Below are 105,004 nucleotides of genomic sequence, written 5' to 3'. Positions count from 1 at the left end.
AGAACCGACGGGCTTTTCTGCCTCCTCTGCCAGAATGCGCTAAACAGAAGCTCGCGACGCAAATTATTTTCTTGCGAGGCGTATTAAATTATTTTCCAATTAAGGATCACATTAAAAAAGTAAGCAAAAATAACGGTTTGAAATTGGCCATCCGAAACATTTAATTATTGGAAAATATTAGGTGATTTAGGCCGCAGTTTTATAGACACTGCACCGATTTCAAAAGAAGGCGCGGAACCTGAAGTTGGGCCGTTATTATCGTTTTTTCCTGAATTATTGAGAGGTTATGCTGAAAAATTTAGTTAATAACACGATTCTTGACAAATTATTATGGAGTGAATATACTAAAAATTAGTGAATGCTACCAAAACGAAGCTTTGCGAAATTTTTGTCCTATCTGAGCAGTATCTGGAGAAGCGGTAAAGTCATAGAATAATAAAGGAGGGGAAATGTAACATTATGGGCAACGTACAGTTTCTATTAAAGCAGCATGTCGGCGGGCCATGTAAGCCAGCGGTTAACGCTGGCGATTATGTAAAAAAGGGTACGCTGATTGCGGAACCGGCCGGGCTTGGCGCAAATATTTTTTCTAGTGTTTACGGGACAGTGGAATCTGTGGACGATCAGATGATCGTAGTTGTTCCCGACAAAGAGCAGCCCGAGGAATATGTGAAACTGGAAAAGATGAGCAGCAAACTCGACATGGTAAAAGCAGCAGGTCTTGTCGGTATGGGCGGCGCAGGCTTTCCAACCGGCGTAAAGCTGGGAACAGATCTTCAGGGCGGTTATATTTTGGTGAATGCCGCGGAATGCGAACCGGGCCTGCGTCATAATATGGTGCAGCTTGAGACGAAAGAGCTGTGTGAGAAGACAGTGCGCGGCGTGGAATACTGCATGGAGATTTCCAACGCCGCCAAAGCTATTTTTGCCATCAAGGCAAAGAATGAGGCTGCCGTAAAATCGTTGAAAGAAGCGATCAAGGACAAGCCCGCTATGTCCATTCATCTGCTGCCGGATATTTACCCGATGGGCGAAGAGCGCGCGGTTGTCCGCGAGTGTCTGGATATCCTTCTGGAGCCGGACAAGCTGCCCTCTGCGGCCCACGCCAACGTCTGCAATGTGGAGAGCGTACTGCGTGTGGCGGAGGCCGTTGAGGACTGCAAGCCGTGCTTCTCCAAAAACATGACGGTCATCGGCAAGCTGAACGGCGGAAACGCCCCGCATGTATTTATGGACGTGCCTATCGGCACCAGCGTCGGGGATCTGATTGAAAAGGCGGGCGGCATTGAAGGCGAGTACGGTGAGATCATTATGGGCGGCGCGTTCACCGGCCAGCCGACCACTCTGGAGTCTCCCGTCACCAAGACCACCGGCGGCATCATTGTAACAGTTCCTTTCCCCGATCTGCACGGCGCACCTGTCGGCCTTCTGGTTTGTGCCTGCGGCGGCTCTGAAGTGCGGATGCGCGATTTGGTCGCCAAGATGAACGGCAAAGTCGTTTCCGTTACGTTCTGCAAGCAAGCCGTGGAAGTCAAGCCCGGCGCTCCCCGCAAATGCGAAAATCCCGGCAATTGCCCCGGTCAGGCGGAGCGCTGCCTGACCATGAAGAAGGAAGGTTCCGAATATATCCTCATCGGCAACTGCTCCGACTGCTCCAACACCGTTATGGGCTCGGCGCCCAAGCTGGGACTCAAGGTGATGCATCAGACCGACCATGTCTGCCGCACGATTGGGCATAAACTGTATCGCCATTTGACCGTTTCAAAAACAGTGGAGCAGACTATCTGAGTGGACGCGGCATGCTCCCTATCGTACGGGGACTTTTGCACCCGCGCCGGGAGTCATTCATGTATGCTTCATCCGAGAGGATGTTGCAAATAAAGATGGCCGTCGAAGCATGGCCATAAAAATTAAAAAGGAGGTAAAAACGTGTCTATTTCTCTTGATTATGCGATGGAACACAAAAATGATCCTGCTGTTTTGTGTTGCCGCACAGAGGCTGGTGTCGTACTGAGCGAACACAACCTGGAAGATCCCGCAATTTTTGACGATCTTGTGGATTCCAATTTGCTGAAGCTGGATGGTGCCCTGACAATCGGCCAGGTTATCGGAGCAAAAATGACAAAGACCTGCGATTCCCTGACCCCGCTTACCCCTGATAGTGTGGAGGGCTTTAAAGCAGCGCCTGCCGCTGAGAAAGCTCCTGCGGTGCCTGCCGCCGCCGAAGAGGCTGCTCCCGCGCCCGCTGCTGTGGCCGTTCCTATGGCCGTTCCTATGGCCACAATGGCAGGCGGCATCCTGAAGCTGCACATTGACGAAGGAAAGGGCATCGACATTGAGCTTCCCCTTGGTATGGGTTCCGCCGTTGCCACGGCAGGCGCACCCGTCGCCATGGAGGTAGGGCCAGCTGAATTGCCAGCTAAGGGGGCCGACGAGGAAAAAATCGTCCGCTCCCTGATTCGCAAGCACTACAAGATCACCGAGGTTAAAAGAGGTCCCGAGACCAAGATTGAGGGCACGACGCTGTTCATCCGCGAGGGCATTGAAAAAGAGGCGATCGACTCTCAGGAATTGGTGCACAATCTGAAGATTGACATCATCACTCCCGATCTGTATCACAACTATTCCGATACCATTATGGATGTTCAGCCAATCGCAACCAAGGAAGGCGAGGACATTCTGGGCACCGGTACGACGCGTGTTCTGGACGGCGTCGTGATGATGGTCTCCGGAACGGACGACGACGGCGTTCAAATTGGCGAATTTGGTTCTTCCGAAGGCTTCATGGATGAAAACATCTGCTGGGGCCGTCCCGGCTGCCCGGATAAAGGCGAGATTTTCATCAAGACCGAGGTAACCATTGCGGAAAAGACCAACATGGAACGCCCGGGCCCGCTGGCCGCTCACAGAGCAACCGACCTGATTACCCAGGAGATTCGTATGGCGCTCAAGACGCTGGAGGATGATCTGGTTGTCAACACTGAGACCTTTAACCAGGTTCGCCGCCCGGGCAAGAAGAAGGTTGTGATTGTCAAGGAGATCATGGGACAGGGCGCAATGCACGATAATCTGCTGTTGCCCCAGGAGCCTGTCGGGACCCTTGGCGCAAAGCCGAATGTCGACATGGGCAATGTCCCCATCGTCGTCAATCCGTTGGAAGTTTTGGACGGCTGCATCCATGCCCTGACCTGCATTGGCCCGGCTTCCAAGGAAATGTCCCGTCATTACTGGAGAGAACCCCTGGTTCTGGAAGCCCTGCATGATCACGATGTTGACCTGTGCGGCGTTGTATTTGTCGGATCTCCCCAGATCAACAGTGAGAAGTTCTATGTTTCCCGCCGCGTGGGCCAGACCGTTGAAAGCATGGATGTTGACGGCGCATTTGTGACCACGGAAGGCTTCGGCAATAACCACATCGACTTTGCCTCCCATATTGAACAGATCGGTATGCGGGGAATTCCTGTGGTTGGAATGTCCTTCTGCGCCGTTCAGGGCGCGCTGGTTGTCGGTAACAAGTATATGACGCATATGATCGACAATAATAAGTCTGAAAAGGGCATTGAGAACGAAGTCTTGGGCAATAACACGCTGTGCCCCGAAGACGCAGTCCGCGCTCTTGACATGCTGAAGTCATTTATGACCGGCGAGGAAGTCGAGAAGGCCGAGAAGAAGTGGAATCCCAATGTAAAGTCCAATAACATTGAACTGATTGAGAGTGCCACCGGTAAGAAATTCGATCGGGCTGAGAACGAGTGGTCTTTGCCGTTGAGTGAGAAACGCCAGAAAAAGTACGGCGATGAACCCCGGTAAAATGAAGTACGGTGATAAAATCATCTACATGGAGGGCGTCATCGTCGAAATTCATGACGGCAGCGTTGGGATTGATCTCAAAGGCCGGCTTGGATTTCTGAGTATTCCTGTGCGGATGCTGATTAGTGACTCCGAGCTTAAGATTGGACAGGAAGTCGGCTGGAATATGAGCTTTCCTGAACAGCTTTCACCTGAAGTCAATGAGAGCTATTTCAGCAATTTGGATGCGTATAAGAAGCGGCAAGCCGAGATGACTGCTGCAAAAAATGCTAAAAAGGAGGATCCAAAGTGAGTTACACTGTTATCAAGGGCTTACAATCTGAAATTTTTGTGCCCATTACCCCGCCATCCGTTTGGGCTCCGGTGACGAAGCCAATTAACGAGTGGGTTGTTGCCATAGCCACTGCGGCTGGCGTCCATCAGAAGGATCAGGAGCGCTTTAACCTTTCCGGTGATTTTACCTGGAGAGAGGTTCGTGACACGACGCCTCCCGACCAGCTGATGGTTTCTCACGGTGGTTACGATAACTCCGATGTGAACAAGGACATCAACTGCATGTTCCCCTATGAGCGCCTGCATGAGCTGGCAGAGGCCGGTTTCATCAAGGCTACCGCTCCGATCCACTGCACCTTCATGGGCGGCGGCGGAGACCAGGAGAAATTCAAAAATGAGACGGGACCCGCAATTGCAAGGCGCCTGAAAGAGGAAGGCGTCGATGTGGTCCTGATGACCGCTGGGTGAGGTACCTGCCACCGCTCTGCAGTTCTGGTGCAGAGAGCAATTGAAGAGGCCGGTATTCCTACCGTCATTATCGCTGCGCTTCCTCCCGTTGTTCGTCAGACCGGTACGCCCCGTGCCACCGCTCCGCGGGTGCCGATGGGCGCGAACGCCGGCCAGCCGCACAACATTGCGATGCAGACCGGCATCGTCAAGGATAGCCTGCAGTTCCTGCATGATTGCCAGACTCCAGGCAAGATTTTGGATTTGCCCTACGAGTATGTTGCGAAGGTCTAAAAGTTAACCCTGAAATAGGGCTGTCGCTGCGCGGCAGCCCTATTTCCCACTGAAAGATGGAGCGATTCTGTTTGCTCTTGTGTACGCGGCTGATTTTTTGCCGTGATATCATTCGTCAGGAGATGAGACTTATGGACGAAGAGATTAAACTGCGCCGCTTGGTCATTAAGGCGTACCATATGGACAAGGTGGAATGGGGCAACTGCAATAAGATTTCCACTGATGGTGTCATGACCGTCAGCAAGGAGATGCTGGATGGCCTTGTGTCTAAGTATTCTCAGATTCACAGCATCGACGTTCAGCTGATCCGCCCCGGCGATCTTGACCGCTGGACCAATACCATTATGGATATCATTCCAATATCCGCCAAGGTACTCGGTTCGATTGGCGAAGGCATTACGCATACCGTTACAGGCGTATATGTGCTGCTGACCGGCGTGGATGTGCAAGGCGAACAGGCCCATGAATTTGGCTCTTCGGAGGGAAATCTACGTGATGTGCTGTTTCTCGGGCGTGCCGGCACCCCGGGCGAAAACGATTATATGATTTCTTTCGACATCACCTTCAATGCCGAAATGGGACAGGAACGCGTCGGGGTCACAGCCGCCCATGCCGCTTGTGATGAATTTATCCAATCTTTCCGTGATCCGCTCAAGCGCTTCAATGGAGACGCCTGCACCGAACGCCACACGTATTACGACACCATCCGGCCCGGAAAGAAAAAAGTCGTCATTATGAAGCAAACCGCCGGTCAGGGAGCTATGTATGATACCCATTTATTTGGCAGGGAGCCTTCCGGCGCATTAGGCAGTCACTCCATCATTGAAATGGGTAATATGCCTGTCTTGGTGACTCCCAATGAGTATCGTGACGGAATTATCCATTCCATGCAGTAAGTCCCCAAACAGGGTCAAGGGCATGGCGGCGGCGGAATTGCCGCAATCTGCAGACCTTTGGATATTTTCTGCCGACTGCACATCTCTGCCGCTGCGCAGATGGAACGTATTACCTATTATAAGAGGAGGAAACAGAATATGGGTATCGGTCCTTCTACTAAGGAAACATCCTTGCATCATTTTCGTGATCCCCTTTTAAGTGTGGTATCAGCCGATGACGATCTGGATTTAATGGGCATCATTCTTGTGGGGACTCCGGATGTCAGTGAGGATAAGCTACGGGTTAGTACGCGTGCCGCTGTTATGGCGGCGGCGATGCGTCCGGATGGAGTCATCACTTCGACTGACGGCTGGGGAAACAGTGATGTCGATTACTGCAATATGGTGGAGCAGGTGGGGCGGCAGGGAATCCCTGTCACAGGCCTTCATTTTACCGGGACCTGCGGCCGCTTTGTGGTCTCCAACGACTTCCTGGGTAACATTCTGGACATGAACAAAGGCGTTGGAACAGAGACCAGCCGGGTGGGGGAAAATGCCGTCAACGAAATAGATGCCCGTAAGGCGGTTGCACGATTAAAACTTATGATGCGTAAGGCCGAGCAAAAGAAATAACCGAATGCGTTCCAGATATTCGAGCATTTGCTGATGGCGGCAGTGAAAATCGAACCGCTTATCCTATGTGATCCGTTCAAACTCTGCAAAAAAGCGGAATATATACAGCTTGCCCCATCATACGGTTATGCATATAGTTTGGCCTTCGTGTGCGTATGTTGTCGAACATCCGGACATGAAAAGGTATTCTCTGCAATTTTCCTTAATTTTTTTCCAATTTAACCAAAGTATTGCGGCAACTTTAAAAAAATATTAGTAAAAACATAAAAAAATCCATTGACACGCATAGAAAATCCTGCTATTCTTTGAATGGAGTTTGGCAAGAGAATCGTTCTATTCTCAAGCCTTCTTTTCGTACTCATAGGAAAGTTTTTTGGGGAGGGAAATTTTATGGTATTGGCACTTCAAATTATTCTCGCGATCTGCTTCTTTGTTATTCTGTTCGACTACATAATGAATGTCAGGGAAAAACCACAAGGGCGAATTCAAGGGTGTTTCCGGAAAAAAATGGGCATGGGCATTTGGCATCGGCATTTTTGCAAACCTGCTGGATACGCTGGGCATCGGTTCCTTTGCAACCTCTACTTTCCTTTATAAAGCATCCAAAAGCTGCCCAGATGAGCTATTGCCAGGAACTCTGAATGTCGGTGACACCTTCCCGGTGATTGTGGAAGCGCTGGTATTCACCACCGCAGTTGATTGCGACGGTCTGACGCTGGTTCTGATGTGCATTGCGGCAATGATCGGCTCCTATCTGATGGCCGGTATCGTCTGCAAGTGGGACGTGAATAAGATCCGCTATGTCATGGGCGCCGCCATGCTGTGTGTTGCCGTTGTGATGGCTTGCAAGAATGCCGGCGTCGGCCCCTTTGGCCTGATCGGCACAGCTACCGGCCTGCGCGGTTTCAAGCTGGTCATCGCCGTGCTTGTAAACTTCATTCTGGGTGCTCTTATGGATGTCGGTTTTGGCCTGTACGCTCCCTGCATGGCACTTCTGCTGCTGCTGGGTTGTGATGCTTCCGTTACATTCCCCATCTTCATGAGTTCCTGCGCTCTGCTGATGCCCGCTTGCTCCCTCAAGTTCATCAAGGAGTCCAAGTACGATGTGGTCTGCGTCATGGGCAACCTGATCGGCGGCATCATCGGCGTTATTCTTGCATGCACCATCGTGACCAGTCTGCCCATCCACGCGCTGATTTGGGTGGTCTGCTGCGTCCTGATCTACACGTCCGTCATGATGTTCCGCGACGCCTCGAAGTCTAAGAAGTCGGTCGCGCAGTAATTCATGATCAATAACCGAACCGAGTACTGAAAAGAAAACCGCTCGATCAAAATCGAGCGGTTTTCCTTTACCGCTCTCTTCAGAAAGTTCTGCGTGAGTGGAGTAAATATACACCTATCAGGCGGATGAGTTTGGAGTTTGCACTATAGCGAAAGCGTTTTTATGATCTTGGAGGGAATACCCCATGTTTCAAAATGAATACTGTATGGATATCAACCGGTATCGACATTGGACAAGTCCGATTCTGACAAAGGCAAAGGGCTTCCGGTTTTGGCTGCTGCTGACCCTGATCGGCCTGCCCACGGCTTGCGTGCTCTATGCAACCGGTGCAAAGCAGAGTTTTAAATCGGCGGCGCTTCTGATTACGTTGGCGGCATTTTACCGAGGATTTCTGTTCCGTCCCATGTACGCCAACAAACAGTTCCGCTTGCTGTCGGCACAATTCAAAAAAAAGTCCTGGATGACAAAAGTCGTGATAAGCGATACCATTCAACTTTTTATGGATGGAGAGCTAAATAACGAGGTTCAATGGAGCCAGGTAGACAAACTGGTGGAAGCTAAGTCCTATTTTGACCTGGAGGTCGACGGCGACTATCTCCGCCTCGACAAAGCAACGTTTACACAGGGGGATGCCGAGAGCTTTCTTACTTATATGAAAGAGTGCCACCCAGAGATTCCGTACCAGGAGGAGAAGCCGGAGTTCAATCGTTGATTTGACGGCACCGTTGTCCACACGCTGAATGCGGTAGCGGGCGTTGTGGTCCCATAGCAGCCCGGTCAGATCTTTTTTGTCTTTTCCAAACCTCGTCGGCTAATTTGACGTACCTGAATAAATTTTAATCGCTTTCATAAATCATAAGGTCAGCTTTCAAGGTATCTATCAATTGGATTATTCCGCACGTTGGAGCTATGATGAAACTATACCCGTCAGGGTTTATAAAGTCAGCAAGCCATTAGCTTTATTAAAAATTATGAAACAAGGGGGACCAAGTTGTGGCAGACAAGAATCATGAGATGTGGGAAAATCTGGGAATGGATCTGGAGACGCACGATCAACTCTGCTCCGTGCTCCCAACGGCTTTCGGCGACGTATTCCTGAGTCAGGAGAACCGTCCTGCAGGGATGGATTATTTCAATATGGTGGCGGCAGATATTCACGGTCTGCGTCCGGCGGAGCTGATTGACGAACAGAAGAAGGGCCGCAAGGTTTTCGGTACCTTCTGCGTCTTCGTGCCCGACGAGGTGATCATCGCCGCCGACGGCATCGTCACCGGCCTTTGCGGCGGCTCTCAATTCTGGGTACCCGAGGGCGAGAAGGTCCTACCCTCCAATACCTGCCCGCTCATCAAGGCGTCTTTGGGCGCGCGGTTGGGAAAGACCTGCCCCTACTTCCGCATCGCGGATATGTATGTAGGCGAAACCACCTGCGACGGTAAGAAAAAGGCCTATGAGATTCTGGGTGAAGACGTACCCATGCACATCATGCACCTGCCCCATGGGAAGCGCCCGCAGGACATGTCCGCATGGTCGGATGAAATCCGCCTGTTCATTAAGCGGGTGGAGGAGTTTACCGGCAACACCGTGACGCTGGACAAGCTGAACGAGTCCATCAAGCTTATCAACGCCAAGCGCCACGCGCTGGAGCGGCTGTATAACTGCCGGAAAAACGCGAACGTACCCATCAGTGGACGAGATACCCTGCTCATCATGCAGATCGCCTTCTTCGATGACCCGGCCCGCCTGACTCAGATGGTCAACAAGCTGTGCGATGAATTGGAGGCCCGCATCGCCGAAGGCGTTTCCATTGCCCCCAAGAAGGCTCCCCGCATCCTCATCACCGGCACACCGCTGGCCGTTCCAAACTGGAAGATGCACAACATCATCGAGTCCTCCGGGGCCGTGGTGGTCTGTGAGGAAAACTGCACCGGCACCCGTTATTTCGCACACGAGGTGAAGGAGGACAACAAGACGCTGGACGAGGCTGTGGATGCGCTGACCGAGCGGTATTTGGGCAACATCCACTGCGCCTGCTTTACACCCAACCCCGGTCGTCTGGACGATATCGTTCGTTTGGCCAAGGAGTATCAGGTGGACGGTGTGATCGATCTGAACCTGAAGTTTTGCACCCTCTATGACACGGAGGGCCGCCTTGTGGAGCGCCGCCTGAAGGAAGAGGGCATCCCCTGCCTGGGCCTCGAGACTGATTACACCGACAACGACGCCGAGCAGCTGCGCACCCGTGTGGAGGCGTTTTTGGAGCTGCTGCGGGGCTGATGACGGCCTATTACATTCTCTTCGACAACCATGAACAGGCGATACGGCTGCACGGCACGCTGCATGAGGCGGGATTGCCCACGACAATCTCCCCCACACCCCGGCAGGCCAGCGTATGCTGCGGCGTGTCGCTGATGGTTCCGGAAAACGAGATAGAAAGGGTGCGCGCATACCTTGCGGACCATTCTTGCATTTACAAGTCGGTGGAGCGGGTGGAGCAGGAGTTCAATGCGCGCCGGGACATATACTGCTGATGCATTATATCGGAATTGATATTGGCTCCACCGCCGCCAAGGTCTATGTGCAGGGAGCGGAGACCGCCTGGCGGTTTTCCCTGCCCACTGGCTGGAGCAGCCGGGAGACAGCGCGTCTGATCGAACAGCAGCTGAGAGGCGAGGGAATCGACGTGGCGGACAAGACGCATGTGCGCGTGGCCTCCACGGGCTATGGCCGTCAGGCGGTGGAGTACGCCGACGACGTGATCACGGAGATCACCTGCCACGGCCGGGGCGGAAGCCGTCTTGCCGGGGGAGACTGCACCGTGATCGACGTGGGCGGGCAGGACACCAAGATCATCTGTATGGAAAATGGCGCGGTGGCTGATTTTTTGATGAACGACAAATGTGCCGCAGGTACCGGAAAGTTCATTGAAGTAATGGCGAACCGGCTGAATGTGGAGCTGGACGAGCTGTTTTCTCTGGCCTCTACGGGGACGGTCCTCTCCATCAGCTCGCTGTGCACCGTGTTTGCCGAGTCCGAGGTCATCAATCTGATTGGCGCGGGTAACCGGCGGGAGGACATCGCCGCCGGGATCGTGGATTCCGTGGCGGCGAAGGTAGCTGGGATGTGTGCCAAGCGCACGGTCGCCCAGCGGGTCATCCTCACGGGCGGGCTTGCGCAGAACGACTTTTTTGTCGAAACGCTGGGCCGCAAAATCAAGCGTACGATCCTCCGGCATCCGGATGCCCGCTATGCAGGCGCCATCGGTGCAATGCTGACGGCACAGCGCCGCGGCGAACGGGGCGAACGGGGCGGATAATGCAGGCGTTTTGAATTTTTCGCGGTTTAAACAAGTATCCCGCCATTTCCTTTTTGGAAATGGCGGGATACTTCTGCACTTATTATGTCTCTATTTACCTTGCGGATAGCTCTCTATTTTATGGCAGACCCGCTCTGGTAAACTTTTTCAGCAGCAGTCGCAGGGGGTATTGTCGCAGACGTATTCGGGTGTGCCTATAATCTGAATGTCCTGATCAATTCCGAGCTTATCAATAATATCTTCAAAGAGTGAGAATTTCACCATGGTGGTCCAGATGGTGGTGGTAGCACTGGCACTGGCCAGATATTGATCGAGCACATCCACTTCGGGAGTCAGATTTCTCAAGACAATATAGGACTGAAGCGTCGGGTCATCCAGCTCGCACTTCCGCAGAACCGAGCTGAAGCTGGACAGCGGAATCGTGACGGTATATTCAAAGTTGGCATAGGCAGTTGCCGCCTGGTTGTATTTGATCACCAACTGTTCATATGGAAGCGCTACGTTTTGATGCTGAATAATCGGCGTACCGGCCGTGGGATTCAGAACGGTGGCGTCTACGAACGCTTTTGTGGTTGCGGCATTGTACTGTGTGAATGCCGAAAGGTCTCTTGGCAGCGTCAGCACATCAAATGTGTTGTCTTCGTATTCCACAATCAGAACCAGTTCAAAATCGAGGATCACCCTTGATTTCTGCGTGCAAAGAATGGTATTTCTCGGGTCTCCGTCGAGAACCCTTTTGCAGAGTTTCAAGCACCTTACCGGGGAACCGTAGTCCGTGTTGGGCGAATCAGCGTTTGCATCGGCGCCGTGGTTGATGATATAGAGCGTTAACGGGGCCTTCGTGCCAAGGGGCACCGGGGGATTCGCGGTTGAATAGTTTTCCTGGAAGACTTCCTGCATCTGAAGCAATTCGGCTTTCGCCAAAATTCTTCGAGCAAATATATCAAGGGTCTCTGGAGCTAAGTCGTTGCTCATAGTATTTCACTCCTAAACTAAAAGGTTAGAAAAGGAAATGTATCACTTCCTTTTTCAGTATATGCGAATCAGCGGCTAATGTTTAAACTACAATACAGGGAAACCAGCGGGGCAGCTTCATTTACTGATTACTTCTTTAGCTGCCAAAAGGCGGGTTTTTTACCCGCAGCCTCTTTTTCCTCCAAGCAGCTAAGTAAATTATCCGTTTTTTGACTCTGCTCTAGAACTAAGTCATTCAATGCATGAATATCAGCGCTGATTTCAGCCAATTTGTTCAGAATTTCAGTTTGCTTGGCAACTTCGCTACTATTGGCGTGTTTTCCGGTATTTTCGGCATCTTTCTTTAATTTTGCAGCGTCAGGCGGCATACCAACCGCGCTCGTCTCATTTTCCCGAACTAAGGGTCTCCATGCGCTTTTGTAATTCTGATAAAATTCGTCCATACCATCACCGTCCCGGTAGAAATTAATGTAAAAGCAAAATCTTTACAACATTATATTCCGACCGACCGTTTTCTGTTCCGCAAGAGCTTCCAGCTCATTCCGTTTCGGCGGAAAACGAAGCAGCGGCGAGGAACGATTCTCCTCCAGACTATGCAGCACGGCTCAAAACCCGTCCCCTTGCAGCGAGTGTCCGCACATGATACAATAGGGATAAAGTGGCTATACTTGATTCATGCCATTTATTCCGCCGCTGAAGCGGCAGCCGAAAATATGTCATACCGTGTGCGCACCGCCGACACGGTATAATGTCAAAAAAGAGGGGGGCGCCGCCGTGGCAAAAAAGAAGCAGTGGTACAAGCTGGACAATGCAGGCGTACTCTACTCCGCCATTCAGCGGGAGGAGTATTCCGCCGTGTACCGCTTCTCCGCCGTGATGGCGAAGCCGGTGATCTCCGCCGCCCTGCAAAATGCCATCGACGCCGTGATGCCCCGGTTTCCCGGCTTTGCCATGCGCATCCGGCGGGGTCTTTTCTGGTATTATTTTGAGCCCAACACCGCTCCGGGACCTTTTTTGAAGCCGGATGTGGCCGACCCCTGCCAGCCCATTCGGTTTCATGAGGACGCGGGGTGGCTGGTCCGGTTTTACTACTATCAAAACCGCATCTCCTTCGAGGCATTTCACGCTCTGGCAGACGGCGTGGGGGCGCTGACATTTTTCCGGACGCTGCTGGCCGAATACCTGCGCCAAACCGGCGCGTCTGTCCCGGCGGGTGAGGGTGTGCTGGACCTGAACGAGTCGCCCCGACAGGAGGAGATGGAGGACGCCTATGCACGTTATGTCGGACCCGTCGCCCGGAGACTGCCTCTGGTGAAACACGCCTATTCCAACCGGGGTCAGGCGGAGCCGTTTTACACCTTCCATGTCACTATGGGCTTTCTCCCGGTTGATCAGCTTCGGGAAAAGGCCCGGAGCTACCAGGTGTCGGTCACGGAGTATCTGGCGGCAGTGCTTTTGTGGGTGCTGGCGGAAAAGCAGCGCGGGGAGAACTATCACCGGATGCGGCCGGTCACGCTGGCGGTGCCGGTTAACCTGCGGTCCTATTTCCCGTCGGATACCCTTCGGAACTTTCTTGTCACCGTCCAGCCGGGCTTTGACCCGGCACTGGGAAAATACAGTTTTGGGGAAGTGGCAACGCAGGTACACCATTATATGAGGCTGCATACCACGCCGCAGGAGATGCGCTCACAGATCACCCTGAACGTCCGGTACCAGTCCAACCCGGCGCTGCAATTGATTCCACGGGTGCTGAAAAACCCCCTCGTGGCCCATAATTACCGGACCCGGGGCGTGCGCCCCTTCTCCGCCACCTTTACAAATCCCGGCGCGTTTACCGTACCGGAAGCCATGCGCCCCCATATCGGCCAGATGGAGGTGGTGCTGGGGCAGGCCACCGTCCCCCGGCCACATGTGGCCTCCATTAGCTACGGCAACATCATGGAGATCACCGTGGCGGGAACACAGAAGGACGTGGACTTGGAGCGGGAGTTTTTTCGCTTTCTGGTGCAGGAAGGACTTCCCGTCCGCGTTGAGAGCAACCGGACCGATACCGGAAGGAGGGTATAGAGATGCCTTATTGCGTACACTGCGGCGTGGAGCTGAACCCCGCCGTGAAGACCTGCCCCCTGTGCGGTACAGCGGTGAATGACCCAGCCGCCTGCCCGGCGGAGGACCGGCCGTCCTTTTTTCCCACCCGGCGGGCAGAGGTGGCTCCGGTGACGCGAAATGCCGCGGCGCTGTTAATCACATCCATGCTGGCGTCGGTGAGCTTGTGCTGCGCCCTTTTGAATCTGGTGCTGAAACCCCAGTATCAGTGGAATCTCTTTGTGGTGGGTGCGGCGGTGATGCTGTGGATCTGGTTTGTTCTGCCGCTGTTGGTCAATCGCTGGGTGCCTGTGTGGATACGGCTTACCTTCGATGTGGGCGCGGTGGCGGTGTACGTTGCCTTGATTGCCCTGGCGATGAACGGGTGGACTTGGTTTCGCGGTCTCGCGGTACCGATCTTGATATTGGCTGCGGTGGAGGTTTGCGCCCTGGGCTGGCTTCTCAGGCGGGGACACTCCGTGCTGACCACCGTGACGCTGAGCCTTACCGCCATGGGCATGTTCTGCGTGGGGGTGGAGGCCTGCGGCGACCTGTACTTTTACGGCGAATGGTCGCCGGTCTGGTCTTTGGTGGTACTGGCCACCTGTATGGGGCTTTGTATCCCACTGCTGGTGATACGGCGGGTGCCATCGCTTCGGGAGGAAGTTCGCAGAAGATTTCATTTCTGATATTAAAATCTATAGAGGTGGATAAATCTTTCCCAGCGCGAAGCTCGCTGCTATTGTATAAGACGGATTTTGCGCTTGAAGCAAGCGCAAAATCCGTCCCTGCACTTCCGTATTAAAAGCTGCCGTCCCGAAACCTGCCGCCGCTTGCGCTTTGATGCGCTGCTGGAAAAAGCGGTTGCAACGCCTTGTTTTTTTCAGGAGAATTATTATAATGAAAAGGTAATTCTGGTTCTGCGCGGAAAGGATCTTTCTTGTGAACATAAAAAAACATACAAAGTCAGTCGTCGTTTATCGGCTGAATCTGCCGTTGACACTGCTGGCGGCAGTGTTGTTGGCGGGGTTTTACACACTGCTGTGCCTGTGGATACAGCCCAACAGCCTGCGTTCCATTCTCTCTTTTTTTCGGGCGCAGCCGCTGCTCATTGTCCTCAACGCCCTGCCCATCGGACTTTTAATTCTGGCGTTCACCTTCTTTTTGGGGAACGTATTCTCTTCCGCCGCTCTGGTGGGAACGTGCTGTGCATTTCTCTCCCTTGCCAACCGCATAAAAATTGAGGTCCGGGATGAGCCGGTATTTCCCCGGGATCTTGGACTGTTGAAAGAGGCCGGCAGCGCCGTGGGATCCTACAACATCCATTTCCCCTGGCTCACAATCGCGATCGTAGCCGGAGTCTGCGTTTTTCTGCTGGTTCTGGGCATATTTCTGCGCTGTAAACCCCTTTTCACTGACAGACCGGGCCGCAGCCGGGCCGTCCGGCTGGGAGGCGGCGCAGCGGCGCTGGGCGTACTGGTAGGCCTGATCTTCACGGTCTACGCCTCCAACGAGCTCTACAACTCCTTTCCGGTGTCCAACGCCTACTATGTTCCCTCCGTGTTCAACGAGCTGGGGTTTCCCTACTGCTTCACGCATCATTTTACCGCCTACACCGTGGATAAACCAGCCGGATACAGCCGGTCGGCGGCAGAGAGCTGGGATAACGCCGCTGCGTCCACTGGGCAGGGGAAACCGGTGAATGTGATTATGGTGATGGACGAGGCGTTTTCCGACCTGACGGACCAGCCCATGTTCACCTATTCGGCGGGGGACAATCCGCTGAAAAATCTCCACGCCGCGCGCCAGAGTGCCCACTGCATCTCCGGCCATGTGGTGGTCCCCGGTTTTGCCGGGGGTACCGCCAACACGGAGTTCGACGTGCTGACGGGAATGCAGACCAACGCCCTTTCCGCGACAACCACCTCCGCCTTCCGTGCGGTAAACCGCAATCTGGACAGCCTGTACCGCATCTTTGACGCGGATGGCTATGCCACCTCTTTCCTTCACCCCGGCGACGCCTGGTTCTATAACCGGGAGAACGTCTACCGCTTTTTTGGCGCAAAGGAGACTGCGTTCGTCAACGACATGACCGATCTTACGTATAAGGGCCGCTGGGTCACCGATGATTATATGGCGGGTCTGATCGAGCAGAAGTTTGAATCCGCCGTATCCGGAGGCAATACCCTGTTCAACTACACCACCACCATCCAGAACCACATGTCCTACACCGCCGACAAGTATGGCCCAGACTATGTTTTTCCGCCGGTACAAACCTCTGCCAGTCTCTCCGACGAGGCCCGGACGCTGCTCTCGGTCTATATCGAGGGCGCGCGGGACGCGGACGCCATGCTGGGCCGCCTGACCGACTACTTCTCCGCCAGCGCAGAGCCGGTGGTACTGGTTTTCTGGGGCGACCACCTGCCCTATCTGGGCGACAATCAACTGGCCTATAAAGAGTTGGGCATGAATCTAACTCCGGAGGAAAACGGCTCGGCCAACTTCCTGCGGTCCTATGAAACGCCCTATGTGATCTGGGCCAACGACGCGGCGGCCCAAGCACTGGACTGGGACACGGCCGTCGCCTCCCTGGCTTTGCCGAAGGACGGGACCATCAGCGCCTGCTATCTGGGGGCCACGGTTCTGGAGCTGACGGGACACGCCGACGAAAGTCCCTGGTTCCAATTCATGGCCAACCTGCGCCGGGAATATCCGGTGATTCAAAAGGGAACGGCGGTTCTGTCCGATGGGACGGTAACAACACTGGACACACTGGATCAAAGTGGAAAGGGCCTGCTTTCCAAATGGCGCTGCTGGAGCTATTACAAGCTCAAATATAAGGATGTGGGCTGATGGGGCGCCAAAGCCATGAAATCGCCTTTTGCGGCGTGTCGGCGGCGCTGGGAACGGTGCTGCTGCTTCTGGGCGGTCTGATTCCCGGGGCGACCTATTGCGCGCCGGTGCTGGGGATGCTGCCTCTGCTGCCGGTACTCGCGGAATACGGCTGGCGGTCCGCTCTGGGCGTCTATGGAGTGACGGCGGTGCTGGCGCTGCTGCTGACGCCGGATAAGGAGTTGGCGGGCGTCTACCTGTTTTTGGGATACTACCCGGTCTTGCGGCCCGCGCTGGAGCGGTTTCACAACCGCCTTGTGCGTCTTATCTGCAAACTGGTTGTTTTCAACGCCGCGGTGCTGGCGCTGTATTTTCTGCTGCTGCAAGTGTTGGGGCTTGCTATGCTGGAAACGGAATTTGAAGAATACTCCACGCCCTTTCTGATAGCGCTTCTGGGTGGGGGAAATCTGGTGTTTCTCCTGCTGGACCGAGCGCTGGGGCAGCTAATGCTGTTGTGGCGGTACCGGCTGCGCAGACTGTTTTTCAGACATTGAATTTCTCACCCGCTGCAGTGCGTGTAAAAACAGGACCGCCAAACGCTCTATGAGCATTTGGCGGTCCTGTTTTGTCCGGCGAGCGTTCGCCTCTTTTGCAGGAAATCCCGTGTCAGCCGGGGTACCTTTCGGACTCGCCCCCGGCGGCGTTTTCCGGCTCTCCATGGAGGTGCAGATACACGCTCTTCCCGGCGGCAGCTCCGATGACGGTGCTAAGTTCTTCCGCCGTGGCGGCGCGAATCGTCTTCACCGTTCCGAAATGCTTTCTCAAAGCGTCCCTGCGCTTTGGCCCAATACCGGGGATATCGTCTAGTGCGGAGCGCAGCGCGTTTTTCCGGTGGCTGTCCCGGTTATAGGTGATGGCAAAGCGGTGAGTCTCCTCCTGGATCTGCCCGATCAGGGAAAACACCGCCTGATTCGCCTGAATGCCAATCTCCATGCCTTCCGGCGTCACCAGCGCCCGGGTCCGGTGTCGGTCGTCCTTTACCATGCCGAAAATGGGGATGGTCAGGCCGAAGGCCTCCGTCACCTCCAGAGCGGTCCTGGCGTGGACCTCCCCGCCGTCGATCAGCAGCACGTCCGGCAGGGGTAAAAACTTTTCGTCTCCGTCGGCGGCGCGCTGAAGCCTGCGGCGCAGAACCTCCCGCATGGAGGCATAGTCGTCCGGATGGCCGGTCACATCCTTGATCTGGAATCGCCGGTAAGCGCTTTTCAGCGGCCTATCGCCGCTGTACACCACCATGGAAGCCACAATTTCGCTGGAACCGGTGTTGGAAATATCATAGGACTCCATTCGCTTTGGCGGCTGGGGCAGACCCGCCATTTTTGCCAGCAGCAGCAACGTCTGGCTGCTGCGCTCCTCCCGGGTGGTGGCCCGCTCCGTCTCCTCGGCGGCATTCCTGCGGGCCATCTCCAGCAGCTCCGCCTTTTCTCCCCGCTGGGGAACGTGGACCCAGACCCTGTGGCCCGCCCGCTGGGACAGGACCTGGGACAACTCCTCGCAGTTTCCCGAATCGGCGGGAATTAAAATCTCGTGAGGCAGCAGTACCCGGGGCAGGTAATACTGAGCCGTGATGGCGGAGAGCATCTCCCCCTCATCCTCGTCACCGGGGGCGGCGAAGAGCTCCGTCTCCCGTCCCGCCAGATTCCCGTCCTCCATGTGGAGAATTGCGTAGCAGCACTTGGCGCCTTTATAGATGCCCCAGATGTCCGTGTCGGCGCAAAGACCCGCGATCACGGTCTGCTTTTTGCCCAGCGCGCTGATGGCTGCCATGCGGTCCCTGAGAACGGCGGCTCTTTCAAAGTGGAGCGCCTCGGCCTCTCCCGCCATCTCCTCCACCATCTCCCGGAGCAGCAGCTTTGACTTCCCCTCCAGCAGCGCCGCCGCCTGGGACATGCGGGAGCGATAGTCCTCCGCCTCCATACCGGGGCGGCACCAGCCGTCGCACCGGCCCATGTGATAGTTGAGACAAGGCCGTGCCCCGCCGATATCCTGAGGAAATTTTCGGTTGCAGGTGGGCAGCTTCAGCGCGGCGCATACCGCATCCAGCGCCTGACGCGTCTCGAATCTGCCGCCAAAGGGACCAAAGTACCTCGCGCCGTCCTCCGCATACCGGTGGACCATGGAAAAGCGGGGATACGCCTCTTTGGACATGCGCACAAAGGGATACCCCTTGTCATCCTTCAGCAGAATGTTGAAACGGGGCATATGCCGCTTGATGAGGGAGTTTTCCAGCACCAGGGCCTCCCATTCGCTGGAGACAAAGATGGTGTCGAAATGGTCCACCTCGGATACCATTCTCCGGGTCTTGGCCGTGTGGGACGCGCTGTCCTGAAAATACTGGCTCACGCGGTTTTTAAGCCGTTTGGCTTTCCCCACATAAATGACCTTGCCGGTCTTGTCCATCATCAGATAGACGCCCGGCTTCAGCGGCAGGTTGTTGGCCTTCTCCCGCAGCTCATCCTTCGTCACGTTTGGGCCCCCCTCCTTTTTTATGCGGCAAAAAGAAAACCCCGCGTCGCCGCAGGGCAAAAGAGACCCGCGGGGCCTCTTTTTTCTCTCTCTTATAAAAAGGATTTTAAAGCGCGGGTAAAAAGGTTATTCGCCGAAATTGTTCTTGACCAGCTCCACCAGTGCGGTGACAGCTTCCCTCTCATCGGTTCCGTCGGCAATCAGCGTAATGGTGGTCCCCATGACAATACCGAGAGACAGAACACCCAGCAAACTCTTGGCGTTGACCCGGCGGTCTTCCTTCTCCACCCAGATTCCGCTCTTGAATTCATTTGCCTTTTGGATAAAGAACGTCGCAGGCCGCGCGTGCAGACCCACCTCGTTGTTGACTGTGATCTCCTGTGTATACATATGCAGCACTCCTTTTCCCTAACGCCTTATTGAAACTCCGCATAATCTAATTTTCTCTCTTTATCATATCCGTTTTTTGCAAAAACGTCAACAGGGTTTTACAGAAACATTTTGAAAATGCATCGGTTTAATCTCCGCGCTTTTGTCTGATTTCACAAACATTCGTCTGTATTCCGGTTTCTCTTTTGTGCGTAATTTAATTTTCTCCAAAAGTTGTGAATTCCTCCAAATGTCCGTGCCCCGTCTGTTCGGTCAAAAGCTGGGGCTGCCGCTTTCGCGGCGGCCCCAGCCAACGAAAAATTTATTAATTAATAGTTGAGAGCCTTGATCTGAAAATAGCTCTGGGGATGATTACAGACAGGGCACACCAGCGGTGCGCTTTCCGCAATCTCCACATGGCCGCAATTACGGCAAAACCACATGACCTTCTCACCCTTCTTGAAAACCTCGCCCTTTTTTAGGTTTTCCAGCAGCTTCAAATACCGTTCCTCGTGGGTCTTCTCGATCTTGGCCACCCCCTCGAACTGCGCGGCCAGAGCCAGAAATCCCTCCTCTTCGGCAGTACGGGCCATGTCGGCGTACATCTCCGTCCATTCCTCATGTTCACCCGCAGCGGCGGCGGTCAAATTTTCCTCGGTGGACCCGATGCCGTCAAGGGCTTTAAACCACAGCTTGGCGTGTTCCTTCTCATTCAGAGCGGTTTCCTGAAAAATGTCTGCGATCTGCTCATAACCGTCTTTCTTCGCCCTGCTGGCATAATAATCGTACTTATTGCGAGCCTTGCTCTCCCCCGCAAATGCGATCCACAGATTGGCCTCCGTTTTGCTTCCCTTCAGTTCCATAGAGCAAATACCCCCTTTAAAAATTCTTTTTTACTTTTTCTGTTTTCTCGCACACTGTGAGCTGACGCCCTGCAGACGCGAGCTATTTGGTACATGCAATAATAGTAAGGTTGGTTATACTATAAATGCAAGTGTTTTTTATTTTATTTTGCAAAAAACTGCCACGGTTGCTTTTCGTTTGCGGAGCCATACTAATGCAGGGTATCGCAATGCAACAAAAGTCCACGCAAAGGAGGAAACGACTTGAAAAGGACATTTGCGCTCTTGTTAACTGCCCTTCTGGCCGTGAGTATGACTGCCTGCGGCTATACCAACGGCAATGTAAAAAGCACCACTCCCAACAAATCCGTCACCGGCACCGGTACGACCACCGGCACCGGTACGACCACCGGCACCGGTACGACCACCGGCACCGGCGTGACTAAAAACAACGGTACGACTAAAAGCACTGGTGTGACTAAAAGCAACGGTGCGTCCGGTACCGCTGCCAAGACAGCGGGCGATAGCATACTGAGTCGTGATAACAACGGTCTCGGCGCATCCAAATCCGTAGTTGTTAAAAACGGGGCGAACGCAACCACCGCTACTACTACCACCACTACCAAGAATGGGACTAACGGCAGCGTGATCCGGGGTGCGACCTATGGTCAAATGCTCCGCAACGCCCGCGTCCACGACAAGGATGGCTTTTTGCTGGACGGTGAAAACGCCGTGACGCCTGGCGCGGCATACCGCTAAACGTCGGAGTAGCAGTATAAACCGCAGCTCTGCCGCATAACCGTACGGCAAAATGATTGTTCCTGCCAGGACAAGCTGCAAAGAGCCACGGATCTAAAAAGCGCCGAGAAATTTCAAAAGAAATTTCTCGGCGCTTTCTCTCTTACAACGAACAGAGGGACAAACCATCCATGGTCAAAATCGCGGTTTCGGTAAATCCGGCGCTCCTTGCCGCCTCCGCCGCCAGATCGTAGCCAAACAGAATGGCGTCTGTGCTATGGGCATCCGAGGTCAAAATCACCTTTCCGCCCATGCCGCGCCACTCTTTCAACAAAAGCGGTGCAGGGTAGGGCGTCTTTCGATAACCCCGCTGAACGGCCCCGGTATTGATTTCCAGCAGCGTGACGGTCGGGTCGGCAGCATGAAGCGCCGCCAGCGCCGCCGCGCGGTACCGGGGTGCGGTCTCATCAAAAAACGCTCCGTCCGGATTGAGCTTTGTGAGGAGATCCATATGCCCCAGAATGGTGGGTTTTTGCCGCGCCAGAGCGGCCACGTCCTGATAGTACCACTCCGCCACGGACAGGAAGTCCCCGCCGCAGGCCTTGTCCCGACAGGCGGTCAGGCTCTCTGCTCCCCAGTCCACGCAGTAGTATTCCCCGGTTTTTAGAGAATGCAGTTCATGGACGGAGCCAATCCAATAATCGAAACCGTCGCGAACCCCGTCCGCCTGGCTGTCCCACTCGATGCCAAGCAGCACCTCCATCCGTCCGGCATACTCCTTCCGCAGGCGCAGGACCTCGGTCCGATAGGCGCTCAGATCTGCGTCCAGCACGCAGCCGGCATCCGAGGGCGACGGCGTGTGGGAGTGGCCTGACGCGCCGAAATACCGGACGCCGGCAGCGTATGCCGCCGAGGCCATCTCCGCCAGAGTGTTTTTCCCGTCGCACAGGGTGGAGTGCGTGTGAACGGAACAAACCTTGGCGTTTGGCTTCATAGCATCCGCTCCTGTTTCACCTTGTGGTCCACCACATGTCGCTTCTCAAGCTCCGCCGTGATATCCTTTACGGAAATCCCCATCTGTACCATCAGCACCAGAATGTGGTAGCATACATCGGCAATCTCAAAAACCGTCTCCTCTTTGTCGCCCTTGGCGGCGGCAATGATGACTTCTGTGGTTTCCTCACCCACCTTTTTCAAAATCTTGTCCAGGCCCTTCTCAAAAAGATAAGTGGTGTAGCTGCCCTCCTTCGGCTCCGTCTTGCGGCCTTTGATGAGCTCATACAGGCCCTCATAGCTGAAATGCTTCAACTCATCGGAGAGATACAGCCCGTTAAAAAAGCAGCTTTCCGCCCCGGTGTGGCAGGCCGGGCCGTCCTTCACCACCTCCACCACCAGCGCGTCGCAGTCGCAGTCCGCCGTAATGGAAACCACCTGTTGAAAATTACCGGAGGTCTCCCCCTTGCGCCACAGCTTCTGGCGGCTGCGGCTATAAAAACAGGTCCGCCGTTCATCGATGGTGATGGCCAGACTCTCCCGGTTCATATAAGCCAGCGTCAGGACCGCTTTCGTATAGTGATCCTGCACGATGGCGGGAATCAGGCCCCTTTCATCAAATTTCAATTCCATTTATCACAATCTCCCCTCTTGATTCTGCTGGCACCGAAGCCGCAAACCACGGTGCCTTAAATCCTCATTTCCACACCCCGGCTCCTCAGCCAGCGCTTCAGCTCTTTGATATCCACCTGTCTTGTGTGAAAAATGGAGGCCGCAAGCCCCGCGTCGATTCCCGGATGTGTAAAAAGCTCTCCAAAGTCCTCCGTCTTCCCCGCGCCGCCGCTGGCAATGACCGGCACATCCACTCTGCCGGTCAATTCGTCCAGCATTTCGAGATCGAAACCCTGCTTCATCCCGTCGGTGTCGATGGAGTTCAGCACGATTTCCCCCGCCCCGCTTTGAACTCCCCGCACGGCCCAGTCCATGGCGTCAATACCGGTATCCTCCCGGCCGCCCTTGGCAAACAGGCGGAACTGTCCGTCCACCCGTTTCACATCCATGGAGAGCACCACACACTGGTCGCCGTACTTTTTCGCCGCCGCCGCAAGAATGCCGGGGTCCGCAATGGCCCCGGAGTTGACGCTGACCTTGTCCGCACCGCATTTCAGAACCCGGTCGAAATCGTCCAGGCCCCGGATACCGCCTCCCACGGTCAGGGGAATAAAAATTTCGGAGGCCACCCGGCGCAGCACGTCCGTGAACAGCTCACGTCCCTCGAACGAGGCAGTGATGTCGTAAAACACCAGCTCATCCGCGCCGGAGTCGTTGTAAAACCGAGCCATATCCACCGGGTCCGCCATGTCCTTCAGGCCTTCAAAATTCACGCCCTTGACCACCCGCCCGTCCTTCACATCGAGGCAGGGGATGATTCTTTTCGCCAGCATGGTCCTCTCTCCTTTCAGGCAGCAACCTGGAATCTTTTAAAGCAGTGGCGGCTCGTCGTCGGATTGATCCGGGCGGTCTCCCGCCGCGTCCAGACACATACCCAGATCGAGCTTTCCGTCATAGATCGCCTTGCCCAAAATCGCCCCGGCGATACCCATCTCATTCAGCGCCCGAATCTCCAGAAGATCGCTGATGCCGCCGGAGGCCACAATATCCAGTCCATCCAACTCCGCCAGACGGCGGTATGCGTCCAGATTTGTTCCGGAAAGAGCGCCGTCCTTCGAGATGTCCGTATAAATGACGGTCTGTATTCCTGCGTCCCGCAGGCGGCGGCAGAAGTCAAAGCTATCCTCACTGCTGGTTTTCAGCCATCCGTTGGTCGCCACCTTGCCGTCCCGCGCATCTACGCCCACGGCAAGCTTCTCCCGATACCGCTGGGCCATGCGCTGCGTAAAGGTAAAATCCTCCACAGCCGCGGTGCCCAGAATGCAGCGGTTTATTCCCAACTCCAGATACTTCCGGATGCCCTCCTCCGTTCGGATGCCGCCGCCCACCTCAATGAATGCGTGACCCTGCTGCACCAACGCCTCAATCTCCACCCAGTTGGCCATGCTGGGCCGTCCGTCCTTCGCGCCGTCCAGATCGACAATGTGCAATTGCCGCGCCCCAGCCCGGATGAAACGGCGGGCAACGCCGCAGGGTTGGGCGGAATAAACGGTCATCCGGTCGTAATCTCCCCGCAGCAGCCGGACGGCCTTGCCGTCCCGCAGGTCAATGGCGGGAAAAATCTGCATAAAAACCTCCCCGCGCCCTTCGGCGCTCAAATCAAGATCGCCCATGCGGGCGTTTGCCGTAGGCGGCTTTGGCAGAGTGCGGTATGGAAGGCCGCACCGTACAATTGCGGCCTGCGTCTTAGAGCTCTCCGAACGCTTTGAGCAGCCGCAGCCCCGCGTCCCCGGACTTCTCCGGGTGGAACTGGGTTCCCCAGACGCTGCCCCGGCGCACCGCGCCCGGGACGGCCACGCCGCCGTAGTCAGAGACGGCCAGGGTGCTGTCCGCGCAGTCTTTCGCGTAAAAGCTGTGGACATAATAGACATATTCCCCGTCCTGAAAATACTTGAACAGGGGGTCGTCCCGCCGGATACGCAGGCTGTTCCAGCCCATATGGGGCACCTTCAGCAAGCGATCGTTCAAATCCGGCTTCAGGCTGTCCACCACGCCGGGAAGAAAGCCCAGTCCGTTGTGCTCCCCGTATTCAAAGCCCCTGTCAAACAGCAGCTGCATTCCAAGGCAAATGCCAAGCAGCGGCTTTTTTTTGCTTTCCTCCCGCAACACGGGCACCAGCCCCGTGGCATCCAGCTTTGCCTTTGCGTCACCAAACGCGCCCACGCCGGGGAGGATCACGCGCTCCGCGGCCCGAAGACGGTCCGGGTCCGCCGTCACCTCCGGCGAAAAGCCCAGAGACTTCAGGCTGGAGGTCAGGGAGAACAGGTTTCCCACCCCGTAGTCCACAATTGCAATCATATCACAGCGTCCCTTTCGTGCTTGGAATTTCCCCGGCTCGCTCCGGGTCCATACCCACTGCCATGTGGAGCGCCCGGCCCGCGCCCTTGAACGCGGCCTCCAGAATGTGGTGAGTATTCTCTCCGGAAAGCTGACGAAAATGGAGCGCACAGGGACACTGGCGCACAAAGCCCAGCCAAAACTCCTTGCCCAGCTCCGTATCAAACGTGCCCACCTTTTGGGCGGGCAGATCCAGCCCCCAGCCCAGGAAATCCCGGCCGGAGAGATCCACGGCGCACAACACCAGCGTCTCGTCCATGGGAAGCAGGAACTGCCCGTACCGGGCAATGCCCCGCTTATCCCCCAGCGCTTTCGTAAATGCCTGGCCCAGAGCGATGCCGATATCCTCCACGGTGTGGTGATCGTCCACGTCCGTGTCGCCCCGGCAAGTAACATTCAGGTCAAGCCGCCCGTGGGAGGCAAACAGCGTCAGCATGTGGTTCAAAAAGCCGCAGCCGGTGTCGATTTGGGACTTGCCCATCCCGTCCAGCTCCAGGCTCAGTTCGATCTTCGTCTCGTTGGTGTTTCTTACAATCTCCGCTCGACGCATGGCTCACATCTCCCCCAGCAGTTTTTTGATCGCCTCCACCATCTGCTCCATCTGCTCCGCGGACCCAATGGTGATGCGGTAAAAATCCCGGATGCGGTCCTGGTCAAACCAGCGCACCAGGATTCCGTTTTCCTTGAGCTTCCGATACAGTTCGCCGTTTGGAAAGCTTTTCGACGCGGCAAAGATGAAATTTGCCTTGGAGGGCAGAACGGTAAAGTCCAGTTCCTCCAGCGCTTTGGCCGTCCAGTCCCGGGTCTTTTGGATGGCGGCGGTGCAATTTTTGAAGTACGCCTCATCCTCCATGGCCGCGGCCCCTGCCAGAATGGAAAGGCGGTTCACATTGTAGGGGTTGAAGCTGTATTTCACCCGGTTCAGGTCCGCAATCAGGTCCGGGGCCCCCAGCGCAAAGCCCAGCCGTCCGCCGGCAAGATTCCGGCTCTTTGAGAAGGTCTGGACCACCAGCAGATTATCATACCGGCACAAAAGGGGAACGCAGCTCTCCCCGCCGAAATCCACATACGCCTCGTCCACGATCACCACACGATTCTGATCCGCCTCCAGCAGCCGTTGAATCTGGGCGGCGGGCAGCTCCTCGCCGGTAAGGGCGTTGGGGTTGGCAAGGAGGATGGTCCCAGAATAGTCCATGTAATCGTCCACATCAATGGTGAAGTCCGCCTTCAGCGGAATAACCTTGGCTTCGACGCCGTAAAACGCGGCCCAGACCTTGTAAAAGCCATAGGACACATCCGGAAACGCCACGCCTTTTCCCTCGCCGCAAAATGCCCGGAACGCAAAGGAGAGCAGTTCGTCCGACCCGTTGCCCGCCAGCACCTGCTCCGGTCTCAGTTCATACCGGTGGGCGATGGCACGGACCAGTTGGTCGCAGGTTGGGTCTGAATAGAGGTTCAGCTTCAAAAGCTCCGAGCGTGAAACAGCCTTCACCACCTTGGGGGAAGGCGGAAACGGGCTTTCGTTGGTATTCAGCTTAATATACTGCATATCCATGGGCTGTTCCCCGGGGATATAGGGCTCCAATCGGCCCGCCTCGCGGGAAATAAAGCGGCTCATTGCGCACTCCCCTTTCCGTTGCGTTGATCCCGCACCGCGATGGCGCGGGCGTGGGCCTCCAGGCCTTCCTGCCGGGCAAAGCTCTGGATCCGTGAGGAAACGGATTGCAGGGCCTCTCCCGTATAGTAGAGGAAGCTGGATTTCTTCACAAAATCGTCCACACTGAGGGGGCTGGAAAACCGCGCCGTGCCCGCGGTGGGCAGGGTGTGGTTCGGTCCCGCAAAATAGTCCCCCAGCGCCTCCGGGGCGTTTCGGCCCAGAAAGACGCTGCCTGCATTGCGGATGCGGGGCAGCAGCGCAAACGGCTCGTCCACACACAGCTCCAGATGCTCCGGAGCGATGCGGTTGGCGGCCTCCGCCGCCTTTTCCAGCGAATCGGTGATGATAATCTTTCCATTGTTGTCGATGGAGGCCCGTGCCACCTCTCGCCGGGGCAGCGTCTCCAATTGGACCTCCAGCTCATCCCGGACAGCCTCCGCCAGCGCGCGGCTGTCCGTCACCAGCACGGCGGAGGAAAGCCTGTCGTGCTCCGCCTGACTCAGCATATCCGCTGCCACCCATCGGGGGTCGGACTTTCCGTCCGCCAGCACCAGAATTTCGCTGGGCCCTGCGATCATATCAATGCTGACAAGGCCGAACACCTTCCGTTTTGCCGCAGCTACATACACCCCGCCGGGGCCCACGATCTTATCCACCTTCGGCACGCTCTCCGTCCCATAGGCCATGGCGGCCACGGCCTGAGCGCCGCCGCACTTCAAAATCTTTGTCACCCCCGCGATCCTCGCCGCCGCCAGAGCCGCCGGGGCGATGGTCCCGTCCGGAGCGGGGGGCGTCGCCATGAGAATCTCCCGCACGCCCGCAAGCTTTGCCGGAATCACGTCCATCAGGACGGTGGAGGGAAACGCCACCGGCGTTCCCGGCACGCAGACGCCCACGGACTCGATGGGGGTATATCTCTGCCCCATTACAACGCCCGGCTTGTCGGTGAGAACGAAATCATTGTGGATCTGGCGGCTGTGGAACGCGCGGATGTTCTCCGCCGCCTGACGAAGCGTCTCCAAAAGTTCCGGGTCCACCTGCGCCTCTGCCGCGTCCAGTTCCGCCTCCGTCACAAAAAGGTCATCCAGCTCCGCACCGTCGAACTGCTTTTCATAGCTTCGCAGCGCCACGTCGCCTTCCGCCCGCACGGCGGACAGAACGGCATCCACCGCCGCGTCCACATTCTCCTCCGCGAGAATCCCCCGGGTCAAAATATCCGATATGGGAACCTTGTCAAAATCAAAGAGCCGAATCACTCTCCGTCACCTCCGATAGCTTTCGCAGCAGCGCGGCAATTTCCTTGTTTTTAAACTGGTAACTGGCCTTGTTGGCGATAAACCTGGCCGAGATGGACATAAATTCTTTGATGATCTTTAGGTTGTTTTCCTTCAGGGTCGTTCCGGTCTCCACAATGTCCACAATCACATCGCTGAGTCCCAGAATGGGGGCCAGCTCGATGGAGCCGTTGAGTTTGATGATGTCGATATCCCGGCCCTTGGCCGCATAATACGCCTTGGCAATGCCCACAAACTTGGTCGCCACCCGCAGCGTCCGACCGGGGTCTTCCACGAAGTCCTTTGGCCCGGTCACGCACATCCGGCACCTGCCAAGGCCCGTGTCCAGAAGCTCATAGACATCCGCGCCGGACTCCTGCAAAATATCCTTTCCCACAATGCCGATGTCCGCCGCGCCATGCTCCACGTAAATTGCCACATCACTGGGCTTTACCAGAAAATAACGGATGCCCGCCGAGGGGTTTTCCACTACCAGCTTGCGGCTGTCGGCATATCCGCCGGGGCAGCCGTATCCCGCACCGGAGAGCAGGTCGTACACCTTGTCTCCCAGCCGGCCCTTGGGCAGCGCCACGTTCAGCATCACCTTTTTCCCGGCAGACTTCTCTACCAGCGGCTCCGGGGCCTCCAGCCTTTGAAGCTCATCCTGATACAGCGCAAAACCAATCGCCCGCGCACCGGGGGCAAACTGCTCCGCCAGCGGGTCATACCGCCCGCCCCGCAGGACGGCCCGGGGGATTCCCGCAAGATATCCCTGAAACACCACACCGTTATAATAGCTGATATCGTTGACCAGAGAAAGATCAAGTTTCAGCTTCTCCGTTTCGCCCCGCTCCTCCAGCATTTGGCAGACGGTTTTCAGTTCTGTCAGCGCCGCTCCCATAGCCGCGTTCAGCGCCAGCGGCTCGGCCTTGCTCAAAACGGTTTTCCACGGGCCCGCTAATGTAATCAGGGAACACAGCGCGTCCGCCCCCTGGGAGGATAGTCCCGCGCCGGAGGCAGCCTTTTGCAGCTCATGGGCGTTTTTATCCCGGATGCATCCAAGCAGCTTTGAATGGATGGACTCCGGCGCCCCCACCGCGTCCAGCAGTCCCGCCACAAAGCCCATATGGCTCAGCTCCAGCACAAAGTCCGGTCCCGCCAACGCCAGACTATTCAGGGCCAGCGACAGGACTTCCGCCTCGGTCTCATCGTTCAGTGCGCCGATGTACTCAAGCCCCGTCTGGCCGATCTCCTGAAAGGTGTGGCTCTCCTGACTGGGGCGGTAAACGTTTTCTGTGTAGTAGTAGCGCTTGCACTCCCCCGGCTCCGGCTGGGCATTTTTTGCGATGGACAGCGTCACATCGGGCTTCATGGCCAGCAGCCGCCCGTCAAGGTCTGTAAAGGTGAGTACCTGTTCGCTGGAAAGGAACCGGCGATATTCCTGATACAGACTGTATTCCTCAAATCGGCCCACATGATACTTGCAGCATCCGGCTTTTTCATATAACAGACGCAGGCGCAGCGAAAGCAGCTCCTGCGGTTTTAATATTCCCAGATCCAGCTCCATATGTCCCTCCGTTGTCCGCCTTAGTTGGACAGTTTAGTAAATTTATAATACTTCATCTTGTTATCAAAGTAAAGTGCATTTTTTTGAATGCTTCAAATTCCCTCTTTTGCACAAAGATACGCATTGCCCGTCTCCCGCACCCCGTCATTTTTCCCACGTTTCATTTACCTCCTTTAAAGGAAAGGGCCTTGGAACGAACTTGCAGGTAAAACCCGGATCGGAGTAAAAAGCTGAGAAACCAAGAAGTGCCAAAAGCTTGCATTCTAAATAAGCGACATATATAATACTCTCATAACTCATTTTTCATGAAACTTTACAAGGAGGCCCCGCCATGGATCAGTCCCGTAAAGTGCTGAAGAGCGCTCTCGCCCAGCAGCGTAAATCCGCCGAGACCCGCCGTCTTGCCCCCGCCATGCGGGTGCTGAAGGCCCTTCACAGCGCCGGGACGCCGGAGGCACAAACCTTGGAGGAGCTTGAAAAGCAGCGCCGGAACCAGGAGCTTTTGGGCAATCTCACCGCCGAAATGACAGACATGAGCTGGGAACCCTTCGATCTTGCCGGGATGCCCGCGGCGTGGATGCGCCTGCGGCGGCCCCACCGGCGCAGGCGCGCCGTTCTGTACTGCCACGGCGGCGGATATACCAGCGGAAATCTGGGATACTCCAAGGTTCTTTCATCCAAACTGACAAAGGCCACTGGCTACGATGTATTGACCTTTGAATACCGTCTGGCCCCGGAGCACCCCTATCCGGCGGCGGTGGAGGACGGGGTTCGGGCCTGGAACTATTTGATGCAGCTGGGGTACGGGGCGCGGGACGTGGTCTTGGCTGGGGACAGTGCGGGGGGCAATCTGGCGCTGGTTCTATGCCACCGGTTGAAAGCCGCCGGACGGATGCTGCCGGCGGCGCTGATCCTGATGTCCCCCTGGACGGATATGACCGCCTCCGGCCCGTCCTACACGGAGCGCTCGGAGATCGACCCCATTCTGACGGCGGAGTATATACACGGCGTCCGGGCTGTGTACGCCGGGAACCAGGACCTTCGAGACCCCAGTCTCTCTCCCCTGTTCGGGGACTTTACAGGCTTCCCGCCCACGCTCATTCAGGTGGGTACTCACGAAATTCTCTATTCCGACGCGGAGCGGCTGCGGGACACCATGCTCTCTTCGGGCGTGGAATGTCGGCTGGAGGTGTGGGCGGACATGTGGCATGTGTTCCAGCTGTTCCCCATCAAAAAGGCGGCGGCGGCCATGGAACAGACCACCCGGTTTCTGCTGGAGCTGCTGTAAAATACCGGCTCAAGGAAAATTTGCTCTGTTCCCGGCAGATTCCAGTTGATAATTTGAAAAGTTTATAGTAAAATAGAAGCGTTCTGAATCAAATCCTCCGCTTGCAGCCGCGGAGCCGGTCTCGCGCAATGGATGCCCGCTAACCATGTCAGGCGGGGAACCGAGCAGCATCGTGCGGGATATTCCATGTGCCGCGAGGACGCCGGTTCCGTGGCTGCAAACGGAGGACTTGTTTTGTTTATCGAAAGGAGATGCAAGGATGTATCAGGCACTGTACCGCAAGTGGCGGCCCAAGACGTTTTCTGACGTCATCGGCCAGTCCCACATCACCGAGACGCTGAAACGTCAGGTGGCGGAGGGCCGCACGTCCCATGCATATCTCTTCACCGGCACCCGGGGAACCGGAAAGACCACCTGCGCGAAAATTCTCGCCAAGGCGGTAAACTGCGAGCACCCTGTGGACGGTGACCCCTGTAATCAGTGTCCCAGCTGTCTGGGGATTGAAAACGGCACGTTTTTGGACGTACTGGAGCTGGACGCCGCGTCCAACAACGGCGTCGATCAGGTTCGGGCCCTGCGGGATGAGGCGATCTATTCCCCCGCCAACGTAAAAAAGCGGGTCTATATTGTGGACGAGGTCCACATGCTGTCCGTGCCCGCGTTCAACGCTCTTTTGAAGATTCTGGAGGAACCGCCGGAGCACCTGATGTTTATTTTGGCGACCACGGAGCTTCATAAGGTCCCCGCCACCATTCTCTCCCGCTGCCAGCGATATTCCTTCAAGCGCATCACGCCGCAGGACGTGTGCCGACAGCTCTCCTTTGTGGCCCGACAGGAGTCCATCAACCTGCAGCCAGACGGCGCAGAGCTTTTGAGCCGTCTGGCGGACGGCGCGCTGCGGGATGGGCTGTCTCTTCTCGATCAGTGTGCGGCGGCAGGCGGCGTGATCGACGCCCGCACCGTGCTGGACGTGCTGGGCTTGGCGGGCAATCTTCAAACCGCCCAGCTGATGGACTGCGTTTTGCGGCGGGACGCGAAAGCGGCTCTGCTGCTTATGAACCAGCTGTACGCCGGGGGCAAGGATGTGGGCGCCGTTTTAAACGAGCTGTCCACCCTGACCCGGGATCTGCTGTTGCGCCGGACTGCCCCGGAGGGGGGCGCGGCGCTGCTCTCCGGCGGATTTGACGGCTCCACGCTGGACAGGCTTGAAAAGGACGTGCCCGGCAGCAGGCTTTTGTATCTGGCAACGACCCTGCAGCAGGCCACCGCCGATCTCTATTACAGCTCCAACCGTCGGACCGATGCGGAGCTTTGTCTCCTGCGGTTATGTGACGAGACGCTCTCCGGCGATCTCAGTGCTCTCATGGCCCGCGTTCAACGGGTGGAAGACACGCTGGAACGGCTTCCGGCACTGCTGAACAGCGGTATTTCGGAGCAACCGGGAAAGCCCGCCCCGGCCAGGCCGGCGGCAAAGCCGTCCTCACCCGTCTCCGTTCCGGCGGACAGCCCTCCCTGGGACGAGGAAAAGCCACCCCTTCCGCAAAATCCGCCCCTTGACGACGAACGTCCCCCTTTACCGGAGGAACCGCCCGAACCGTCCTTTGAAAGGGAGCCGCTCGCAGAAGAAACGACTTCCACGCCGTCCGTGTGGCGGGAAACGGCGTCTCCTACTCCTGCGATGGGTCCGGCAAATTCCGCCCCGGCGGGTAACGCCTCCGGCGCTATCGGCGGTGCGGTCTGGTGGCGTGCGCTGGCGGAGGAGTGCAAGGGACGTCTGCCACCCATGTACCGGGCGTTTTTGGACAAGTGCAGAGGTGAATTGAAAGACGGCGTCGTCACGGTTTACGCCCCCGACGAGATCATAAGGGGACGTTTGGACAATGACCGGGTTTTGGGCACTTTACAGGAGCTGAGCGCACTGAAGGTCAGGGGACCGGTGACGGTGCGGCTCACCGTGGGCAGCGGCCCCGCTTCCTCGCCGGAGGACAAATTGCAGGGCCTGATCCAGATGGGAAGCCAGCTGGACAATTTCACCATTCAGTAGAAGCAGCCGCAGACTGTTTTTCGGCCACGCCGCCCCGAAACACCGGGACAACGGCGGCGCGCTTATCTTTGATTGCAGGGCAGAAAAAATACATCTGAAAAGGAGTAAAAACTTATGAGCTACAGTGCTCGTCACGGATTTTCCAACGGCAGTATGCGCCCCACCGGGGCCGCGCGCCAACAGGAGATGCAGCAGAAGATTCAGGAGATGCAGGCGGCCATGACCGCCGCGCAGGACGCGGTGGAGGTTCAGGAGTTCACCGCCAGCGTGGGCGGTGGCACGGTGGAGGCCAAGGTCAACGGCAAGAAAGAACTCTTGGCCGTGACTATCAAGCCGGAAGCCGTGGACCCGGAGGACGTGGAGATGCTTCAGGACCTGGTGGTCTCCGCTGTCAACGAGGCTCTGCGTCAGGCCACGGACGCCATGGAGAACAGCCTGAATACGGCCACCGGCGGCATGGACCTGGGTGGTTTTTCTCTATAAAAATCACGCTAAAAGTCCGCAGGCTATGCCGTGCGGGCTTTTTTGCAGACTGGAGGCAGTATGAGAGATACGGTTTCAAAGCTTCTGGCCGCGTCTATGGCACTTGTCCTTCTGGCGGGACTGACGGGCTGCGGTGCGCGGAAGCCGACGTTTCCGGACGGGCCTGTGAAGCTGGCTTATGTCCCGCTGGACGACCGACCGGACAATGTGGAACGGGTGGAATATCTGGCGGAATCGCTGGACTATGATCTGCTCATGCCGGGCAGGGATCTGTACGCCACAAAGCTGGACGGCCAGCCACTGAACGCAGACGGCACGCAGTCGGGCAACCGGGCCGCGCTGTACGAGTGGGTCCTCTCTCAGGAGGAAGCTGGCTGTGACCGATACATCCTCTCTCTCGACCAGATGCTCTCCGGCGGGCTGGTCAGTTCCCGCGCCATGACGGGGGAAAGCAGCGTAACGCTTACGGACGGCACGGCGCTGACGGAGCCGGAGCTGCTGGACAGTCTCCTGTCCCTGCTTTCCAAAGATAAAAAAAATCAGGTCTGGCTGCTGGACAGCGTCATGCGCCTGGCCCCCACGGTCGGGTACGGCGGCTTCGGTCTTAACGAGTACAACGCCCTGCGGGACTACGGCATTGCGGCCCGGCCTCACCTGGCCGGAGATGCGCTGAGCGTTGAAAACATCACGGCGGATTACCGTCTGGGGGCTGATGGTCAAGAGCTGGAGGTCCCGTCGGCGGAGCCGCTGCCGGACGGCGCGGTGGAAAATTATTTGGCGGCGCGGGTCCGGAAGCTGCGGCTCAGCGCCCATCTTCTGAGTGCGCTGGACGGTGGGGCCTACGCCAATTTTCATGTTTTAATCGGCGTGGATGATTCTTCCGCTGAAGACAGCATCCAAAAGAACGAGATCGCGTACCTCTCCGCAAACCTGCGGGCGGGGGATTGGCTTCTCTCCGGTGTGGACGACCTTGCATTCAAGGCCATCACGAAGCTGTATCTTCAGGACTGCGGCTGGAACGGTGCCAAAATCAGTCTGCGGTATATCGGAGGGCTTGAGGCACAGCCCGCCTGCAACTACGACTATCAGTCTTTGGAAACGTTGGTAGATCAGCATCTGGACTTTTTTGATCTGCAAAAACTCTCCAAGACCAGCGGCGCGGATTTTCAGATTCTGGTCCTCACCGCCCCAGTGGAACCGAAGCGCACCGGGGACTATGCCTGGGCGCTCAGCAACGCCCTCAGCGAGAACCGGAAGAACCGGATCCCCACCGTTTTGATCGACGCATCCAACGACGCCTACGGCGCCGTAATCCATGACGCGCTGGCGGAGCAGTCGGAGCTAAGTTCCCTTCTGGCCTATTCCGGCTTTCTGGACATGGCCATCGTCACCGGCACCGCCATCTCTCACGGGGTGGCGCGGTATGCGTGGCTAACCCATACGCCGTCCCCAGAAAAGGACGATGCGGCCAACACGGCCTTTGTCAAAACTTTGTCCGACAGTGTAATCAAGGATTTTGCCTTCCGCAACACGGTTCGCAACGACCTGTACGCCTACGTCCGGGATGAGCTGGGCGGAAGTCCGGATAATTTTTACAAACCGGAGATAGACCGGGCACAGGTTCTCTCCGCTCTGGAGGCGGACATGGCGACCTCCGCCGCGCCGGTGCTGGCCAATTTCAGCAGCGGAAAAATTCTTGTGAGCCTGTCCCCATGGGTGGAATCCGGCTGCGGTACGCTGACCCTCTCAAATTACCGCTTTCCCTGGAACCGGGTGTTTGAAATCGGCATGGATATCCACCGACAGACATCCGCGACGAAAGGCTGAGTAATTTAAAACGCTTAGGAAATCAAAAAGCGCCGCAGGACTCTCGTCCCGCGGCGCTTTCACATTCCGTTGTGATTCGCGGAGTTACAGCTCCTTGACGGTGTAAAACACCGCCAGTATGAAAATCGCAATTCCCAGTACCCACAGGGCATAGTAGGCCACGGTGGCGCTGAACAGGGACAGCACGGTGGCGGCGGCGGAAAGGCCGCAGGTGACAAACAGGATCGTACAGTCGGTCTTCTCGGGCAGGACGCGGATCGTACCCAGCATTCCGTCGGCCCGCTCCACCTTCCGTGCAGCCAGAGCAACAGCAGCCAGCAACACCAAATACGCGCAGGCGCCCGCGATCACATAGCTCCTCCAAAAAATATTGTTCACGCCATGACGGCAGACCCATGTGGCAAACAACCCGGTACCAAGAACCGCCATTGCATAGAAGCAGTCCCGCGCGTACAGACACCAGAGGACTCCCATCAGCATGGCCGCAGCCGCAATCACGGAGAGAATCACCGCGCCGGAGGGATACACAGCTTTAACGAGCCAATTTCCGGCGGAGAAAAACAGACCGGTGAAGACCACGATCCAAGCCAGCGTCCGCTTCCATCCTGACGCCTTTCTCCACACGATGGCCAAAATCACGCCCAGCGCCAGCACAGCGGCGCCGATTCCCATCAGGGTGGGCATTGCGGCGTCCCAGCCCAACATCTGATTCACATCGCCGTTGATGTAATACTTTCGGACCGTCATCAGATAAATCTCCGCTAAACAGCCTCCGATAAAAAATTTAAGCGCACCGTTCAAGGGCGCGTTGTTCTTCTTGAGTCCTTCCGCTTTGTTCTTTTTCGGCATTTATTGCAACCTCCATGGGTAATTTTAAAATTGGCGCAGAGAAACGCCCACACATACCGTGTCATTCTAGCAGATTGTCTGCGTTTTTGCAAGGGCTTTCACGAAAAAAGCGCCCGGTGGCAGTTCTCCCCGCTTGTCTGGCAGGCAAAACCGTGCTATACTGATGGTTCCCGAAGTATTCTGATTTCCTGCCAAATTTTCAAAGCGAGGACAAGCGCATGAGACGATTTTTTGCCGCCGCGCTGTGCGCGGTGCTGGCCTGCGGCCTGACCGCCTGCAGCCAAGGCGGAGAGCAGTCCGCAGATTTTTACGCCATGGACACCACCATGAACGTCACCGCCTACGGCGCAGGGGCGAAGTCCGCCGTGGACGAAACTGTGGCGGAGGTGAACCGACTGGACTCCCTTCTCTCCCGCACACGGATCGACAGCGTGATCTCTCAGCTGAACGCCGGTACCGCAAACCGGGCGGTGGGGATGGAGGTCTGGGATCTCCTGTCGGCGGCGGAAAAATACAGCGCCGCGACAAACGGCGCATTCGACATCACCATCGCCCCGGTGGTCTCCGCCTGGGGCTTTACCACGGACCACTATCAGGTTCCGGACCAAAGTGAGCTGGACGAGCTCCTGACCCATGTGGGAAGCGCCCACATCCATCTGGGTGAGGAAAGCATCGTCACTCTGGACAACGATACGCAGATCGACCTCGGCGGTATCGCCAAGGGCTACGCCTCCGACTGTGTGGAGGCAATTCTGGCAAAAGACGGCGTGGAAAGCGCCAAGGTGGCGCTGGGCGGCAACATCTATGTCCGGGGGAGCAAGCCGGACGGCTCTGCCTGGCGCGTGGGGGTACAGGACCCCGAGAACTCCGACGGTTTCGTCGGGATTCTCTCTTTGACGGACGCCTTCGCCGTTACCTCCGGCGGCTACCAGCGGTATTTCGAACAGGGCGGCAAGCGCTACCACCACATCATCGACCCCGCCACCGGCTATCCTGCGGAGAACGGACTGACCTCCGTCACCGTGGTGGCCCCCGGAAATGAGGAAGAAACAACCGGCGAGCCCGGCCACGGCACCATGTGCGACGCGTTTTCCACCGCGCTGTTCGTCATGGGGGAAGAAAAGGCGGTGGCGTTCTGGCGTTCCGGCGTCTATTCTTTCCAAATGGTGCTGGTGACGCAGGACGGCCGGGTGCTGGTGACAGACGGTCTCAAGGACAAATTTGAGCAGGAGGATGGCAGCGGCTATGCCTATGAAACGATCTCCCGAAGTCCGTCCTAAACCCGCCGATGCGCTGGTGGCGCTGGCGGTGCTCCTGCTGGCGGCTGCGCTGGCGCTGAGTGCATGGGGCGGAGGCATATCCGGCGGCCTCACCGCCGTTATCTCCGTGAACGGGCAGGTGACGGAGACGGTGAACCTCTCCCGCCTCTCCGGACCGGAGGTACGGGAATTGAACGCAAACGGCTATACGCTCCATGTCCGCCTGTCCCCCGACGGGGCGGAAGTAATCGATTCCACCTGTCCCAATCAGGTCTGTGTCCATACCGGACACATCAGCCGGGCGGGACAGAGTATCGTGTGCCTGCCCGCGCGGATTTCAGTGACGCTGTCCGGAGGGACGGAGGGCGGCGTGGACGCCGTACTGGGGTGAGACGATGAAACTGACGACAAAACAGCTGACGCTCTGCGCTGTGCTGACCGCGTTGGCGCTGGCCCTGAGCTATGTGGAAAATTTTCTCCCGCTGTCGCTGGCGGTTCCCCTTCCGGGGGTGAAGCTGGGCCTTGCCAACATTGTCACCGTATTCGCGCTGTACGCGCTGGGGATTGAACAGGCGTTCCTCATTCTGATCGCCCGGTGTACGCTTGGCGCTCTATTCGCGGGGAATCTGAATGCGTTGCTGTTCTCCCTTCTGGGAGGACTCTGCGCAATGGCGATCATGGCTCTGCTGTCCAGGTCAAAGCGTCTTTCCATCTACGGCGTTTCCATCGGCGGCGCTGCGGCCCACAACTGTGGGCAGGTGGCGGCGGCGGTGCTGACTCTGGGCAACACGGCCCCCCTCTACTATCTCCCCCTACTGCTGGGGGTATCCCTGTTTACCGGGGCCTTGACGGGCTTTGCGGCGGGGCTTTTGTTCCGGGCATTGGAACACACTTCTTTGATGAAAGCGTGAGCGTATGGACAGAAAAGATGTCAGTAAAAAGGACCAGATCATTTTGCAGCAGCTGGATGTAATCCGCACCATGACGGAAAACAACCTGGGCCGCATGGGGACGGATTTCTGGGGGCATCCCACCGCTCCGCCGGAGGCAGCGAAACCCCGGACGCCGGACGCGCCCTCTCCCGCTCCCCCGCTGAAAACCGGCGGAGGCAGGGAAGGCGCCGGCAATTCGGCCGCGTCCACCGGCAACGACGACACAAATGCCCCGGGGCAGACCGCTCCGCCCCCGGAGAAAATCGAGGATCTGCAAGCAGAGCTGGAGGGCTATATCGGCCTCACCGCCATTAAAAAAGAGGTCAAAAACCTCATCAATATGGTGACCGTCTATCAAATGCGGAAAGATCACGGACTCCCCACCACGGACCTCAGCCTCCACATGGTCTTTTCCGGCAATCCCGGCACTGGAAAGACGACCGTTGCTCGGCTCATGGCCCGTATCTACCACAGTCTCGGCATTCTCTCCAAGGGCCAGCTGGTGGAGGTGGACCGCAGCGGTCTGGTGGCCGGATATGTGGGGCAGACCGCCATCAAGACCACCAAGGTGGTCGACTCGGCTCTGGGCGGCGTGCTGTTTATCGACGAGGCTTACGCCCTCAATGGCAGAGCGGAAAACGACTTCGGTCAGGAGGCCATAGACACCCTTCTGAAGGCCATGGAGGACCATCGGGACGATTTGGTGGTCATCGTGGCGGGCTATGACGGTCTGATGGATGACTTCGTCCACTCCAATCCCGGTCTCGAATCCCGGTTCAACCGCTTTTTGCACTTTGATGACTATAATCTGGACGAGATGCTGTCGATTTTTGATATGCAGTGCAAAAAGGGCTGCTATCAGCTGGACGGAGAGACCCGGGAGATGGTCCGGGACTTTATTCAGGAGGAGAATACGAATTCCATCGCGTTTGGAAACGCCCGGGGCGTGCGGAACATTTTCGAGCAGATTCTGGTGAATCAGGCCAACCGTCTGGCCACGCAGGAAAACGTATCCAGAGACGACCTGATGAAAATGATACCCCGCGACATTTTGATGTCCCGGGGTATGGAAGAGGACTCGGAAACCGCCGCAAATCAGTCTCCGCCGGAATCCGTTGGACTCACCCAAGAGAAGCCCCCCGCTCCAAAGCCGCCTGAAAAATCCTCGGTAGAGAAAGACAGCTCCGCTGCGAACGAACACGAACCATTCTAAAAGGAGAGACATCGCATGAAAGCTTTGGTACTTGCCCCTAAATTCCGCTATGACCTCTTCGGCCCGGAGACTCCCGCCAGCAAATCGGTAGAACTGATTTTCTGTGACCGGGAGGGAACGGAGGCCCAGTGGCTGTCCGCCGGATGGGACGCGGACGCGTTGTTCGTCACCCCCGTCACCGTCATCTCGGAGAGCCTTATTTCCAAGATGCCCAACCTGAAGCTCATCCACTCAGAGGGCGTGGGTTTTGACCGCATTGACCTGAAGGCCGCGAAAGCCCGCGGCATCTATGTATGCAACAACGCCGGGTGCAACGCGGCGGCGGTGTCTGAGCTGTCCGTCACTCTGATGAGTATGCTGCTTCACCGGGTGCTCTGGGGAGACCGGATGGTCCGTCAGGGCCGTCAGGGTGAGGCTGTGCGGCTGGTAGAGGAAGATATTCCCTCGGATCTGTCCATCTCCAGCGTGGGGCTGGTGGGCTTCGGCGCCATCGGTCAGGCCGTGGCGGAGCGGCTGCGGCCCTATGGCAGCGAGGTTCTCTACTTTGCACCTCACCGCCGGGACCCTGAGACGGAGGCGCGGCTGAACGTCCGTTACCTGCCGCTGGAGGAGCTGGCGGCCCGGTGCGACATCATCAGTCTCCACCTTCCCGCCAACAGCGGGAGCCGCCATCTGGTGGACCGGGAATTTCTGTCCCGCGTGAAGCCCTCGGCGTTTTTGGTGAACACCGCCCGGGGCGCCATCATTGACGACGAGGCGCTGTGCGACGCTCTCCGGGAAAACCGGCTGGCGGGTGCGGCGGTGGACTGCTATGAGCCGGAGCCCGCCGGAGCCGACCATCCGCTGGTCCGTCTGGCGGCGGAGTACCCGGACAAGCTGATTCTCTGCCCTCACTTCGGCGGAGTGGCCAAGTCCGCGTTCCGCACAGCGCACCGGATGCTGTTTGAGGATTTGGAGAGCGTCATGGCGGGCAAACGGCCGCAGCGGATAGTCAACGGACTTTAAGCGGACCGCTCTGGGAAACAGTAGCCCGGTACGGACAATTCAGAATTAACCCGATCGGCAGGAACGCCGCAGAGGCGTTGGGTTCTTCAGCGGAGAAGGGAGATTTCTATGAAAATCGCACTGATCCAGCTGGCGGGCGGCACCGGCGATAAAGCCGCCGACATCGCTCTGGCCAGTGAAAAAATCCGGGAAGCGGCGAAAAACAGAGTGGACTTTGCCGTGCTACCGGAGATGTTTTGCTGCCCCTATGACAATGCCTGCTTCCGTGATTTCGGCGAGACGGCCGGCGGACAGGCGCAGGCCGCTCTGTCCGCGCTGGCAAAGGAGCTGAGCATTTATATTGTGGGCGGCTCCATCCCCGAGATAGCGGACGGAAAGGTCTACAACACCTCCTATGTATATGACCGGATGGGCCGGGAGCTTGCCCGGCACCGAAAGGTCCATCTGTTCGACATCGACGTGGCAGGCGGGCAGCGGTTTTTTGAATCCGACGTTCTCACCCCCGGCGATTGGATCACCACGTTTGAAACCGAGTTCGGCGTGATGGGCCTTTGCATCTGCTTTGACCTCAGATTCGAGGAGTTGGCAAGGTGCATGACTTTGCGGGGCGCAAAGTGTCTCTTCGTTCCGGCGGCGTTCAACATGACCACCGGTCCCGCCCACTGGGAGCTGCTGTTCCGCCAGCGGGCGGTGGACAACCAGTGTTTTACCGTGGGAGTCTCCCCTGCCCGAAACCCGAACGCATCCTATGTGGCTTACGGCAACTCCATTGCCGTGGACCCCTGGGGAAAGGTGCTGTGCCGCGCCGAAGCGGAGGCGGCAGTGCTGTACGCCGACCTGGACCTCTCCCGGATTGAATCTGTGCGCAGCCAGCTCCCCATTCTCTCCGCCCTGCGGACAGACCTGTACCAATTGCGGGAGCTGTAATGCCAGTGTTTTTCGCTTCCTAACGCTTTCGATCAAAGCAAAAAGTTCCGGGAGATTTTGTGGAAATCTCCCGGAACTTCCTTTTTGTTCTGTCTGTCTTACGCTTTTTCTTCATTCAAAACGTGAACATTCAAGTGATTATAAGTCATCTCCACCCGCTTCTCTTTAAATGCGCCCCGCAGGTTCTCGCCAAGGCCCAGATACACGTCCCAGTAATTCTCCGGCGCGGACCAGCAGTAAATACTGTATTCGATGGCGCTGGACTGATAGTCCGTCAGATAGACCGTGGGGGCGGGGTCGGCCAGCTTGCCGGGCGTTCTCTCCAGCGCCAGAAGGCAGGCGGCTTTCACTGTCTCCGTCGGCGCATCGTAGGACGCGGTTATCTTTCGGCAGATCCGGCGGCGGCCCAGCGCGGTGTAGTTTGTCAGCTTGCCGGAGGAAATCGTCCGATTGGGGATCAGAACCGTCAGTCCCTCCGGGGTCACCAGCTTCGTGTGGTTCAGGGTGATCTCCTCCACCGTTCCGGAGACGCCGTCGGACTCGATGAAATCCCCGATTCCAAAGGGATGGGAAGACAGCAGCACCAGCCCGCCGGCCACATTGCCCAAGATATCCTCCGCCGCGAGGGTGACGCCCAGAGAGGCCACGCTCAGCAGCGCCACCAGTGACGAGGAATGGATTCCCAGCGTTTCCACCACAATGACAACCGTGACAATGTACAGTGCCAGCTTCAACCCCGTCAGCAGATATTTCTGCACCCGCTCATCCAGTTTGGTGCGCTTTACAATCCGACGCAGCAGCTTCATGCTGATTTTCATGACAATCAGGCAAATCAGCAGCGTGATGACGGCGTATACTAGCCGGCCAACCGTCACCGCTGCCACGCCGGGCAGCGCCGCGTTCCACAGGGCCTCAAAGTTCACGGACGCACCTCACTTCTTCTCCGCCCGGTCGGCTTCGATCAGCAGCTTCAGAGCTTCCACCGCCACCTTCACAGACGCGGTAGTATCCTCGCTCATGTTCTGGTCCAACCCTGCCTTCTCCCTCTCCTGATTCCAGACCACATGGAAGCAGGAGCCGCACCGGACGCCCAACGCCGCCGCCACCACGAACAGGGCGGCGGATTCCATCTCGCTGGCCTTCACGCCCAGACGCTTCCAGCTCTCCCACTTCTGCTGAAGCTCATAGGAAACCGGCGACTTCTCCGGGCTGTGCTGGCCGTAAAAGCTGTCCTTGCACTGGACGACGCCGGTATGGAGCGGGTAGCTCAGCTTCTTTGTGGCCGCCGCCAAAACGCCGGTGATGCCGAAATCTGCCACGGCGGGGAACTCAATGGGCGCATATTCCATACTGGTATGTTCGAATCGGATCGCTCCCGTAGCCACCACGATATCGCCGGATTTTACGTCCAGAGCGATGCCGCCGCAGGTGCCGGTACGTATAAAGGTGTCCGCGCCGCACTTCACCAGTTCCTCCATGGCGATGGAGGCAGAAGGCCCGCCGATGCCGGTGGAGCAGACGGAGACCTTCTCCCCCAGCAGCATACCGGTGTAGGTGGTAAACTCCCGGTTCTGGGCTACCTTCTCCGCGCCGTCAAACAAAGCGGCGATGGCCGGGACGCGGCCCGGGTCCCCGGGCAGGATGCAATAGCGGCCCACGTCTCCGGGAGCGCACTGGATGTGGTACTGTTTCGGCAAATCGTGCATATTCCTCACCTCATCAAATTTTTCCGGCCCCCGCCGCGACGGGGGCCGTGCAAAAACAAACGTTCTTATTTCATGCTTACCACCGTGACGCCGGTCTCGCCCTCGCCGTAAACACCGAGGCGAAAGCTCTTGACCGCCTTGTTTCGCCGCAGAATCTCATGGACGGCCTTTCTCAGGACTCCGGTACCCTTTCCATGGATGATGGTGACGGTTTCCAACCGCCCCATCACGGCGGCCGAGAGGAAGTTCTCCACCACGCTCTCCGCTTCAATGCTCTCCATTCCCCGAATGTCCAGTTCGCTGGAGGCGGCGGTACGCAGCAGCTGCTGCGCCGCGTGAGACTGAACGGAGACGGCGGGCTTCTTCCTTCCGGCGGGTTCTTCGATCAGCCGCACCTCGTCCGCCTTCACGGTCATTTTCATCCGGCCCGCCTGCAGCTGGAGCGTGCCGTCTTTTCCCAGGTCGGTCACCTCCGCCAAGGTCTTCACGCCGGGGATCTCCACCCGGTCACCCTTTTGGATGGGACGGCTGGGCTTGGGGATGGGCTCCGGCTCAAATTCACGGTTGCGGAGCTTTTCCTCCGCCTCGTTCAGCCCCCGGCGGATGGCGGCCTGGGCCTCGTTGAGATTCTGGGCGGCGTCGGCTTTGGCCTGCTGTTTGCGCAGTTCCGCCAGTTCGTTCATGGTCTGGTCTGCGGCGGTCTTCGCGTCCCGTAGGATACGGCGGGCGTCAGCCTCTCCCCGGCTGCGGGCGTTGTCCCGTGCCCGCTCCATCTGCGTGCGGAATTCCCGGGCCTTGCGGGCGTCTTCCTCCCGTTGCTGATAGAGACGGTCCGTCTCCACCTGCTTTTTCTCCAGCGCCTGCCTCTTTTGCTCCAACTGGGTCAGTACGTCCTCAAACCGGACGCTGTCTCCGGCCATTTGGGCCTTTGCATCCTCCACCACGTCGTCGGGCAGACCCAGCCGCTTGGAAATCGCGAACGCGTTGGATTTTCCCGGGATGCCGATGAGCAGCCGGTAGGTGGGTTGCAAGCTCTCCACATCAAATTCGCAGGAGGCGTTTTCCACCCCCGCGGTGGTCATGGCAAAGGTCTTCAGCTCCGCGTAGTGGGTGGTGGCCGCCAGCTTCGCGCCAGAGCTCCGTACCCTCTGAATGATGGCGATAGCCAACGCCGCGCCCTCCACCGGGTCGGTTCCCGCACCCAGCTCGTCGAACAGCACCAGAGTCCGCCGGTCCGTCTCCTTCAAAATCCGGACAATGCCGGTCATGTGGGCGGAGAAGGTCGACAGGCTCTGCTCAATGCTCTGCTCGTCGCCCACGTCCGCCAGCACCCGCTCATAAACGGATATCTGGCTTCCCGACGCCGCGGGAATATGAAGTCCGCACTGGGTCATCAGCGTCAAAAGGCCCAGAGTCTTCAGGCTGACCGTCTTGCCCCCGGTATTGGGGCCGGTGATGACCAGCGTGTCGAAGCTGTCCCCCAGCTCGATGTCGATGGGGACCGCCTTGGCCCGATCCAGCAGGGGATGGCGGGCCTTACGCAGTACGATGGCCCCATCCCGCCGAATCTCCGGCCGGACACCGTCCAGTTTATAGGAAAGCTGACCTCTGGCAAAAATCAGGTCCAGAAGGACCAAGGCGTCGTAATCCCACTGGATGTCCTCCCGGTGATTTGCCGCGTCGGCGGACAGCTCCGCAAGGATACGCTCGATCTCCTTCTTTTCCTTGGCCTCCAGCTCAATGTACTCGTTGTTGGCCTGAACCACCCCCATAGGCTCCACGAACAGCGTTGCCCCTGTGGAGGATACGTCGTGGACAAGGCCCGGCAACGCCCCCCTCTGCTCCGCCTTCACCGGCACCACAAACCGCCCGTCCCGCTGGGTGATGATGCTCTCCTGCAGGACCTTGCTGTAAGACGGGGAGGAGATGATGCGCTGCAGGACCTGGCGGCTTTTCGCCTGCGCCGCCCGCATTTTCCGGCGGATATCGTTCAGCTCGGGGCTTGCATTGTCGGAGATGGTGTCCTCGTCCAGAATGACGGACTTAATTTTGTCCTCCAGAAAACGGTTGCCGTGGAGGGATAAAAACAGATGGTCAATGGCGCTCTTTTCTCGGTTGTCCCCGTTGAAATACTCCCGGGTTCTCCGGGCCGCGGTCAAAAGGCCCGCAATGGTCAAAAGCTCCCGGGTATTCAGTCCGCCGCCCCGGTCTGCCCGGTCCAGAGCCTCCCGCACCGGCTTGAGTCCGGAAAAGGACGGACTGCCCCGCAGCCCGATCATCTCCCGGGCCGCGTCGGTCTGGTCCAGAAGCCGCAGGACCTCCTCAGTCTCCGTCTCCGGCGTCAGAGTCAGGGCGCGGCGCTTCGCCTCATCGCTGACCGCCTGAGCCGCGAGCAGAGTCAGCACCTGAGGCAGCTCCAGCGTCCGCATGGATTTTTCAAACAATTCGCTCATAATCGATCCTTTTCGTATAAAACGTCCACAATAGTACAAAATGTATCATAAATTTGACAGGCTTTTATAATAGTCCAGCGTTCGGAATCCCCGTTCCAATTGGATGGCCACATATCGCTCCGCTGCGTCGGAGAGCTGATTCAGCCCCTCTCCGATCAATGTAAAGGCATAAAGCCGTCCGGGGTCTCCATAGACGATATGCCGCAGGGCGGCCACCGCCTCCGGACACAGCGGAAGCGCCCCCACGTTTCCCACGCCGCCGCAGGCGGCGCAGCGCAAAACGCCCTGTACCGGGTCCAGGCAGGCCTCCGCCGGGTTCTCCGCGCCGCAGACAGCGCACCCGTCCGCCAGCGGCTCGTATCCCGCAAGACACATCAGTCTCCACTCAAAGGCGGGCTTTGCCAGTTCCCGTGGCTTTTTTAGGGTATCCAGAGCGTAAAGTCCGTTGAGCAGGTGACTTAGCAGCTCCGGCGCCGGGATTTCCGGGGAGGAGACGGACTCCGTCAGCTCCGCGAAGTAAAAGCCCAGCGCCAGTGCCTCAAAGTCCGCCCGCAGACCATCGAACAGCGACAGGGTTGTCCCTTCATTCAAATAATACCAGTCTCCCCGGCGTGTCAGGGTCAACTCACTGTATACCAGCGTCTGGCAGGCGGCTGTAAAGCGGCAGGACTTGCGCCGTGCGCCCTTGGCGATCACGGATATTTTCCCGTGGTCGGGGGTGAGCACGGTAAGAATCTTATCCGATTCCTTCGTCTCCGTCTCCCGCAGCACCGCGCCGCGCGTCACCAGTTCGCTCATGGTTCCGCCTCCTCACGCCGAGGCAGTAGTCGCCTCCATAAATTCCCGGTACAGCGCATAGCATTCCGGCACACCGGTGGCCCAGAACAGGGTCCAGCAGGTCTCAGCAGTCATGTTTGATCACCTCTTCGGTCAGTATGGCCGATTTTGTCGAAAACATGGCTGGAAATGACTGTGAACGCCGCAGGCAAAGTGCCCCGGCCCCAGCAAAAGTCTCTGTGCTATACCGCATTATTATAGCAAAGCGGCAGCAAGTCTGCAAGAGGCGCAGTGGGGGTGCGCTATTCCTTCTTTTCCTCCAACGCCTTCGTCATTGCCTCCCGCATGGGACGGGCCTTTCCGTACAGATTGTTTTTCTGCAGAATATTTCGGATCTCTCCCGTGGTCTGGACCATCTCTTCGTGAAAACCGGCGGAGGAGACCCGCAGCGCCCCGTGGCCCAGAATGATTACCTGCTCCGCGCCGTCGGAGGAAACCACCCGGACCCGATGCTCCCGTCCGATCTGATAGGTGATCCGCTCGATGTAGGAGTCCGCAGTCTCCGTCTCTTTTGTATAAACTACCTGAATATTTTGATACCTTTCCTCCCGCTCGGTTCCGCCCTTGACCTTGTAAGCATCGAACACCAGAATGACCTCGCATTTGCGAAAGCTTTGATAATTGCTCATCAGGTCGCACAGCATCCGCCGTGCGGCGTCCAGCCGCTCCGCAGCCACGGTTTTCAGCTCGTCCCAGGAAAAAATCACGTTGTATCCGTCCACCAACAGGTATTCCGGCCCGGCGGGCCGGGGCGCGGCGCGGAGCTCCGCTTCGCCGGATACCGCAGGTAAAGGCTTTTGAAAGGTCCGGCGCTTTACCGGGCCGTAGGTCCGCTCAAATATAGCCTGCAATTCCCTGTCCTGTTCCACCGTTCCGGCGTAGGACGAGGAGCGGGCGGCGGGGCCCGCCGCGCGGTCCTCAGCGGGCCTCCCGTCCAGATGAAAGCCGCTGTCCACATGAGCATGGGATGGAACATCACTCCACTTCACCAGGTACCCCGCGCCGTGGGCACAGAAAACGGAGTCAGCCGGGTTTTCCAAATCCCGCTCCGGGTCGTACCCCGCCGCTTCCACAACGAATTCCTGCTTTTGGCAGGGTCGGTAGCCGCCTGGGACGCATACTAGCCGTCCCTGACCCCTTGTATAGGCGATTACCTCCGCCGCATAGTCCCGCAGGGCGGACACGGGCGCCGAGCCGGTAAACTGAGTGTCCTCCCCCTCTGCTTCCGGCGGCGCAAACTCTCCGCCCATTCGCTGAAGATCCGCCATGGCCCGGCCCGTCTGAGCTGTGGGGACCGTGAGAGAGAAATCGTACCAGGGCTCCAGCAGGACGCTTTGGGCGGACATCAGGCCCTGCCGCACGGCGCGCCATGCAGCCTGACGAAAATCGCCGCCTTCGGTATGTTTTTCGTGAGCCCGCCCCGCCAGGAGGGTGATCTTCATGTCTGTAATCGGCGCGCCGGTGAGAACGCCGGGGTAGCTCCACCCGGCAAGATGGCTCAGGATCAACCGCTGCCAGCCGAAGGCCAGCACATCCTCCGGACAGGCGGTGGCAAACCGCAGTCCCGCTCCCCGTTCCAGGGGCTCCAGCAGAAGGTGAACCTCCGCATAGTGCCGAAGAGGCTCAAAATGGCCGATACCGATCACCGGGGCGGCGATGGTCTCCCGATAGACCAAGGCTCCGGGGCCAAAGGTCACGTCGAGATCAAAGCGGTCCTTTAAAACCCGCTGCAAAATCTCCTGCTGGATGGTCCCCATCAGCTGGACGTTGATGCGCCCGGTCTGCTCCTGCCAGACCACGTGGAGCTGAGGGTCCTCCTCCTCAAGCTGCCGCAGCTGCATCAGCGCGGTATGGGGGACGCATCGGTCCGGCAAAAACACCTGGCAGGTCAACGCCGGTTCCAGCGTCGGAGGTGCGGACGCCGCCTCCGCTCCCAGTCCCTCGCCGGGGAAGGTACGGCTAAGACCGGTGACGGCGCAGACCGTTCCCGCCTCCGCGGCGTCGGCGGGCTGAAATTTGGCGCCGGAGTAGATGCGGATCTGGTCCGCCTTCTCCTGCCAGTCCTCCCCGTCCCGGCTGCCGGAGAGCAGATCCTTGACCCGCAGCGTCCCGCCGGTAACCTTGAGATGGGTCAGCCGCACGCCCTGAAGGTCTCTGGAAATCTTAAAGACCTTCGCGCCAAACACATCCCCATAAACCGGGACCGGGGCAAACCGCCGCAGACCCTCCAGCAACTCTTCCACTCCGTCCAGCTTCAGCGCCGCACCAAAGACGCAGGGAAACAGCTTTCGCTCCCCCACCAGCTCCGCAACGGTCTCGTCCTTCAGTTCGCCGGAGGCCAAATACTCCTCCATGGCCTCCTCTCCGCAAAGGGCAATCTCCTCTCCCCGCTCCGCCTCAGACCGGGAAAAATCCACGCAGCCGCCGTCCAGGCGGCTTTTCAGTTCCGCCAGCAGCGCGGTCCGGTCGGTCCCCGGCTGGTCCATCTTGTTGATAAACAGGAATGCGGGTATGCCGTACCGCATCAGCAGCCGCCAGAGCGTCAGGGTGTGGCCCTGAACACCGTCGGCTCCGCTGATCACCAAAACCGCGCAGTCCAGCACCTGAAGCGTCCGCTCCGCCTCGGCTGAAAAATCCGCGTGACCGGGGGTATCCAGCAGCGTCAGCTCCAGGCCGTCCAACGGCAGCACCGCCTGCTTTGAAAATATGGTGATGCCCCGCTCCCGCTCCAGCGCAAAGGTATCCAGAAACGCATCCCGGTGGTCTACCCGGCCCAGCTTCCGTAGCGCCCCGCCCACATACAGAAGCCCCTCGGTCAAGGTGGTCTTCCCCGCGTCCACGTGGGCCAATATCCCAATTGCCAGTTTTTTCATCGTCTTCTCCGCTTATCTTGTTTAAAATCGGTAATTTTTCTTTCAGTATAGCAGTCTTGGGCCGCAAGGTCAAAAATAACATTTGCTTTTATCGGAATATTCATTATACTGGCATTTGTGAAGGTATGCAAAATTTTGGGCAGCTTTCTCCGAATGATAATCGAGTGAAAATTGAGGTTTGTCATCTATGAAAATTATTATCGTGGGCGCCGGGAAAGTCGGGCTGGCGCTGACGCAGCATCTTTCCAAGGAACACAGCGTCATCGTCATCGACCAGAACCCCCAGCTTTTGGAGCACATCATTAATGTCTACGACGTGAGGGGAGTGTGCGGCAACGGCGCATGCGCCGACGTGCAGAAAGAAGCAGACGCGGGGCGGGCCAACTTGCTCATTGCCACCGCCTCCAGCGACGAGATCAACATTTTGACCTGCCTTGTGGCAAAAACCCTGGGCGTGCAGCACACCATCGCGCGCATCCGTAACCCGGAATACGAAAATCAGCTGCGGTACATGCGGGGGGAGCTGGGATTGTCTATGGCCATCAACCCGGAACGGGCCACTGCCCGGGAGATCGCCCGCGTCCTCCGGTATCCCAACGCGATGAAGCTGGAGTCCTTTTCCAAGGGTCGGCTGGAGTTGGTGGAATACCGCCTGGCTCCCGGCAGCACACTCAGCGGTGTACGGCTCAGCGATCTCTATAAGAACCTGCGGGCAAGGGTGCTGGTCTGTGCGGTAGCCCGGAAGGACGAGACCATCATCCCCTCCGGCGATTTTATCCTTCAGGATGGGGACACCATTTATATTACCGCCACCCCCCATGAGCTGGAACAGTTCTTCCGGCATCTGGGGGTGTTCAAGTGTAAGGCGTCCTCCGTCATGATCGTGGGTGCCAGCAAGCTGTGCTATTATCTGGCCACGCAGCTGATCGAAATGGGGATGACCGTCAAGATCATCGACCAGAACAAAGAGCGCTCCACTCACATGAGCGAGCTTCTGCCCAAGGCTTTGATTATCACCGGCGATGGTACGGACAGTGAGCTTCTGCGAGAGGAGGGTCTGGATCAGACCGACGGCTTCGTAGCCATTACCGGCATGGACGAGGCCAATATTCTGATGGCTCTCAGCGTGTCCAAGCAGTGCAAAAACTGCAAGGTGGTGGCGAAGATCAACCGTCAGTCTCTGGTGGATCTGGTGTCCACTGAGGGCATGATCGGCAGCGTGGTATCCACCGGCTCCGTCACCGCGGAGCTGATTTTGCAGTACGTCCGCGCGATGCAGAATGCCTCCGGCTCCCAGGTTAAAACCCTGCACCGCCTGATAGGCGGCACGGTGGAGGCGCTGGAGTTCGGCATCCGGCCTGATTCGCCTTTGATCGGCGTGCCTCTGCGGGACCTCGAGCTCCGCTCCGGTATTTTGCTGGCAGGCATCGTCCGGCAAAACGGAAAGATTGTCATTCCCTCCGGCGAGGACGCCATCAATGCGGGCGATGATGTGATCGTGGTTACTACCAGTACCTTGCGGGATATCCGCGACATATTGCGGTAAGAAGGGCGGATACCGTGAATAGAAGAATGATTGCCTACATCATCGGCAGAATTTTGCTGGTGGAGGCGGCGCTGCTGGCGCTGCCCATGCTGGTGGCCATGCTGTACCATGAGTCGGTGCAGCCGTTTTTGATTCCCATTCTGGCGCTGATCCTCTGCGGTATTCTACTGGGCCATGGCTCTCCCCGGTCCCGGGCGCTCTATGCCAGGGACGGCTTTGCCATCGTGGCACTTGCCTGGATTGTGATGTCTTTTTTCGGGGCAATGCCCTTTTACATCTCCCACTCCATGTCCACCTTTGTGGACTGCTTCTTTGAAACCGTCTCCGGCTTCACCACCACCGGCGCCAGCATTCTGACGGATGTGGAGCATCTGGGCCGGGGCGTGCTGTTCTGGCGCAGCTTTACCCACTGGGTGGGCGGTATGGGTGTGCTGGTGTTCGTGATGGCCATTCTGCCCACGTCCGACGGGCACGGAATGCATCTTCTGCGGGCGGAAGTTCCCGGCCCCGAGGTAGGAAAGCTGGTGAGCCGTCTGGGAGACACCGCGAAAATTCTGTACGGCATTTATCTGGTCATGACAGTGGTCGAGATCGTCCTGCTGCTGCTGGGCGGAATGCCGCTGTTCGACGCCTGCATCCACTCCTTCGGCTCTGCCGGCACAGGCGGCTTCAGCAGCCGGAATCTCAGCGTGGGAGCGTACAACAGCCCTTACATCGACCTTGTGATCGGTGTTTTCATGCTACTGTTCGGTGTGAACTTCAACCTCTATTTTTTTCTGCTCGTCGGCAAGGTGCGGGATGTGCTGCGGTCCGAGGAACTGCGGGCCTATTTTCTGATCGTGGCGGCAGCCACCGTCACCATCGCGTGGAATATCTCCGGCCTGTTTGAGTCCTTTTCCACTGCGCTGCGGTACTCCTTCTTTCAGGTGTCCTCCATTATTACCACCACCGGATACGCCACAACGGACTTCAACGTCTGGCCGACTTATTCCAGACTCGTACTGGTCCTTTTGATGTTCGCGGGAGCCTGCGCCGGGTCCACCGGCGGCGGCATTAAGATCGCCCGTCTGGTAATTCTGTTCAAGACAGCCGTCAGCGACATGCGGCAGATGCTGCATCCCAACGCCGTGACCACCATCCGAATGGAGGGCCGGACAATGAGCGAAAAAGTCCTGCGCAACACCCATGTGTTTTTGGTGGCATATCTGCTGGTCTTGAACTTGTCCACCATCCTGCTGAGTCTGGACGGGTTCGACCTCGTCACCACCTTTACCGCCGTAGCGTCCTGCATCAACAACATCGGGCCGGGGCTTGAGCTGGTGGGTCCCATGGGGAACTTCGCCGCATTTTCCCCGGCGTCCAAGCTTCTGCTGTCGTTTGACATGCTGGCAGGAAGGCTGGAGATGTTCCCGATTTTGCTGCTGGTACCGTCGCTGTGGCGCAGACACAGCTTACATAAGTGAAGCCGACAAACGGCGGGGGACGCGCTGCGTCCCCCGCCGTTTGTCGTTGGCAGAGAAAAAACGTCCAAAATTTAGCTTAAATTTATGTATCCTGTTTCTTAAACTCGCCATTGACAAGCGCGGTTGATTCCACTACAATATATCGTCAGAGTATGTACAAGCAGGAGGTACGCCATGAGTTATCTGCTGGCCGGCGGCAGTGTATTTTTGAACGGTGCTTTTCAAACGGCGGACGTAGCCGTTGAGAATGGCCGTATTGTTTCTATTTCCCCGTTTCTCCCCCGTGAGAATCAGTCCGTGATCAAACTTGATAATTTGTTTGTTGTTCCAGGTTTCGTCGATGTCCATGTACATCTTCGGGAGCCTGGATTTTCTTATAAGGAAACCATCGCCTCAGGCACGGCGGCGGCAGCGGCGGGGGGCTATACCGCCGTGTGCTCCATGCCCAACCTGAAGCCGGTGCCGGACAGTTCGGAGACCTTGCAGCCGCAGCTGGACGCCATCGCCCGGGACGCGAAGATCCGCGTCTATCCATACGGCGCTATCACCGCTGGAGAGAAGGGACAGGCTTTGTCCGACATGGCGGGCATGGCTCCTCGCGTGGCGGGCTTTTCCGATGACGGGCGGGGCGTCCAGTCCGAGGACAGGATGCGCGCCGCTATGAAAATGGCCAAGGCGCTGGGAAGGCCCATTGTGGCTCACTGTGAAGCGAACGAGCTGCTGACTCCCGGAGGCTGCGTCCACGACGGGACCTGGGCCAGAGCCCACGGCTTTCCCGGTATCTCCTCGGAGAGCGAGTGGCGGCAGATTGAGCGGGACATCGGCCTGGTCCGGGAGACCGGGTGCCAATACCACGTCTGCCACATCTCAACCAAGCAGAGCGTAGACCTTATCCGCAGGGCGAAAGCCGAGGGCCTTCCCGTCACCTGCGAGACCGGGCCGCACTATCTGGTTTTGTGTGAAGCGGACCTCATGGACGAGGGCCGGTTCAAGATGAACCCACCCCTGCGGTCCGCCGCGGATCGGGACGCGATGATCGAAGGGCTGCTGGACGGCACCATCGACTGCATCGCAACGGACCACGCTCCCCACTCCGCCGAAGAAAAATCCGGGGGCCTTCGAAAAAGCGCCTTCGGAATTGTGGGCCTTGAGACCGCGTTTCCCATTCTGTACACCCAATTGGTGCAAACGGGCATTGTCCCGCTGAAACTGCTTCTGGACCGGCTGTGCACACGGCCCCGGAGAATTTTCGGGCTGCCGGGGGGCGATGTGGCCGAGGGCGCTCCCGCCGACCTGACAGTGCTGGATTTAAACCGGCCCCACGCCATCGTCAGCAGTGCTTTTAAGTCTCTGGGCCGCGCAACGCCTTTTGACGGCTGGACCGTGGCCGCAGCCGTGGCCGCCACGATCTGTAACGGGAAACTGGTTTACACGGATTTGCAACGGGAGGACGTATGAAGCAATCTCTCTTTACCATCGAGCATACCCGCCAGCTCACCGCCGACACCTATGAGATGGTACTCTCCGGAGATACCTCCGCCATTACCGCACCGGGGCAGTTTGTCAACATTGCCCTGCCGCTGAGATTCCTGCGCCGACCCATCTCCGTCGCCAACTGGTCAAAGGACGCTTTGCTGCTGATCGTCCGGGTAGCGGGCGAGGGGACGCGGGAGCTGGTGCGCTCTGTCCCGGGGACGGAGCTGGACACCCTCTCGGGTCTTGGCAACGGATTTGGTTTGGAAAGCTGCCCGGAAAATCCCATTCTGATCGGCGGCGGCGTGGGCGCGGCTCCGCTGTTCGGGCTTGCGGGGCAGATGCGAAAGCTTGGCACCACTCCCACGGTGGCGCTGGGTTTTCGCACCGCGAAGGACGCATTTTATCTGGAGGAGTTTGCCACTCTCGGTTGCCGCCTCTTTCTTGCTACGGAGGACGGAAGCCTTGGGATAAAAGGCTTTGTCACGGATCTTGTCCGAGCGGTACCGGAGTGTACCGCCGCGTTTGTCTGCGGCCCCACGCCCATGCTGAAAGCCGTCTGGGCGCTGCCCCAGCTGAAAATTGGGCAATATAGCTTTGAGGCCCGGATGGCCTGCGGCTTCGGGGCCTGCGTGGGCTGCACCATCGAGACGAAAGGCGGCCCGCGCCGGGTATGCAAGGACGGTCCTGTGTTCCGGAAGGAGGAGATCGCATGGTAAATTTGGAGGTCTCCCTGGCGGGTGTGTCTCTTAAAAATCCGGTGATTCCCGCCTCCGGCACGTTTGGATACGGGCGAGAGTTTGCGCAGGTCTATGATTTGGACATCCTGGGCTCCTTCTCCTTTAAGGGCACCACGGCGAAGCCCCGGTTTGGAAATCCGCAGCCCCGCGTGGCGGAAACGCCCTGCGGGATGCTGAACGCCGTGGGGCTTCAAAATCCGGGCATTGACTCTGTGGTCACGCAGGAGCTGCCCAACATCGCGAAAATTTTCCACGGCCCGGTGATTGCCAACATCGGCGGCAACACAGCGGAGGAGTATGCGGAAAATTGCCGCGCTCTGGACGGCTGCGCGCAGGTGGGTATTATCGAGGTGAACATCTCCTGCCCCAACGTCCACTGCGGCGGCAAGAACTTCGGATCCGACCCCCGCGCCGCCGCTCAGGTGACGGCGGCGGTGAAGGCCGCCACGAAAAAGCCGGTTTTTATCAAGCTCTCGCCCAACGTGACAGATATCGCGGAGATTGCCCGGGCCTGCGCGGACGCAGGGGCGGACGGAATTTGTCTCATCAACACTTTGCTTGGTATGCGCATTGACCTGAAATCAAAGCGCCCGCTGCTATCCAACCGCACAGGAGGGCTGTCCGGCCCCGCCGTGTTTCCCGTGGCGCTGCGGATGGTGTGGGACGTATACGAGGCGGTAAAGCTGCCCATCATCGGCTGCGGCGGGGTCAGCTCCGCCGAGGACGTGTGCGAGATGATGCTGGCAGGGGCCAGCGCCGTGGAGATCGGCGCGGCCAATCTGAAAAATCCCTCTGCCTGCAAGGCCATTGTTGAAGATCTGCCCGGCGTTTGCCAGCGGCTGGGCGTGACCAAAATTTGCGAACTGACAGGAGGAGCGCACCATGAATAAAGACGTCATCATCGCCCTTGATTTCCCCACAGGGGCGGAGACCCTGCAATTTCTCGACCGGTTTTCCGCCGGAGAGAAGCCCTTTGTGAAAATCGGCATGGAGCTTTTTTACGCCGAGGGGCCGGATATGGTCCGGAAGATCAAGGCCCGGGGCCATAAGATTTTTCTCGATTTAAAGCTCCACGATATTCCAAACACCGTAAAGCGGGCCATGAGCGTCCTCAGCCGTCTGGATGTGGACATGGTAAATCTGCACGCCGCGGGCGCGTCCGAGATGATGAGGGCCGCGCTGGAGGGCCTTACCCGCCCGGACGGCACCCGGCCTTTACTGATTGCCGTGACCCAGCTCACCTCCACCAACGACGAGGCTTTAAAGAACGAGCTTCTGATCGATGTCACCATGGCGGAGGCGGTGATGTCCTACGCCAAAAATGCCGCCGTTTCCGGGCTGGACGGCGTGGTCTGCTCCCCGCTGGAGGCAGCGGACGTGAAGGCCGCCTGCGGTAACGGCTTCGTCACGGTCACCCCCGGCATCCGTTTTGCGGACAGCGCCGCAGGAGATCAAAAGCGCATCATGACGCCGGAGTTGGCGGGAAAGTCCGGCTGCGACTATCTGGTGATGGGCCGCCCCATCACGCAGGCGGACGACCCTATCGCCGCATACCGCCGCGCAGCAAAGGACTTTTTCGGTCAGTAAGCCACAAAGTCAAAGGAGATTTTAGAATATGAGTATTGAACGCGAGATCGCACACGATCTTTTATCCATCGGCGCGGTGTTCCTGCGTCCTGACGAGCCCTTCACATGGGCCAGCGGCATCCACAGCCCCATCTACTGCGACAACCGCCTGACCCTGACGGCTCCCGCTGTTCGCACCGCCGTGGAGACCGGCCTGGTGAATCTGATCTGCAAGCACTACCCGGACGCCGAAGTGCTGATGGGCACTTCCACCGCCGGCATCGCCCACGCCGCCATCGTAGGCCACCTGATGGGCCTTCCCATGGGGTACGTCCGGTCCGGGCACAAGGACCACGGTCGGGGCAACCAGATCGAGGGAAAGCTGGAAAAAGGCCGGAAGGTGGTGGTGGTGGAGGACCTGATCTCCACCGCCGGAAGCTGCATTGAGGTGGTGGACGTTCTCCGGGAAGCCGGGGCGGACGTACTGGGCGTGGCCTCCATCTTCACCTATGGGCTCCAAAAAGGCATTGACCGGCTGGCGGCGGCAAACGTCGTCAATTTCAGCCTGAGCAACTTTGACGCGGTGTGCGAAGTGGCCGCCGAGGAAGGCAAAATCAAAATGGAGGATATCCAGCGTCTGAAAAAATTCCGCGCCGACCCCAGTGACGTAAGCTGGATGCACGCCTGATCCAATCCGGCGAAACGCAAGAAGGGAGAATCTCTATGCCAAACCGCAATCTCATCGACATCACCGACCTGACCCCCGCCGAGATCGACGGACTGATCTCCACGGCGGAGGACATCATTGAAAACCCTGCGAAATACCAAAACCTCTGCGCCCACCGGCAGCTGGCAACGCTGTTTTTCGAGCCGTCCACCCGGACGCGCCTGAGCTTTGAGTCCGCCATGCTCTCTCTGGGCGGCACCGTGCTGGGCTTTTCCGAGGCGGCATCGTCCTCAACCGCCAAGGGAGAAACCGTGGTGGACACCGTTCACACGGTGAGCTGCTATGCGGACATCATCGCCATGCGCCATCCCAAGGAGGGCGCGCCCTTTGCCGCCGCCCAGCGCTCGGAGGTGCCCATCATCAACGCCGGAGACGGCGGCCACAACCATCCCACCCAAACCCTCACCGACCTTTTGACCATTCACAGGGAGAAGGGCCGTCTGAGCGACTTTACCATCGGCTTTTGCGGCGATCTGAAATTTGGTCGGACGGTTCACTCCCTGGTGAACGCCCTATCCCGTCAAAGCGGCATCCGCTTTGTGTTCATCTCCCCGGAGGAGCTGAAGCTGCCCGGCTATCTGAAGGAAAATGTTCTGGATAAGAACGGTCTTCCGTATACGGAGACGGACTCGCTGGAGGACGCCATTCCCAGCCTTGATGTCTTGTATATGACCCGTGTCCAGAAGGAGCGGTTCTTTAACGAGGCGGATTACATCCGGCTGAAGGACACCTATGTTCTGGACCCGGAAAAGCTGATCCCCGCAAAAAGCGATTTGTGCATTCTCCATCCCCTGCCCCGGGTAAACGAGATCGCGGTGGCGGTGGACAACGATCCCCGGGCCTGCTACTTCAAGCAGGTCAAAAACGGTAAGTTTATCCGCATGGCCCTGATCCTGTTGCTGCTGGGCCTGCGGGCAGAGTAAAGGAGACCGCAATGAATATCGACAGCATCCAAAACGGCGTGGTGCTCGACCACATTCAGGCCGGAAAGTCCATGGACATCTACAAGTACCTGCACCTTGACCAGCTGGACTGCTCCGTGGCCATTATCAAAAACGTCCGCAGCGGGCGGATGGGCAAGAAGGACATCATCAAGATCGACTCTCCCATGGAGGTAGATTTGGACGTGCTGGGCTATATCGACCCGAACATCACCGTCAACATCATTCGGGACGGAAAGCGGATGGCGAAAAAGCATCTGGAACTTCCAATGAAGCTGGTGAATATCATTCATTGTAAGAATCCCCGGTGCATCACGGCGGCAGAGCCCCAGCTGGATGCCATTTTCCTTCTGAGCGACCGTGAGAAACACACCTACCGCTGCGCTTACTGCGAAGCGGAAAAGAAACGAAAGCTGTAAAAAGCGGCGCGGCTGCTCCGCACCGGAAAGAGGCAAAAGCCATTGGAGAAACAATCAGAAATCGCGCTGGCCGAAGATGTGCCGAATAAAATCAGCCCGATAGCGTGCAAGCCGGAGAGCGGCGGGGCAGAAGCTACCGCAGTGGAAGGGGCCCCGTCCCTCCGCCTCACACCCCGGCTGGCTATCGGGCTGATTTTACTTCAGAGTCTGTTCTTCGGCCTTGGAGATCCCATTTCCAAGGAAGCCTATCACGTTGTGCCGGTATACGCGCTGCTCTCCATGCGGTATTTGCTGACGCTGCTCATCCTGTTTCTGTTTGCCGGAAAGCGGATCGTCGCGGGGCTGCGCCGCTGCCGTGTCCGCGACTGGATTGCTTCGTCGCTTTGTATCGCCTGCGCCCATATGAGCGGCAACGTTGCCATAAAGCTCACCGCCGCCACCAGCGTGGCGTTCCTGCGGTCATTGTGCACCGTAATGACTCCCCTTCTGGTTCTGCTGCTGTTCCGCCGGAAATACTCCCGGAAGCACATTCCCATTCAGATTTTGGTGGTACTGGGGCTGTATCTACTTTGTGGGTTGGGAGGGCTGAGCGGCTTTGGCGCGGGGGAGATGCTGTCCCTGCTGACGGCTCTGCTGCTGGCGGGGTCTCTGGTGCTGGGGCAGGAGTCTTTGAGTCGGGTGGACCCGCTGACCCTCTCCGCCGTCCAGACCGCCACGGCGGCGGTGATGGGAACAGCCTGCGCCTTTTTGTTCGACGGAGGCTGGACCTCACTCTCTGCTGTCACACCCCGGATATGGGGCATCATTGTTTATCTGGCCATAGCCTGCACAGTGGGCGGTTTTCTGCTGCAAAACGCGGCACTGACCGCTGTCTCCGCCCGGACCGTGGCTCTGGTTCAGAGCATCTGCCCGGTGATGACGGCGCTGTTCTCCTTTTTCCTTCTGGGGGAGCGGCTCTCCGCGCCGGGTCTTCTGGGCGCGGGCATCATCGTGGCCTGCGTGGCCGGCGAGAGTCTGCTCCCGGAGGATGGGCCTTGCAATCCCTGAAAAAATGCGCTAGAATTGAATTAGTTATGCGGCTCTGCGCCAAATGGCGAAGGGCCGCGTTTTTTTAGGCGCCACCCGGTGCGGACGCACAGGGGCGTCAGCAGCCGCGGATTCTGCGGTGCTGCGTTAAGGAGGTTTTTCTGTGTATGACGAGTTGACGGAAGTGGACATTCAGAAGATGAAGGAAGAGATTGCCCACCGCACCACGGTGCTGCGGCCAAAACTGATTGAGGATGTGCAGACAGCCCGGGGGTTCGGCGACCTCAGTGAAAATTTCGAATACAAGTGTGCCAAGCGGGATAAAAACCGCAACGACAGCCGCATTCGCTATCTTCAGCAGATGATCCGCACGGCAAAAGTTATCCGCCCCAAGACCTCCGACGCAAACTGCGTGGACCTGTTCGACACGGTGGTCATCGTCCCCGCGCCCACAAAGACGCCCCAGACCATTCGCATCGTCACCACGCTGCGCCAGGACGCGCTGAAGGGCCTCATCAGCAAGGAATCACCGGTTGCCAAGGCGGTGCTGGGCCGCAGAGCCGGAGAGACCGTTCCTGTGGATTTAGGCGAGGGGCGGGGTTATGAGCTGACGATCCAGTCTGTTGAAAAGGGCACGGACGACGCGTCTTTGGATATCAGCAGCTACTGAAGTTCTCCTCCCGAATGCAGCGGGGAAAAACTCCTATCAAAGAAACCCCCTTACCGGGCGTTCCTAAAAAAGCAAGCCCCTCAGTCCGCCATGGACCGAGGGGCTTGCTCTATATTCGTATGTATTCTCTCGCTTTTACCGCGCCCCAGCCGGGCAATTCTCGGTCAATTATTAAGACTCATGCCCACGGTGTGCATCACCTGCTCCACCTGCCGCGCGGTGGCGTCCTCGCCCTCCTGGCTGACGACGATCACGTCGGCGTACTTCGCATACAGCGGCTCCCGCTGGCGATAGATTTCCCGGATCGTCATGTCTCGGGGCGCGGCAATTCCCCGATCCCACAAATCCTCCGGCATTCGGTCCTCGATCTCCCGCAGGGGTGTCTCCAGCCAGACGGAAACGCCGTTTTTTCGCAGGCTTTCCATCGCTCCGCTGGAGAGCACCATACTGCCGCCGGTGGCAATCACCGTATCCTGAAGGTCGAGACTCGCGCCCACTTTTCCCTCCAGTACCAAAAAATCGTCCACGCCCATCTCCAGCAGCAGTTCCTTCAGTGTCTTGCCCGTCCGCTCGTAGATCACATCGTCCACATCCAGAAACGTATATCCCAAGCGCGCCGCCAGAGCCTTGCCCACCGCGCTCTTGCCCGTGCCGGGCATGCCGATCAGAATCAGATTTTTCACAAGCTCCTCCTAAAATGCCTTGACAAAATATCGAACGCGCCATACAGCGATTTTGTTTGCGCCCGCCTGAAAAGCGGGGCTGCAACCGTCCGGCAGATGCCATTATAACTATTTTGCGGACAAATGTCCACCAGTAATTTACACAAAAATGCGGCCCCGCCACAGCAGACAATCCCCGCAGAAACACGCGGAGAAATTCTGTGGATTTTGTCAGTTGCGGCAAAAGAGAAATACAGATATAATAGGTATGACCTTTAAGGTATTACCTATTGCCATAACGGCCATATGTTTTGATAATGAGGTGAGCTATATGAGCAGTCAGATTTCCCAATCCAAGACGATCCGCATGCAGCTGCTGATTGCCATGCGGGACGGAGCGTACGCCAATTGCGAACGTCTGCCCCGTGAGAGTGTACTGTCGGAGAAAATGGGCATCAGCCGCACCCAGCTGAGGGATATACTCGCCTCGCTGGAACGGGAGGGATTCATCACCCGCCGCCACGGAGTGGGTACGATCATCAACCGCCATGTTCTGAGTGTCCAGACCCGCATGGACATTGAACTGGAATTTCTGGACATGATTAGCCAGAGCGGGCATAAGGCCGCAGTGGCCTTCGTCCGGGTATCCGACGGTGAGGCGGATGAGAAAATCGCAAAGCAGCTCCATCTGCCGGTGGGCTCACCCATTATCCGCATCTCCCGGCTCTGCACCGCCGACGGAAAGCCCGCCATCTACTGCGAGGACATCGTCGAAAAGGCGTTGGCAAAGGGCAACTACACCATCAAGGACTTCAAGCTCCCCATCTTTCACTTCCTGCGCCAGTTCTGTGGGGTGGTCCCCTATATGGACCTGACAAACGTGCGCCCCGCGGCAGCGAACCCGGCCCTGGCGGAGATTTTTTCCATCCCCATCGGCACGCCGCTTCTGAATATGGACGAGGTGGACTTCGACATCGACGGAAAGCCGGTGTTCTGCTCCAACGAGTATTTTATAGACGGTATTTTCGACCTGACGGTTATGCGCAAAAAGCTCTGATGCGGCTTTCGCCGCCGTGCAGACCGGTTAAACTCTGCGGCGCGTGCGCCGCATGAAAAGGCAGAGGAGAGCAAGTATGAAAAAAGTTGCCGTAATCATGGGCAGCGACAGCGATTGGCCCGTGGTCAAGAGCGCCTGCCGGGAGCTGGAGAGCTTCGGCATTCCCTATGAGGCCCATATTCTCAGCGCCCACCGCACTCCGGCCCAGGCAGCGGAGTTTGCCAAAAACGCCCGGGCCAACGGCTTTGGCGTGCTGATCTGCGCCGCGGGGATGGCGGCGCATCTGGCGGGGGCCTTTGCGGGCAACTGCACTTTGCCGGTGATCGGTATTCCCATGAAGGGTGGCGCCATGGACGGACTGGACGCCCTTCTCGCCACGGTTCAGATGCCCGGCGGTATTCCGGTGGCGACCGTGGCCATCAACGGAGCGAAAAATGCAGCGGTGCTGGCTGCGCAGATTTTAGCGGTCTCCGACGACGCACTTTCCGCCCGGCTGGACGAGGCGCGTTCCGCCATGGCGGCCCAGATCGCCGAGAAAGAGGAAAAGCTGCAAGCCGAACTGTATAACGGCTGAACGTAATTGAATAATAAATAAAAGAAGAAAATTTTTGGGAGGAACACAAGATGCAAAAGCTGGAACAGATTTACGAGGGCAAGGCCAAAAAGGTGTTCAGAACCGATGACCCGGAGCGCTACATTGTGGACTATAAGGACGACGCCACTGCTTTCAACGGAGCAAAAAAGGGCACCATTGTGGGCAAGGGCGTCATCAACAATCAGATGACCAACTATTTCATGCGGCGCATGGAAAAAGCGGGCATCCCGACTCACTTCGTTCAGGAGCTTTCCGAGCGGGAGACGCTGGTGAAAAAGGTCTCCATCGTCCCTCTGGAGGTCATCATCCGCAATATCTCCGCTGGCTCCTTCGCTAAGCGTTACGGTGTGGAGGAAGGAATCGTATTCGACGCACCCACCATCGAGTTCTCTTATAAAAGCGATCCTCTGGATGACCCCCTGCTGAACGAGTATCATGCCCTGGCTCTGAAGCTGGCCACAAAAGAGGAGATCGAGACAATCAAGAAGTACGCTTTCGCCGTCAACGACGTTTTGAAGGCATTCTGGGCGGACTGCGGCGTCACTCTGGTAGACTTCAAGTTGGAATTCGGCAAAGTCTCCGACGGCGCCGTGGTTCTGGCAGACGAGATCAGCCCCGACACCTGCCGTCTGTGGGACAGCAAGACCCATGAAAAATTGGACAAGGACCGCTTCCGCCGGGACATGGGCGGCGTGGAAGACGCTTATGCCGAAGTTATGAAGAGAATGAAAGCCCATGACGCGAACTGAAGGTATTTGTGTCCCCGCCCGTCACCTCCATGAGGAATGCGGCGTCTTCGGGGTATTTGGCAAAGAGCCGCGGGACGTGGCCTCCCTCTGCTATTATGCGCTGTACGCTTTGCAGCATCGGGGACAGGAGAGCTGCGGCATCGTGGTGAACGATGACGGCGTGTTTTCCTCCTACCGGGACGTGGGACTGGTGGGCGACGTGTTCACACCGGAGCATCTGCAGCCTCTGGGGCAGGGCAACATCGCGGTGGGCCACGTGCGCTACGGTACCACCGGCTGCGACAACAAGCGAAATGTCCAGCCCATTCTGGTCAATCACCACAAGGGCCGCATGGCCCTGGCCCACAACGGCAACCTCACCAATGCTCACGAGCTGCGGGAGGAGCTGGAGTCTCAGGGTTCCATTTTCCAAACCACCTCCGACACGGAGGTCATCGCCTATATCATCGTGCAGGAGCGGCTCAAGCAGCCCTCTATCGAGGAGGCCGTCTACGCCGCCATGGGCCGCATTGAGGGGGCCTATTCCCTGGTGCTGTCCTCTCCCAGCAAGCTGATTGCCGTCCGGGATCCCCACGGCTTCCGGCCTTTGTGCATGGGCAGGCTAAAAAACGGCGATGTGGTGTTTGCCTCGGAATCCTGTGCGCTGGACGCCATCAGCGCAAAATTTGAGCGGGACATTCAGCCCGGTGAGATCGTGGTGGTGGATAAGAGCGGTGTCCGCTCCGACGCCCGCCGTTGCGGCTCCGCCCAGCGGAAGCTGTGTGTTTTCGAGTTCATCTACTTTGCCCGACCCGACTCCGTGATCGACGGCAGCAGCGTCCAGACCGCCCGCCAGCGGGCGGGGGCGTTTTTAGCGCTGGATCACCCCGTTCAGGCGGACGTGGTGGTAGGCGTTCCCGATTCGGGACTGGATGCGGCGCTGGGCTATGCCCGCCAATCCGGCATTCCCTATGCGCAGGGGTTTATCAAAAACAAATATATCGGCCGCACCTTTATCTCCCCCACCCAGGCGATGCGGGAAAGCGAGGTCAACATCAAGCTCAACCCCATCCGTTCCGCTGTGGAGGGGAAGCGGGTGGTTCTGGTGGACGACTCCATCGTCCGCGGCACCACCTCCCGGCGCATCGTGAACCTGCTCCGCGCCGCCGGGGCAAAAGAGGTTCACATGCGCATCTCCGCGCCGCCCTTTGTGGCTGCGTGTTATTACGGAACGGATATCGACGATAACAGCAAGCTCATCGCCGCAAACCACACCGTGGATGAGATCGCGGAGCTAATCGGCGCGGATTCCCTTGGATACCTGAGCCTTTCCGATGTTGAAAAGCTGGCGGATCAAACCGCGTCGGGCTTCTGCACCGCCTGCTTCGGCGGCGAATATGCAACGAGCATTCCCTCTGGGGGCAAGGACCGGTTTGAAAAAAAGATCAGCGAGAATGAGGAGGACAGCCATGCGTAGTTTTTCCGACAGTTACCGCGCCGCCGGCGTGGATATTGAGGCGGGATACAAGGGCGTGCAGCTGATGAAAAAGGATGTGGCGCGCACGATGGTCCCCGGCGTGATCTCGGATCCAGGCGGCTTCGGCGGCTTGTTTGCGCCGAATTTTACAGGGGTGCAAGAGCCGGTGCTGGTCTCCGGCACCGACGGCGTGGGCACCAAACTCCGCATTGCCCAGCTGCTGGACAAGCACGATACCGTCGGTATCGACTGCGTGGCCATGTGCGTCAACGATATTATCTGCTGCGGCGCAAAGCCCCTGTTTTTTCTGGATTATATCGCCATCGGTAAGAATGATCCGAAAAAAGTGGCCGCCATCGTCTCCGGCGTAGCGGAGGGCTGCGTCCAGTCCGGCTGCGCCCTCATCGGCGGCGAGACCGCCGAGCACCCCGGCGTCATGGCCGCGGACGACTACGATTTGGCCGGATTTTCCGTGGGACTTGTGGACAAGGCCAAGGTCATTGACCATGGCAAAATGCAGTCGGGCGACGTGATTCTGGGCCTGCCCTCCTCCGGCATTCACTCCAACGGCTATTCTCTCGTGCGGAAAATTTTCAATGTGGAACACACCAACCTGAATCTCTATTCCGACGAACTGGGCGAAACACTTGGTGAGGCACTGCTGACCCCCACCAAGCTCTACGTAAAGCCCGTGCTGGCCGCACTGGAGGCCGCGGAGATTCACGGTGTCAGCCACATCACCGGCGGCGGGTTCTTTGAAAATATTCCCCGATCCGTCCCCGATGGCCTGTGCGCAAAGATTGAGAGAACCGTTTTGAAAATGCCCCCCATCTTTAAAATGCTGGCTTCCATGGGTGACGTTTCGGAGCGAGAGATGTTCAACACCTACAACATGGGCGTCGGCATGACGGTCATTGCCTCCAAAGAAACCGCTGACAGGGCATTGGAGGCTCTTCGCACCGCCGGCTGCGCGGCTTATCCCATCGGTGAAATTGTCGCCGGGGAGGAAAAGGTGTCTCTATGCTGAAGCGAGTCGCCGTGCTGGTCTCCGGCGGCGGCACAAATTTGGAAGCTCTGCTGAACGCGCAGGAGAGCGGACGCATTCCCCACGGGGAGATCGTCCTGGCGGTCTCCGGCACCGCCGGGGCCTATGCCGTGGAGCGGGCGAAAAAGCACGGTGTTCCCGCCCTGACCCTGTCCCGAAAGGAACTGGGTCAGGAAGGCTTTGAAGACGCCCTTTCTGCCTGCCTGAAGGAATACCGCGTCGATCTCATCGTTCTGGCGGGGTTTCTCTCCATCCTCTCCGCGAGCTTTGTGGCCCAGTGGCCGGAGCGAATTGTGAACATCCACCCCTCCCTGATCCCCGCGTTCTGCGGCAAGGGGTTTTACGGACTCCGCGTCCATGAAGCGGCGCTCAGCCGCGGAGTAAAACTCACCGGGGCCACGGTCCATTTGGTGAACGAAATTCCGGACGGCGGGCGCATTTTGCTGCAAAAGGCAGTGGAAATTTCTCCGGGCGACACGCCGGAAATCCTTCAGCGCCGGGTAATGGAGCAGGCCGAATGGGAACTGCTTCCCCGGGCGGTGGAGGCTTTGTGCGAACAACTCACTCAGGAGTAAAGGAGAGGCATATGAACGAACTGGAACTGAAATACGGCTGTAACCCCAATCAGAAACCGTCCCGTATCTTCATGCAGGACGGCGACAGTCTGCCTATCGCCGTTTTGAACGGCAAGCCGGGCTATATCAATTTTCTGGACGCGCTGAACTCCTGGCAGCTGGTGAAGGAGTTGAAAGCCGCCACCCATCTTCCCTCCGCCGCCAGCTTCAAGCATGTCTCCCCCGCCGGTGCTGCCGTGGGGAAAGCTTTAAGCGATGTTGAAAGACAGATGTACTTTGTGGACAGCGGCGCGGAGCTCTCGCCCCTCGCCTGCGCCTATATCCGCGCCCGGGGGGCCGACCGGCTCAGCTCCTACGGCGACTGGGCGGCATTGTCCGACGTGTGCGACGCGGCCACCGCCGCCTATCTCAAGCCGGAGGTATCCGACGGCGTCATTGCCCCCGGTTACACCGCCGAGGCATTGAAAATTCTGAAAACCAAGAAGAAAGGCAATTACAACATTGTCCAGATCGACCCGGACTACGTTCCCGCCCCTACGGAGCGGAAGGACGTGTTCGGCGTCACTTTTGAGCAGGGCCGCAACGAATTCCGAATCGACGAGACCCTGCTCCAAAGCATTGTCACGGAAAACAAAGACCTGCCGGAAAGCGCGAAGACCGACATGCTGCTGGCGCTCATCACGCTGAAATACACCCAGTCCAACTCCGTGTGCTACGTGAAGGGCGGGCAGGCCATCGGAATCGGCGCGGGCCAACAAAGCCGCATTCACTGCACGCGTCTGGCCGGAACCAAGGCGGACAACTGGGCGCTGCGACAGCATCCCAAGGTCCTGGCTCTGCCCTTTGCAGAGGGCATCCGCCGCCCCGACCGGGACAACGCCATTGACATTTACCTCTCAGACGAATACGAGGACCTTTTGGCGGACGGTGTGTGGCAGGATACTTTTAAAACGCGGCCCGAGCCGCTGACGGCGGTGGAGAAAAAGGAATGGATTGCCGCCCAGTCCGGCGTCACCTGCGGGTCCGACGCGTTTTTCCCCTTCGGAGACAATGTGGAGCGGGCGCGCAAGTCCGGCGTGCAGTTTATCGCGGAGCCGGGCGGCTCCATCCGGGACGACCATGTGATCGCCACCGCCGACAAGTACGGCATGACAATGTGCTTTACAGGCATGCGTCTGTTCCACCACTGAGTCATCGCAAAGTCCGCTCCATCCGTTTCCGCTTCATTTGAGTTGACCCGCAAATTTCCACACGAGGAGGACCTTATGAACATTTTGGTCATCGGCAGCGGCGGCCGTGAACACGCCATCATCAAAAAGCTAAAAGAAAGCCCAGAGGTTTCCATGGTCTATGCGCTGCCGGGAAACGGCGGTATAGCCGCTGACGCGGTGTGTGTGGACATTGGCGCCAAGGATATTTCCGCCATCGTGGATTTTGCCAAAAGTCACGCGGTCGATTTTGCCGTGGTGGCCCCGGATGACCCCCTGGCTCTTGGGTGCGTGGACCGGCTCCATGAGGTGGGCATCTCCTGCTTCGGACCGGACGCCAAGGCCGCGCGGATCGAGTCCAGCAAGGTCTTCTCCAAAAACCTCATGAAGAAGTACAGCATCCCCACGGCGGACTACGCGGTATTCAGCGACCCCAAAGCGGCGCTGGTTTACCTGAAAACCGCAAAATATCCTACAGTCGTCAAAGCAGACGGCCTCGCCCTGGGCAAGGGCGTCCTCATCCCGCAAACCTACGCTGAGGCGGAATCGGCGGTAAAGGCCATTATGGAGGACAAGGTCTTCGGCGCATCCGGCAATGAAATCGTGATCGAGGAGTTTCTCACCGGGCCGGAGGTCAGCGTACTGGCCTTTACCGACGGGACCGCCATTGCCCCCATGGTCTCCTCCATGGACCACAAGCGGGCGGGAGACGGTGATACCGGCCCCAACACCGGCGGCATGGGCACCATCGCCCCCAATCCCTGCTACACGCCGGAAATTGCCGAGCTTTGCATGCAGACTATTTTCCAGCCCACCCTCGCCGCCATGCGGGCGGAGGGCTGCCCGTTCAAGGGCTGCCTTTACTTCGGGCTGATGCTCACTCCCGACGGCCCCAAGGTCATCGAATACAACTGCCGCTTTGGGGACCCGGAGACGCAGGTGGTGCTGCCCCTGCTGAAAACCGATCTGCTGACAGTGATGCAGGCGGTGGAGAACGAGACGCTGGCGGAATTAAGCGTGGAGTGGCGGTCCGGTGCGGCAGCCTGCGTGATTCTGGCCTCCGGCGGCTATCCCGGGCCTTACGAAAAGGGCAGGGTCATGGCTCTGCCGGAGACTCTGCCGTCCAACGTGACGCTTTACCATGCCGGGGACCGGCTTGAAAACGGCAGTCTTGTCACCTCCGGCGGACGCGTGCTGGGTGTTGCCGCCACCGCATCCACGCTGAAGGAGGCTCTGGCGGACGCCTATGCCGCCGCCGAGACCATCCGGTTTGAGGGCGTTTTCATGAGACACGACATCGGCCGGCGCGCGCTGGCCGTGATGGAGGAACGATAAATGGTACAACGCGTTTACGTGGAAAAAAAGGAACCCCTGCGGCAGAGCGCCGCGGCGCTACTGAACGAACTGAGGACCGTTTTGGGCGTCTCCGCTCTGACGGGGCTGCGGCTTGTGAACCGCTACGACGCGGAGGGCCTCTCCCCGGAGGATTTCCGGCAGGCGGTGAGCGCCGTATTCTCCGAGCCGCAGGTGGACGACGTGTACGCCGCCCTCCCCGCCGGAGAAACCGTGTTTGCCGTGGAGTCTCTCCCCGGCCAGTTTGACCAGCGGGCGGACTCCGCCGCCCAGTGCATCCAACTTCTCACCGGCAGAGAGCGCCCCACCGTCCGCACCGCCAGGGTCTACCTGCTCTCCGGGACGCTGACACTGGAGGACACGGAGAAAATCAAGCAGTACGTCATCAATCCTGTGGAGGCCCGGGAGGCGTCGCTGGACGAATTGGAAACGCTTTTGGTGGAACATCCCGCTCCCCCCGCCGTGGAGACCGTTGCCGGGTTCACGGGACTGGACGAAGCGGGTCTCTCCGCTTTGCTTGATTCCATGGGACTTGCCATGGATCTGGACGACCTGAAGTTTTTACAGGCCCACTTCCGGGATACGGAGCGCCGGGACCCCACCGTGACGGAGATTCGGGTGGTGGACACCTATTGGTCCGACCACTGCCGCCACACCACCTTCTCCACCCACATCGACAAGGTGGAAATTCTGGATCAGCGAGTGGAAGCGGCTTATGTCCGGTATCTCGCCGCCCGGGAAGAGGTTTACGGTGCGGAAAAAACAAAACTCCGCCCCCAGACGCTGATGGACATAGCCACCATCGGGGCAAAAGCGCTGAAAAAACGGGGTCTTTTGCAAAATCTTGACCAGAGCGAGGAGATCAACGCCTGTTCCATCCACGTTTCCGCCACAGTGGACGGCGAGGTTCAGGACTGGCTTTTGATGTTCAAAAACGAGACTCACAACCACCCCACGGAAATCGAACCCTTCGGCGGCGCAGCCACCTGCATCGGCGGGTGCATCCGGGACCCTCTTTCCGGCCGGGCCTACGTATACCAGGCCATGCGGCTCACCGGCTGCGGTGACCCCCGGGCCCCTCTGAGCGAGACCATTCCCGGAAAGCTCCCCCAGCGGAAGCTGGCCCAGACGGCAGCGGCAGGCTACTCGTCTTACGGAAACCAGATCGGCCTTGCCACCGGTCTTGTCAACGAGCTTTATCACCCCGGATACGTCGCCAAGCACTTGGAAGTAGGGGCCGTAGTGGGCGCGGCTCCGGCGAAGAACATAGTCCGGGAGCGCCCCGTCCCCGGCGACGCGGTGATTTTGCTGGGCGGACGCACAGGTCGGGACGGCATCGGCGGCGCCACCGGCGCGTCCAAAAGCCACAATCAAAAATCGCTGACCACCATGGCCAGCGAGGTCCAGAAGGGCAACGCCCCGGAGGAGCGGAAAATTCAGCGCCTGTTCCGAGACGGAGACGTGACCCGCCTCATCAAACGGTGCAACGACTTTGGCGCGGGCGGTGTCAGCGTCGCCATCGGGGAGCTGGCGGACGGTCTTTCCATCGACCTTGACGCCGTGCGAAAGAAATACGAGGGGTTAGACGGCACAGAGCTCGCCATCTCCGAATCCCAGGAGCGCATGGCGGTGGTGGTGGCCCCAGAGAATGCCGGAAAATTCATCGCCGCCGCGCAGGAAGAAAATCTGGAGGCATATCAGGTGGCCGTGGTAACGGAGAGTCCGCGGATGGTCATGACCTGGCGGGGCCAGACCGTGGCAGACCTGAGCCGGGAGTTTCTCGACACCAACGGTGCTGTAAAGCACACTGCCCTGCATGTCGCGCCCCATGCCCGGCCCACCGCCCAGCCGGGCGGCAAGTGCAGTCTTCGCGCGATTGCCGCCGACCTGAACACTGGCTTACAGCGGGGGCTGGCCGAGCGGTTTGACTCCACCGTCGGCGCGGGCAGCATCCTGATGCCCTTCGTGGGCAAGTATCAGCGCACACCCGCGCAGGTGATGGCGGCATTGCTGCCGGTGCTGCCCGGGCAGGAGACGGAGGACTGTTCCGTCATGAGTTGGGGCTGCGACGTGTTCCGCTCCGGCGGGGAGAACTGCTATGAGAGCGCGGCCGCCGCCGTGGTGGAGTCCCTTGCCAAGCTGGTGGCGGCGGGATGCGACTATCACACGGCATATCTCACCTTTCAGGAGTATTTTGAAAAGCTGCGGAATGACCCCGCCCGCTGGGGAAAGCCCTTTTCCGCTCTTCTGGGCGCTCTGGATGCACAGCTCAGCTTCGGCGTGGCCGCCATCGGGGGAAAGGACTCCATGTCCGGCTCGTTTCTGGACAAAGACGTACCTCCCACGCTGGTATCCTTTGCCATTGCGCCGGAAAAGGCGCAAAACGTTCTTTCTCCCGCCTTTAAAGAGGCGGGCCACCCTGTCTATCTTTTTGAGCCGGAGTCCGGGAAGGACTGGCCGGTGAACGCCGACGGCAACCGCGCCAACTGGGAGCGTTTTCATGCGCTAAGCAGGGCCGGAACCGTAAATGCCGCCTGGGCCGTGGGCGCGGGCGGCGCCGCCGAGGGCCTTATCAAGATGTCCTTCGGCAACCGGATCGGCTTTACGGAGGACGGCGAGAAGGGCCGCCTTTCTGCCGCCGTCCCCGGGACCATCGTGGCGGAGCTAACGGAGGACGCGGGCTTCGGCGTTTTGGTGGGCCATACCACAGTGGACGAGACCGTCTCCATCGGAGACGAGACATTATCCATCGCGGAACTGCTGGAGCTTAGCGAGGGCGTTCTGGAATCCGTCTACCCCACCCGCGTCAAGGCGGAGAGCAGCCCTATCCCCGTTCTGGAAGCGCCCGCGTTCAGCCGCGCCGCGCCCAGGGCAGGCGTGGCAAAGCCCCGGGTGTTGATTCCCGTCTTTCCCGGCACCAACTGCGAATACGACAGTGCCCGGGCCGTTACCCGGGCTGGCCTGGAGCCAGAGCTTCTGGTTTTAAACAACCAGAGCGCTCAGGGCGTGGCAGACTCCGTGGAGCGGTTTGTCAAAGTCGCCCATAAGAGCCAGATCATTTTTCTCCCCGGCGGCTTCTCCGGCGGCGACGAGCCGGACGGGTCCGGCAAGTTCATCACCGCCTTCTTCCGCAACGGCGCTGTGAAGGACGCGGCCCACGACCTCCTCAAAAACCGGGACGGCCTGATGCTGGGCATCTGCAACGGTTTTCAGGCGCTCATCAAGCTGGGCCTCGTCCCTTATGGCGAGATCGTTGACACCGACGCAGACTGCCCCACGCTGACCTATAACGTCATCGGGCGGCATCAGTCCAAAATCGTCCGCACCCGGATTGCCTCCAACCGCTCTCCGTGGTTGGCGAGGGCGGCTCTGGGCGGGGTTTACAACGTCCCCATCTCCCATGGCGAGGGTCGGTTCCTGTGCGGGGAAACGCTTTTACAGCAGCTGGCGGAAAACGGTCAAATTGCCACCCAGTATGTGGATACAAACGGCAATCCCTCCATGGATGTGGAATGGAATCCCAACGGCTCCGTCTGGGCCGTGGAGGGGCTCACCTCTCCCGACGGGCGGGTTTTCGGAAAGATGGGCCACGCGGAACGTATCGGCCCGAATCTGTACCGTGGCGTCCCCGGGGATTACGACCTGCACCTGTTTGACGCGGCCAGAGATTATTTCTCCATCTGATTGTTGCTTTTTGAGACAGATGTGGTATTCTAAGGAACAAGAAAAACCGTTTTGCGGTGCGTCTCCCCGGCTCTGCCGGGGAGATGATTCCATTAAGCTCAAACCAGAAATACAACGAAAGAGGTGGCCGCATGGCATATTTTTTTGAAGAACCCTCCCATACGTTCAGCGAATATCTGCTGGTACCCGGATACTCCTCCACGGAGTGCATCCCGGCCAACGTAACCCTGAAAACCCCCATTGTGAAATTCTGCCGGGGTGAAGAACCCGCCATCACCGCCAACGTCCCCATGGTCTCCGCCGTCATGCAGGCGGTCTCCGGCGATGAAATGGGCATTGCGCTGGCCCGGGAGGGCGGCGTCGCCTTCATCTATGTGTCTCAGCCCATTGACCAGCAGACGGAGATGGTCCGCCGGGTGAAAAATTATAAGGCCGGGTTTGTCACCAGCGACTCCAATCTCCGGCCTGAGAGCTCCTTGAGGGACGTTCTGGCTCTGAAGGAAAAATCCGGTCACTCCACCATGGCGGTGACCGAGGACGGCACCGGCACCGGAAAGCTGCTGGGTCTGGTCACCAGCCGGGACTACCGCGTCAGCCGCATGAACGGGACGGAAAAGGTCACCGACTTCATGACCCCCATGGAAAAGCTCATTTATGCCCCGGAGGGCACCAGCCTGAAAGAGGCCAACAACATCATCTGGAATCACAAGCTCAACGCTCTGCCCATCGTCTCCGCCCGTGGCAATCTGGTGGCCTTTGTGTTCCGCAAGGACTACGACACCCACAAAGACAATCCCCTGGAGCTGCTGGACAGCCAGAAGCGTTACGTGGTGGGCGCGGGCATCAACACCCGGGACTATGAGCAGCGGGTCCCCGCCCTGGTGGAAGCCGGCGCGGACGTGCTGGTGATGGATTCCTCCGAAGGGTATTCCGAGTGGCAGAAGCGCTGCCTTTCCTGGGTTCGCGAAAAGTACGGGGATAGCGTAAAGGTGGGCGCAGGCAACGTGGTTGACGGCGAGGGCTTCCGCTTTTTGGCGGACGCCGGAGCCGACTTTGTAAAGGTCGGCATCGGCGGCGGCTCCATCTGCATCACCCGGGAGACCAAGGGCATCGGCCGGGGACAGGCCACGGCGGTCATCGACGTGGCGGCGGAACGGGACCGGTATTTCGAGGAAACCGGCGTGTACGTCCCCATCTGTGCCGACGGCGGCGTTGTGCAGGATTATCACATTACGCTGGCGCTGGCCATGGGCGCGGACTTTTGTATGCTGGGCCGGTATTTCTCCCGATTCGATGAAAGCCCAACCCAAAAGGTACTCATCGGCGGAAGCTATATGAAGGAGTATTGGGGCGAGGGCAGCGCCCGCGCCCGAAACTGGCAGCGGTACGATCTGGGCGGAGACAAAAAGCTCAGCTTCGAGGAGGGCGTGGACTCCTATGTGCCCTATGCCGGCGCTCTGGCGGACGGCATGGCGACCACCCTGTCCAAAGTCCGCTCCACCATGTGCAACTGCGGCGCGCTGACCATACCGGATCTGCGGGAAATGGCCAAGCTGACCCTGGTGTCCTCCGTCTCCATTGTGGAGGGCGGCGCCCACGACGTGCTGCTGAAGGACACCACCAATTCCGGCAGTCGGAACTGACTTGTCTGATCCGCGGCCTGTAAGCTGCAAAAGACTGCGCCGCCCCAAAAGGGGCGGCGCAGTCTTTTGCGCGATCATGAGTCGCGCATTTCGCAATAAATAGCAGGATTTTTAATTGCAGACCGGCATTACGCATGTCTCCGCCTTCAAAAGGTCCAGAATCGCAAGGTCGGCACTCCAAAAATAGGCGCTCTCGCCCACCAGCGCGGTAATTCCTGCCCGGTCAAAATACGTACGGACAGATTCGGACACTCCGCAAAATGCCACCGTCCCGCCCGCCTGCTTCAAGCCCTGGCACAGCTCCAGCATCGTCTGGACGCCGGAAACGTCTACACTGGGCATTCCCCGCAGGGATAAGATTACATGGTCGTACGCGGGCATCTCACTCATGCAGCGATTAAATTCGTCCACCGCTCCGAAAAACAGAGAACCTGTGACATAGGCTACGCCGGAGGTCTTTAAGACAGGAGCCTTTCCCGCGGCGGCTCGGAGGCGGTCGGCGTCAATGGCGGAAAAGCTGACGGCGATACGGCTGGAGTGAGCCACATACAAAATGGCGGAGTACAGCACGCCCAGCAAGATTGCCACCGTCAAGTCAAAGACCACGGTAGCGAGCATCGTCAGGAGAAATTGGCTGATGCCGGACTTGAACCGGTGTGAGAAGATGTAACGGATCCCCGCCCAGTCGTTCATGCGCCAGGCGGTGACCATCAGCACTCCGGCGAGAGCCGCCAGCGGCAGCTTTGCCATGACGCCGCCCAGCAAAAACATGGACGCCAGCAGAAATACGGAGTGGAACACGCTGGTGAGTCTTGTCTGCTGACCGGATTTTACCGCCACACTGGTACGAGCGATGGCAGCCGTGGCGGGAACGCCGCCGAACAGGGGCAGCAGCATATTCCCCACGCCCTGCGCAATCAGCTCCTGGTCGGCATTGAACGTCTCATTTTTCATCCGGGCTGCGGACGCGCCGCACAGCAGACTTTCGATCATGCCCAATGCTGCGATGGTGACAATGGGCGAGATCAGACTTCTCAGCGTCGCCAGGCTGGCGCTGCTCAAGGAAAGCCGGTCGGTCAGCAACAGCGTGCGGGGGATATCGCCCACCACGGCCAGACCGTCCATGCCAAACGCAGCGGACGCAGCAGCGGCCAAAATAATCCCCGTCAGAGATCCGGGTACTTTTGTGCCCCACTTTTTCGGCCATGCCAGCATTACGGCCGTCACCAGCGCACCGATTGCCACGGTCCGCCAATCCGGGTGAAAGCCCAGTCTGCTATAGGAGAGCAGCCTTTCAAGATTGGAGCCGCCCTCGGATACAGTGCCAAAAAAATTGTCGATCTGCCCCATGGCAATGATGACCGCAATGCCGGAGGTGAAGCCCATGACCACAGGCATCGGAATGAAGCCGATGAGTCGGCCCATTCGGAGAATCCCCGCAATCAGCAGCAGCACGCCAGCGGCAAAGCTGGCCAAAAAAACGCCCTGCAATCCGCAGGTCCCCACAATACCGATCAGTACGGCGCTCATAGCACCGGTGGGGCCGGATATCTGATAGGACGCGCCGCCCAGAGCGGCGATCACCACACCGGCAATAATAGCGGTGACCAGGCCGGCGGCCGCCGTTGCACCGGAGCTGACGCCAAATGCCAGTGCCAGCGGCAGCGCCACAGCGCAGGCCGTCAAACCGGCCATTGCATCCCGGGCCAGTCCGGGTGCGTTATATCCCCGGAACTCATTTTTTAAATCAGATAGAAATCGCGAGAACATGACAAAATTCCTCCAAAGTTGTACTGAAAACATGCAATTTTTTATTATAGCACAGCCTCCTTGGAGGTACAAGCTTGAATTTGACTCCTGTGAAGGACATCTCCTGAAAGCAAAAAGATACTTCGACGCGCCGTTGCTGCAAAGCAACGGCGCGTCGAAGTATGGGTACGTCCGGCGTTTCGGAGCGCCCGAATTTACAGGTTTTCGTCCAGCACAGAGGTAAACGCTGCCGCCGGCATGACGCCGACCTTCCGGTCAACCTCCTGTCCGTCCTTCAAAAACACCAGCGTGGGGATGGACATGACCCCAAACCGCTGGGCAAGCTCCGGCTCCTCGTCAATATTGACCTTGGCCACCAGTGCTTTGCCGTCATAGTCGGCGGCAATCTTCTCCACAACCGGCGCCACCATTTTGCAGGGGCCGCACCAGTCCGCCCAGAAATCCACCATCGCCAGGGGCGCCGCGTCCACCGCCGCGTCAAAATCGGTCTTCTTCAAATGCTTCAGTGCCATTTTTGAAATCTCCTTTTATTTTTTATCTTTGGTTCTCTTTATTGTTTCCGCGCCAGAGCATCCACATACGCTGCGGCACTCTGACCGGCGATCAAACCCTCGCCTGTGGCTTTCGATACCTGTAAAGGTCCGCCGGTGCAGTCTCCCGCCGCAAACACGCCGGGGAGTCCCGTGGCCATGCGGCGGTCCACCTGCACGTAACCGTTCTCAATCCCGAGGCCGGGAAACAGGTCCGTGGGGGCCATGGCTGGCCGCAAAATAAACACCCCGGCCACCTTTACCGTCTCTCCGCCGCAGACCACTTGTTCCACCTTCTCCTCACCGGAGATTACGCAGTCTCTCGGCCTGTCAAAGTAATGCGCTTCACAGCCAATCCCCTGCAAAAACTCCGCCTCGTGTCGGGCAGCCTTGCTGTATCCCAGCACCGCAACGGGTTTACCCCGGTAGAGCATCCCGTCGCAGGTGGCGCAGTAGCTGACGCCGCGACCCAGAAATTCCGCCTCACCGGGAAATTTCTTTCCCCGGGCCACACCCGCGGCCAGAACCACAGCCTTGGCTTCCTGTACGTCGCTGCCCACGCTCACATACCACTCGTCCATCATAAATGACGCGGACAGTGCTTTTCCTGTCAGGAATTCCACACCGTCATCCTCCGCGTGCTTTTGCATGACCGTCAGCAGCTCCGCTCCGGTGACTCCGGGCAATCCCAGATAATTTTCTACTCGCTCCGATTTCCACAGGGGGTTTTCCTCGATGGAATTGGTCACAACCAATGCACTTTTTCCCCGCGCCCGAATGTTGATCGCCGCGCTCAGCCCCGCCGGGCCGCCACCGATCACCAGCACATCATAGGACATAGCTCTCTACCTCCTCTTGAAACAGCGCCGCCACCAACCGAGCCACCTCCGGCGACGCCGCCCTGTAATAGACTTCGTTTCCGCTGCGCTCCGCCGTCACAATTCCGGCTGCCTTCAGCTTTTGAAGATGCTGAGAGATGCAAGACTGACTCATTCCAGTCCCCCGCTCCATGCAGCCCACATTGCGGCAACCGGTGCTCAGCAGGCAGTGAACAATCTCCAGCCGAGTCGGATTGGCCAACGCCTTTAACAGCTCTGCCTGACGAATATAATTCACTTCCATCTCTCACCCACCTCTCATCTGAATTAGAACACTCGGCTAAAAACATAATCCGAATTTTCACTTGGAATTTCGTATTATTAGAATATCCTAATATATAAATACCTTCAGTAGTTTTTGCAACAATTCAAAAAATATTTTTAAAGAGAGCCGGGCGTAAACGCCCGGCTCAATCAGATTAAAAACATTTCAGGTGATAAGTGCGCGTCTTCCGGCTGCGCACCCGTTCATTTTTCGGTTCCCACGGTGGATTAGGCCCGTTTCCACACCGCGCCGCCGGATACGTCGGTGACTTCAATCCCCTGCGCTTTCAGTTCGTCGCGGATGCGGTCCGCCTCGGCAAAGTTCTTGGCTTTTTTCGCCTCCATCCGCTGCAATACCAGTGCATCAATCTCCGGATCGCCCTCGCCCTGAACGGTAAATCCGCCCACGGCGGAGCTGACTTGCCTTGCATCCTGCTCCCGCTTTTTTGCCGCCCGATCCAAAAGGCCCAGACCCAGCACGCTGTCGAACTCATTCAGCAGGGCCAGCTTTGTCCCGTCGGAGATGTCCGTCTTCAAAACGTCGTACAGTGCCGTGATGCCAAGCGACGTGTTGAGATCGCTGTCCATGGCGGACTTAAATTCGGCCCGCAGCGCATCCGCAGCTTCTCCCCCGGCCTCAGCCGGGCCGTCCTTCAGCGCGGCCACCCGGGCAATCAGCTTGTCATAGGCAGTTTTGGCGTTGTCTAGATTCTCATACGAGAACACCAGTGCCTTGCGGTAGTGGGACTGGAGGCAGAAGAACCGATAATCCAGCGGATCGTACCCCTTCTCCTCCAGCAGGGAGACGGTCAAAAACTCGCCCTTGGACTTGCTCATTTTTCCGCTGGTGGTGTTCAGGTGCAGCACGTGGAACCAATAGTTGCACCAGTGGTGGCCCAGATAGGACTCGGATTGGGCAATCTCGTTGGTGTGGTGCGGAAAGGCGTTGTCGATGCCGCCGCAGTGAATATCCAGGTCCTCGCCCAGATGCTTCATGGAGATGCCGGAGCACTCGATGTGCCAACCGGGATAGCCCACGCCCCAGGGAGAGTCCCACTTCAGCGCCTGATCCTCAAATTTGGACTTGGTGAACCAGAGGACAAAATCGTTTTTGTTCCGCTTGTTCACATCCTCCTCCACGCCCTCCCGGACGCCCACGGCCAGATCGTCCGCGTCGTGGTCGTTGAACACGTAGTACCGCTCCAGCTTGGAGGTGTCGAAATACACATTGCCACCCTCCAGATACGCGTACCCGGTATCCATCAGCCGGGTGATGATTTTGATATACTCGTCGATGCAGTGGGTGGCGGGCTCCACCACGTCGGGCCGTTTGATGTTCAGCTTGCGGCAGTCATCAAAAAATGCGTCGGTATAATACTGTGCAATCTCCAAAACGGTCTTGTGCTCCCGCTTCGCCCCCTTGAGCATCTTGTCCTCACCGGTGTCCGCGTCGCTTGTCAGATGGCCCACATCGGTGATGTTCATGACACGCTTGACGTTGTAACCGACGTACCGCAGGTACTTTTCCAGCACGTCCTCCATAATATAGCTGCGCAGGTTCCCGATGTGGGCAAAGTGATAGACCGTGGGGCCGCAGGTATACATTTTCAAGATGTCAGGGTGATTGGGTTTAAATTCTTCCTTTTTGTGGGAGGCGGAGTTGTAGAGATACATGGCTCAAGCCGTCCTTTCTTTTATGGTTTTCAACTCCTGTTCCAGAGAGTCCATCCGCTGGAACAGAGCCAGAAGCTCTTCCTGAACGGGGTCTTGTATATCGTTGATCTGGTCCACGTCGTTGGCAAAGCTGGCCTCTATCTTCCGCCCGCTGACCCGCACCACCTGAGCCGGGACGCCCACGGCGGTGGAGTTGGGCGGCACTTCGCTGAGCACCACGGCCCCCGCCGCGATGCGGGAGTTGTCTCCCACGGTGAAGGGACCCAGGACCTTCGCGCCGGAACCCACCATCACGTTGTTTCCCAGGGTCGGATGGCGCTTTCCCTTGTCTTTTCCGGTGCCGCCCAGCGTCACGCACTGGTAGAGCAGGCAATCGTCTCCGATCTCGGCAGTCTCGCCGATGACAATGCCCATGCCGTGGTCGATGACAAGGCGCTTCCCGATGCTCGCGCCGGGGTGAATCTCGATGCCGGTCCAAAAGCGGCTCCATTGGGACACGCACCGGGCCAGAAACTGCATGCGGTTCTTATAAAAAAGGTGGGCAATACGGTGATTTATCAGCGCATGGACACCGGGGTAAAGCAAAAAAATCTCCAGTTTGTTGCGGGCCGCAGGATCGCGGCGCTGGTAGGCGTCCAGCAATTCCGTCAAACGGTTCATATTCAAAAACTCCTTAAAATTCAAAATGTCGCGGGGAAGTCAATCCCGGGACATCGAAAGGCGAAAGTCTGCATCCAAAGCTCCTCCGAAATCAAAAAAACGCCCCTCGTACCTCAACAGGTACAAGAGGCGTCAGCGACGCGGTTCCACTCTTGCATATACTCATGCCGGCCCAGCAGCCGGACGGCCCGATAACGGCGGCTCTGCCGGAGGCCATTACGCCCCTCGCTCCCGGATGCACTTCACACTCCCCGCCGCAGGCGCGCTTGCAGCCGATGACGCGCCCTCTCTGCCCTTTGGGGAAATGCTACTCTTTCCGTTCCTCACGTGACTATTATATTATCAGGATTCACTCCGCGTGTCAAGAGGGCGCGGCAGCGCGCGGTGAGGGAGTGCAATTGCGGAAGGGGATGCGGCGGTCCGCCGCGCCCCTTCCGCGCAATTCTCACCGCATGCAGGGCCGTTTATTCATCCTTGTAACCGAGGTTTCTCACGTAATTGACGTTGTCCCGCCAATTTTCTTTCACCTTGACCCAGGTCTGAAGATAGACCTTCGTCCCCATGAACTTCTCCATGTCATGCCGGCCCATCGTACTGATCTTTTTCAGCATGGCGCCCTGCTTTCCGATGATAATGCCCTTGTGGCTGGACTTTTCGCAATAAATCGTGGCGTCGATCTCAATGACCTCGTCGTCCCGTTCGGAGAACTTGGTGATCTCCACGGCGGTGCCGTGGGGAATCTCCTTGTCCAGACACAGCAGCAGCTTTTCCCGCAGAATCTCCCCCATCACCTGCCGCTCCGGCTGGTCGGAGGTCTGCCCGTCCGGGAACAGCTGAGGTCCTTCCTGCGCGTATTTGCTCATCTCGGACACAAGATCATCCAGTCCGTCGCCGGTGTGGGCAGAGATGGGGATGATGGAGGCAAATCCGTCCCACGCCTCATTATACGCCGCAATCACCGGCAGCAGCTCGTCGGGCTTCACTGTATCCGTCTTGTTGATGCACAGGATCGTGGGGATTTCTTCCTCCTTCACCCGTTGGATGAGGGACGCTTCCGGCGCGCCCACGTGGGGAATGGGCTCCACCAGCAAAAGAGCGCAGTCCACATCGGAGAGGCTGGAAGTGACGATCTTCACCATATAGTCCCCCAGTGCGGACTTGGGCTTGTGCAGTCCCGGCGTGTCCATCAGGACGAACTGGGTGTCCCCCCGGTTTGCCACGCCGCAGATGCGGTTGCGGGTGGTCTGGGCCTTGTTGGAAACAATGGCGACCTTTTCGCCCACCAATGTGTTGGTGAGACTGGATTTTCCCACATTCGGGCGGCCGCAGACGGTGACCATGGCGGTTTTTTTGATTTCGGGCATAGATGATCCTCAACTTTCTTCATTTGAGCAATTTTTTGTCTGTAGTTTCGCTGAACTCCATCAGCGAAGAATTTTTCAAGTCCTCGGATTGGCAAAGTCCGGAGCTTGAACTGCTCGGGGCCGTCAACTTTATTTTTGCGCAAACACAATGCGCAGTATACCCTAGAACATAGTATCTCCCAAGCCTGCCTTTTGTCAAGTTGATCTAAGCATTGCCAGTAAGTGCTGACAAGTATTTTGTGGTGGAACCGTAGGGGCGAAGATACTTCGGTTGATTGGTTCAAATATGCCGTCTTATTCAAAATCACGGCATTTTTGTAACTATTGTAATTTGACAGAAATTTTTACATCGCATAAGATTCATCTGTTGGGTCTTTTTTTAAATAGAGGGAGAACGCAGCAAAAAAAGGAGAATATGATGAATAAACGGCTAAAGTTTAAAAAGTTTAGGATGAAGTCTCTTAAATCCAAGCTTGTGCTATGCACGGTTTCAATTGTAATTTTGACCGCCGCTCTCAATCTGGTAATCGGTACTTTTTCCAGTTATCAGGGATTGACGCAAAATGTCAACAGTGATTTAACCTCGATGGGCACGATATTGACTGAATCCATCTCGCATGGATTGGAAAACATGCAAACTCAGCTTAAGTCTTTGGCCCAGTCCGATGAAATTGGAGCTGCCGGGCTCTCGGAAGACCAGATCATAAATCTTTTGGATCAGGACAAGGATTCTTTTGGATATAAAACGTTGAGCCTCGTTAAAACGGACGGAACGATCATAAGTAAGGATTCCGCTCTGAACAACCAGAACATTTCTGATCAGGTTTATTTTCAAAGCGCCGCAAAGGGAGAAACTTACTTCTCTGTCCCTATGAATGACCCGGCGGGAAACTTCTGCATCCTTGCGTGTACTCCAATTTCCAGTGCAAATTTCAGCGGAGTATTGATGGCCACGCTGGACCCGTATAGCTACAGCCCATTTATTCAGAATGTTGTGGTGGGCAAAACAGGAAGCGCATTTATCATCGATAAAGACGGCGTTCTGATTGGCAATATCTCATCCAAAAAAATTGACGACCATAAAACTGCCGAAGTTTATAAGTATGCAGACTTGACGCAAAGCGGCATCACGATCTATTCCTATAGCGCGGGAGATCGGATCTGCTATCACGCCCCACTGCCGGGGACAGACGGATGGTCTTTTGGAATTGTTGCTCCCATTGCTGAAATGACCGCTTCCACTCACTATACAATCATAGGACTGGTTGCGTCATCCGTCTTCTGCATTATATGCGCAATTGTGATTGCTTTGTTGGCTGCGAAATCCATTGTCAACCCAATTACATATGTCTGCCGCAGACTTGAACTTTTGTCCGTTGGCGATTTGCACTCGGAAACCGTTGATATTCATTCGGATGATGAAACCGGAATCTTGGCAGAGTCTTTGAACAAAACGGTGCTGTCTTTGCGGAGCTATATTGAAGAAATCACAAACGTTTTGTCTGAAGTTTCTCGGGGTAATATGCGTATTGAAACGCAGATTCAGTTTGACGGAGATTTTCTTCCTATCAAAGAATCTCTTGAGAATATTACAAAATCGTTGGATGGGTCTCTTATTTCCATCAGTCAAGCCTCGGAGCAAATTGCCAGCGGTTCCGAACAGGTTGCAAGCGGAGCTCAGCTGCTTTCACAAGGTGCCACGGAACAGGCTGCTTCCATTGAAGAGCTGTCTTCGACCATGGAAGAAATCGCAGAAAATATTAAGACAAATGCAAAGCACGCCGGCCAAGCAAACGAAAAGGTTGCCGATGTCCGCATCCAAATCAATGAAAGCAACCAGCACATGAATGATATGTTGAACGCCATGGCCAAAATTGACCAGTCGTCCAATGAAATCGAAAAAATAGTAAAAACGATTGAAGATATTTCTTTCCAGACCAACATTCTTGCATTGAATGCAGCGGTTGAGGCAGCGCGTGCAGGTGCGGCCGGAAAAGGATTTGCCGTTGTGGCGGATGAAGTGCGGAATCTGGCCGCTAAGAGTGCGGAAGCAGTCAAGGGAACAACTCTGCTAATTAACAATTCCAGAGAGCAGGTTGAAAAGGGAGCTGTCGTCGCCAATAGCACTGCCAAGGCGCTGCAGGCAGTTGTGGAGAGTATGGAAGCCGTTTCTGAGAATGTGGAGCAGATTTCCAAGGTATCCAGCCAGCAGTCCAATAAAATCGAGCAAGTGTCTATGAGTGTAAATCAGATCTCCAATGTGGTCCAGACAAACTCTGCCACGGCGGAGGAGAGCGCGGCTGCCAGCGAGGAATTGTCCGGGCAGGCGCAAGTACTCAAAGAGTTGGTGGCAAAATTCCAATTGTAAGGGCAAAATTAAAAGAAGCTGTTGGTATCTGAAAAGAGATACCGACAGCTTCTATCTTTCTATCACGCAATTATAGAATCCGGAATTGTTCTGAATGCCGATCTGCCCAATACTAAATTTCCTGCCGTCCCTCCAGCGCGCGGGACAGCGTGGCGTCGTCGGCAAATTCCAGATGACCGCCCACGGGGATGCCGTAAGCCAGCCGGGTGACCTTCACCTGAAACGGCTTTAGCAGCCGCGCCAAATACATGGCGGTGGCCTCCCCCTCCGTGTCCGGATTGGTGGCCATGATGATCTCCTCCACGCCGCCCTTGGCCACCCGGTCCAGCAGCGGCTTGATGGCAAGATCGTCCGGGCCGATGTGGTTCATGGGGGACAGGACTCCATGGAGCACATGGTAGTGTCCATTAAATTCCCGCGCCCGCTCCAGCGCCGCCACATCCCGGGGGTCCGCCACCACGCAGATGACGCTCCCGTCCCGCTTAGACGACGCGCAGATGGGGCACAGCCCCCCCGCAGTGAAATTCTGGCACACCGGGCAGCAGGTCACGTTTTTCTTCGCATCAATAATGGCCTCGGAAAACTCCCTGGCCTCCTCCTCGGGAAGCCCCAGCACATAAAACGCCAACCGCTGCGCGGACTTTCCGCCGATGCCGGGGAGGCGGGCAAACTGTTCCACCAGTTTTTCCAGTGGTGCGGGAAAATACTCCATGCTCAGCCCTCATTCTCTTAATTTATCCAAGATCCATTGCAAAAAGCGCCGCCGCGCCGCCGGTGTGGACAAAGACCACCGCGCCGTCACCGGGAAGGGAACCCTCCTCCAGCATCCGGCACAGCTTGGAATATGCCTTCCCTGTATACACCGGGTCCAACAAAACACCTTCGTCCCGGGCCAGCGCCAGAATTTGGGGCGTATCCTGAGCATTGGGAACGGCATATCCCGCCCCCACGTTTTCCACCATCTCAAAATCGCCGGGATTTCCGGCGGAGGCACAGTCCAGCAGCTCCGCCGCCCCCGCGGCCAGCTCCGAAACAATCCGGTCGAAGGGATCGTCGGACACGGCCACACCGATGACCTTGGCGCTGGGCTGAAACAGCCGCGCACCCAGAAGCAGCCCGGCCGTGGTGCCGCCGGAGCCGGTGGCGGAGATAATGTGCCCCACCCGGACGCCCGCCGCCATGGCCTGCACCGTGAATTCCCGGACGCAGTTCACATAGCCCACGGCCCCCAGAGGCGTGGACCCGCCCAGCGGGATCAGACAGCACTTATGGCCCTGTCTCTCCAGTTCCGCGCCTCGGCAGCGCATCTCGGCATAGATCTCATCGTAGGAATCGGTGTCCATCAAATGGACCTCCGCGCCGTACAGCTCATCCAGAATCAGATTGCCCCGGCGCTCCGTCACACCGCGCTGCTTCAGCAGCAGCATGGCCTTCATGCCAATCCTCGCCGCGCATGCGGCGGTCAGCGCTGCGTGGTTGGACTGGGAACCTCCGGTGGTAAACACCGTGTCGCACCCGTCGGCCTTTGCCTGGGCCAGCAGAAACTCCAGTTTGCGGACCTTGTTGCCTCCCAGAGCCACACCGCACAGGTCGTCCCGCTTGATATAAACGTCCCGCCCGTATCTGGTGCTGACGGATTCCAGCTTGTAAAACGGCGTGGGATACTGCCCCAGGGGCAGACGGGGCAGATCGCTGATGTTCTTCATGGCGTTCTCCTCTCAGCCCCGCAGGAGCCGAATGCGGGCGGGAATGTCCGGCGCCTTGTACACCGCGCTGCCCGCCACCAGCACATTGGCTCCCGCATCGATGCAGGCACGGAACGTATCCGGGGCCACGCCGCCGTCCACCTCCAGCTCACAGACTGGATTCTGCTCGTTGATCAATTTTCGGATTGCGCGAACCTTAATCATCTGATCCGAAAGGAAGCTCTGCCCGCCGAACCCCGGCTCTACAGTCATGACGAGGATCATCTCCACGTCCCTGATATACGGCAGCACCGCCTCGGCGGGGGTTCCCGGCTTCACCACCACACCGGCCCGCTTCCCCTTGGCGTGAACTCTTTCAATGGCGTCGCGGAGATTCGCCTCCGTGTCCGACTCCACGTGCATCGTGACGATATCCGCACCGGCGTCGCAGAACTGCGCAGCGTACCGTCCCGGCTGGACAATCATCAGGTGGACATCCAGCGGCAGGGGTGTGGCGGGACGGATCGCCTTGACCACCGGAAGCCCGATGGTAATGTTGGGAACAAACACGCCGTCCATCACATCCACATGGACATAGTCGGCGGTGGAAATTTTCCGAATGTCCCGCTCCAGGTTCGCAAAGTCGGCGGACAGGATAGACGGCGAGATCTTAATCATAAAAAGCCCTCTTTTCATTGAAAAATCAACGGCTCCGTCGCGGTCAAGCCCTCCAGGCCGGCAGGAACCGTCTGGCCCGTCGGGCATAGAATATCCTAAGCGGAAGGGCGCCACGCGGCACCCCACGCGGTGTCCGGCCCCGACGCGGCGCCGCCGCTTTTTTGAATAGGGCCGGCAGGGCGTCCTGCCGGCCCGCTGTTTGATTGTTTCAGTATAGCAAACCATACGCAAAAATGCAAGGCTGCGGCCACCGCTTTCCTTGGTCTGCCCCGGCATAGGCATCCCCGTCTCCGACCGGTTTTGATGGATGTCCGTGCGATCGAAGAAGTGGGGCACCCGGAAGCTTGTCTACCTTCTTAATGACGGCGGAGCAGCCGTCTGCTAAGCAGGCGGCTGCCGGACTTTGATCAGCAGCAGCCGGTCTTCGTACCGGCTTTTTTCGAGTGCGGTTATTGCTGCTTCATGCCCCGCTCCAGTAAAACCAGCATTCGCTCTGCGTGGCGGTACTCGTCCTCGCTCAGCTCGTTCAGCAGTTTGGCAAGGCATGGGTCCGTGGTCTCATTGGCTGCCTGTGCGTAATGCAGTCCACCGCATGTTTCCGCATGATACCGTGTCCGCAGCGCCGGGCAAAGCGGCCCCACGCAGATGCGCTCGCAGCTGACCGCAGGGTGATAGCACTGGCCGGTGATGAGGTAATATGCTGCCATCAGCCTCCGGGCGTGACCTCCCTCGTCCTCGGCGGTGTCCCGCAGAGTCTGTCTGGCCCAGCCGGGAGCCTGACAGGAAAAAGCCATATAATACCGCCGGTCCGCCAGCTCATCCTCGATGAAGCCCTGTAAAGCTTCACTCATCTCCAATGCCGCCATGCCCATGCAGCACGAATTGTCCGCTGTTGCAGGGAGATTTCCGACCAGCGGAGCTGTACTTGGCTGAACCATATTGGACTGAACCATATTGGGTTGAACCATATTGGGTTGAACCATATTGGGTTGAACCATATTGGGTTGAACCATATTGGTCTGATTTGCTCCGGAGATCTCTGTCGCGGGAAAACTGGGCGCAGGGTTGGCGGCGGGAGGCTGAGCCGTACCATTCCCCGACTGCATTCCGGGATATGGGTCAAGCGTGGGAGAAACCCGCTGCCAGACCCGGTCGTATTGACGGTAGTCATATGTATCCTGAACCTGCTGTTGCATAAAAACGCTCCATTCCGCCGCTTCGCGTCGGCAAAAGTTACGGAAACTCACCGCATGCCCCGCCGCGCGAAGCAGTTTTTCGGCGAGGTCCGGTTTTCTCTCTCATCGTATGCGGCAAGCCGTTTCCGTGTGCACTGTGGCATATACGGCAGATAAATATGCCACTTTCGGATAGAATATCTCCAATCATAACCAAACGCATTGCTTTTTGGAAAAAAAACTGATAAAATACGAACGATCCAAAATGCACAAGGAGGTATGGCGCTGTGCTGGAATTGCAACACATTTATTACACCGTCCATGAACCGGACGGTGAACTGGGTATTTTAAAGGACATCTCTCTGACCATCGACGATCACCGTCTGGTGGTTTTCACCGGTCCCAACGGCGGTGGAAAGACCACCCTGGCGAAGATCATCATGGGACTTGTGACGCCCACAGCGGGCAGGATTCTCTGGAACGGAGAGGACATCACGGACCTGGGCATCACGGAGCGGGCAAAAAAAGGCATCAGCTACGGATTCCAGCAGCCACCCCGGTTCAAGGGGCTGACTGTCCGGGATCTGCTGACCATTGCGGCGGGAGACGAGAAGCTGTCCAAGGACCGCTGCTGCCAGTATCTGACAAAGGTGGGGCTGTGCGCCAACGACTATCTGGACCGGGAGGTGGACGCGTCCCTCTCCGGCGGCGAAGTAAAGCGCATTGAGATTGCCACCATTTTGGCCCGGAGCGCCCAACTGATGATTTTCGACGAGCCGGAGGCGGGCATCGACCTGTGGAGCTTCGCCCGGCTGACGGAGACCTTTGAGCAAATTCACCGGGCGGGCAGCGCCACCATGATCGTTATTTCCCATCAGGAGCGCATCATCGCCCTGGCAGACGAGGTGGTGGTGATCGGCGAGGGCAGCATCCGCCACCGGGGCTCCGTCGATGAAATTCTGCCTGAGATTTTGGCAGACACACTGGGAGCCTGCCCGGTTCTCACGAGAGGAGGTTCCGCACTATGATGGATACGGAAGTGGATCGTGAGCTGCTTGAAAAGATCGCGGACCTGGTTGGAAAGCCCGTGGGAGCCTTTAATATCCGCAAGGACTGCGGCTGCGACGGACGGCAGAGCACGGAGCACATTGAGATCACCGGTAAGACCGACAAGGCAGGCATTGATATCCGGGTAAAGCCCGGTACGGTGGGCGAGACCTGTCACATTCCGGTCATCATCACCAAGCCCGGCGTGCAGGAAATGGTGTATAACGATTTCTTTATCGGGGAGAACAGCAATGTGAACATCGTAGCCGGCTGCGGCATCCACAACTGCGGTGACCAGACCAGTCGGCACGACGGCGTACACACCTTTTATGTGGGGAAAAATTCCCACGTACACTACTCGGAAAAGCACTACGGTGACGGCGACGGCAAGGGCGGAAAGATTATGAACCCCCAGACCATCGTCTATCTGGAGGAGGGGTCATCCATCCAGATGGACACCACCCAGATCCGCGGGATTGACTCCACGAAGCGCTACACCAAAATCGTCTGCGGGAAGAACGCGGAAGCGGTCATCACCGAGCGTCTCCTGACTCACGGGGAGCAGGTGGCGGAAAGCGACATGGAGATCGTGCTGGACGGGGAAAATTCCCGGGGACGCGTGATTTCCCGGTCGGTGGCGCAGGACCACTCCCAGCAGCTCTTCAAGCCGCTGGTAACGGGCAACGCCAAATGCTTTGGCCACGTACAGTGCGACTCCATTATCATGGGCGATGCAAAAATCCGCTCGATACCGGAGATCGCCGCCAACTGCACGGAGGCGCAGCTTATCCACGAGGCCGCAATCGGCAAGATTGCGGGCGACCAGTTGCTGAAGCTGCAAACTCTGGGCCTCACCGAGGAAGAGGCGGAGGATTTTATTCTCAAGGGCTTCCTGGCCTGATATGGAAATTGCAAGAGGTCCCCACGGCACTGGCCGCGGGGACCTCTTTGTCTATACGATTCAGAATTCCAGCACCATGTCGTACCATACCACACCGCCGTGAACCGACTGGGACACGCCTTGATTTCGGTAACCGAGCTTCTCATACCAGGAAATCAATTGATCCTTACAGGTCAGAATACAACCCCGCCGTCCGGCGGTGCGGGCGTCGTCAGCCGCAGCAGCGAGCAGTTTGGCTGCCAGACCCCGGCGGCGATACTCCGGCAGGGTGTTTACGCCGAAAATTGCCTGCCAGGCCCCATTCTCCTGATGCAGCGACGCGTCGGCGTACATCTCGTCGCGGATGCTGGGCTCGTCTGTGACCATGCCGTTGACAAAGGAGACCACCTTGCCATCCTCCTCCAAAAGCCAAAAGTGATTAGGATAGACCCGGAGCCGGGCGGCAAAATCGGCTTCCCCAGCAGCCTCCGCCGGGGGAAAGCAGGCGGCTTCCACCGCCGTGAGCGCTTTCAGATCCGCCATCCCGGCGGTGCGGATTTTCATGATATAGCCTCCGATTGAATAGAATTTTTCCCGATTCGCAGCGTGCGATAAACGGCCGCGTTCAATGGAGCAGCTTTTTCAGATACTGCCCGGTAAAGCTCTCCGCACAGGCGGACACCTCCTCCGGTGTGCCGGTGCAGACGATGTTACCGCCGCCGTCGCCGCCCTCGGGGCCCAGGTCGATGAGATAGTCGGCGCACTTGATGACGTCCAGATTGTGTTCAATGACCAGGACGGTGTTCCCGCCCTCCACCAGCTTTTGAAGCACCTCCAGAAGCCTTCGCACATCCTCGCTGTGAAGCCCGGTGGTGGGCTCGTCCAAAATATAGATCGTGCGGCCCGTTGCAACCTTGCTCAGCTCTGTGGCAAGCTTGACCCGCTGGGCCTCGCCGCCGGACAGATCCGTGGAGGACTGGCCCAGCTTCACATACCCAAGACCCACGTCGCAGAGCGTTTGCAGTTTATTGCGGATTTTCGGCAAAGCGGAGAAGAACTCCGTTGCCTCCTCCACCGTCATGTCCAGCACCTGGGCGATATTCTTGCCCTTGTACCGGACCTCCAGTGTCTCCCGGTTGTACCGCGCGCCCTTGCAGACCTCGCAGGGAACAAAGATATCCGGCAGAAAGTGCATCTCGATTTTGATAAGGCCATCGCCGGAGCAGGCCTCGCACCGTCCGCCCCGGACGTTGAAGCTGAATCGGCCCGGACCGTAACCCCGGCTCTTGGCCTCCTGCGTGGCGGCAAATAAATCCCGGATGTCGTTGAAAAGGCCCGTGTAGGTGGCGGGATTGCTGCGGGGCGTCCGCCCAATGGGGCTCTGGTCGATGTCCACCACCTTATCAAGGAATTCCAGTCCCTCGATCCGCTTGCACCTGCCGGGCCGGGTCTTCATGCGCATCAGCTCCGCGCCCAGCTTCTTAAAGAGGATTTCATTTACCAAAGAGGATTTACCGGAGCCGGACACGCCGGTCACGCAGGTAAAGGTTCCTAGCGGAATCGCCGCGTCCACGCTTTTCAGGTTGTTCTCCTCCGCACCGATGACCTTCAAAAAATTGCCGCTTCCGGTTCGCCGGGTTTCCGGGACGGCGATCTTCCGCTTTCCGGAGAGATACTGCCCCGTCAGGGACTTGGGGTTTGCCATAACCTCCTCCGGCGTGCCCGCGGCCACGATCTCGCCCCCGTGGATTCCCGCGCCGGGGCCCACGTCGATGAGGTAGTCTGCCGCGCGCATGGTGTCCTCGTCGTGTTCCACCACCAGCAGCGTATTTCCAAGGTCTCGCAGGTGCTTCAGCGTGGAGAGCAGCTTGTCGTTGTCCCGTTGGTGCAATCCGATGGAAGGCTCGTCCAGTATATACAGAACCCCCATCAGAGAGGACCCGATCTGGGTGGCCAGCCGGATACGCTGGCTCTCACCGCCGGAGAGAGTTCCGGCGCTGCGGGAGAGGGTCAGATACCCAAGGCCCACGGACTGCAAAAAGCCCAGCCGGCTTCTGATCTCCTTCAGAATGCGGTCGGCGATCAGCATCTGCTGCTCCGTCAGCGTCAGGCGGTTCACCCAGTTCAGCTCGTCCAGCACGGACATCTGCGTGAAATCATAGATGCTCAAGCCGCCCACGGTAACCGCCAGCGCCTCCTTCCGAAGACGCTTTCCCTTGCAGGCGGGGCAGGGGCGCTGCGCCATGAAGTCCTCCAGCTCCCGCTTCACCGAGTCGCTCTGAGTCTCCACATAGCGCCGCTCGATGTTGTTGCATATGCCCTCAAACGCCTGGTGCAGAACCCCCTTGCCCCGAGGCTGGTCGTAGTGCAGGTCCAGCTTTTCGTCGCCGGTACCGTAAAAAATGATGGTCCGGATATCCTCGGGCAGGTCCTTGAAGGGTACGGTCAAAGAGAACCGGTACTTCTTCGCCAGAGCCTCAAAGTACATCCGGGAGATTCCGTCGCCCCGGATATTGTTCCAGCCGGAGGCCTGAATGGCTCCGTCCAGAATGGATTTTTCCTCGTCCGGCACAATCAGCGCCGGGTCCACCTTCTGCTGGCTGCCAAGGCCCATACAGGCCGGACAGGCGCCGAATGGATTGTTGAAGGAGAACATTCGGGGAGCCAGTTCCTCGATGGAGATGCCGCAGTCCTCACAGGCGTAGTTCTGGGAGAACATCAGATCCCGTTCCTCCCGGACGAGATTTACCAGCACGGTGCCCCCCGTCAGCGAGGAAGCGGTCTCCACGGAGTCCGTCAGTCGCTGGCGCACATCCTCCCGGATAATCAACCGGTCCACCACGACCTCGATGTTGTGCTTTTTGTTTTTATCCAGCTTGAGCTCCTCATCCAGTTCGTAGAGAGAGCCGTCCACTCGGACGCGGACATAGCCGGACTTTCGGGCGTCTTCAAAGGTCTTGGCGTACTCACCCTTTTTCCCCCGCACCACCGGGGCCATCACCTGAATGCGGGTGCCCTCCGGCAGCGCAAGCACCTGGTCGATGATCTGGTCGATGGTCTGCTGCCGGATTTCTTTTCCGCACTGGGGGCAGTGCGGCGTGCCCGCCCGGGCCCAGAGAAGGCGCAGATAGTCATAGATCTCCGTCACGGTGCCCACGGTGGACCGGGGGTTTTTGGACGTGGTCTTCTGGTCAATGGAGATGGCGGGGCTGAGGCCGTCGATATAATCCACGTCGGGCTTGTCCATCTGACCCAGAAACATCCGGGCGTAGGACGAAAGGCTCTCCACATACCGCCGCTGACCCTCGGCATAGATGGTGTCGAAAGCCAACGAGGACTTGCCCGAACCGCTGAGGCCGGTCAGGACTACCAGCTTGTCACGTGGAATCGTCACGTCAATATTTTTCAGGTTGTTGGCGCGGGCGCCTTTCACAACAATTTTGTCTTGCATTGCCTATAAACTCCTTATTGTTTCCCCTCGGGAAGTATAACCGCCGGTGAAGAACTGAATTTCCGCAGTCACTCCGTGATGAGATCGGCCGTGACCGCCTGTAAAAGGGCCAGCAGGCCCCCGACGGAGACCTCTACTTGCGCCCCGATCTTTCCGGCGGAGATATAGATGCTGTCAAATTCCTCCGCGGTGCGGTGAAACACGGTGGGAAACCGCTTCTTCATCCCCACGGGGCTGCATCCGCCCCGGATATACCCGGTGACGGAATTGATCTCCGCTACGTGGAGCAGTTCAATGGATTTCTCCCCGACCGCCCTGGCGGCCTTTTTCAAATCCAGGTTTTCCGCCACAGGCACTTCATAAACATAAATATTTTTTGACGCGCCCCGGGCTACCAGCGTTTTGAAAACCCGCGCCGCGTCCTGTCCCATTGCCTGAGCCACATGGAGACCGTATTCCCGGTCTCCCTCCGGCCCGTCTGATTCCTCGTAAAAACAGGCGGTATACGGTACCTTCTTCTGGTCCAGAATCCGCATCACGTTGGTTTTTTCCTCTTTTTGCTTCATGACTTCACCTCAAAATCACCACGCCCGTCAGGACGCACACAATTCCCACGGCGGTCAGCCCGCTCATGGGCTCCTGAAACACCAGAACGCCGATCACAGACGCCACCACCGGTTCAAGGCTCGCCATAATGGACGCTTTTCCCGACTCAACTCTGGAAAGCCCCGTCGTGTACAGCAGGTACGGCGCCACAGTGGACACCGCCACCAATCCAGCCCCCAGCAGCCACATGGACGGTGAACCGGCGGCTGCCGCCAACTCCGCCGGGCGGATAAAAAACAGGCCCCCCGTTCCGGCAAACACATAGGTCCACATGGTCATTGTCTGTGCGCTGTATCCGGCCCGCAGGGCGTACCGCCCGATGATGCTGTACAGCGCGTAGAAAAAGCCTGCCCCCAGACCCAGCAAAATGCCCGCCGGGGTGACGCTTAGATTTCCCGCGAACACGCCGCACACGCAGGCGCAGCCCACCAACGTCAGCCCCAGAGCCAACAGCTTTTTCTTAGTAATGGGCTCCCGCCAGAGAACGGCGGACAAAATCACCACGATGGACGGGGCCGTGTACAGCAATACGGAGGCCACCGCCAGCGAGCAAATCTTTTGGCAGGAAAAGTAGCACACGGTAAACAGCAAAACGCTCCCGACGCCGGTGCCGAAAAAGTATTTCAGATGCTCTCTTTTTATGCGGAATACGCTGCGGTCTCGGATGCCGAAGATTGCCGCCAGCAGCGCAAGGCCACCGGTATTGCGCACCAGCACGATGGACCACGGAGAAAAGCCCCCGGCAAACAGGCCCCGGTTCCAAAGGCCCATCATGCCCCAAAGAGCCGCCGCCGTCAAAATACAGGCATAGGCCCCCCGGTCTGCGTGGGGTTTTCCCGCCGTCTCCACGTCCTCCCTGATTCCCTCCACAGGTATCCCTTCCTCTCGTCCGTTCATTTCCCCCGCAGCTCGATGATGCGGTCGCGCAAAACGGCGGCATATTCGAATTCCAGCATCTTGCTGGCTTCTTTCATCTCTTTTTCCAAACGTGCGATCTCCGTCGCCCGCTCCTGATCGGTGAGCTTGACCTTATGGCGTTTGCGCGCCGTTTCCGGGTCGGCGGACTTGGAAATCTCCAGCGTGTCCCGGACCTCCTTGATGATGGTTCTGGGTACGATGCCGTGGGCCTTGTTGTAATCATCCTGAATTTTCCGACGGCGCTCCGTCTCGTCCATGGCCGATCGCATGGAGGGAGTCACGGTGTCCGCATACAAAATGACCCTGCCCTCCGCGTTTCGGGCCGCCCGGCCCATCGTCTGGATGAGGGAGGTCTCACTGCGAAGAAACCCCTCCTTGTCCGCGTCCAGCACAGCCACCAGACTCACCTCCGGAAGGTCCAGCCCCTCCCGCAGCAGATTGATGCCCACCAGCACGTCGAACTCCCCCAGCCGTAGCCCGCGGATGATCTCCATTCGCTCGATGGTCTCCACGTCGGAGTGCATATAGCGCACCTTGATCCCGGCGTTTTTGAAATACTCCGTCAGGTCCTCCGCCATCTTTTTGGTGAGGGTCGTCACCAGCACTCGCTCGTGCTTCGCAGATCTGGATTCTATCTCCGCGATCAGATCGTCGATCTGACCCTCCACCGGGCGCACCTCCACCTCCGGGTCCAGAAGACCCGTGGGGCGGATGACCTGCTCCACCACCTGACCCGCCCGCTCCCGCTCATAGGGGCCGGGGGTGGCTGAGACATAAATCGCCTGACCCGTACGGGTCTCAAATTCCTCGAATTTCAGCGGGCGGTTATCAAATGCGCAAGGCAGGCGGAACCCATAGTCAATCAGGCTCTGCTTGCGGGCGCGGTCACCATTGTACATGGCCCTTACCTGGGGCAGCGACACATGGCTCTCGTCCACAAAAAGCATGAAGTCCTTGGGAAAGAAGTCCAGCAGCGTCATGGGCGCGGAGCCGGAAGGCCGCTCGGAGATAATGCGGGAATAGTTCTCAATGCCCGAGCAATATCCCAGCTCCGTCATCATTTCGATGTCGTATTCCGTACGTTGTCTGATCCGCTGGGCCTCCACAAGCTTGTTCCGCTCCGTAAAGTACTGAACCTGTTCCTCCATCTCCCGGCGAATCTCGCCGATGGCCCGATCCATCTTGTCCTTGGTGGTTACATAGTGGCTGGCGGGATAGACCACCGCGTGCTCCAAAAGGCGGAAGGCTGCGCCGGTGATGGGGTTGAATTCCGTGATCCGGTCAATCTCGTCCCCAAAAAACTCCACCCGAAGAGCCTTGTCTTTATAATACGCGGGATAGATTTCCACCGTGTCGCCCCGAACACGGAACATATTCCGCTCAAAGGCAATGTCGTTGCGCTCGTACCGGTCCTCCACCAGCCGCCGCAGCAGCTCGTCCCGGTTCAGATTCATGCCCACACGCACGGAGATCATCAGTTTGGCAAAGTCCTCCGGTTCTCCCAGCCCGTAGATACAGGAGACGGAAGACACCACGATCACATCCCGCCGCTCCAGCAGAGCGCAGGTGGCGGAAAGGCGCAGGCGATCAATTTCGTCGTTGGTAGAGGCATCCTTGGCAATATAGGTGTCCGTATGAGGAATGTAAGCCTCCGGCTGGTAATAGTCGTAATAGGAGACAAAGTATTCCACCGCGTTGTCCGGAAAAAACGCTCTGAACTCCTCGCACAGCTGGGACGCCAGCGTCTTGTTATGGGCCAGCACCAGTGTGGGCCGCTGGATCTGCTCGATGACCTTTGCCATGGTAAAGGTCTTGCCGGACCCTGTGACGCCCAGCAATATCTGTTCGTCCAGGCCATTTTCAATCCCCCGGGCCAGTTTTTTAATGGCCTCCGGTTGATCACCGGAGGGCTCGTAGGGAGAGACAACTTTGAATTTTGGCATAAACCCTCCTCTCTTCCGTCACCCCGGACGGGGCGTGGCCTGTCATTTTGTAAAGTATCCGGAGTCTCTCATGGAAACGAAATCTCCGTCGGCCACGATAATGTGGTCCACCAGCTGAACGCCCACACTCTCAAGAGCCGTTCGCACCCGGTCGGTCGTGGTGAAATCCTCGCTGGAGGGCAGCGCCACGCCGCTGGGATGATTGTGGGACAAAATCACCGCGCTGGCATTGGTCATCAGAGCGTTTCCCACCAGCTTGCGGATGTTCAGCTCCGCGCCGTTGACGTCGCCCTCGGTCAGAAGCTTGCTCGCCAGGAGCTTTCCTTTCCTGTCCAGACACAACTCATAGACCAGCTCATTTTTCTTCCCGTCGAACCGGTGGAGCATATAATTCCCCGCCTTTTCCGTGGAATTTAGAATTACCAGGGCGTCTTCCCTCCTCCGGCTCCTCTCCGTCAGCATCGGGACCAGCCGCAGCAGCAGCGCCGCGCTCTCGCCCATGCCCTTCACCTTTTGCAGGTCCTCCACCGGTGCGGCCAGCACCGTCTCCAGAGAACCGTACCGTTCCAAAAGCTGATGAGCCAGGGCGTTGGTATCCCGGCGAGGAATGGCATAAAAGAGGAGAAGTTCCAGCGCCTCGTGGTCGGCAAAGCCGGCAAGGCCGGTCTCCAGAAAGCGCCGGCGCATCTTTTCCCGATGTCCGTCATGGATGCCCATGGGCGTGCCTCCCTTGCAGCTTTATCCTTTGAAGTCTGTGCCGAATTTACAGGAATATAATTATATCACAGGCCCTTTAATCGTACAAGTGTTTGTGCAGTGAAAATCATACGAACTTGTGGATTGGATGTAAATTCATACGCTGGGGAGTTGCCCTCATTGTTCACAGCTACCCCCGCATATTACCCTGTCGCAACCGATTCTTTTCTGTGGTTTTACCATTTTAGCGGTTGACATAGAGGACTTTTTGGCATACTATAAAGAGGAAAAGTGAATAGCGTCCGGTAGGTAAGGCTACCACAGGGATATGGGTTGCTGCCGCAAAATGATGGAGACATCATGAGAGGGTTTGAACAGGCGATATCGAATTTTAAGGTATCATCTAATGCAATTTCACTGCCTTGTGAAGCTAAAGCTTGAACGGTGGGGAGGCAATGCAGTCTCTCGGCAATGTTATTTTGAGATTTCCTCAATCGTACTGGGCGGCACGATTGAGGATTTTTATTTTTTGTGATGCCTGGCACCGCTGACAGAACAAAGGAAGGAGGACCTGCGTATGTTTGAATTTGAAAACGAGCGCTCGGAACTGGTGGAAAAAATTGAGGAGTTCATCCGCCGAAAACAATATGCCGCACTGCGGGACCTCCTCAGTCCCATTGAGGCGGCGGACATTGCCCTTTTGATGGAAAATCTGCCGGAGGAAGACCTGCCGCTTCTCTTCCGCCTGCTGCCAAAGGGGCTGGCGGCGGCGGTGTTCGTGGAGTTGGACTCCGACGAGCAGGAGCTTTTAATTCAGGGCTTTTCCAACACGGAGCTGAAGGAAGTGCTGGACGAATTGTACCTGGACGACGCGGTGGATATTGTCGAGGAGATGCCCGCCAACGTGGTTAAGCGCATCTTAAAGCACTCTGACCCGGATATGCGTAAGAGCATCAACGAAATTTTGAAGTACCCCGACGATTCTGCCGGAAGCATCATGACCACGGAGTTCGTGGACCTGAAAACCTCCATGACGGTGGAGGACGCATTTAAGCGCATCCGCCGGACCGGGCCGGACAAGGAGACCATCAACATCTGCTATGTCATCGCCGACAACCGGAACCTGATCGGCCTCGTCACCATCCGGACGCTGCTGCTGGCGGAGGAGGATGCGGTCATCGGCGATATCATGGAAACCAGCATTGTCTCCGTCACCACTCTGGATGATCAGGAAGACGTTGCCGGCACTCTGAACAAATATGACTTTCTGGCGCTGCCGGTGGTGGATACGGAAAACCGGCTGGTGGGCATCGTCACAGTCGACGACGCCATGGACGTTTTACAGTACGAGGCCACCGAGGATATTGAGAAGATGGCGGCTATCCTTCCCTCCGACAAGCCGTATCTGAAAACCAGCGTCTATGACATGTTTAAGGCCCGCATTGTGTGGCTGCTGCTTCTCATGATCTCCGCCACCTTTACGGGGCAAATCATCGCCCGCTTTGAAAACGCGCTGGCGGCCGCTACCATATTGACCGCCTACATCCCCATGCTGATGGACACAGGCGGAAATGCCGGTTCTCAGTCTGCGGTCACCGTGATCCGCGGCATCTCCTTGAATGAGATCGAATTCAAGGACATTTTTCAGGTAATCTGGAAAGAAATTCGGGTTTCCGTGCTATGCGGAGTGGCGTTGGCATCCGCCAACTTTATTAAGCTGATTCTGATCGACCAGCTGCTGTTTCGCAATCCCTCCGTAACGCCGCTGGTGGCGCTTGTGGTTTGCTGTACGCTGGTGGTCACGGTGTTCACCTCCAAGCTTGTGGGCTGTATGCTGCCTCTGCTGGCAAAAAAAGTTGGCTTTGATCCGGCGGTGATGGCTTCGCCCCTCATCACCACCATCGTGGACGCCACCTCACTTTTGATCTACTTTCAATTTGCTTCGCTCATCCTGCATATATGAGTCTGAAAAAAGTTTTCAGAAGTTACAGACGCGCCCCCACGGATATACCGTGGGGGCGCGCTTTTCTTCCAAATATTCAGCTGGGCCTATCGATTACTTTCTTTTCTCCAATTCTCTGGCTGGGTCGGAAAAGAATTCCTTCACCAGCTTGAAGACCACCGGCGACAGAAGCAGCAGCGCCAACAGGTTGGGAATTGCCATCAGACCGTTCAGGGTGTCGGCAATATCCCACGCCAGCTGCAGCTGCATCGTCGCGCCCACTACCATGAAGATGCAGAACAGAACCTGATACGGTTTGATGATCTTGGTCCCGAACAGGAACTCCGCGCAGCGGGTTCCGTACAGGCCCCAGCTGAGGACGGTAGACAGAGCGAACAGCGTCAGGCCCACAGCCACGACCACACCGGCGGCCTTTCCGCCAAAGGTGGTTGAGAACGCCGTGATCGCCAGATTCGCGCCCGCAGACTTGCCAAACTCGATGCTGATGGCATCATTGCCGGTGAACGCGCACATTACGGTCAGCGCGGTCAGCGTGCAGATAACGATGGTATCCGCAAAGACCTCGAATACGCCGAACAGACCCTGCCGGACGGGGCTATCCGTATCGGCGGCGGCGTGAGCGATAGGCGCGGAGCCGAGGCCGGCCTCGTTGGAGAAGATGCCGCGGCCAACGCCCTTAGTAATTGCCTGTTTAATCCCGACACCGACGGCGCCGCCCACCACGGCGGAGGGGTTGAATGCGCCGCGGAAGATCATGCTGAACACGGTCCCGATGTGCTGGGAATTCGTGAAAATAACCGCCAGGCAGCCCACGATATAGATGATCGCCATAACGGGAACCAATTTCTCCGTCACGCTGCCGATCCGCTTTAATCCGCCCAGATACACCAAGGCGGAAATAGCCGCGACAATGATGCCGATTACCAGATAAATAATCTTCAAGGTACTCTCATCCAACGTAATGAACTCACCGATGGCAGAGCCGATCGTCGTGGCAATGGTGTTGACCTGCGTCATGTTGCCGATGCCAAAGGCAGCTAGCATACCGAACGTTGCAAACACCGCGCCCAGCCACTTCCATTTCTCGCCCAGACCGTTTTTGATGTAATACATGGGGCCGCCGACCCAGTCGCCCTTGTCGTTGCGCTCACGGTACCTGATGGCCAGGGTGACCTCGGAAAATTTGGTGCACATTCCAACCAGGGCCGAAATCCACATCCAGAAAATCGCGCCGGGACCGCCGGCTGCGATGGCGCCGCAGACGCCGGCAATGTTGCCGGTACCAACGGTGGCCGCCAAAGCGGTGGTCAGGGCCTGCACGGGCGTAACAGCGCCCTCCTTAGCCTCCACCTTTTTGAAGCACTTGCCGATGGTATTCTTCATTGCGTAACCGAATTTTGAGAACTGCAGGAATCCCGTGCGGATGGTGAAGTAGAGTCCGGTGCCAATGATCAGAATCATCATCGGTACGCCCCAGACGATGCCGTTGATTTTGCCGTTGATTAGTGCAATCATCTCTGCCATTGTATAGTGTCCCCCTCTTCCTTTTTCGTTCGCGGCCCCTCCGCGGATTTTTGAGCTATACAGTCTGCAAGGCATGAAAGACCGTATATGCCCCTCACCAATTTTATCTTACCACTTTCATTTAAATGTTGCAATAAACAGGTTTGAATTTTAAAATATTTGTGCATTTTTAACAGTTAAATCAAAAACAATTTTTATATTTCACATATTTTTCCAATTAAATGGCGATTTTCATGAAAAACGCAAGAGATTCTGGTGCTTATAACCACAGACGGTGTAAGCGCATGGCGGAGTAACGCTCCGGCTCCACGACGTATATACGAAAGCTCTTACTTGTAACTGTTTGAACTTCAGTTCGCTCAAATTTTTATAGATTCCATAAAAAAGTCGCGTCCGTCATTATTTACAGTCAATAGTCTAACTTTTACCGTTTTTATGACACTCTATCTCCATTTTTAACATTTCATTTTTTCATACCCGGCATGATGTTTGTTAATTTCGTTCTCCTGTCAAAAACATTTGTATTTGTGTATTGGATTTTGTGAAATTTTAGGATTGCGTTTTTCTTGACAAGGAATATGATAACATGCAAATCAGGTAAAGTGCAGACGGCGGCGGAGAGGCCGTCCGAAGCCGGATTTATGCGCTTATTCCTGAGAGAGTTCTGTATGTATGAGAAACCATTAAAGGAGAGAGCAGTCATGACATTTTCCGATCTCGTTGATAAAGTCGACGGATTTGTCTGGGGGCCTGTCATGCTGGTGCTGCTGGTCGGCACGGGCATCTTCCTGACAATTAAAACCGGCTTTCTTCCCTGGCGCAATCTGGGTTACGCACTTCACAGCGTGATGAGCAAGGAGGCCCGCACCACCAAGCGCGGTACCGGTGACGTTTCTCCGTTTTCCGCACTGATGACGGCGCTGGCCGCCACCATCGGCACCGGTAATATCGTGGGCGTTGCCACGGCGCTGGCCGCCGGTGGCCCCGGCGCTCTGGTCTGGATGGAAATTTCAGCCGCGTTTGGTATTACCTCCAAATTCTCTGAGTGCATGCTTGCGGTCAAGTACCGCGAAGTGAATGAAAAAGGCGAAATGTCCGGCGGTCCCATGTATGTGATGAAAAAGGCTCTGGGTGGCAAGTTTGGCGTGGTTCTGGGCTTTTTGTTCGCCCTGTTCGCGGTCATCGCCTCCTTCGGCATCGGCGACATGACGCAGGCCAACTCCATCGCCAGCTCTATCAACTCCACCTTCACGGTCCCAAACTGGATTACCGGCGCTGTTATCACAGTTTTGTCCTTGATCATCGTCATCGGCGGTATCAAGAGCATTTCCAGGGTATCCTCCGTGGTGGTCCCTGTGATGGCTATATTCTATCTGATCGCCGGTCTGATCGTGATTTTCGGCAACATCTCCGAGCTTCCGGGCGCCGTTGTCACCATGTTCAAAATGGCGTTAAGCCCCGCGGCGGCGGCCGGCGGCTTTGCCGGCACCATTACCACTTCCATTCTGGGCGCGGCCCGGTACGGCGTGGCCCGCGGCGTTTTCTCCAATGAGGCCGGTATGGGCTCCGCGGCTATTACCGCCGCCTCCGCCACCACTGACAATCCTGTTCGTCAGGGCTACATCAATATGACCGGTACTTTCTTTGACACCATTGTGATCTGCACCGTTACCGGCCTTGCTATCTGCTCCTCCGGCGTGCTGGGCGCCACCAATGCCGATGGCTCTGTGATCAACGGCTCCGCGCTGACCATTCTGGCATTTCGCTCCGTCCTTGGCGAAACGGGTGCGATCCTTGTTACGATCAGCATCGCACTGTTCGCTTTCTCCACCATCATCGGCTGGGAGTATCACGGAGAGAAAGCCTTTGAGTATCTGTTTGGTATGAAGCCCATCATGCTCTATCGCATTGCTTATGCTCTGGTCGCCTTTGTGGGCGCCACGCAGGAGCTGGCCGTCGTGTGGAACATTTCCGATATTTTTAACGCCCTGATGGCCATTCCCAATCTGGTTACGATGCTGCTTCTGTCCGGCACCATTGCCAAGGACATGAAAGAATTCCAGCCGGAAGTTGCTCTGCAAAAAAAGGCCTGGAAAGAAGCTCGCCGCCGTGGCGAGAAGGCGGTTGCCTGAGACGCCGTCATTCAAATCCGTGTGAAATAGGTCCAGACAAGCGCTTGGAAATTTCGGCCCCGTGTGTTCGTCCCCTCGTTCACACGATGATTTCCTGAGCGTCCCCTCACCGTCTGCCTGTTTCCAAGGCGGCGTCCCGAAAGGGACGCCGCCTTTTCCCTTCTCCCCGGACCGGCACGCCGGGAAAAAGCGTCCCCTTGACCGCATATCGCAGACGAAACGTGAGAAAATTTATGTACAGCGCATTAATTTTTGCTGAAAACATTGCAATTTTAGGAAAAAATGATATGATACTGGGTGTTGAGATACTCCTTAAATTAAAAGCGAAGGACTTGATTCCATGACAAAAATTGACATTATTTCCGGCTTTCTCGGCGCTGGTAAGACAACGCTTATCAAGAAGCTGCTGGCGGAAGCCTATCAGGGAGAAAAGCTGGTGCTGATCGAAAATGAATTTGGTGAAGTCAGCATTGACGGCGGGTTTTTAAAGGACTCCGGGGTCCAGATCTCCGAGATGTCCTCCGGGTGCATCTGCTGCTCCCTGGTGGGCGACTTCAGCAAGGCATTGAAGGACGTGCAGCGGCAGTTTCACCCCGACCGCATTCTGATTGAGCCCTCCGGCGTGGGCAAGCTCAGCGATGTGATTGCCGCCGTACAAAGCACCGTGGCGGAGACCCCGGATATGGAGCTGAACAGTTTTGTCACCGTGGCGGATGCCTCCAAGGTGAAGGTCTATATGAAGAACTTCGGCGAGTTCTACAACAATCAGGTCGAGTCCGCCGGAACCATTATTCTCTCCCGCACCCAGAAGCTGTCCGCCGAAAAGCTGGATGCCGCTGTGGCGATGCTGCGGGAGAAAAACCCTGACGCCGCCATTCTCACCACCTCCTGGGACCAGCTGGAAGGCAAGACCATCCTCTCGGCCATTGAAAAGGTGTCTCTTGCGGACGAGCTGCTGGAGCGCATCCGCAGGGAGCACGAGGCCGACGTAGAAGAGCATGAGCACGACGAGCATGACGACGACCACGACGACCACGACGAGCATGAGCACCATCACCACGATCATGACGACGACCACGATGAGCACGAGCACCATCACCACGATCATGACGACGAGCATGACGAGCATGACGAGCATGAACATCATCACCACGATCATGACGAGCACGACGAGCATGAACATCATCACCACGATCATGACGGTCACGAGTGCGACGATCCCAACTGCTCCTGCCACCACCATCATCACCACGCCGACGAGGTCTTCACCAGCTGGGGCGCAGAGACGCCCAAATCCTTCACGGAGGCGGGTATCCGCTCCATTCTTGAAAAGCTGGACACCGGCGATTACGGCAATATTCTGCGGGCCAAGGGCATCGTTCCCGCAGCCGACGGCGGCTGGATCAACTTTGACTACGTACCCGAGGAGGCGGACGTCCGCAAGGGCAGCCCCGATTATACCGGCCGTCTCTGCGTGATCGGCGCGGAGCTGAACGAGGGCAAACTAAAAACGCTGTTCGGCCTGTAAGCAGGAAGAGCAGTTACGTGTAAAGGATCTTTCATTTATGGATATTCCAGTATATCTGGTCGCCGGTTTTTTGGACGGCGGCAAGACTGATTTCATCAACGGCATTTTAAAGGACGGCTTTGCCCGGGAGGAGAAGACCCTTCTGCTCTGCTGCGAAGAGGGCGAGGCGGAATACAACAAAAACGCCCTGGACAACATCACGGTGGTAACGGTAGATGACGAAGAGGACCTGACCTGTTCATTTTTAAAGGAGTGCGAAAAGAAGTACAAGCCCCGCCAGGTGCTGATCGAATACAACGGCATGTGGCAAATGGAACGGCTTTACAAGGACGTGCTCCCAGCCAACTGGGTGCTGTATCAGATCATGTGCATGGTGCAGGCGTCCACCTTTGACACCTACGCTAGAAACATGGGCCAGCTGATGATGGAGAAGATCACCAATGCGGACATGCTGATATTCAACCGCTGCACCCCGGAACTGCGGGACAGCCTGCGAAAGCGAAATCTGCGGATGGTGAACCGCAGGGCGGACATCTATCTGGAGAACGACGACGGCACCAGCGAGGACTATCTCACCGGGGACGAGTGCCCCTTCGACATGACGCAGGATGTCATTGATATCCCCGACGACGACTTCGGCGTCTGGTATGTGGATGTAATGGACCACCCGGACCGGTACAAGGACAAGTTGGTCCACACGAAGCTGGTGATGTGCCACTCCAAGAAGTACCCCGGCGTGGACTGTCCGGGCCGATTCGCCATGGTGTGCTGTGAGAAGGACGTGACCTTCCTGGGCCTGCTGGCCCGGGGCAAGAATCTGGACCAGTATAAGAACCACGACTGGATGGAGGTCACGGCGAAAATGGGCGTGGAGAAGCACTCCGCGTACAAGGGTCAGGGCCCGGTGATGAACGTGGTCTCCGTGGGACCCTGCGAAAAACCCGCGCAGGAAATCGTGTCGTTTTAAGTGATTTTTGACTACTAAACGTAATATTTTGCGTAAAAGCTCCCCTTTGTTGTCGAACAAAGGGGAGCTTTTACGCCGCTTTTGTACGCAGCGGCATTCCCGGCTTGGTATTCCGGCTCCGCTAATGGGTAGTCCGCCCCGGTCAAGAAAAAGGCACCCGCCGCAAATGCGGCGGGTGCCTTTGTTGCTTGGTTCGTTTCCTTCGTCCCCTCCGC

94 protein-coding genes, 1 other RNA gene and 1 riboswitch are annotated in these 105,004 nt (G+C 57.6%); of the genes, 55 read left to right on the top strand and 40 right to left on the bottom strand.

Going from position 1 to position 105,004, the window contains the following annotated elements; translation table 11 throughout:
* Positions 1 to 459 precede the first annotated feature (459 nt).
* From prdC to ABWQ15_RS09320, 11 genes are all read left to right on the top strand, one after another.
* Positions 460 to 1,788, top strand: a complete 1,329-nt coding sequence (prdC, locus tag ABWQ15_RS09370; protein ID WP_353908506.1) for a proline reductase-associated electron transfer protein PrdC — start codon at positions 460 to 462, stop codon at positions 1,786 to 1,788.
* Positions 1,789 to 1,953: 165 nt separating this feature from the next.
* On the top strand, positions 1,954 to 3,810 hold the full coding sequence (gene prdA, locus ABWQ15_RS09365; protein ID WP_502919120.1) for a D-proline reductase (dithiol) proprotein PrdA: 1,857 nt from the start codon (positions 1,954 to 1,956) through the stop codon (positions 3,808 to 3,810).
* 1 nt (position 3,811) lies between these two features.
* A complete protein-coding gene (locus tag ABWQ15_RS09360; RefSeq protein ID WP_353908504.1) occupies positions 3,812 to 4,102 on the top strand; it encodes a CBO2463/CBO2479 domain-containing protein in 291 nt (96 codons plus the stop codon).
* The gene (gene prdB / locus ABWQ15_RS09355; protein WP_353908503.1) at positions 4,099 to 4,824 is read left to right on the top strand and encodes a D-proline reductase (dithiol) protein PrdB; all 726 of its coding nucleotides are present in this window, start codon (positions 4,099 to 4,101) and stop codon (positions 4,822 to 4,824) included. The genes ABWQ15_RS09360 and prdB overlap by 4 nt, the downstream gene beginning before the upstream one ends.
* 131 nt (positions 4,825 to 4,955) lie before the next feature.
* On the top strand, positions 4,956 to 5,720 hold the full coding sequence (gene prdD, locus ABWQ15_RS09350; RefSeq protein ID WP_353908502.1) for a proline reductase cluster protein PrdD: 765 nt from the start codon (positions 4,956 to 4,958) through the stop codon (positions 5,718 to 5,720).
* Between the two features lie 138 nt (positions 5,721 to 5,858).
* The gene (locus ABWQ15_RS09345) at positions 5,859 to 6,332 is read left to right on the top strand and encodes a glycine/sarcosine/betaine reductase component B subunit (protein ID WP_353908501.1); all 474 of its coding nucleotides are present in this window, start codon (positions 5,859 to 5,861) and stop codon (positions 6,330 to 6,332) included.
* A gap of 457 nt (positions 6,333 to 6,789) precedes the next feature.
* A complete protein-coding gene (locus ABWQ15_RS09340) occupies positions 6,790 to 7,614 on the top strand; it encodes a permease (RefSeq protein ID WP_353908500.1) in 825 nt (274 codons plus the stop codon).
* Positions 7,615 to 7,798: 184 nt separating this feature from the next.
* The gene (locus ABWQ15_RS09335) at positions 7,799 to 8,326 is read left to right on the top strand and encodes a hypothetical protein (RefSeq protein ID WP_353908499.1); all 528 of its coding nucleotides are present in this window, start codon (positions 7,799 to 7,801) and stop codon (positions 8,324 to 8,326) included.
* A 302-nt stretch (positions 8,327 to 8,628) separates the two neighbouring features.
* The gene (locus tag ABWQ15_RS09330) at positions 8,629 to 9,888 is read left to right on the top strand and encodes a double-cubane-cluster-containing anaerobic reductase (RefSeq protein ID WP_353908509.1); all 1,260 of its coding nucleotides are present in this window, start codon (positions 8,629 to 8,631) and stop codon (positions 9,886 to 9,888) included.
* A complete protein-coding gene (locus ABWQ15_RS09325; protein WP_353908498.1) occupies positions 9,888 to 10,142 on the top strand; it encodes a putative Se/S carrier protein in 255 nt (84 codons plus the stop codon). The genes ABWQ15_RS09330 and ABWQ15_RS09325 overlap by 1 nt, the downstream gene beginning before the upstream one ends.
* The gene (locus tag ABWQ15_RS09320; RefSeq protein ID WP_353908497.1) at positions 10,142 to 10,927 is read left to right on the top strand and encodes an acyl-CoA dehydratase activase; all 786 of its coding nucleotides are present in this window, start codon (positions 10,142 to 10,144) and stop codon (positions 10,925 to 10,927) included. Before ABWQ15_RS09325 ends, ABWQ15_RS09320 begins: the two co-directional genes overlap by 1 nt.
* 147 nt (positions 10,928 to 11,074) lie before the next feature.
* Here the strand turns inward: ABWQ15_RS09320 and ABWQ15_RS09315 are convergent, their stop codons facing one another.
* Both ABWQ15_RS09315 and ABWQ15_RS09310 read right to left on the bottom strand, forming a co-directional pair.
* The gene (locus ABWQ15_RS09315; protein WP_353908496.1) at positions 11,075 to 11,902 is read right to left on the bottom strand and encodes a hypothetical protein; all 828 of its coding nucleotides are present in this window, start codon (positions 11,900 to 11,902) and stop codon (positions 11,075 to 11,077) included.
* A 128-nt stretch (positions 11,903 to 12,030) separates the two neighbouring features.
* Positions 12,031 to 12,345 carry a hypothetical protein gene (locus tag ABWQ15_RS09310; protein WP_353908495.1) on the bottom strand — a complete coding sequence of 105 codons (315 nt, stop codon included), beginning with the start codon at positions 12,343 to 12,345 and terminating at the stop codon, positions 12,031 to 12,033.
* Between the two features lie 331 nt (positions 12,346 to 12,676).
* Here ABWQ15_RS09310 and ABWQ15_RS09305 point away from each other — a divergent pair, with 331 nt between their 5' ends.
* The 4 genes from ABWQ15_RS09305 to ABWQ15_RS09290 all read left to right on the top strand — a co-directional run bounded on the left by ABWQ15_RS09305 (position 12,677) and on the right by ABWQ15_RS09290 (position 17,373).
* Positions 12,677 to 13,969: a hypothetical protein gene (locus ABWQ15_RS09305; protein WP_353908494.1), complete on the top strand. Its 1,293-nt coding sequence runs from the start codon at positions 12,677 to 12,679 to the stop codon at positions 13,967 to 13,969.
* A 2-nt stretch (positions 13,970 to 13,971) separates the two neighbouring features.
* Positions 13,972 to 14,676 (top strand): DUF6320 domain-containing protein, encoded by a 705-nt coding sequence (locus tag ABWQ15_RS09300; protein ID WP_353908493.1) that lies wholly within the window; start codon positions 13,972 to 13,974, stop codon positions 14,674 to 14,676.
* 253 nt (positions 14,677 to 14,929) lie between these two features.
* A complete protein-coding gene (locus ABWQ15_RS09295; protein WP_353908492.1) occupies positions 14,930 to 16,840 on the top strand; it encodes an LTA synthase family protein in 1,911 nt (636 codons plus the stop codon).
* A complete protein-coding gene (locus ABWQ15_RS09290; RefSeq protein ID WP_353908491.1) occupies positions 16,840 to 17,373 on the top strand; it encodes a hypothetical protein in 534 nt (177 codons plus the stop codon). Before ABWQ15_RS09295 ends, ABWQ15_RS09290 begins: the two co-directional genes overlap by 1 nt.
* A 112-nt stretch (positions 17,374 to 17,485) precedes the next feature.
* Here the strand turns inward: ABWQ15_RS09290 and uvrC are convergent, their stop codons facing one another.
* The 3 genes from uvrC to rbr form a co-directional block, all read right to left on the bottom strand.
* Positions 17,486 to 19,345, bottom strand: a complete 1,860-nt coding sequence (uvrC, locus tag ABWQ15_RS09285; protein ID WP_353908490.1) for an excinuclease ABC subunit UvrC — start codon at positions 19,343 to 19,345, stop codon at positions 17,486 to 17,488.
* Between the two features lie 126 nt (positions 19,346 to 19,471).
* Positions 19,472 to 19,735, bottom strand: coding sequence for an HPr family phosphocarrier protein (locus ABWQ15_RS09280; protein WP_353908489.1), 264 nt, complete (start codon positions 19,733 to 19,735; stop codon positions 19,472 to 19,474).
* Between the two features lie 308 nt (positions 19,736 to 20,043).
* Positions 20,044 to 20,577: a rubrerythrin gene (gene rbr, locus ABWQ15_RS09275; protein WP_353908488.1), complete on the bottom strand. Its 534-nt coding sequence runs from the start codon at positions 20,575 to 20,577 to the stop codon at positions 20,044 to 20,046.
* 243 nt (positions 20,578 to 20,820) lie between these two features.
* Between rbr and ABWQ15_RS09270 the strand changes: the two genes are divergently transcribed.
* A complete protein-coding gene (locus ABWQ15_RS09270; protein ID WP_353908487.1) occupies positions 20,821 to 21,315 on the top strand; it encodes a hypothetical protein in 495 nt (164 codons plus the stop codon).
* Positions 21,316 to 21,457: 142 nt separating this feature from the next.
* Here the strand turns inward: ABWQ15_RS09270 and ABWQ15_RS09265 are convergent, their stop codons facing one another.
* From ABWQ15_RS09265 to hisG, 9 genes are all read right to left on the bottom strand, one after another.
* Complete coding sequence (locus ABWQ15_RS09265; protein ID WP_353908486.1) at positions 21,458 to 22,288, bottom strand: PHP domain-containing protein; 831 nt, start codon at positions 22,286 to 22,288, stop codon at positions 21,458 to 21,460.
* Complete coding sequence (gene hisIE / locus ABWQ15_RS09260) at positions 22,285 to 22,920, bottom strand: bifunctional phosphoribosyl-AMP cyclohydrolase/phosphoribosyl-ATP diphosphatase HisIE (RefSeq protein WP_353908485.1); 636 nt, start codon at positions 22,918 to 22,920, stop codon at positions 22,285 to 22,287. Before hisIE ends, ABWQ15_RS09265 begins: the two co-directional genes overlap by 4 nt.
* Positions 22,921 to 22,976: 56 nt before the next feature.
* A complete protein-coding gene (hisF, locus tag ABWQ15_RS09255) occupies positions 22,977 to 23,732 on the bottom strand; it encodes an imidazole glycerol phosphate synthase subunit HisF (RefSeq protein ID WP_353908484.1) in 756 nt (251 codons plus the stop codon).
* A gap of 36 nt (positions 23,733 to 23,768) precedes the next feature.
* Entirely contained in the window at positions 23,769 to 24,527 is a 759-nt protein-coding gene (gene hisA, locus ABWQ15_RS09250) for a 1-(5-phosphoribosyl)-5-[(5-phosphoribosylamino)methylideneamino]imidazole-4-carboxamide isomerase (protein ID WP_353908483.1), read from the bottom strand.
* 118 nt (positions 24,528 to 24,645) lie between these two features.
* Positions 24,646 to 25,257, bottom strand: coding sequence for an imidazole glycerol phosphate synthase subunit HisH (hisH, locus tag ABWQ15_RS09245; protein WP_353908482.1), 612 nt, complete (start codon positions 25,255 to 25,257; stop codon positions 24,646 to 24,648).
* 1 nt (position 25,258) lies between these two features.
* Positions 25,259 to 25,846: an imidazoleglycerol-phosphate dehydratase HisB gene (hisB, locus tag ABWQ15_RS09240; RefSeq protein WP_353908481.1), complete on the bottom strand. Its 588-nt coding sequence runs from the start codon at positions 25,844 to 25,846 to the stop codon at positions 25,259 to 25,261.
* A gap of 3 nt (positions 25,847 to 25,849) precedes the next feature.
* On the bottom strand, positions 25,850 to 26,914 hold the full coding sequence (hisC, locus tag ABWQ15_RS09235) for a histidinol-phosphate transaminase (protein ID WP_353908480.1): 1,065 nt from the start codon (positions 26,912 to 26,914) through the stop codon (positions 25,850 to 25,852).
* Entirely contained in the window at positions 26,911 to 28,209 is a 1,299-nt protein-coding gene (hisD, locus tag ABWQ15_RS09230) for a histidinol dehydrogenase (protein ID WP_353908479.1), read from the bottom strand. The genes hisC and hisD overlap by 4 nt, the downstream gene beginning before the upstream one ends.
* On the bottom strand, positions 28,193 to 29,794 hold the full coding sequence (hisG, locus tag ABWQ15_RS09225) for an ATP phosphoribosyltransferase (protein ID WP_353908478.1): 1,602 nt from the start codon (positions 29,792 to 29,794) through the stop codon (positions 28,193 to 28,195). The genes hisD and hisG overlap by 17 nt, the downstream gene beginning before the upstream one ends.
* A gap of 331 nt (positions 29,795 to 30,125) precedes the next feature.
* Between hisG and ABWQ15_RS09220 the strand changes: the two genes are divergently transcribed.
* The 5 genes from ABWQ15_RS09220 (at position 30,126) to ABWQ15_RS09200 (ending at position 35,436) form a co-directional block, all read left to right on the top strand.
* Complete coding sequence (locus ABWQ15_RS09220) at positions 30,126 to 31,082, top strand: alpha/beta hydrolase (RefSeq protein ID WP_353908477.1); 957 nt, start codon at positions 30,126 to 30,128, stop codon at positions 31,080 to 31,082.
* Positions 31,083 to 31,194: 112 nt separating this feature from the next.
* Positions 31,195 to 31,294, top strand: an RNA gene (gene ffs, locus ABWQ15_RS09215) — signal recognition particle sRNA small type.
* Positions 31,295 to 31,341: 47 nt separating this feature from the next.
* Positions 31,342 to 33,126 carry a DNA polymerase III subunit gamma/tau gene (gene dnaX / locus ABWQ15_RS09210; RefSeq protein ID WP_353908476.1) on the top strand — a complete coding sequence of 595 codons (1,785 nt, stop codon included), beginning with the start codon at positions 31,342 to 31,344 and terminating at the stop codon, positions 33,124 to 33,126.
* 114 nt (positions 33,127 to 33,240) lie between these two features.
* Positions 33,241 to 33,609, top strand: a complete 369-nt coding sequence (locus ABWQ15_RS09205) for a YbaB/EbfC family nucleoid-associated protein (RefSeq protein WP_502919119.1) — start codon at positions 33,241 to 33,243, stop codon at positions 33,607 to 33,609.
* Between the two features lie 60 nt (positions 33,610 to 33,669).
* Positions 33,670 to 35,436 carry a DUF4127 family protein gene (locus ABWQ15_RS09200; RefSeq protein ID WP_353908475.1) on the top strand — a complete coding sequence of 589 codons (1,767 nt, stop codon included), beginning with the start codon at positions 33,670 to 33,672 and terminating at the stop codon, positions 35,434 to 35,436.
* 84 nt (positions 35,437 to 35,520) lie between these two features.
* Here ABWQ15_RS09200 and ABWQ15_RS09195 read toward each other — a convergent pair whose 3' ends face one another.
* Positions 35,521 to 36,285 carry a hypothetical protein gene (locus tag ABWQ15_RS09195; RefSeq protein ID WP_353908474.1) on the bottom strand — a complete coding sequence of 255 codons (765 nt, stop codon included), beginning with the start codon at positions 36,283 to 36,285 and terminating at the stop codon, positions 35,521 to 35,523.
* Positions 36,286 to 36,503: 218 nt separating this feature from the next.
* Between ABWQ15_RS09195 and ABWQ15_RS09190 the strand changes: the two genes are divergently transcribed.
* The 6 genes from ABWQ15_RS09190 (at position 36,504) to ABWQ15_RS09165 (ending at position 41,621) form a co-directional block, all read left to right on the top strand.
* On the top strand, positions 36,504 to 37,565 hold the full coding sequence (locus tag ABWQ15_RS09190) for an FAD:protein FMN transferase (RefSeq protein WP_353908473.1): 1,062 nt from the start codon (positions 36,504 to 36,506) through the stop codon (positions 37,563 to 37,565).
* Positions 37,531 to 37,935 carry a NusG domain II-containing protein gene (locus ABWQ15_RS09185; protein ID WP_353908472.1) on the top strand — a complete coding sequence of 135 codons (405 nt, stop codon included), beginning with the start codon at positions 37,531 to 37,533 and terminating at the stop codon, positions 37,933 to 37,935. Before ABWQ15_RS09190 ends, ABWQ15_RS09185 begins: the two co-directional genes overlap by 35 nt.
* Before the next feature lie 4 nt (positions 37,936 to 37,939).
* Entirely contained in the window at positions 37,940 to 38,455 is a 516-nt protein-coding gene (locus tag ABWQ15_RS09180; RefSeq protein WP_353908471.1) for a Gx transporter family protein, read from the top strand.
* A 4-nt stretch (positions 38,456 to 38,459) separates the two neighbouring features.
* Positions 38,460 to 39,689, top strand: a complete 1,230-nt coding sequence (locus tag ABWQ15_RS09175) for an AAA family ATPase (protein WP_353908470.1) — start codon at positions 38,460 to 38,462, stop codon at positions 39,687 to 39,689.
* 15 nt (positions 39,690 to 39,704) lie between these two features.
* Positions 39,705 to 40,694, top strand: coding sequence for a 2-hydroxyacid dehydrogenase (locus ABWQ15_RS09170; RefSeq protein ID WP_353908469.1), 990 nt, complete (start codon positions 39,705 to 39,707; stop codon positions 40,692 to 40,694).
* A 108-nt stretch (positions 40,695 to 40,802) separates the two neighbouring features.
* On the top strand, positions 40,803 to 41,621 hold the full coding sequence (locus ABWQ15_RS09165) for a carbon-nitrogen hydrolase family protein (protein ID WP_353908468.1): 819 nt from the start codon (positions 40,803 to 40,805) through the stop codon (positions 41,619 to 41,621).
* Between the two features lie 98 nt (positions 41,622 to 41,719).
* On the opposite strand, the gene ABWQ15_RS09160 is transcribed toward ABWQ15_RS09165, so the two are convergent.
* The 5 genes from ABWQ15_RS09160 to ABWQ15_RS09140 all read right to left on the bottom strand — a co-directional run bounded on the left by ABWQ15_RS09160 (position 41,720) and on the right by ABWQ15_RS09140 (position 49,490).
* Positions 41,720 to 42,544, bottom strand: coding sequence for a mechanosensitive ion channel family protein (locus ABWQ15_RS09160; RefSeq protein ID WP_353908467.1), 825 nt, complete (start codon positions 42,542 to 42,544; stop codon positions 41,720 to 41,722).
* A 9-nt stretch (positions 42,545 to 42,553) separates the two neighbouring features.
* Positions 42,554 to 43,327, bottom strand: a complete 774-nt coding sequence (gene udp, locus ABWQ15_RS09155) for a uridine phosphorylase (protein WP_353908466.1) — start codon at positions 43,325 to 43,327, stop codon at positions 42,554 to 42,556.
* A 65-nt stretch (positions 43,328 to 43,392) separates the two neighbouring features.
* Positions 43,393 to 45,780 carry an endonuclease MutS2 gene (locus ABWQ15_RS09150; RefSeq protein WP_353908465.1) on the bottom strand — a complete coding sequence of 796 codons (2,388 nt, stop codon included), beginning with the start codon at positions 45,778 to 45,780 and terminating at the stop codon, positions 43,393 to 43,395.
* A 45-nt stretch (positions 45,781 to 45,825) separates the two neighbouring features.
* Positions 45,826 to 46,578 (bottom strand): DNA repair protein RecO, encoded by a 753-nt coding sequence (gene recO, locus ABWQ15_RS09145; RefSeq protein WP_353908464.1) that lies wholly within the window; start codon positions 46,576 to 46,578, stop codon positions 45,826 to 45,828.
* A gap of 281 nt (positions 46,579 to 46,859) precedes the next feature.
* On the bottom strand, positions 46,860 to 49,490 hold the full coding sequence (locus ABWQ15_RS09140) for an NYN domain-containing protein (protein ID WP_353908463.1): 2,631 nt from the start codon (positions 49,488 to 49,490) through the stop codon (positions 46,860 to 46,862).
* A 187-nt stretch (positions 49,491 to 49,677) separates the two neighbouring features.
* Here ABWQ15_RS09140 and trkA point away from each other — a divergent pair, with 187 nt between their 5' ends.
* From trkA to ABWQ15_RS09085, 11 genes are all read left to right on the top strand, one after another.
* Positions 49,678 to 51,036, top strand: a complete 1,359-nt coding sequence (trkA, locus tag ABWQ15_RS09135) for a Trk system potassium transporter TrkA (RefSeq protein WP_353908462.1) — start codon at positions 49,678 to 49,680, stop codon at positions 51,034 to 51,036.
* 14 nt (positions 51,037 to 51,050) lie between these two features.
* Positions 51,051 to 52,499 (top strand): TrkH family potassium uptake protein, encoded by a 1,449-nt coding sequence (locus ABWQ15_RS09130; RefSeq protein WP_353908461.1) that lies wholly within the window; start codon positions 51,051 to 51,053, stop codon positions 52,497 to 52,499.
* Between the two features lie 174 nt (positions 52,500 to 52,673).
* Positions 52,674 to 53,957 (top strand): dihydroorotase, encoded by a 1,284-nt coding sequence (locus ABWQ15_RS09125; RefSeq protein ID WP_353908460.1) that lies wholly within the window; start codon positions 52,674 to 52,676, stop codon positions 53,955 to 53,957.
* Positions 53,954 to 54,691, top strand: a complete 738-nt coding sequence (locus ABWQ15_RS09120) for a dihydroorotate dehydrogenase electron transfer subunit (RefSeq protein ID WP_353908459.1) — start codon at positions 53,954 to 53,956, stop codon at positions 54,689 to 54,691. Before ABWQ15_RS09125 ends, ABWQ15_RS09120 begins: the two co-directional genes overlap by 4 nt.
* On the top strand, positions 54,685 to 55,602 hold the full coding sequence (locus ABWQ15_RS09115; protein ID WP_353908458.1) for a dihydroorotate dehydrogenase: 918 nt from the start codon (positions 54,685 to 54,687) through the stop codon (positions 55,600 to 55,602). Before ABWQ15_RS09120 ends, ABWQ15_RS09115 begins: the two co-directional genes overlap by 7 nt.
* The gene (gene pyrF, locus ABWQ15_RS09110) at positions 55,595 to 56,299 is read left to right on the top strand and encodes an orotidine-5'-phosphate decarboxylase (protein WP_353908457.1); all 705 of its coding nucleotides are present in this window, start codon (positions 55,595 to 55,597) and stop codon (positions 56,297 to 56,299) included. The genes ABWQ15_RS09115 and pyrF overlap by 8 nt, the downstream gene beginning before the upstream one ends.
* 28 nt (positions 56,300 to 56,327) lie before the next feature.
* Complete coding sequence (gene pyrE, locus ABWQ15_RS09105; protein ID WP_353908456.1) at positions 56,328 to 56,966, top strand: orotate phosphoribosyltransferase; 639 nt, start codon at positions 56,328 to 56,330, stop codon at positions 56,964 to 56,966.
* A 35-nt stretch (positions 56,967 to 57,001) separates the two neighbouring features.
* Positions 57,002 to 57,928 carry an aspartate carbamoyltransferase gene (gene pyrB, locus ABWQ15_RS09100; protein WP_353908455.1) on the top strand — a complete coding sequence of 309 codons (927 nt, stop codon included), beginning with the start codon at positions 57,002 to 57,004 and terminating at the stop codon, positions 57,926 to 57,928.
* An 11-nt stretch (positions 57,929 to 57,939) separates the two neighbouring features.
* Positions 57,940 to 58,365: an aspartate carbamoyltransferase regulatory subunit gene (locus ABWQ15_RS09095; protein ID WP_353908454.1), complete on the top strand. Its 426-nt coding sequence runs from the start codon at positions 57,940 to 57,942 to the stop codon at positions 58,363 to 58,365.
* Between the two features lie 42 nt (positions 58,366 to 58,407).
* A complete protein-coding gene (locus ABWQ15_RS09090; protein WP_353908453.1) occupies positions 58,408 to 59,412 on the top strand; it encodes a DMT family transporter in 1,005 nt (334 codons plus the stop codon).
* A 142-nt stretch (positions 59,413 to 59,554) separates the two neighbouring features.
* The gene (locus ABWQ15_RS09085) at positions 59,555 to 60,061 is read left to right on the top strand and encodes a GreA/GreB family elongation factor (RefSeq protein ID WP_353908452.1); all 507 of its coding nucleotides are present in this window, start codon (positions 59,555 to 59,557) and stop codon (positions 60,059 to 60,061) included.
* A 164-nt stretch (positions 60,062 to 60,225) separates the two neighbouring features.
* On the opposite strand, the gene ABWQ15_RS09080 is transcribed toward ABWQ15_RS09085, so the two are convergent.
* Positions 60,226 to 60,744, bottom strand: a complete 519-nt coding sequence (locus ABWQ15_RS09080; protein WP_353908451.1) for a shikimate kinase — start codon at positions 60,742 to 60,744, stop codon at positions 60,226 to 60,228.
* A 310-nt stretch (positions 60,745 to 61,054) separates the two neighbouring features.
* Between ABWQ15_RS09080 and ABWQ15_RS09075 the strand changes: the two genes are divergently transcribed.
* The 10 genes from ABWQ15_RS09075 (at position 61,055) to ABWQ15_RS09030 (ending at position 74,088) form a co-directional block, all read left to right on the top strand.
* Positions 61,055 to 61,780 (top strand): GntR family transcriptional regulator, encoded by a 726-nt coding sequence (locus tag ABWQ15_RS09075; RefSeq protein WP_353908450.1) that lies wholly within the window; start codon positions 61,055 to 61,057, stop codon positions 61,778 to 61,780.
* 76 nt (positions 61,781 to 61,856) lie between these two features.
* Positions 61,857 to 62,354: a 5-(carboxyamino)imidazole ribonucleotide mutase gene (gene purE / locus ABWQ15_RS09070; protein ID WP_353908449.1), complete on the top strand. Its 498-nt coding sequence runs from the start codon at positions 61,857 to 61,859 to the stop codon at positions 62,352 to 62,354.
* A 50-nt stretch (positions 62,355 to 62,404) separates the two neighbouring features.
* The gene (purC, locus tag ABWQ15_RS09065; protein WP_353908448.1) at positions 62,405 to 63,124 is read left to right on the top strand and encodes a phosphoribosylaminoimidazolesuccinocarboxamide synthase; all 720 of its coding nucleotides are present in this window, start codon (positions 62,405 to 62,407) and stop codon (positions 63,122 to 63,124) included.
* Entirely contained in the window at positions 63,111 to 64,580 is a 1,470-nt protein-coding gene (gene purF, locus ABWQ15_RS09060) for an amidophosphoribosyltransferase (RefSeq protein WP_353908447.1), read from the top strand. The genes purC and purF overlap by 14 nt, the downstream gene beginning before the upstream one ends.
* The gene (purM, locus tag ABWQ15_RS09055; RefSeq protein WP_353908446.1) at positions 64,573 to 65,607 is read left to right on the top strand and encodes a phosphoribosylformylglycinamidine cyclo-ligase; all 1,035 of its coding nucleotides are present in this window, start codon (positions 64,573 to 64,575) and stop codon (positions 65,605 to 65,607) included. Before purF ends, purM begins: the two co-directional genes overlap by 8 nt.
* A complete protein-coding gene (purN, locus tag ABWQ15_RS09050; RefSeq protein WP_353908445.1) occupies positions 65,601 to 66,200 on the top strand; it encodes a phosphoribosylglycinamide formyltransferase in 600 nt (199 codons plus the stop codon). The genes purM and purN overlap by 7 nt, the downstream gene beginning before the upstream one ends.
* Positions 66,201 to 66,211: 11 nt before the next feature.
* A complete protein-coding gene (locus ABWQ15_RS09045; RefSeq protein WP_353908444.1) occupies positions 66,212 to 67,390 on the top strand; it encodes a phosphoribosylaminoimidazolecarboxamide formyltransferase in 1,179 nt (392 codons plus the stop codon).
* Between the two features lie 75 nt (positions 67,391 to 67,465).
* A complete protein-coding gene (purD, locus tag ABWQ15_RS09040) occupies positions 67,466 to 68,743 on the top strand; it encodes a phosphoribosylamine--glycine ligase (protein WP_353908443.1) in 1,278 nt (425 codons plus the stop codon).
* Positions 68,744 to 72,445, top strand: coding sequence for a phosphoribosylformylglycinamidine synthase (locus tag ABWQ15_RS09035; protein ID WP_353908442.1), 3,702 nt, complete (start codon positions 68,744 to 68,746; stop codon positions 72,443 to 72,445).
* Positions 72,446 to 72,576: 131 nt separating this feature from the next.
* Positions 72,577 to 74,088, top strand: a complete 1,512-nt coding sequence (locus ABWQ15_RS09030) for an IMP dehydrogenase (protein WP_353908441.1) — start codon at positions 72,577 to 72,579, stop codon at positions 74,086 to 74,088.
* Positions 74,089 to 74,199: 111 nt separating this feature from the next.
* Here ABWQ15_RS09030 and ABWQ15_RS09025 read toward each other — a convergent pair whose 3' ends face one another.
* The 7 genes from ABWQ15_RS09025 to era form a co-directional block, all read right to left on the bottom strand.
* Positions 74,200 to 75,858 (bottom strand): SulP family inorganic anion transporter, encoded by a 1,659-nt coding sequence (locus ABWQ15_RS09025; RefSeq protein ID WP_353908440.1) that lies wholly within the window; start codon positions 75,856 to 75,858, stop codon positions 74,200 to 74,202.
* A gap of 194 nt (positions 75,859 to 76,052) precedes the next feature.
* Positions 76,053 to 76,370 carry a thioredoxin gene (gene trxA / locus ABWQ15_RS09020; RefSeq protein ID WP_353908439.1) on the bottom strand — a complete coding sequence of 106 codons (318 nt, stop codon included), beginning with the start codon at positions 76,368 to 76,370 and terminating at the stop codon, positions 76,053 to 76,055.
* Positions 76,371 to 76,408: 38 nt separating this feature from the next.
* Positions 76,409 to 77,227 (bottom strand): NAD(P)/FAD-dependent oxidoreductase, encoded by an 819-nt coding sequence (locus ABWQ15_RS09015; protein WP_353908438.1) that lies wholly within the window; start codon positions 77,225 to 77,227, stop codon positions 76,409 to 76,411.
* The gene (locus ABWQ15_RS09010; RefSeq protein ID WP_353908437.1) at positions 77,217 to 77,510 is read right to left on the bottom strand and encodes an ArsR/SmtB family transcription factor; all 294 of its coding nucleotides are present in this window, start codon (positions 77,508 to 77,510) and stop codon (positions 77,217 to 77,219) included. The genes ABWQ15_RS09015 and ABWQ15_RS09010 overlap by 11 nt, the downstream gene beginning before the upstream one ends.
* A gap of 248 nt (positions 77,511 to 77,758) precedes the next feature.
* Positions 77,759 to 79,204, bottom strand: coding sequence for a cysteine--tRNA ligase (cysS, locus tag ABWQ15_RS09005; protein ID WP_353908436.1), 1,446 nt, complete (start codon positions 79,202 to 79,204; stop codon positions 77,759 to 77,761).
* A gap of 3 nt (positions 79,205 to 79,207) precedes the next feature.
* Positions 79,208 to 79,864 carry a serine O-acetyltransferase EpsC gene (gene epsC / locus ABWQ15_RS09000; RefSeq protein ID WP_353908435.1) on the bottom strand — a complete coding sequence of 219 codons (657 nt, stop codon included), beginning with the start codon at positions 79,862 to 79,864 and terminating at the stop codon, positions 79,208 to 79,210.
* 464 nt (positions 79,865 to 80,328) lie between these two features.
* Entirely contained in the window at positions 80,329 to 81,228 is a 900-nt protein-coding gene (era, locus tag ABWQ15_RS08995) for a GTPase Era (RefSeq protein ID WP_353908434.1), read from the bottom strand.
* A gap of 415 nt (positions 81,229 to 81,643) precedes the next feature.
* On the opposite strand from era, the gene ABWQ15_RS08990 reads away from it, so the two are divergent.
* Positions 81,644 to 83,596 (top strand): methyl-accepting chemotaxis protein, encoded by a 1,953-nt coding sequence (locus tag ABWQ15_RS08990; RefSeq protein ID WP_353908433.1) that lies wholly within the window; start codon positions 81,644 to 81,646, stop codon positions 83,594 to 83,596.
* Between the two features lie 112 nt (positions 83,597 to 83,708).
* Here the strand turns inward: ABWQ15_RS08990 and recR are convergent, their stop codons facing one another.
* From recR to ABWQ15_RS08970, 4 genes are all read right to left on the bottom strand, one after another.
* Positions 83,709 to 84,308: a recombination mediator RecR gene (gene recR, locus ABWQ15_RS08985; protein WP_353908432.1), complete on the bottom strand. Its 600-nt coding sequence runs from the start codon at positions 84,306 to 84,308 to the stop codon at positions 83,709 to 83,711.
* 22 nt (positions 84,309 to 84,330) lie between these two features.
* Entirely contained in the window at positions 84,331 to 85,302 is a 972-nt protein-coding gene (locus tag ABWQ15_RS08980; RefSeq protein WP_353908431.1) for a 1-aminocyclopropane-1-carboxylate deaminase/D-cysteine desulfhydrase, read from the bottom strand.
* A 12-nt stretch (positions 85,303 to 85,314) separates the two neighbouring features.
* Positions 85,315 to 85,959 (bottom strand): ribulose-phosphate 3-epimerase, encoded by a 645-nt coding sequence (gene rpe, locus ABWQ15_RS08975; protein ID WP_353908430.1) that lies wholly within the window; start codon positions 85,957 to 85,959, stop codon positions 85,315 to 85,317.
* Between the two features lie 449 nt (positions 85,960 to 86,408).
* A complete protein-coding gene (locus ABWQ15_RS08970) occupies positions 86,409 to 87,155 on the bottom strand; it encodes a ferritin family protein (protein WP_353908429.1) in 747 nt (248 codons plus the stop codon).
* Between the two features lie 266 nt (positions 87,156 to 87,421).
* On the opposite strand from ABWQ15_RS08970, the gene ABWQ15_RS08965 reads away from it, so the two are divergent.
* Together ABWQ15_RS08965 and ABWQ15_RS08960 are read left to right on the top strand one after the other, a co-directional pair.
* A complete protein-coding gene (locus tag ABWQ15_RS08965) occupies positions 87,422 to 88,162 on the top strand; it encodes an ABC transporter ATP-binding protein (RefSeq protein WP_353908428.1) in 741 nt (246 codons plus the stop codon).
* On the top strand, positions 88,159 to 89,082 hold the full coding sequence (locus ABWQ15_RS08960; RefSeq protein ID WP_502919118.1) for a SufB/SufD family protein: 924 nt from the start codon (positions 88,159 to 88,161) through the stop codon (positions 89,080 to 89,082). The genes ABWQ15_RS08965 and ABWQ15_RS08960 overlap by 4 nt, the downstream gene beginning before the upstream one ends.
* Before the next feature lie 60 nt (positions 89,083 to 89,142).
* Here ABWQ15_RS08960 and ABWQ15_RS08955 read toward each other — a convergent pair whose 3' ends face one another.
* From ABWQ15_RS08955 to ABWQ15_RS08930, 6 genes are all read right to left on the bottom strand, one after another.
* Entirely contained in the window at positions 89,143 to 89,625 is a 483-nt protein-coding gene (locus ABWQ15_RS08955; RefSeq protein WP_353908427.1) for a GNAT family N-acetyltransferase, read from the bottom strand.
* A 61-nt stretch (positions 89,626 to 89,686) separates the two neighbouring features.
* Entirely contained in the window at positions 89,687 to 92,512 is a 2,826-nt protein-coding gene (gene uvrA, locus ABWQ15_RS08950; RefSeq protein ID WP_353908426.1) for an excinuclease ABC subunit UvrA, read from the bottom strand.
* 68 nt (positions 92,513 to 92,580) lie between these two features.
* The gene (ybaK, locus tag ABWQ15_RS08945; RefSeq protein ID WP_353908425.1) at positions 92,581 to 93,078 is read right to left on the bottom strand and encodes a Cys-tRNA(Pro) deacylase; all 498 of its coding nucleotides are present in this window, start codon (positions 93,076 to 93,078) and stop codon (positions 92,581 to 92,583) included.
* Between the two features lie 4 nt (positions 93,079 to 93,082).
* Complete coding sequence (locus ABWQ15_RS08940; protein WP_353908424.1) at positions 93,083 to 93,988, bottom strand: DMT family transporter; 906 nt, start codon at positions 93,986 to 93,988, stop codon at positions 93,083 to 93,085.
* Positions 93,989 to 94,011: 23 nt separating this feature from the next.
* A complete protein-coding gene (gene uvrB, locus ABWQ15_RS08935) occupies positions 94,012 to 95,979 on the bottom strand; it encodes an excinuclease ABC subunit UvrB (protein ID WP_353908423.1) in 1,968 nt (655 codons plus the stop codon).
* Positions 95,980 to 96,021: 42 nt separating this feature from the next.
* The gene (locus ABWQ15_RS08930) at positions 96,022 to 96,696 is read right to left on the bottom strand and encodes a JAB domain-containing protein (protein ID WP_353908422.1); all 675 of its coding nucleotides are present in this window, start codon (positions 96,694 to 96,696) and stop codon (positions 96,022 to 96,024) included.
* 273 nt (positions 96,697 to 96,969) lie between these two features.
* Positions 96,970 to 97,133, top strand: a riboswitch (M-box (ykoK) riboswitch).
* 119 nt (positions 97,134 to 97,252) lie between these two features.
* On the opposite strand from ABWQ15_RS08930, the gene mgtE reads away from it, so the two are divergent.
* Positions 97,253 to 98,638, top strand: coding sequence for a magnesium transporter (gene mgtE, locus ABWQ15_RS08925; RefSeq protein ID WP_353908421.1), 1,386 nt, complete (start codon positions 97,253 to 97,255; stop codon positions 98,636 to 98,638).
* A 93-nt stretch (positions 98,639 to 98,731) separates the two neighbouring features.
* Here mgtE and ABWQ15_RS08920 read toward each other — a convergent pair whose 3' ends face one another.
* Positions 98,732 to 100,162, bottom strand: coding sequence for an alanine/glycine:cation symporter family protein (locus ABWQ15_RS08920; RefSeq protein ID WP_353908420.1), 1,431 nt, complete (start codon positions 100,160 to 100,162; stop codon positions 98,732 to 98,734).
* Positions 100,163 to 100,863: 701 nt separating this feature from the next.
* On the opposite strand from ABWQ15_RS08920, the gene ABWQ15_RS08915 reads away from it, so the two are divergent.
* The 3 genes from ABWQ15_RS08915 (at position 100,864) to ABWQ15_RS08905 (ending at position 104,789) form a co-directional block, all read left to right on the top strand.
* A complete protein-coding gene (locus ABWQ15_RS08915; protein ID WP_353908419.1) occupies positions 100,864 to 102,294 on the top strand; it encodes an alanine/glycine:cation symporter family protein in 1,431 nt (476 codons plus the stop codon).
* Positions 102,295 to 102,634: 340 nt separating this feature from the next.
* On the top strand, positions 102,635 to 103,822 hold the full coding sequence (locus tag ABWQ15_RS08910; protein ID WP_353908418.1) for a CobW family GTP-binding protein: 1,188 nt from the start codon (positions 102,635 to 102,637) through the stop codon (positions 103,820 to 103,822).
* Positions 103,823 to 103,859: 37 nt separating this feature from the next.
* Complete coding sequence (locus tag ABWQ15_RS08905) at positions 103,860 to 104,789, top strand: TIGR03943 family putative permease subunit (RefSeq protein WP_353908417.1); 930 nt, start codon at positions 103,860 to 103,862, stop codon at positions 104,787 to 104,789.
* A gap of 14 nt (positions 104,790 to 104,803) precedes the next feature.
* On the opposite strand, the gene ABWQ15_RS08900 is transcribed toward ABWQ15_RS08905, so the two are convergent.
* On the bottom strand, positions 104,804 to 105,004 hold a 201-nt coding region (locus ABWQ15_RS08900; RefSeq protein WP_353908416.1), incomplete at its 5' end, for a hypothetical protein.

The sequence above is a fragment of the Oscillibacter sp. genome (genome assembly GCF_040505565.1).
GTDB lineage: Bacteria > Bacillota > Clostridia > Oscillospirales > Oscillospiraceae > Oscillibacter.
The sequence above is the reverse complement of the archived record's forward strand: the minus strand, read 5'-3'. Positions and strand labels throughout refer to the sequence as shown.

What these genes read in the sequence shown, in the direction of transcription:
- ABWQ15_RS09340 (WP_353908500.1), top strand. Translation starts at nt 6,790, where the DNA reads ATGTCAGGGAAAAACCACAAGGGCGAATTCAAGGGTGTTTCCGGAAAA.
- hisH (WP_353908482.1), bottom strand. Translation starts at nt 25,257, where the DNA reads ATGATTGCAATTGTGGACTACGGGGTGGGAAACCTGTTCTCCCTGACC.
- ABWQ15_RS08910 (WP_353908418.1), top strand. Translation starts at nt 102,635, where the DNA reads ATGACAAAAATTGACATTATTTCCGGCTTTCTCGGCGCTGGTAAGACA.
- uvrB (WP_353908423.1), bottom strand. Translation starts at nt 95,979, where the DNA reads ATGCCAAAATTCAAAGTTGTCTCTCCCTACGAGCCCTCCGGTGATCAA.
- ABWQ15_RS08905 (WP_353908417.1), top strand. Translation starts at nt 103,860, where the DNA reads ATGGATATTCCAGTATATCTGGTCGCCGGTTTTTTGGACGGCGGCAAG.
- trxA (WP_353908439.1), bottom strand. Translation starts at nt 76,370, where the DNA reads ATGGCACTGAAGCATTTGAAGAAGACCGATTTTGACGCGGCGGTGGAC.
- ABWQ15_RS09335 (WP_353908499.1), top strand. Translation starts at nt 7,799, where the DNA reads ATGTTTCAAAATGAATACTGTATGGATATCAACCGGTATCGACATTGG.
- dnaX (WP_353908476.1), top strand. Translation starts at nt 31,342, where the DNA reads ATGTATCAGGCACTGTACCGCAAGTGGCGGCCCAAGACGTTTTCTGAC.
- ABWQ15_RS09320 (WP_353908497.1), top strand. Translation starts at nt 10,142, where the DNA reads ATGCATTATATCGGAATTGATATTGGCTCCACCGCCGCCAAGGTCTAT.
- purN (WP_353908445.1), top strand. Translation starts at nt 65,601, where the DNA reads ATGCTGAAGCGAGTCGCCGTGCTGGTCTCCGGCGGCGGCACAAATTTG.
- ABWQ15_RS08955 (WP_353908427.1), bottom strand. Translation starts at nt 89,625, where the DNA reads ATGAAAATCCGCACCGCCGGGATGGCGGATCTGAAAGCGCTCACGGCG.
- ABWQ15_RS08970 (WP_353908429.1), bottom strand. Translation starts at nt 87,155, where the DNA reads ATGCAACAGCAGGTTCAGGATACATATGACTACCGTCAATACGACCGG.
- ABWQ15_RS09300 (WP_353908493.1), top strand. Translation starts at nt 13,972, where the DNA reads ATGCCTTATTGCGTACACTGCGGCGTGGAGCTGAACCCCGCCGTGAAG.
- ABWQ15_RS09200 (WP_353908475.1), top strand. Translation starts at nt 33,670, where the DNA reads ATGAGAGATACGGTTTCAAAGCTTCTGGCCGCGTCTATGGCACTTGTC.
- ybaK (WP_353908425.1), bottom strand. Translation starts at nt 93,078, where the DNA reads ATGAAGCAAAAAGAGGAAAAAACCAACGTGATGCGGATTCTGGACCAG.
- ABWQ15_RS08990 (WP_353908433.1), top strand. Translation starts at nt 81,644, where the DNA reads ATGATGAATAAACGGCTAAAGTTTAAAAAGTTTAGGATGAAGTCTCTT.
- ABWQ15_RS08980 (WP_353908431.1), bottom strand. Translation starts at nt 85,302, where the DNA reads ATGAAGAACATCAGCGATCTGCCCCGTCTGCCCCTGGGGCAGTATCCC.
- ABWQ15_RS09290 (WP_353908491.1), top strand. Translation starts at nt 16,840, where the DNA reads ATGGGGCGCCAAAGCCATGAAATCGCCTTTTGCGGCGTGTCGGCGGCG.
- prdA (WP_502919120.1), top strand. Translation starts at nt 1,954, where the DNA reads ATGGAACACAAAAATGATCCTGCTGTTTTGTGTTGCCGCACAGAGGCT.
- ABWQ15_RS09175 (WP_353908470.1), top strand. Translation starts at nt 38,460, where the DNA reads ATGGACAGAAAAGATGTCAGTAAAAAGGACCAGATCATTTTGCAGCAG.
- ABWQ15_RS09165 (WP_353908468.1), top strand. Translation starts at nt 40,803, where the DNA reads ATGAAAATCGCACTGATCCAGCTGGCGGGCGGCACCGGCGATAAAGCC.
- recO (WP_353908464.1), bottom strand. Translation starts at nt 46,578, where the DNA reads ATGAGCGAACTGGTGACGCGCGGCGCGGTGCTGCGGGAGACGGAGACG.
- ABWQ15_RS09185 (WP_353908472.1), top strand. Translation starts at nt 37,531, where the DNA reads ATGCCTATGAAACGATCTCCCGAAGTCCGTCCTAAACCCGCCGATGCG.
- ABWQ15_RS09195 (WP_353908474.1), bottom strand. Translation starts at nt 36,285, where the DNA reads ATGCCGAAAAAGAACAAAGCGGAAGGACTCAAGAAGAACAACGCGCCC.
- ABWQ15_RS08960 (WP_502919118.1), top strand. Translation starts at nt 88,159, where the DNA reads ATGATGGATACGGAAGTGGATCGTGAGCTGCTTGAAAAGATCGCGGAC.
- purD (WP_353908443.1), top strand. Translation starts at nt 67,466, where the DNA reads ATGAACATTTTGGTCATCGGCAGCGGCGGCCGTGAACACGCCATCATC.
- ABWQ15_RS08930 (WP_353908422.1), bottom strand. Translation starts at nt 96,696, where the DNA reads ATGGGCATCCATGACGGACATCGGGAAAAGATGCGCCGGCGCTTTCTG.
- hisG (WP_353908478.1), bottom strand. Translation starts at nt 29,794, where the DNA reads ATGGAGCTGGATCTGGGAATATTAAAACCGCAGGAGCTGCTTTCGCTG.
- hisC (WP_353908480.1), bottom strand. Translation starts at nt 26,914, where the DNA reads ATGAGCCGCTTTATTTCCCGCGAGGCGGGCCGATTGGAGCCCTATATC.
- ABWQ15_RS09330 (WP_353908509.1), top strand. Translation starts at nt 8,629, where the DNA reads ATGTGGGAAAATCTGGGAATGGATCTGGAGACGCACGATCAACTCTGC.
- pyrE (WP_353908456.1), top strand. Translation starts at nt 56,328, where the DNA reads ATGAGTATTGAACGCGAGATCGCACACGATCTTTTATCCATCGGCGCG.
- epsC (WP_353908435.1), bottom strand. Translation starts at nt 79,864, where the DNA reads ATGAACCGTTTGACGGAATTGCTGGACGCCTACCAGCGCCGCGATCCT.
- ABWQ15_RS09075 (WP_353908450.1), top strand. Translation starts at nt 61,055, where the DNA reads ATGAGCAGTCAGATTTCCCAATCCAAGACGATCCGCATGCAGCTGCTG.
- ABWQ15_RS09315 (WP_353908496.1), bottom strand. Translation starts at nt 11,902, where the DNA reads ATGAGCAACGACTTAGCTCCAGAGACCCTTGATATATTTGCTCGAAGA.
- ABWQ15_RS09345 (WP_353908501.1), top strand. Translation starts at nt 5,859, where the DNA reads ATGGGTATCGGTCCTTCTACTAAGGAAACATCCTTGCATCATTTTCGT.
- purF (WP_353908447.1), top strand. Translation starts at nt 63,111, where the DNA reads ATGACGCGAACTGAAGGTATTTGTGTCCCCGCCCGTCACCTCCATGAG.
- rpe (WP_353908430.1), bottom strand. Translation starts at nt 85,959, where the DNA reads ATGATTAAGATCTCGCCGTCTATCCTGTCCGCCGACTTTGCGAACCTG.
- ABWQ15_RS09115 (WP_353908458.1), top strand. Translation starts at nt 54,685, where the DNA reads ATGGTAAATTTGGAGGTCTCCCTGGCGGGTGTGTCTCTTAAAAATCCG.
- era (WP_353908434.1), bottom strand. Translation starts at nt 81,228, where the DNA reads ATGCCCGAAATCAAAAAAACCGCCATGGTCACCGTCTGCGGCCGCCCG.
- ABWQ15_RS09310 (WP_353908495.1), bottom strand. Translation starts at nt 12,345, where the DNA reads ATGGACGAATTTTATCAGAATTACAAAAGCGCATGGAGACCCTTAGTT.
- ABWQ15_RS09205 (WP_502919119.1), top strand. Translation starts at nt 33,241, where the DNA reads ATGAGCTACAGTGCTCGTCACGGATTTTCCAACGGCAGTATGCGCCCC.
- ABWQ15_RS09360 (WP_353908504.1), top strand. Translation starts at nt 3,812, where the DNA reads ATGAAGTACGGTGATAAAATCATCTACATGGAGGGCGTCATCGTCGAA.
- hisIE (WP_353908485.1), bottom strand. Translation starts at nt 22,920, where the DNA reads ATGGAATTGAAATTTGATGAAAGGGGCCTGATTCCCGCCATCGTGCAG.
- ABWQ15_RS09150 (WP_353908465.1), bottom strand. Translation starts at nt 45,780, where the DNA reads ATGAGCGAATTGTTTGAAAAATCCATGCGGACGCTGGAGCTGCCTCAG.
- recR (WP_353908432.1), bottom strand. Translation starts at nt 84,308, where the DNA reads ATGGAGTATTTTCCCGCACCACTGGAAAAACTGGTGGAACAGTTTGCC.
- trkA (WP_353908462.1), top strand. Translation starts at nt 49,678, where the DNA reads ATGAAAATTATTATCGTGGGCGCCGGGAAAGTCGGGCTGGCGCTGACG.
- ABWQ15_RS09180 (WP_353908471.1), top strand. Translation starts at nt 37,940, where the DNA reads ATGAAACTGACGACAAAACAGCTGACGCTCTGCGCTGTGCTGACCGCG.
- rbr (WP_353908488.1), bottom strand. Translation starts at nt 20,577, where the DNA reads ATGGAACTGAAGGGAAGCAAAACGGAGGCCAATCTGTGGATCGCATTT.
- uvrA (WP_353908426.1), bottom strand. Translation starts at nt 92,512, where the DNA reads ATGCAAGACAAAATTGTTGTGAAAGGCGCCCGCGCCAACAACCTGAAA.
- prdD (WP_353908502.1), top strand. Translation starts at nt 4,956, where the DNA reads ATGGACGAAGAGATTAAACTGCGCCGCTTGGTCATTAAGGCGTACCAT.
- cysS (WP_353908436.1), bottom strand. Translation starts at nt 79,204, where the DNA reads ATGTATCTCTACAACTCCGCCTCCCACAAAAAGGAAGAATTTAAACCC.
- ABWQ15_RS09325 (WP_353908498.1), top strand. Translation starts at nt 9,888, where the DNA reads ATGACGGCCTATTACATTCTCTTCGACAACCATGAACAGGCGATACGG.
- prdC (WP_353908506.1), top strand. Translation starts at nt 460, where the DNA reads ATGGGCAACGTACAGTTTCTATTAAAGCAGCATGTCGGCGGGCCATGT.
- ABWQ15_RS09140 (WP_353908463.1), bottom strand. Translation starts at nt 49,490, where the DNA reads ATGAAAAAACTGGCAATTGGGATATTGGCCCACGTGGACGCGGGGAAG.
- pyrB (WP_353908455.1), top strand. Translation starts at nt 57,002, where the DNA reads ATGCCAAACCGCAATCTCATCGACATCACCGACCTGACCCCCGCCGAG.
- ABWQ15_RS08920 (WP_353908420.1), bottom strand. Translation starts at nt 100,162, where the DNA reads ATGGCAGAGATGATTGCACTAATCAACGGCAAAATCAACGGCATCGTC.
- ABWQ15_RS09035 (WP_353908442.1), top strand. Translation starts at nt 68,744, where the DNA reads ATGGTACAACGCGTTTACGTGGAAAAAAAGGAACCCCTGCGGCAGAGC.
- hisB (WP_353908481.1), bottom strand. Translation starts at nt 25,846, where the DNA reads ATGCGTCGAGCGGAGATTGTAAGAAACACCAACGAGACGAAGATCGAA.
- purE (WP_353908449.1), top strand. Translation starts at nt 61,857, where the DNA reads ATGAAAAAAGTTGCCGTAATCATGGGCAGCGACAGCGATTGGCCCGTG.
- ABWQ15_RS09095 (WP_353908454.1), top strand. Translation starts at nt 57,940, where the DNA reads ATGAATATCGACAGCATCCAAAACGGCGTGGTGCTCGACCACATTCAG.
- ABWQ15_RS09220 (WP_353908477.1), top strand. Translation starts at nt 30,126, where the DNA reads ATGGATCAGTCCCGTAAAGTGCTGAAGAGCGCTCTCGCCCAGCAGCGT.
- ABWQ15_RS09265 (WP_353908486.1), bottom strand. Translation starts at nt 22,288, where the DNA reads ATGAAGCCAAACGCCAAGGTTTGTTCCGTTCACACGCACTCCACCCTG.
- ABWQ15_RS09190 (WP_353908473.1), top strand. Translation starts at nt 36,504, where the DNA reads ATGAGACGATTTTTTGCCGCCGCGCTGTGCGCGGTGCTGGCCTGCGGC.
- pyrF (WP_353908457.1), top strand. Translation starts at nt 55,595, where the DNA reads ATGAATAAAGACGTCATCATCGCCCTTGATTTCCCCACAGGGGCGGAG.
- ABWQ15_RS09025 (WP_353908440.1), bottom strand. Translation starts at nt 75,858, where the DNA reads ATGTTCTCGCGATTTCTATCTGATTTAAAAAATGAGTTCCGGGGATAT.
- ABWQ15_RS09170 (WP_353908469.1), top strand. Translation starts at nt 39,705, where the DNA reads ATGAAAGCTTTGGTACTTGCCCCTAAATTCCGCTATGACCTCTTCGGC.
- ABWQ15_RS09010 (WP_353908437.1), bottom strand. Translation starts at nt 77,510, where the DNA reads ATGGAAGTGAATTATATTCGTCAGGCAGAGCTGTTAAAGGCGTTGGCC.
- ABWQ15_RS09045 (WP_353908444.1), top strand. Translation starts at nt 66,212, where the DNA reads ATGAACGAACTGGAACTGAAATACGGCTGTAACCCCAATCAGAAACCG.
- ABWQ15_RS09030 (WP_353908441.1), top strand. Translation starts at nt 72,577, where the DNA reads ATGGCATATTTTTTTGAAGAACCCTCCCATACGTTCAGCGAATATCTG.
- ABWQ15_RS09015 (WP_353908438.1), bottom strand. Translation starts at nt 77,227, where the DNA reads ATGTCCTATGATGTGCTGGTGATCGGTGGCGGCCCGGCGGGGCTGAGC.
- mgtE (WP_353908421.1), top strand. Translation starts at nt 97,253, where the DNA reads ATGTTTGAATTTGAAAACGAGCGCTCGGAACTGGTGGAAAAAATTGAG.
- purM (WP_353908446.1), top strand. Translation starts at nt 64,573, where the DNA reads ATGCGTAGTTTTTCCGACAGTTACCGCGCCGCCGGCGTGGATATTGAG.
- udp (WP_353908466.1), bottom strand. Translation starts at nt 43,327, where the DNA reads ATGCACGATTTGCCGAAACAGTACCACATCCAGTGCGCTCCCGGAGAC.
- ABWQ15_RS09280 (WP_353908489.1), bottom strand. Translation starts at nt 19,735, where the DNA reads ATGTATACACAGGAGATCACAGTCAACAACGAGGTGGGTCTGCACGCG.
- ABWQ15_RS09120 (WP_353908459.1), top strand. Translation starts at nt 53,954, where the DNA reads ATGAAGCAATCTCTCTTTACCATCGAGCATACCCGCCAGCTCACCGCC.
- ABWQ15_RS08915 (WP_353908419.1), top strand. Translation starts at nt 100,864, where the DNA reads ATGACATTTTCCGATCTCGTTGATAAAGTCGACGGATTTGTCTGGGGG.
- hisA (WP_353908483.1), bottom strand. Translation starts at nt 24,527, where the DNA reads ATGCAGATTTTTCCCGCCATTGACCTGCGGGACGGCAAGGCCGTCCGG.
- purC (WP_353908448.1), top strand. Translation starts at nt 62,405, where the DNA reads ATGCAAAAGCTGGAACAGATTTACGAGGGCAAGGCCAAAAAGGTGTTC.
- ABWQ15_RS09125 (WP_353908460.1), top strand. Translation starts at nt 52,674, where the DNA reads ATGAGTTATCTGCTGGCCGGCGGCAGTGTATTTTTGAACGGTGCTTTT.
- hisF (WP_353908484.1), bottom strand. Translation starts at nt 23,732, where the DNA reads ATGCTGGCGAAAAGAATCATCCCCTGCCTCGATGTGAAGGACGGGCGG.